At 65.4% G+C, this 115,343-nt stretch carries 97 protein-coding genes and 16 pseudogenes (2 of these 113 only partly in view); 53 read left to right on the plus strand and 60 right to left on the minus strand.

Translation table 11 applies throughout. The features are described from left to right. Positions 1-60, minus strand: the beginning of a protein-coding gene (locus OYT95_RS39105; RefSeq protein ID WP_037235132.1) for a helix-turn-helix transcriptional regulator. It extends 186 nt beyond the left edge of the window; 60 of the gene's 246 nt are visible here — the first part of the coding sequence; the start codon lies at positions 58-60; the stop codon falls past the left edge of the window. 666 nt (positions 61-726) lie between these two features. Beyond that, positions 727-1,047, minus strand: coding sequence for a hypothetical protein (locus OYT95_RS39110; protein ID WP_037235135.1), 321 nt, complete (start codon positions 1,045-1,047; stop codon positions 727-729). Positions 1,048-1,204: 157 nt separating this feature from the next. Here OYT95_RS39110 and mihF point away from each other — a divergent pair, with 157 nt between their 5' ends. Beyond that, positions 1,205-1,516: an integration host factor, actinobacterial type gene (gene mihF / locus OYT95_RS39115; RefSeq protein ID WP_005255826.1), complete on the plus strand. Its 312-nt coding sequence runs from the start codon at positions 1,205-1,207 to the stop codon at positions 1,514-1,516. 318 nt (positions 1,517-1,834) lie between these two features. Here the strand turns inward: mihF and OYT95_RS39120 are convergent. Then, positions 1,835-2,161: pseudogene (locus tag OYT95_RS39120) on the minus strand (hypothetical protein). Then, positions 2,158-2,424 carry a hypothetical protein gene (locus OYT95_RS39125; RefSeq protein WP_268792948.1) on the minus strand — a complete coding sequence of 89 codons (267 nt, stop codon included), beginning with the start codon at positions 2,422-2,424 and terminating at the stop codon, positions 2,158-2,160. The pseudogene OYT95_RS39120 and the gene OYT95_RS39125 overlap by 4 nt, the downstream one beginning before the upstream one ends. Before the next feature lie 253 nt (positions 2,425-2,677). Between OYT95_RS39125 and OYT95_RS39130 the strand changes: the two are divergent. Further along, positions 2,678-3,583: pseudogene (locus tag OYT95_RS39130) on the plus strand (ATP dependent DNA ligase). Between the two features lie 279 nt (positions 3,584-3,862). On the opposite strand, the pseudogene OYT95_RS39135 reads toward OYT95_RS39130, so the two are convergent. Both OYT95_RS39135 and OYT95_RS39140 read right to left on the minus strand, forming a co-directional pair. After that, a pseudogene (locus tag OYT95_RS39135) lies at positions 3,863-4,611 on the minus strand (SOS response-associated peptidase). Between the two features lie 52 nt (positions 4,612-4,663). Beyond that, on the minus strand, positions 4,664-5,011 hold the full coding sequence (locus tag OYT95_RS39140; protein WP_268792949.1) for a histone-like nucleoid-structuring protein Lsr2: 348 nt from the start codon (positions 5,009-5,011) through the stop codon (positions 4,664-4,666). A gap of 546 nt (positions 5,012-5,557) precedes the next feature. Between OYT95_RS39140 and OYT95_RS39145 the strand changes: the two are divergent. Further along, positions 5,558-5,722, plus strand: a pseudogene (locus OYT95_RS39145) (transposase); the annotation flags it as partial. On the opposite strand, the gene OYT95_RS39150 reads toward OYT95_RS39145, so the two are convergent. Further along, a complete protein-coding gene (locus OYT95_RS39150; protein ID WP_328286596.1) occupies positions 5,719-6,162 on the minus strand; it encodes an AAA family ATPase in 444 nt (147 codons plus the stop codon). The pseudogene OYT95_RS39145 and the gene OYT95_RS39150 sit on opposite strands and share 4 nt — an antisense overlap. A gap of 675 nt (positions 6,163-6,837) precedes the next feature. Between OYT95_RS39150 and OYT95_RS44880 the strand changes: the two are divergent. Beyond that, positions 6,838-7,005 (plus strand): annotated as a pseudogene (locus OYT95_RS44880) (response regulator transcription factor); the annotation flags it as partial. Positions 7,006-7,086: 81 nt separating this feature from the next. Here the strand turns inward: OYT95_RS44880 and OYT95_RS39160 are convergent. From OYT95_RS39160 to OYT95_RS39210, 11 genes and pseudogenes are all read right to left on the minus strand, one after another. Then, positions 7,087-7,308 (minus strand): annotated as a pseudogene (locus OYT95_RS39160) (MmyB family transcriptional regulator); the annotation flags it as partial. 295 nt (positions 7,309-7,603) lie between these two features. Further along, positions 7,604-8,506: an alpha/beta hydrolase family protein gene (locus tag OYT95_RS39165; RefSeq protein WP_268792952.1), complete on the minus strand. Its 903-nt coding sequence runs from the start codon at positions 8,504-8,506 to the stop codon at positions 7,604-7,606. 132 nt (positions 8,507-8,638) lie between these two features. Further along, positions 8,639-9,478 carry a mycofactocin-coupled SDR family oxidoreductase gene (locus OYT95_RS39170; RefSeq protein ID WP_268792953.1) on the minus strand — a complete coding sequence of 280 codons (840 nt, stop codon included), beginning with the start codon at positions 9,476-9,478 and terminating at the stop codon, positions 8,639-8,641. 26 nt (positions 9,479-9,504) lie between these two features. Then, complete coding sequence (locus OYT95_RS39175) at positions 9,505-10,977, minus strand: aldehyde dehydrogenase family protein (protein ID WP_268792954.1); 1,473 nt, start codon at positions 10,975-10,977, stop codon at positions 9,505-9,507. Between the two features lie 20 nt (positions 10,978-10,997). Further along, entirely contained in the window at positions 10,998-11,936 is a 939-nt protein-coding gene (locus OYT95_RS39180) for an NADP-dependent oxidoreductase (RefSeq protein WP_268792955.1), read from the minus strand. A gap of 82 nt (positions 11,937-12,018) precedes the next feature. After that, entirely contained in the window at positions 12,019-13,389 is a 1,371-nt protein-coding gene (locus OYT95_RS39185) for an MFS transporter (RefSeq protein WP_268792956.1), read from the minus strand. Between the two features lie 86 nt (positions 13,390-13,475). Further along, positions 13,476-14,009 carry a cupin domain-containing protein gene (locus tag OYT95_RS39190; protein ID WP_268792957.1) on the minus strand — a complete coding sequence of 178 codons (534 nt, stop codon included), beginning with the start codon at positions 14,007-14,009 and terminating at the stop codon, positions 13,476-13,478. 63 nt (positions 14,010-14,072) lie between these two features. Beyond that, entirely contained in the window at positions 14,073-15,185 is a 1,113-nt protein-coding gene (locus OYT95_RS39195; protein ID WP_268792958.1) for an NDMA-dependent alcohol dehydrogenase, read from the minus strand. Positions 15,186-15,225: 40 nt separating this feature from the next. Next, the gene (locus OYT95_RS39200; protein ID WP_268792959.1) at positions 15,226-16,719 is read right to left on the minus strand and encodes an aldehyde dehydrogenase family protein; all 1,494 of its coding nucleotides are present in this window, start codon (positions 16,717-16,719) and stop codon (positions 15,226-15,228) included. 457 nt (positions 16,720-17,176) lie between these two features. Then, a complete protein-coding gene (locus OYT95_RS39205; protein ID WP_268792960.1) occupies positions 17,177-18,361 on the minus strand; it encodes a low temperature requirement protein A in 1,185 nt (394 codons plus the stop codon). Positions 18,362-18,565: 204 nt separating this feature from the next. After that, a complete protein-coding gene (locus OYT95_RS39210) occupies positions 18,566-19,333 on the minus strand; it encodes an SDR family NAD(P)-dependent oxidoreductase (RefSeq protein WP_268792961.1) in 768 nt (255 codons plus the stop codon). Positions 19,334-19,508: 175 nt separating this feature from the next. On the opposite strand from OYT95_RS39210, the gene OYT95_RS39215 reads away from it, so the two are divergent. Both OYT95_RS39215 and OYT95_RS39220 read left to right on the plus strand, forming a co-directional pair. Next, positions 19,509-20,753, plus strand: coding sequence for an acetyl-CoA hydrolase/transferase family protein (locus OYT95_RS39215; protein ID WP_268792962.1), 1,245 nt, complete (start codon positions 19,509-19,511; stop codon positions 20,751-20,753). Continuing rightward, positions 20,750-22,225 carry an MDR family MFS transporter gene (locus tag OYT95_RS39220; protein WP_268792963.1) on the plus strand — a complete coding sequence of 492 codons (1,476 nt, stop codon included), beginning with the start codon at positions 20,750-20,752 and terminating at the stop codon, positions 22,223-22,225. The genes OYT95_RS39215 and OYT95_RS39220 overlap by 4 nt, the downstream gene beginning before the upstream one ends. Before the next feature lie 365 nt (positions 22,226-22,590). Here the strand turns inward: OYT95_RS39220 and OYT95_RS39225 are convergent, their stop codons facing one another. The 9 genes from OYT95_RS39225 to OYT95_RS39265 all read right to left on the minus strand — a co-directional run bounded on the left by OYT95_RS39225 (position 22,591) and on the right by OYT95_RS39265 (position 33,379). Continuing rightward, the gene (locus OYT95_RS39225) at positions 22,591-23,958 is read right to left on the minus strand and encodes an MFS transporter (protein WP_268792964.1); all 1,368 of its coding nucleotides are present in this window, start codon (positions 23,956-23,958) and stop codon (positions 22,591-22,593) included. A 425-nt stretch (positions 23,959-24,383) separates the two neighbouring features. After that, positions 24,384-25,280 carry an HpcH/HpaI aldolase/citrate lyase family protein gene (locus OYT95_RS39230; protein WP_268792965.1) on the minus strand — a complete coding sequence of 299 codons (897 nt, stop codon included), beginning with the start codon at positions 25,278-25,280 and terminating at the stop codon, positions 24,384-24,386. Beyond that, positions 25,277-26,500, minus strand: coding sequence for a CaiB/BaiF CoA transferase family protein (locus OYT95_RS39235; RefSeq protein ID WP_268792966.1), 1,224 nt, complete (start codon positions 26,498-26,500; stop codon positions 25,277-25,279). Before OYT95_RS39235 ends, OYT95_RS39230 begins: the two co-directional genes overlap by 4 nt. Then, positions 26,497-27,288, minus strand: coding sequence for an enoyl-CoA hydratase/isomerase family protein (locus tag OYT95_RS39240; protein ID WP_268792967.1), 792 nt, complete (start codon positions 27,286-27,288; stop codon positions 26,497-26,499). Before OYT95_RS39240 ends, OYT95_RS39235 begins: the two co-directional genes overlap by 4 nt. Further along, positions 27,285-28,448, minus strand: coding sequence for a CaiB/BaiF CoA transferase family protein (locus OYT95_RS39245; protein WP_268792968.1), 1,164 nt, complete (start codon positions 28,446-28,448; stop codon positions 27,285-27,287). The genes OYT95_RS39240 and OYT95_RS39245 overlap by 4 nt, the downstream gene beginning before the upstream one ends. 113 nt (positions 28,449-28,561) lie before the next feature. Continuing rightward, positions 28,562-29,725: an acyl-CoA dehydrogenase family protein gene (locus OYT95_RS39250; RefSeq protein WP_268792969.1), complete on the minus strand. Its 1,164-nt coding sequence runs from the start codon at positions 29,723-29,725 to the stop codon at positions 28,562-28,564. A gap of 13 nt (positions 29,726-29,738) precedes the next feature. After that, positions 29,739-31,679 (minus strand): AMP-binding protein, encoded by a 1,941-nt coding sequence (locus OYT95_RS39255; RefSeq protein ID WP_268792970.1) that lies wholly within the window; start codon positions 31,677-31,679, stop codon positions 29,739-29,741. Between the two features lie 31 nt (positions 31,680-31,710). Beyond that, positions 31,711-32,181 carry a MaoC family dehydratase gene (locus OYT95_RS39260; protein WP_268792971.1) on the minus strand — a complete coding sequence of 157 codons (471 nt, stop codon included), beginning with the start codon at positions 32,179-32,181 and terminating at the stop codon, positions 31,711-31,713. 493 nt (positions 32,182-32,674) lie between these two features. Next, positions 32,675-33,379 carry a GntR family transcriptional regulator gene (locus OYT95_RS39265; RefSeq protein WP_268792972.1) on the minus strand — a complete coding sequence of 235 codons (705 nt, stop codon included), beginning with the start codon at positions 33,377-33,379 and terminating at the stop codon, positions 32,675-32,677. 283 nt (positions 33,380-33,662) lie between these two features. Here OYT95_RS39265 and OYT95_RS39270 point away from each other — a divergent pair, with 283 nt between their 5' ends. Further along, on the plus strand, positions 33,663-34,832 hold the full coding sequence (locus tag OYT95_RS39270) for a CaiB/BaiF CoA transferase family protein (protein ID WP_268792973.1): 1,170 nt from the start codon (positions 33,663-33,665) through the stop codon (positions 34,830-34,832). 47 nt (positions 34,833-34,879) lie between these two features. Continuing rightward, the gene (locus OYT95_RS39275; RefSeq protein ID WP_268792974.1) at positions 34,880-35,569 is read left to right on the plus strand and encodes a GntR family transcriptional regulator; all 690 of its coding nucleotides are present in this window, start codon (positions 34,880-34,882) and stop codon (positions 35,567-35,569) included. A gap of 461 nt (positions 35,570-36,030) precedes the next feature. Here the strand turns inward: OYT95_RS39275 and OYT95_RS39280 are convergent, their stop codons facing one another. After that, positions 36,031-37,221 carry an acyl-CoA dehydrogenase family protein gene (locus OYT95_RS39280; protein ID WP_268789178.1) on the minus strand — a complete coding sequence of 397 codons (1,191 nt, stop codon included), beginning with the start codon at positions 37,219-37,221 and terminating at the stop codon, positions 36,031-36,033. 22 nt (positions 37,222-37,243) lie between these two features. Continuing rightward, complete coding sequence (locus OYT95_RS39285; protein ID WP_268792975.1) at positions 37,244-37,594, minus strand: AMP-binding enzyme; 351 nt, start codon at positions 37,592-37,594, stop codon at positions 37,244-37,246. A gap of 328 nt (positions 37,595-37,922) precedes the next feature. Between OYT95_RS39285 and OYT95_RS39290 the strand changes: the two genes are divergently transcribed. Next, entirely contained in the window at positions 37,923-39,146 is a 1,224-nt protein-coding gene (locus tag OYT95_RS39290; RefSeq protein ID WP_268792976.1) for an acetyl-CoA C-acetyltransferase, read from the plus strand. A gap of 644 nt (positions 39,147-39,790) precedes the next feature. On the opposite strand, the gene OYT95_RS39295 is transcribed toward OYT95_RS39290, so the two are convergent. Continuing rightward, positions 39,791-40,129, minus strand: coding sequence for a hypothetical protein (locus OYT95_RS39295; protein ID WP_268792977.1), 339 nt, complete (start codon positions 40,127-40,129; stop codon positions 39,791-39,793). Between OYT95_RS39295 and OYT95_RS39300 the strand changes: the two genes are divergently transcribed. After that, positions 40,128-40,538 (plus strand): hypothetical protein, encoded by a 411-nt coding sequence (locus tag OYT95_RS39300; protein WP_268792978.1) that lies wholly within the window; start codon positions 40,128-40,130, stop codon positions 40,536-40,538. The genes OYT95_RS39295 and OYT95_RS39300 overlap by 2 nt on opposite strands. 48 nt (positions 40,539-40,586) lie before the next feature. Here the strand turns inward: OYT95_RS39300 and OYT95_RS39305 are convergent, their stop codons facing one another. The 8 genes from OYT95_RS39305 to OYT95_RS39340 all read right to left on the minus strand — a co-directional run bounded on the left by OYT95_RS39305 (position 40,587) and on the right by OYT95_RS39340 (position 45,727). After that, positions 40,587-41,279 (minus strand): class I SAM-dependent methyltransferase, encoded by a 693-nt coding sequence (locus tag OYT95_RS39305; RefSeq protein ID WP_268792979.1) that lies wholly within the window; start codon positions 41,277-41,279, stop codon positions 40,587-40,589. A gap of 221 nt (positions 41,280-41,500) precedes the next feature. Beyond that, entirely contained in the window at positions 41,501-41,746 is a 246-nt protein-coding gene (locus tag OYT95_RS39310) for a helix-turn-helix transcriptional regulator (RefSeq protein ID WP_268792980.1), read from the minus strand. Between the two features lie 458 nt (positions 41,747-42,204). Beyond that, positions 42,205-43,446 carry a saccharopine dehydrogenase family protein gene (locus tag OYT95_RS39315; RefSeq protein ID WP_268792981.1) on the minus strand — a complete coding sequence of 414 codons (1,242 nt, stop codon included), beginning with the start codon at positions 43,444-43,446 and terminating at the stop codon, positions 42,205-42,207. A 122-nt stretch (positions 43,447-43,568) separates the two neighbouring features. Continuing rightward, positions 43,569-43,949: a hypothetical protein gene (locus OYT95_RS39320; RefSeq protein WP_268792982.1), complete on the minus strand. Its 381-nt coding sequence runs from the start codon at positions 43,947-43,949 to the stop codon at positions 43,569-43,571. Then, the gene (locus OYT95_RS39325) at positions 43,946-44,317 is read right to left on the minus strand and encodes a hypothetical protein (protein WP_268792983.1); all 372 of its coding nucleotides are present in this window, start codon (positions 44,315-44,317) and stop codon (positions 43,946-43,948) included. The genes OYT95_RS39320 and OYT95_RS39325 overlap by 4 nt, the downstream gene beginning before the upstream one ends. Next, positions 44,284-44,841 carry a hypothetical protein gene (locus tag OYT95_RS39330; protein ID WP_268792984.1) on the minus strand — a complete coding sequence of 186 codons (558 nt, stop codon included), beginning with the start codon at positions 44,839-44,841 and terminating at the stop codon, positions 44,284-44,286. Before OYT95_RS39330 ends, OYT95_RS39325 begins: the two co-directional genes overlap by 34 nt. A gap of 296 nt (positions 44,842-45,137) precedes the next feature. Continuing rightward, positions 45,138-45,464 (minus strand): hypothetical protein, encoded by a 327-nt coding sequence (locus OYT95_RS39335; RefSeq protein ID WP_268792985.1) that lies wholly within the window; start codon positions 45,462-45,464, stop codon positions 45,138-45,140. After that, positions 45,461-45,727 (minus strand): hypothetical protein, encoded by a 267-nt coding sequence (locus OYT95_RS39340; protein WP_268792986.1) that lies wholly within the window; start codon positions 45,725-45,727, stop codon positions 45,461-45,463. Before OYT95_RS39340 ends, OYT95_RS39335 begins: the two co-directional genes overlap by 4 nt. A 340-nt stretch (positions 45,728-46,067) precedes the next feature. Here OYT95_RS39340 and OYT95_RS39345 point away from each other — a divergent pair, with 340 nt between their 5' ends. Beyond that, entirely contained in the window at positions 46,068-46,271 is a 204-nt protein-coding gene (locus tag OYT95_RS39345; protein WP_268792987.1) for a hypothetical protein, read from the plus strand. 160 nt (positions 46,272-46,431) lie between these two features. Here OYT95_RS39345 and OYT95_RS39350 read toward each other — a convergent pair whose 3' ends face one another. Next, positions 46,432-46,797: a type II toxin-antitoxin system HicB family antitoxin gene (locus tag OYT95_RS39350; RefSeq protein ID WP_268792988.1), complete on the minus strand. Its 366-nt coding sequence runs from the start codon at positions 46,795-46,797 to the stop codon at positions 46,432-46,434. After that, a pseudogene (locus OYT95_RS39355) lies at positions 46,790-47,016 on the minus strand (hypothetical protein). Before OYT95_RS39355 ends, OYT95_RS39350 begins: the two are co-directional and overlap by 8 nt. Before the next feature lie 1,477 nt (positions 47,017-48,493). Between OYT95_RS39355 and OYT95_RS39360 the strand changes: the two are divergent. After that, positions 48,494-49,924 (plus strand): amino acid permease, encoded by a 1,431-nt coding sequence (locus OYT95_RS39360; RefSeq protein ID WP_268792989.1) that lies wholly within the window; start codon positions 48,494-48,496, stop codon positions 49,922-49,924. A 70-nt stretch (positions 49,925-49,994) separates the two neighbouring features. On the opposite strand, the gene OYT95_RS39365 is transcribed toward OYT95_RS39360, so the two are convergent. Next, a complete protein-coding gene (locus OYT95_RS39365) occupies positions 49,995-51,467 on the minus strand; it encodes a PucR family transcriptional regulator (protein WP_268792990.1) in 1,473 nt (490 codons plus the stop codon). A gap of 131 nt (positions 51,468-51,598) precedes the next feature. On the opposite strand from OYT95_RS39365, the gene OYT95_RS39370 reads away from it, so the two are divergent. The 6 genes and pseudogenes from OYT95_RS39370 to OYT95_RS39390 form a co-directional block, all read left to right on the plus strand. Then, on the plus strand, positions 51,599-53,008 hold the full coding sequence (locus OYT95_RS39370; protein WP_268792991.1) for an NAD(P)/FAD-dependent oxidoreductase: 1,410 nt from the start codon (positions 51,599-51,601) through the stop codon (positions 53,006-53,008). 34 nt (positions 53,009-53,042) lie between these two features. Further along, positions 53,043-53,390 carry a cupin domain-containing protein gene (locus tag OYT95_RS39375; RefSeq protein ID WP_268792992.1) on the plus strand — a complete coding sequence of 116 codons (348 nt, stop codon included), beginning with the start codon at positions 53,043-53,045 and terminating at the stop codon, positions 53,388-53,390. 64 nt (positions 53,391-53,454) lie between these two features. Then, a pseudogene (locus OYT95_RS39380) lies at positions 53,455-54,965 on the plus strand (CoA-acylating methylmalonate-semialdehyde dehydrogenase). Positions 54,966-55,091: 126 nt separating this feature from the next. After that, the gene (locus OYT95_RS39385) at positions 55,092-55,484 is read left to right on the plus strand and encodes a tautomerase family protein (RefSeq protein ID WP_268792994.1); all 393 of its coding nucleotides are present in this window, start codon (positions 55,092-55,094) and stop codon (positions 55,482-55,484) included. A 54-nt stretch (positions 55,485-55,538) separates the two neighbouring features. Then, positions 55,539-55,811 (plus strand): DUF3263 domain-containing protein, encoded by a 273-nt coding sequence (locus OYT95_RS44885; RefSeq protein WP_442972598.1) that lies wholly within the window; start codon positions 55,539-55,541, stop codon positions 55,809-55,811. A gap of 15 nt (positions 55,812-55,826) precedes the next feature. Further along, positions 55,827-55,943: pseudogene (locus OYT95_RS39390) on the plus strand (6-chlorohydroxyquinol-1,2-dioxygenase); the annotation flags it as partial. On the opposite strand, the pseudogene OYT95_RS39395 reads toward OYT95_RS39390, so the two are convergent. Further along, a pseudogene (locus OYT95_RS39395) lies at positions 55,939-56,250 on the minus strand (maleylacetate reductase); the annotation flags it as partial. The pseudogenes OYT95_RS39390 and OYT95_RS39395 overlap by 5 nt on opposite strands. A 19-nt stretch (positions 56,251-56,269) precedes the next feature. On the opposite strand from OYT95_RS39395, the pseudogene OYT95_RS39400 reads away from it, so the two are divergent. From OYT95_RS39400 to OYT95_RS39420, 5 genes and pseudogenes are all read left to right on the plus strand, one after another. Then, positions 56,270-56,386 (plus strand): annotated as a pseudogene (locus OYT95_RS39400) (N-formylglutamate amidohydrolase); the annotation flags it as partial. Between the two features lie 55 nt (positions 56,387-56,441). Then, positions 56,442-56,591 carry a hypothetical protein gene (locus OYT95_RS39405; protein WP_268792995.1) on the plus strand — a complete coding sequence of 50 codons (150 nt, stop codon included), beginning with the start codon at positions 56,442-56,444 and terminating at the stop codon, positions 56,589-56,591. 389 nt (positions 56,592-56,980) lie between these two features. Then, a complete protein-coding gene (locus OYT95_RS39410; protein ID WP_268792996.1) occupies positions 56,981-57,388 on the plus strand; it encodes a hypothetical protein in 408 nt (135 codons plus the stop codon). After that, positions 57,389-58,405: an MFS transporter gene (locus OYT95_RS39415; RefSeq protein ID WP_268792997.1), complete on the plus strand. Its 1,017-nt coding sequence runs from the start codon at positions 57,389-57,391 to the stop codon at positions 58,403-58,405. A 26-nt stretch (positions 58,406-58,431) separates the two neighbouring features. Continuing rightward, on the plus strand, positions 58,432-59,166 hold the full coding sequence (locus OYT95_RS39420) for an alpha/beta fold hydrolase (RefSeq protein WP_268792998.1): 735 nt from the start codon (positions 58,432-58,434) through the stop codon (positions 59,164-59,166). 190 nt (positions 59,167-59,356) lie between these two features. Here the strand turns inward: OYT95_RS39420 and OYT95_RS39425 are convergent, their stop codons facing one another. The 5 genes from OYT95_RS39425 to OYT95_RS39445 all read right to left on the minus strand — a co-directional run bounded on the left by OYT95_RS39425 (position 59,357) and on the right by OYT95_RS39445 (position 66,158). Continuing rightward, positions 59,357-59,974 carry a GTP-binding protein gene (locus OYT95_RS39425; protein ID WP_442972599.1) on the minus strand — a complete coding sequence of 206 codons (618 nt, stop codon included), beginning with the start codon at positions 59,972-59,974 and terminating at the stop codon, positions 59,357-59,359. Then, positions 59,971-60,369: a roadblock/LC7 domain-containing protein gene (locus tag OYT95_RS39430; protein WP_268793000.1), complete on the minus strand. Its 399-nt coding sequence runs from the start codon at positions 60,367-60,369 to the stop codon at positions 59,971-59,973. Before OYT95_RS39430 ends, OYT95_RS39425 begins: the two co-directional genes overlap by 4 nt. Beyond that, positions 60,366-62,987, minus strand: a complete 2,622-nt coding sequence (locus OYT95_RS39435; protein ID WP_268793001.1) for a sensor histidine kinase — start codon at positions 62,985-62,987, stop codon at positions 60,366-60,368. Before OYT95_RS39435 ends, OYT95_RS39430 begins: the two co-directional genes overlap by 4 nt. 1,040 nt (positions 62,988-64,027) lie before the next feature. Then, positions 64,028-65,053, minus strand: a complete 1,026-nt coding sequence (locus OYT95_RS39440; RefSeq protein ID WP_268793002.1) for an AraC family transcriptional regulator — start codon at positions 65,051-65,053, stop codon at positions 64,028-64,030. 172 nt (positions 65,054-65,225) lie between these two features. Continuing rightward, on the minus strand, positions 65,226-66,158 hold the full coding sequence (locus OYT95_RS39445; RefSeq protein WP_268793003.1) for an AraC family transcriptional regulator: 933 nt from the start codon (positions 66,156-66,158) through the stop codon (positions 65,226-65,228). Between the two features lie 428 nt (positions 66,159-66,586). On the opposite strand from OYT95_RS39445, the gene OYT95_RS39450 reads away from it, so the two are divergent. The 15 genes and pseudogenes from OYT95_RS39450 (at position 66,587) to OYT95_RS39520 (ending at position 82,717) form a co-directional block, all read left to right on the plus strand. Beyond that, entirely contained in the window at positions 66,587-67,558 is a 972-nt protein-coding gene (locus OYT95_RS39450) for a PDR/VanB family oxidoreductase (protein ID WP_268793004.1), read from the plus strand. A 74-nt stretch (positions 67,559-67,632) separates the two neighbouring features. Then, entirely contained in the window at positions 67,633-68,955 is a 1,323-nt protein-coding gene (locus OYT95_RS39455) for a cytochrome P450 (protein WP_268793005.1), read from the plus strand. A 141-nt stretch (positions 68,956-69,096) separates the two neighbouring features. Beyond that, the gene (locus OYT95_RS39460; protein ID WP_268793006.1) at positions 69,097-69,951 is read left to right on the plus strand and encodes a dioxygenase family protein; all 855 of its coding nucleotides are present in this window, start codon (positions 69,097-69,099) and stop codon (positions 69,949-69,951) included. A 34-nt stretch (positions 69,952-69,985) separates the two neighbouring features. Continuing rightward, positions 69,986-70,291, plus strand: coding sequence for an EthD family reductase (locus tag OYT95_RS39465; RefSeq protein ID WP_268793007.1), 306 nt, complete (start codon positions 69,986-69,988; stop codon positions 70,289-70,291). A 324-nt stretch (positions 70,292-70,615) separates the two neighbouring features. After that, on the plus strand, positions 70,616-71,626 hold the full coding sequence (locus OYT95_RS39470; RefSeq protein WP_268793008.1) for a hypothetical protein: 1,011 nt from the start codon (positions 70,616-70,618) through the stop codon (positions 71,624-71,626). Between the two features lie 258 nt (positions 71,627-71,884). After that, entirely contained in the window at positions 71,885-72,298 is a 414-nt protein-coding gene (locus OYT95_RS39475; protein WP_268793009.1) for an SCP2 sterol-binding domain-containing protein, read from the plus strand. Between the two features lie 87 nt (positions 72,299-72,385). Next, positions 72,386-72,838 (plus strand): hypothetical protein, encoded by a 453-nt coding sequence (locus OYT95_RS39480; protein ID WP_268793010.1) that lies wholly within the window; start codon positions 72,386-72,388, stop codon positions 72,836-72,838. Between the two features lie 128 nt (positions 72,839-72,966). Further along, positions 72,967-73,662 carry a hydrogen peroxide-dependent heme synthase gene (gene hemQ / locus OYT95_RS39485; RefSeq protein ID WP_268793273.1) on the plus strand — a complete coding sequence of 232 codons (696 nt, stop codon included), beginning with the start codon at positions 72,967-72,969 and terminating at the stop codon, positions 73,660-73,662. Between the two features lie 209 nt (positions 73,663-73,871). Next, a pseudogene (locus OYT95_RS39490) lies at positions 73,872-77,403 on the plus strand (protein kinase domain-containing protein). Positions 77,404-77,612: 209 nt separating this feature from the next. Next, positions 77,613-78,182, plus strand: a complete 570-nt coding sequence (locus tag OYT95_RS39495; RefSeq protein ID WP_268793011.1) for a flavin reductase family protein — start codon at positions 77,613-77,615, stop codon at positions 78,180-78,182. Positions 78,183-78,219: 37 nt separating this feature from the next. Beyond that, complete coding sequence (locus OYT95_RS39500) at positions 78,220-79,839, plus strand: 4-hydroxyphenylacetate 3-hydroxylase family protein (protein WP_268793012.1); 1,620 nt, start codon at positions 78,220-78,222, stop codon at positions 79,837-79,839. 151 nt (positions 79,840-79,990) lie between these two features. Beyond that, a complete protein-coding gene (locus OYT95_RS39505) occupies positions 79,991-80,503 on the plus strand; it encodes a 2Fe-2S iron-sulfur cluster-binding protein (RefSeq protein ID WP_268793013.1) in 513 nt (170 codons plus the stop codon). Between the two features lie 44 nt (positions 80,504-80,547). Continuing rightward, complete coding sequence (locus OYT95_RS39510) at positions 80,548-81,462, plus strand: catechol 2,3-dioxygenase (protein WP_268793014.1); 915 nt, start codon at positions 80,548-80,550, stop codon at positions 81,460-81,462. 71 nt (positions 81,463-81,533) lie between these two features. Then, positions 81,534-82,367 (plus strand): alpha/beta fold hydrolase, encoded by an 834-nt coding sequence (locus tag OYT95_RS39515; protein ID WP_268793015.1) that lies wholly within the window; start codon positions 81,534-81,536, stop codon positions 82,365-82,367. Between the two features lie 98 nt (positions 82,368-82,465). Continuing rightward, the gene (locus tag OYT95_RS39520) at positions 82,466-82,717 is read left to right on the plus strand and encodes a WhiB family transcriptional regulator (RefSeq protein ID WP_268793016.1); all 252 of its coding nucleotides are present in this window, start codon (positions 82,466-82,468) and stop codon (positions 82,715-82,717) included. Positions 82,718-83,569: 852 nt separating this feature from the next. Here the strand turns inward: OYT95_RS39520 and dmpG are convergent. Continuing rightward, positions 83,570-84,534 (minus strand): annotated as a pseudogene (dmpG, locus tag OYT95_RS39525) (4-hydroxy-2-oxovalerate aldolase); the annotation flags it as partial. Position 84,535: 1 nt separating this feature from the next. On the opposite strand from dmpG, the pseudogene OYT95_RS39530 reads away from it, so the two are divergent. The 3 genes and pseudogenes from OYT95_RS39530 to paaI all read left to right on the plus strand — a co-directional run. Continuing rightward, positions 84,536-85,663 (plus strand): annotated as a pseudogene (locus tag OYT95_RS39530) (aldehyde dehydrogenase family protein); the annotation flags it as partial. Positions 85,664-85,701: 38 nt separating this feature from the next. Beyond that, a complete protein-coding gene (locus tag OYT95_RS39535; RefSeq protein WP_268793017.1) occupies positions 85,702-86,019 on the plus strand; it encodes an EthD family reductase in 318 nt (105 codons plus the stop codon). Between the two features lie 75 nt (positions 86,020-86,094). Continuing rightward, the gene (paaI, locus tag OYT95_RS39540; RefSeq protein ID WP_268793018.1) at positions 86,095-86,535 is read left to right on the plus strand and encodes a hydroxyphenylacetyl-CoA thioesterase PaaI; all 441 of its coding nucleotides are present in this window, start codon (positions 86,095-86,097) and stop codon (positions 86,533-86,535) included. Between the two features lie 30 nt (positions 86,536-86,565). Here the strand turns inward: paaI and OYT95_RS39545 are convergent, their stop codons facing one another. From OYT95_RS39545 to OYT95_RS39560, 4 genes are all read right to left on the minus strand, one after another. Further along, a complete protein-coding gene (locus OYT95_RS39545) occupies positions 86,566-88,365 on the minus strand; it encodes a hypothetical protein (RefSeq protein WP_268793019.1) in 1,800 nt (599 codons plus the stop codon). Continuing rightward, complete coding sequence (locus tag OYT95_RS39550) at positions 88,366-88,845, minus strand: hypothetical protein (protein ID WP_268793020.1); 480 nt, start codon at positions 88,843-88,845, stop codon at positions 88,366-88,368. Positions 88,846-89,137: 292 nt separating this feature from the next. Next, positions 89,138-89,947, minus strand: a complete 810-nt coding sequence (locus OYT95_RS39555; protein WP_268793021.1) for an IclR family transcriptional regulator — start codon at positions 89,945-89,947, stop codon at positions 89,138-89,140. Continuing rightward, positions 89,944-90,753: an IclR family transcriptional regulator gene (locus OYT95_RS39560; protein ID WP_268793022.1), complete on the minus strand. Its 810-nt coding sequence runs from the start codon at positions 90,751-90,753 to the stop codon at positions 89,944-89,946. Before OYT95_RS39560 ends, OYT95_RS39555 begins: the two co-directional genes overlap by 4 nt. A 226-nt stretch (positions 90,754-90,979) precedes the next feature. Here OYT95_RS39560 and OYT95_RS39565 point away from each other — a divergent pair, with 226 nt between their 5' ends. The 9 genes from OYT95_RS39565 to OYT95_RS39610 all read left to right on the plus strand — a co-directional run bounded on the left by OYT95_RS39565 (position 90,980) and on the right by OYT95_RS39610 (position 103,007). Next, positions 90,980-92,869, plus strand: coding sequence for a PEP-utilizing enzyme (locus tag OYT95_RS39565; RefSeq protein ID WP_268793023.1), 1,890 nt, complete (start codon positions 90,980-90,982; stop codon positions 92,867-92,869). A 49-nt stretch (positions 92,870-92,918) separates the two neighbouring features. Further along, positions 92,919-94,019, plus strand: a complete 1,101-nt coding sequence (locus OYT95_RS39570; RefSeq protein ID WP_268793024.1) for a PEP/pyruvate-binding domain-containing protein — start codon at positions 92,919-92,921, stop codon at positions 94,017-94,019. Then, on the plus strand, positions 94,016-94,537 hold the full coding sequence (locus OYT95_RS39575) for an acetyl-CoA carboxylase biotin carboxyl carrier protein (RefSeq protein WP_268793025.1): 522 nt from the start codon (positions 94,016-94,018) through the stop codon (positions 94,535-94,537). The genes OYT95_RS39570 and OYT95_RS39575 overlap by 4 nt, the downstream gene beginning before the upstream one ends. Then, positions 94,534-95,925: an ATP-binding protein gene (locus OYT95_RS39580; RefSeq protein ID WP_268793026.1), complete on the plus strand. Its 1,392-nt coding sequence runs from the start codon at positions 94,534-94,536 to the stop codon at positions 95,923-95,925. Before OYT95_RS39575 ends, OYT95_RS39580 begins: the two co-directional genes overlap by 4 nt. After that, positions 95,922-97,505, plus strand: a complete 1,584-nt coding sequence (locus OYT95_RS39585; protein ID WP_268793027.1) for a hypothetical protein — start codon at positions 95,922-95,924, stop codon at positions 97,503-97,505. Before OYT95_RS39580 ends, OYT95_RS39585 begins: the two co-directional genes overlap by 4 nt. Beyond that, positions 97,502-98,392, plus strand: a complete 891-nt coding sequence (locus OYT95_RS39590) for an HAD-IIA family hydrolase (protein WP_268793028.1) — start codon at positions 97,502-97,504, stop codon at positions 98,390-98,392. Before OYT95_RS39585 ends, OYT95_RS39590 begins: the two co-directional genes overlap by 4 nt. A gap of 13 nt (positions 98,393-98,405) precedes the next feature. Continuing rightward, positions 98,406-100,484: an acetoacetate--CoA ligase gene (locus OYT95_RS39595; RefSeq protein ID WP_268793029.1), complete on the plus strand. Its 2,079-nt coding sequence runs from the start codon at positions 98,406-98,408 to the stop codon at positions 100,482-100,484. After that, positions 100,481-101,374, plus strand: a complete 894-nt coding sequence (couO, locus tag OYT95_RS39600) for a 4-hydroxyphenyl-beta-ketoacyl-CoA hydrolase (RefSeq protein ID WP_268793030.1) — start codon at positions 100,481-100,483, stop codon at positions 101,372-101,374. The genes OYT95_RS39595 and couO overlap by 4 nt, the downstream gene beginning before the upstream one ends. 895 nt (positions 101,375-102,269) lie before the next feature. Next, positions 102,270-103,007 carry an alpha/beta fold hydrolase gene (locus tag OYT95_RS39610; protein WP_268793031.1) on the plus strand — a complete coding sequence of 246 codons (738 nt, stop codon included), beginning with the start codon at positions 102,270-102,272 and terminating at the stop codon, positions 103,005-103,007. Positions 103,008-103,336: 329 nt separating this feature from the next. On the opposite strand, the pseudogene OYT95_RS39615 reads toward OYT95_RS39610, so the two are convergent. The 7 genes and pseudogenes from OYT95_RS39615 to OYT95_RS39645 all read right to left on the minus strand — a co-directional run. Beyond that, positions 103,337-103,513 (minus strand): annotated as a pseudogene (locus OYT95_RS39615) (maleylpyruvate isomerase family mycothiol-dependent enzyme); the annotation flags it as partial. Between the two features lie 167 nt (positions 103,514-103,680). After that, positions 103,681-104,388 carry an ABC transporter ATP-binding protein gene (locus OYT95_RS39620; protein WP_268793032.1) on the minus strand — a complete coding sequence of 236 codons (708 nt, stop codon included), beginning with the start codon at positions 104,386-104,388 and terminating at the stop codon, positions 103,681-103,683. Beyond that, positions 104,388-107,069, minus strand: a complete 2,682-nt coding sequence (locus tag OYT95_RS39625) for a branched-chain amino acid ABC transporter permease/ATP-binding protein (RefSeq protein ID WP_268793033.1) — start codon at positions 107,067-107,069, stop codon at positions 104,388-104,390. The genes OYT95_RS39620 and OYT95_RS39625 overlap by 1 nt, the downstream gene beginning before the upstream one ends. A gap of 33 nt (positions 107,070-107,102) precedes the next feature. Beyond that, positions 107,103-108,359 (minus strand): ABC transporter substrate-binding protein, encoded by a 1,257-nt coding sequence (locus tag OYT95_RS39630; RefSeq protein ID WP_268793034.1) that lies wholly within the window; start codon positions 108,357-108,359, stop codon positions 107,103-107,105. A gap of 39 nt (positions 108,360-108,398) precedes the next feature. Next, positions 108,399-109,496: a zinc-binding dehydrogenase gene (locus tag OYT95_RS39635; protein ID WP_268793035.1), complete on the minus strand. Its 1,098-nt coding sequence runs from the start codon at positions 109,494-109,496 to the stop codon at positions 108,399-108,401. A gap of 187 nt (positions 109,497-109,683) precedes the next feature. Next, positions 109,684-110,466, minus strand: a pseudogene (locus OYT95_RS39640) (GntR family transcriptional regulator). 226 nt (positions 110,467-110,692) lie between these two features. Beyond that, positions 110,693-112,054: an MFS transporter gene (locus tag OYT95_RS39645; protein WP_268793036.1), complete on the minus strand. Its 1,362-nt coding sequence runs from the start codon at positions 112,052-112,054 to the stop codon at positions 110,693-110,695. A gap of 102 nt (positions 112,055-112,156) precedes the next feature. Here OYT95_RS39645 and OYT95_RS39650 point away from each other — a divergent pair, with 102 nt between their 5' ends. Both OYT95_RS39650 and OYT95_RS39655 read left to right on the plus strand, forming a co-directional pair. After that, on the plus strand, positions 112,157-112,690 hold the full coding sequence (locus OYT95_RS39650) for a PadR family transcriptional regulator (protein ID WP_268793037.1): 534 nt from the start codon (positions 112,157-112,159) through the stop codon (positions 112,688-112,690). A 50-nt stretch (positions 112,691-112,740) separates the two neighbouring features. Further along, the gene (locus OYT95_RS39655) at positions 112,741-113,727 is read left to right on the plus strand and encodes an NADPH:quinone reductase (protein ID WP_268793038.1); all 987 of its coding nucleotides are present in this window, start codon (positions 112,741-112,743) and stop codon (positions 113,725-113,727) included. Positions 113,728-114,234: 507 nt separating this feature from the next. Here OYT95_RS39655 and OYT95_RS39660 read toward each other — a convergent pair. Then, positions 114,235-114,510: a response regulator transcription factor gene (locus tag OYT95_RS39660; RefSeq protein ID WP_268793039.1), complete on the minus strand. Its 276-nt coding sequence runs from the start codon at positions 114,508-114,510 to the stop codon at positions 114,235-114,237. 302 nt (positions 114,511-114,812) lie between these two features. Between OYT95_RS39660 and OYT95_RS39665 the strand changes: the two genes are divergently transcribed. Further along, positions 114,813-115,343: the 5' portion of an RNB domain-containing ribonuclease gene (locus tag OYT95_RS39665; RefSeq protein ID WP_442972600.1), read on the plus strand. Its footprint extends 1,308 nt past the window's final position; only the first 531 of its 1,839 coding nucleotides appear in the window; the start codon lies at positions 114,813-114,815; its stop codon lies off the right edge, out of view.

The raw sequence follows: 115,343 nt of genomic DNA on the forward strand, positions 1-115,343 counted from the left end.
GGTTTCCTCTTTGATCAGGTCGATGACCTGATCGGTGGTCAGTCGATGTGGGTTGGCCATCTGGTGAGAGCCCTTCCTGTTCATCGCCCGTCGACGATGCGGTGGTTCGGTTGCAGCCCGGCGGTCGACCCGGCGGACCGGCTGCGATACGACGCCGGGCGGTGCAGAACTTTCCTCGGAATGACCCTACAACGGCATGCTGTAATGCCACGCACGCGTCCGGGGGTCCGGTATCGGTCCATACGATCGGATCCCACTCGTAGGGCCGATGTTTTCGTCGTCGCTACCGCAGGGGTGTGGCCCGGCATCGGGGGGGTGATGCCGGGCCACAGGGGGGTGTTCTGGAAACAAAATTGGGGGGATGTTCACCAGAACGCCCATAAGTCTAGTGACCGCCCGGGACGATTACGTCTCGGGGTCAGGCGGATCCGGGACAGCACGCTTCCTGAGGTTGCCGATCTCCCGGACGAGGAGATGGTAGGCATCTCGCGCCCCAGGTCACGCCGGACTGCACCTCCGCGTGGCTGGGGACTCGATGCCGGGCGCGTACGAACGGCGGTCGGGATCATCGAGTGGATCGTTCCTGCCATATTTGCTGCGCTGCCGTCGATGTCGAGTCGAGTCAGGAGGCGGTTGATTTCGGATCCGGGTAGCCAGCCACGGTTGCTTCGACCAGCGCGGCATACCTGGGTTGCGCACTCGATGTCCGGCAAGTGGTGGTGGGGGTCATTCCTGGTCGGCGGCGGTGACGGCCGCTGCGGGGCACCAGTGCGTGACCTCGAGACTTCCCAACTTGTTGCCGGTGGGAATGGTGAAGGTGCACGATGCGAGCCATTCTCCGCGAGAGGTGCGTGCCCAGGCATGGAGCATCCCCGGGACTCGGACGTCGAGGTCGAGTCCCTCGGCGCGGACTCGAAGGGGAAGGTCGTTCGCGGCGCGGCCACCGTGGTGAGCCATTGCGGCAGAGACGTCGATGGTCACCGGCCGCGGTGGGCGCACTTCCCGCCAGGGTTTCGGGTCGTACACGGCTCTCCATCGTTCGAACATATATTCGACTCTAGTGTTACCCTTGATTACGCCGCCAGCGGTCGGCGAGGGAAGCGCCGACCGCTGGCGTCGCCCTACGTCGGCGCCTACGTCAATGGCGCGATCCCCATTGGAGGCCGGCTGATCTGGGCCGGTCAGAGCAGTAAGGAGTCCCTTGATGGCATTGCCCGTTCTGACGCCCGAGCAGCGCGCTGAAGCATTGGAGAAGGCCGCTGTGGCCCGGAAGGCGCGCGGGGAACTTCTCGCTGCGGTCAAGGCCGGTGAGCTCACGGTCTCCGATGTGCTCGCGAAGGCGGAGACCGACGAGGTTGCGAAGAAGACCAAGGTCTCGGCTCTGGTGAAGGCGCTTCCCGGTGTCGGTCCGGTGAGGGCGGCGCAGATCCTCGAGGAGTTGTCAATCGCCGAGACCCGGAGGATTGGCGGTCTCGGGACGAATCAGCGGCACGCGCTTCTGGGCATCATCGCCTGAGTTGCTCGCGGTGGTCGGACGTTCGGCCCGCCTGCGGACTCCCTCCGAGGCTAAATGTCGGTGGGACGATCTACTGTGACGATCGCGACGAGCAACAGGTCGCCACTCACTGCCCAGACCGGTGACTCGTTCCTGGTCCTGATCTGCGGGGTTCCGCAGATTGGTGTGGCGGCCTGTTGCTCTTTGCTTTCAGCGGCGGATGGTCCGAGCCGAAGATCGATCTGCTGTCTCCTGCACCTACTGGGCCGCGCCTGACGAACCTGATCGGTACGTACGGACGCTTCGGACTCTTCCGTGTCCGATCCGCTGTGCGATGGTCTATCTCAGCGGTTGCTGGTCCCGTTCCCGGATGAGCCGGTCAGCCAGGCGGTACACCGCCACCTCGTCCGGGATCCCGACCCGGGTGGCGCGCTCGCGGGCCGTAATGAACGCCCGACTCTCGTCGTTCGCTGATGTGCGGTCTCGGTGCAGAACATTGTGGCGTGCTTCGGCGAGGTCTTCGAGCACCAACCACTGGAAACGGTCGAGGCTGGCCGTGATCTCGGCGATCCGCGCCTACTCCGATCGGCTTCCACGCCACCGGTCCGCCAGGCCGGAGCTGGCGAGCAGGACGCCGAGGACGCCGGCGCAGACCGCAGTGATCATTCGGCGCCCCGTCGCGCGGCCGGCGCCTTTGCCGGTTCCTTGGTCACCACGACCAGGGCACAGGTCGCCGCGATCGCGCCCACAAGTGTGAGCAGCAGGGGCAGCGAGATCTCGGAGGCGGTTATCGCCCAGACCGCCGTGGCCACGAAGGCGAGCACGGCGAGCACCCACAGTGCGCGTGCAACTTCGGCCTGGTGTTTGATCTGGGCGGTTGAGCCGCCGACGACCAGCAGGGCGCCGAGCCAGAGGGTCCAGGTGGTCATGGGTGGCGCGGGTCCTTCCGAAGTTCGCGGGCGTGAAGTCTTGACGGATAGGGTGCCATGCCGGCGGTGGCCGAGCAGGCCGGCGGGTCGAGGACGGTCGTGTGGTCATGTCGCACTCTCGGCGCCGTGAGAACCGGAAGAGTCGTCTCAGCTGCGGACATGGGCGCACAATCAGCCCATGCGGCTGATTGCGCCGATGTTGGCCACTCCGGGTGAGCTCCCGGAGGCAATGGGCGGCGGCTGGGCGGCGGAAATGAAGTACGACGGGTGCCGCCTCGTGGCTGCGGTCGGCGGCGGCGAGCCGCCGATGTTGTGGACCCGCAACCTCAACGTCGTCACCTCCTCGTACCCGGAGGTGGCCGAGGGCCTGAGCGAGGTGTTCGGCGGCCGCGGCCGCATCGTGTTCGACGGCGAGGTCGTGGCACTTGTCCAGGGTCGGCCGTCGTTCGCGCGGTTGCAGAAGCGGATGGATACCCTGCGCCCGACCACGGCCCTGCGGAGGCAGGTGCCGGTCACCTACAGTCCGGTCAACAGTTCTCTGTGCCGACGGTGGCGATCTGATGGCGGCGCCGTATCGGGAGCGCCGTGCCGCTCTCACCGACCTCGGTCACGAGCTGCGCGGGGTCGGCGTGCCCGTGCAGATCTTGCCGCACTGGGAAGGCGTGGACGGTGCCGTCATTCTGGAGGCCGCCCGGAATTCCGGGATGGAGGGCGCGGTTTTCAAATGCGTGGGGTCACCCTATCTACCGGGTCAGCGCACCCGGTCGTGGCGGAAGGTTCTCCTTCGCACGAGGAGCTCCTGCCTGATTGTTGGTTGGATCGCGGGCGGGGGTGCACAGCGCAACATGGTCGGCTCACTCGTCCTCGGCGCCTACGACGACAAGGGCATTCTTCGCTACGTGGGCAATGTCGGGACCGGGTTTACCATGGCCGTGCGCCGCCAGCTCCAAGAGAAGCTGGCCACCCTCGAACGCCGCACCAGCCCACTCGGCACCGATGCCGCGGCCGCGGAGGAGCACGGGATCGTGCGCTGGGTCGAACCGGTGATTGTCGTGGACGTCGCGTACGCGAATACCAGCCGGGCGGGCTTCGGCATCCCAGTTTCAAGGGGCAGCGAGGAGACCTCGATCCGGCGTCGATCACCCGTAATTTGCTGTGACGGAACGTATCCGAGCAAGGGGAGCCGCTGTCGCCTTCCCCGGTGACAGCGGCTCCGTTTCCTTCCCGGGAACGCTACGCAATGTAGGTCTTGCCCGGTCAAGGGGACGGTGACGCCATATCGCCTCTCGGCAAGTGGTCGCTCGCAGCGACTTTTCTGGTGTGGTACCCGGGGTATGTCCGCCACCGTCAACCTCTTCAACAGTGGTCCATCGGGTGGTATTCCGAAACCGGTGTGGCCTTCGACCGTGCACAGTGCTTGCGCGGGTCACACCAGTGGTCAGTGGGCGTCCTCGACGGTGATCGGCTTCAGCAGGTCTTCGCCGTTGTTTCTGACATTGTTGACGGCCTTGGACACCGGGTAGGTGTCGAGGCTTCCCGGCGCCGGTGGTGCCATCAAGGATCGGGCGTACTCGACGTCGGTGTTGGTCGGGTCGAGCCAGTCCGCCCAATTCTCCGGGGCCACGCTCATCGGCATCCGATCGTGGATATGCCCCACATCGTCGGTGGAGTTGGTCGTGATCACACAAAATGTGACCAGCCAGGCGTCCGGATCGTCGTCGGGGACGTCGGGGTTGCGCCAGAAGTCGAAGATGCCGGCCAACGGGAGAATTTCGCTCTCGGCCGGGTGGTGTAGTACGGCTGCTTGAGCGGTTTCCCGGACTTGCCGACCTCCTCGGTCGGGAACCACTCGTAGAACCCGGACACCGGCACGAGTGCCCTCCGTGACTTGAAACACTGCCTGTACGCGGGCTTTTCATGCACGGTCTCGGCGCGGGCGTTGATCATGCGTGAGCCGATCTTCGGATCTTTCGCCCAGAACGGTGTCAGGCCCCATGTGAGGTTGCGGAGTTGTCGTTGAGGCTGCTCGTCGGTGTCCTTCGGTACGCGGGCGATCACAACCGGGGAGGTCTTCGTAGGTGCCACGTTGTAGTCCGGCGCCATCTCTGGGTCGGCCCGTTCAGGGTCGATCTCGAAGGTCTCGAGCAGCGCTCCCCGGCTCGTCGTCGATGCGTAGCGACCACACATACCGATAGCCTGCCACGACCGACCACCGCGACGGGGAAGGCGCCGCGCATGTTCAGTGGGCGTCGTGGAATGCCTGCTCGATCTCGGTAGGGATGCGACCGCGGGACGATAGTTCGTAGCCCTGCTCGAGCGCCCAGGCGCGGATCTTCTTCGTCTCACCCGATGGCCGCTTCCCGGCAGTCGCGTTGACCGGTCGGTCCGAGCGGTGCTTGCGGCCGCCGACCCGGGTGGAGTGGGCGATGTAGTACTCAAAAGTCTCTCGGAGTTCCTTCGCGTGCTCGTCCTTAAGATCGATCACGTACTCGACGACGTCGACTGCATAGCTGATGCTTTCGCCGTCCTCACCGAAGACGGTGCCGTCGATGTCGTCGGCCAGCTCTACTACGACCTTGCGTGCCACAGATGTCACTCCTCAGCACTCCGATACGGACCAGATGAGAGTACTGGCAGAAACGGGAACCCTGCGGGGTCAGCATGCACTATGGGCCATAGGCCTGCGAGAACTATGGCCCTCCGACCGTCTTAGGTCAGGCGCGGCAGAGTGGGTTCTCTCCGAGACCCAGCCGGACAGTCCGGTCCGCTCAGCCTCGCCGAGCATCGGGTACTTGCAACGGCCGGGGGCTTCAGGAATCGGTGCATCAGCGCGGTCCGCGCCCTGCCGCGGTACCCCCTCTCCGATGGGTAGGGATTAAGGAGAGTCACGGTGACGAAGCCACTAGTTAGTCCGGCCGCGCTTCGAGTGTCTAACGATCGGTGACATCACTGGTTCGTGCGAGGAGACTACAAACAGACCGGTTCCTATCAATCCTCCGAACGGGAGGCTATGGCCGATGAACAGTCACGTTCGGAAGAGCATGCAGTCGTAAGTGGAAGATGGGATGTGCCTGTGTGAACGGTGATGGTGCAATGGCGTTTCCTAGCTCTCCGATTCGGCGACGAGCAGAAGGAGCGGCACAAGGGCCGAAACGTCGTCGAGCGGTGCTTCAACAAGCTCAAGCAATGGCGAGGCATTGCGATGCGCTCAGACAAGACCGCCCGCGCCTACCGTGCCGCGATCACCCTCGCCGCCACGCTGATCTGGATCAAGACCGACTTGACTCACGCGGCCTAGCGGACCACCTCGAGCGGTCCCTCCTCGGGCGTCGGCGGCTCGAACCTCTCGAAGTATTCAGTCGCCGTCTGCTCGGTGAGCGGCCAATCGTCCGCCCACCTGCCGTATCGGTCACCGACTCGGTTCAGGATGGTCTCAAGACTCGTCGCGATGTAAACAGTCTCCGGCACGATGCCCTGGGGTGCGAGCAGTGCGCGGAACTCATCGCGTTGTCGCCGGAACCAGAATCCGAAGTCGAGCACGACATCGTTCCCCGCCGCGACATGGCGCAGCAAGCGCGCCTTCAGGTCCGCTGCCACCTCGACGACCACCTCGGCGGAGGGCATCGTCGTGATTCCGCGATCCCAGAACTCCACCTCGAATGACAAACGCGTCCAGCCCTCTCGCTCCAGCCGCTTGGCGTAGGTGGTCTTTCCTGCACCACCTGGCCCGCACATCATCACGACGCGGGATCCTAGGATCTTGTTCACTGCCACCGGGCCGAGGTTACGCTCCGCCACTGACGTTGAGACTCACAGCTCCGCTCATCGCTGATCTGGATCCGATCGGACTTGATCAACACGCCCTAGGTCGCTTGCAGCCGCACGTCTACGTGCCTAACGCGCAGGCCGCAGGCGGGAAATGCATCAAATAGGCTGGAAGACAATCAATCCCACAGTGCCGAGAACGATTATTATGTCAACTAGACGCCGGGTTTGCATCAGAGGACCGATCGGCGCGGTGGCAAGATGCCAGTGCCTGTAACCGCTCAGATTCCCGCGCTTCATGACGCGGCCCCCACCTCGGCGATCGCCGGCCGGAGGTCTGCTTCACGCTTGCGCGTCTCACAAAGCGAGTTCCCAGCCCGTGGCTGCTATTGGTTTTGCCAAAACTATTGCCGTAGTGCGCTTTCAGGAAATTAGTTGACGTAATCACCGTTATCGGCCGAGTGTTACCCCCCCGTCCCGGCCGTCCATGGGCGCAGCAAGACACAGCCGATCACTTGCATGCGGCCCGCGTGGAGTCCCACCGTGATCAGCGAGAGCGCCCCACGGCTGCGATCAAGCCTCGAGGGCGACCAAGCGGCACTCCTAGCTATGCATCCCTCACTGGCATGCGTACTTGCATACCAACGCCAAGTTGCTGCCCTGATCGCCGATGGCCTGACCAATCAGGCCATCGCTGCCCGTCTGGTGATCTCCCCTCGCACCGCGCAAGGGCATGTGGAGCACATCCTGGCCAAACTGGGCTTCAACTCCCGGACGCAGGTCGCGGCCTGGGTCGTGGACCGAACGCACGACTAGAACCGACGCAACTCATACGGGCATTGCTAGCGCTGTTGTTGCGAAACCCGTCGTTCGAGCCTTTGCTTGTGCTACTTGTTCCTACGGCTGCACGCTGTGGCGCGCATCTCCACTCTCGGTAGCCCACGAGATGAGAAGGCGCAGAGCCTGCTGGGAAGGTGATCCGGGTGGTGCCGTCATGACCATGATCGACTGATCGGGGTCGTGTGGGCAGGTGAGCATCTGCCAATCCAACGTCAGATCACCGGCCACAGCATGGTGAAATTGTTTGGTGCCGAACGTTTTATAAGCGACGTCGTGTAACGCCCACCACTGTCAGGCGAAGTGGGTATCGAACCAGTCGAGCATCTGCGCGGGCTGGGCGACCGTTGGCGCACCTGCCGCTGTAGATGCGGTGCCGGAAGACGTTCAGGCGTCGTTCCAGCGAAGTTGGACATCCCGGTCGTGGCGCGCGCCGGGCACCTAGAGCACTGGGTGGCCGGCGCGCGCACGAGGCTGTGGTGTGGAGATGAGGCGTGAGTGGGGTCGTCAGCACTGGTTCGTGCCGAACTCCTCCGAGAAGGAAGACTTCGACATTGCTGACTACTGCCGTGTTGAACTAATCGATGTGCGAATCGAACCACTCGAGCATAAGTTCGGGATGCGCACCGAAATAGTTGTAGCCCCGGAACCGCTCGGTGGTGTCCTCGATCCAGAACAGCTTCTTGTCCTGCGCCGCGATGTTGTCGTAGATGGTCTGAACGTCGGATGGCTTCGTGAGGGAGTCCTCGTGTACTTGCACCACGAGCGTGGGCAGCTGTACCGATTTGGCATGCTCGATCGGCGACAGCTCGTCGATATGGAAGCCGGTGCGTTTGTGGATCGCCGCGTCGAACAACTCGGGCCCATTGTCGATGTCGGCGTCCTCGGATGCGCGTTCGATGAATGGGCGTGCAGAAACCGGCTGCAGTGCGATCAGTGACTTGATGTGGCTGAACTCGTCGGGATGTTTGTCGATGGCGACGATCGTCGAGTCGCAACCGAGGCATACGCTGAGAAGCGAGGTTTTCATATTCGACGTGTCCTTGCGTGATTTCGCGTATCGCAGCGATCCGATCACGTCTCGATACTCGAGGAGACCGATGCCGACGGTGCCGCCGTTTCCTGAGCCGCTGAGCCCGTGGTTGCGCAGGTCGTACGCCAGGACGTTGTAGCCGGCGTCGTGGAGAGCCTTGTACTGCGGCAGGAAGCTGACCTCGAAGCCGCCGAAGTTCGTCCATGGTTCCAGGTGTCCCGGATAGCCGTATCGATTCCCTGGCATGAAGTGGTTGCAGATGACGAGGCGATCGGACTCCGCTGGCATGAACCAGCCCTCGAGGGGCACGCCGTCGAGGGAGGGGAAAAAGACATCCTCGTAGTCCAGGCCGACCTCGTCGGGGCGCCGAAAGATCGGCGTTCTGTACGACGTGGCGAAGAAGTCTGCCAGGCCGTCGATCACTTCGTTCGATTTGTTATCGGTCACGGGAGTTCACTCCTATGTTGCCGGGACCGGTGGCGTCGCGGTAGCACCCATCCCGGCATCGCTGATTCAGATGTTCTACATGTCTCGCGGAGCGCGAGACGCCAGGCATCGGTTGAAGGCCTAACCAGTTCCTCATTTCTCCATGGAGCCGGCATCGACCGGCAGCGCCACGCCGGTGATGTACCGCGACTCGTCCGAGGCAAGGAAGAGCAGCGCGTTCGAGACGTCGTCGAGTTCCACCCAGGGCACGGGGATCAAGTTCTGCTGGGCGAACCCGGCCCGCGCGTCCTCCACCGTCGGCCGGGGGAGGTCCGGTCGGAACAGTTTTAGGACGGCATCGCTTAATCCCATTCCTGTCGGGACGATTGTGGTGTGGATGGTGTTTACCCGGATGAATTCGGGAGCAAGCTCGATGGCGAGCGTGCGCATCAATCCCACGACGCCGTGCTTGGCCGCCGAATAGTGGGCCAAATTTGGGGTACCACGTAGGCCGGAGCACGAACTGGTGAGCACGATGGATCCACCCTTGCCGGCGATGAGATGAGGGATCGCGGCGGCGCAGGTGTTGTAGACACCCACCAAATTCACATCGAGCAGGTCCTGCCACATCTCTGAAGTCAGTTCGAGCGTTCGGGCCGGTGACATCACCCCCGCGTTGGCACTGACGATGTCCAGGGCACCGAAACGTGCCACACCTTCGTCGACGACCGCGGTCAACCCTTCCCGGTCCCGGACGTCCGCGCGACGAGCGAAGATTCGTCCGCCACTTTCCTCCACGAGCGAGACGGTCTCGGCGAGATCGGTCTCGGCGCCGAGTGCATACGGGATCGTGTCGACGTTCCGGCAGATGTCGATCGCGATGATGTCTGCCCCTTCCTGCGCCAGCCGCACGCAATGGCTGCGGCCCTGTCCCCGCGCCGCTCCGGTCACGAGCGCCACCTTGCCGGACACTCGCCCCTGTGTGTGAGCCACTCGTTTCCTTTCCGTCGAAGTTTCTGTCAACGCGCGCCGTACGGGAGGGTTCGTTCCTCATTCAGGTCCCACACCACGGCTTTGGATCGCGTATAGAGGTCGATAGCGTCGAATCCGTTCTCGCGGCCGTATCCGCTTTCCTTCATCCCACCGAAAGGAACGGTCGGATGGATGGCTCGGTAGGTGTTCACCCACACTGTGCCCGCTTCCAGGTTCCGTGCCAGATATTGGATGGCGCGCGCGTCGTTGCCCCAGATTTGGGCCGTGAGCCCCATCCGTGCTCCGTTCGCCCGAGCGAGAACCTCGTCGATGTCGGAGTACCGCAGCACGCTGGCGACCGGGCCGAATACCTCTGTGCTGGCGACGATGTTGTCATCAGTGACGTCTATGAGGACGGTGGGGCGATAGAAGTACCCCTCACCCAGTGCCCCCTCGTCCGCTCGACAGCCACCCGCCAGCCGGGTCGCGCCCTGACCGACAGCGGACGTGACGATCGAGTCCACCCGCTCGAGTTGCCGTCCGCTGATCAGCGCGCCCATCTGCGACGCTGGATCGCGCGGCGGGCCTACCCGGATCGACCGGGCGAGCGATTCGATCCGGTTCACCGCCTCGTCATACAACGCGTCGGGCACGAAAATGCGCGATCCCGCTGCGCAACTCTGCCCGCTCTTGACGAAGTTCGAATGCAGGATCGACGGAATCGCCGTGTCGAGATCGGCATCCTCGAGCAGAATTACGGCGCTCTTACCGCCGAGTTCGAGGCTCAGCGGCGTGATGGTCGCCGCAGACTGTGCGATCACCGCCCGGGATGCCTCCGGGCTTCCCGTGAACACGAGCATTCCGATCTCCGGGTGCTCAGTCAACGCGCGGCCCGTGATCTCGCCGCGCCCGGTGACCACATTGACAACACCCGGCGGAATCCCTGCCTCGAGCGCGAGTTCCGCCATCCGGAACGATGACATCGGCGCAATCTCTGGCGCCTTGAGCACGAAGCAGTTCCCGGCAATCAGCGCCGGCCCGGCCTTCCAGCCGAACATCATCGGGTTGCCGTTGAACGGGTTGACCCCGGCCACGACGCCGTACGGTTCCCGCGCCTGATATGCGACGCGGTCCGGATACTGCGCGAACGATCGGCCCTCGATCTTGTCGGCCATTCCCGCGTAGTACGTCAGCCAGCGGGCTCCGCCGTCGACGTCGCCGAGTGCCTCTCGTCGCAGGTGACCGACGTCGTCGGTCTCGAGGTCGGCGAGTTCGTCACGCCGTTCGGCGATCAGCTCGGCCCAGCGGCGGACGAGCCGACCCCGTTCGTCGGGGGCCATGTCTCGCCACGTCTCGCGAAAGACCTGCCCGGCGGTCGTGACGACCTCGTCGACGTGGCCGGCCGACGACTCGAACGCCTCCGCCCACACCTGACCTGTTGCCGGGTTCTCGATCGGGATGTACTCGCCCGACTCCGGAACGACGGAACCTCGCGCCCCGACGATTCCCACTCGCGGCATGTGCGCCACCGTGGCCATCTCTACCTTCTCTCTGTGGATGTCAATACGTATCGGCCGCGCGTTCCCGGTCTCGCGGCGGCGCGGTGTGCCTCTGCCGCGTCCTCGAACGGAATCGTGCCCGCGACGCGCAGAGCGATCTCGCCGCGCTCGGCCATCCGGACCAGATCCACTGTCTGATCGGTGTTCGGGCGGGCGTTCAAGAACCGCCAGTCGAGCCCGCTGTTCGCCGGAGGCTCCCCGACCGCGCTCACAGCCGCACCTCCGGGCTCGATACCAGCGAGAACCGACCGGTCGACCGGTGCGGTCGCGAAGAGCGCGTCGGCCGGGCCGCGCAGTGCCCGCCGTAGATCGGCGGCAACATCACGCGAGGTGCGTGAGATGAAATGCCCGCCCCGCCCCTCGATGAAATTTCTGTCGCCGTCATCGGCGACACCCGCAACGGCGATGCCGCGGTGCACCGCCAGATCCATGGCGAAGCCACCGACTCCTCCTGCGGCACCCAGGATTGCAAGTGTGTCGCCTCGCTGTAGCCCCAGCAGTTCCAGAGCCTGGAATGCGGTGTTCCCGTTGAGCGGCAGAGTCGTCAACGCGGCCGGTGATAGCGATGGCGGGCAGGGCGTTGCCGATTCGATTGGAACGACGATGTAGTCCGCCTGCGTCCCCTCGCGGGTGTCGAACCAGTACCGCCAGCCGGTTACGGTAAGACCGATGAGTCCGGTATCGACGTGGGGTCCTACTGCATCAATGCGACCGGCATAGTCCCAGCCCAACACCAATCGTCCGGCCAGCTCGGTATTCTCGCCGTAGTGCCCGGCCCTGGTCTCGAGATCGACCGGGTGCACACTGGCCGCCTCCACCCTGACCCGGGCTCCGCCGGGTCCTGGGTGGGGCATCGGAATCTCTGCTATTTCGATGACTTCCGGTCCACCGAAACGGCTGACCGTTACCGCTCGGTTCATGACATACCTCGCTGCGCAGCTCCGGCGTCCATGATTCCGCATAGTCCGCCGGGTGTGGAGACCCAGTTACTGAATCCACCACTCAATTCGGCGCCATCGCCGAGCGGACTGATTCGTGGGCGTCGCGATTTCCGCCGCGTCGCGACGTTCCTACCGACACCAGCAGGATCGCCCCCATCCCGATTACCGCGAAGACGGAGAACGTGTAGAAGTTCCATTGGTAGCCGAGCGTGGACGCCGCGATCCACCCGCCAATGATCGGACCGACGACTGCGCCCGCGCGACCGATTCCAATAGTGAGTCCGATTGCGGGAGCCCTCAAGGTTCCACTGAAAACCGTGCCCACGTAGCCCATGATCAGGATCTGGGTGCCGATCGTCCCCAGGCCCGCGATTGCCACGAAGACGTACAGCATCGGCAGTGGCATCCGGAAGCTGAGCATCAAGATCGATACCGCAGCGAGCAGCAGCACCGTTGCATTGACCTTTCGCGACCCCAGTCGATCGGCGAGGGTCGAGGCGATGAGGACTCCGACCATGGCGCCCGCGTTGAGCACGAGGAGGAACATCAGTGAGCTTCCGAGCGAGTAGCCGGCTTGCTTCATGATTTGGGGCAGCCATGTGCTGATGCCGTAGGTGATGAGCAGACCGCAGAAGGCTGCGACCGTGAACAGGGTGGCTGCACGCCGGTGCGCCGGCTTCAGGAGAGCGCGCATCGACGCGGAGTCGGACCCGGATGACTCGTTCGATGCTCGATGGATCCGCTCCACACCGAAGTCGTGGGCGATCGCATCGGCGTCCTCCACCCGTCCACGGCTCATGAGGTACGCCGGCGACTCCGGGAGGTACCGCAGAGCCAGGGGGAAGACCGTGACAAGCGGGAGGAGGCACAGTGCGTACATCCATCGGAACCCGAGGTCGGGCAGTAAGACGATCCCTGCGACCGCGGCAGCGATCCCGCCGAGGCAGTACCCGCAGCAGGACAGAGCGTTGTTGAGCTGGCGCCGGCTAGGGGGTGAGAACTCGATGATCAGCGCAACGGACACCGGGACGAATCCGCCCAGGCCGAGGCCCCCGATGAATCGGAGGATCCCGAAGACCTCGGGGCTAGGCGCGAGGGCGCACAATCCCATCGCGGTCGCGAACCACACCATCGATCCGAGAAATAGCCGTCGCGGTCCGAACCGTCCCGTGGCCGCCCCCGACGCGAGCGCTCCGATGAGCATTCCCACGAGGGTGAGACTGCCGATGGCACCAACCTCCATTGCGGTGAGACCCCACCGTTCGTACCCCAGCAACGATGGCACCGTGGCGCCATAGACGACCAGGTCGTACCCGTCGCAGATCAATGCGGCGAAGCAGAGCGCCACGATGACGTTCGGACTTCGGTGTCTTCCTGTCGAGCTGCTGCCGACTGCGCCGCTCGCACTCTCGGCGTCACGCGATACCGTCATGATCTTCCTTCGTCGTATCGATGTTTCGGTGCCATGAGTGCTGGCGTGGGGCCGGGTGGGACGCGACAGTCCCACAGCCGCACTGGTCAATCGCGAGTCGCGGGAATCATGGTGGCGACGAATGTGGCGGAACGATCACTCCGGTTGCTCCAGGTGTGCTTGGTTCCGCGTTGGACGAATGTGTCCCCGGGTCGCAGGAGCGTCTCGGAGTCCTCGAGCACGGCATACAGCTCGCCGGTCACGATGGTGACAATGTCGATGGTCTCGGTGACGTGCAGTCCGCTGATGGCGTCGTCGGCGGTGTAGGCGTCCCCAGCTTTCAGGTCGCCGAGGGCGCTCTCGTAGCCCGCCGCCGCATCCCACTCGCTGTCCGGCGGGAACGTCGCGAGCCGCACGACGACACCCTCGGCCGGAGGTGCGAGAGCGACGGTGCCGTCGAGGGTGTCCTTCGCATCTACCGACGCCGGAATGGTGTCGGCCTGCCAGACGTCGGCGACGGTAAATCCGTCGGTGACGGCACGGGTGGTGGTGTTCTCGTCCAGTACGATCGTGGATTTTCCGTCGCCGCTGACGCCGGACACGACGCGCCGGGCCTGGAATTGCTTGTGGTCGGAAGGCATGGTGTTCCCTTTCTCGGGGTTGTGGTTGTGAGGAAGTCGTCGATAGGTCAACAACGCTCGGATCTATTGGTCGTGAAGGATGACGCCACGAATCAGCTTGCCGTCCTTCAGGTCCCGGAATCCCTGGTTGATGTCTTCGAGGCGGTAGTTCTTGGTGGCGAGTTCGTCGAGTTTCAGGTCGCCCTTGTCGTAGAGGCGGAGCAGCCGGACGATGTCGTAATGCGGGTTTCCGGAGCCGAACATGGTTCCCTTGATGGTCTTTTCGAACTTCGTCAGCACGGCACCCGACACGTGCACGGTGAGCTTTTCCGGTGCGGCCAGCCCGGTAACCACGACGACGCCGCCCCTGCCGACGGCGTCGAACGCGTTCTGCACGACCTCTTCGTCGACGACACCCACGGTGACCAGCGCCTGATCTGCGCCCTGACCCCAGGTGATCTCGTTGATCTTCTCGGCCGCCTCGGCCGCCGACGCGAACGCGTGGGTGGCGCCGAACTTCAGGGCGGTCTCGCGCTTGAACGCCACCGGGTCGACGGCGACCACGTACTTCGCACCGGCACTGACCGCGCCCTGGACGGCATTGATGCCGATTCCGCCGATTCCGTAGATGACCGTGGTGTCCCCGACGCGCACACCGCCTGCGTAGACCGCGGTGCCCCAACCGGTCGGCACACCGCAGCCGACCAGGACTGCCGTCTCGAGCGGCAGCCAGTCGTCGACCTTGACGACGGAGTGCTGTGACAGCGTCGCACGTTCGGAGAAAGTGCCGAGCATGCAGAGACTGCCGAAGTCGAGGCCGTCTCCGTGGTACCGCGTCCCGCCGTCGGGGAAGGTCCCGAGGACGGCGTTGGCGCCGAGGTCACACAGGCTCTGTCGGCCGGTGGAGCAGTAACGGCAGCTTCCGCAGGACGGGATGAAGCTACAGACGACGTGGTCGCCGGGTGCGACCTTGGTCACCCCGGGGCCGACCTTTTCGATGATGCCGGAACCTTCGTGACCTGCGACTATGGGATATCTAGGCGTGAGGTCGCCGTCGAGCAGGTGCAGGTCGGAGTGGCAGAGTCCGGAGGCGACGAATTTGATCTGCACCTCGCCGACTCCGGGTTCGTCGATGTCGAGTTCGCGGATCTCGAACTCTGTGCTGTTTTCCAGCAGCACAGCAGCTTTGGTCTTCATGGATGTCTCCGTATCGAAAGAGTCAGTGGGGAAGTATTTTTCAGAGCTTCATCAGGACGGTTCGTTCTTCGGTGTGTTCGGCGACAGCCTGGAATCCGTACTTAGCGCCGTACCCGCTCTGCTTCTGCCCGGAGTGCGGAAGGGAAGTGGCCCACGCGCCATAGCAGTTGACCCATAACATTCCGGCCCGGATGCGGCGGGTGAAACGGTGCGCGCGGCTGAGATTCTCCGTCCAGAGACCGCCGGCGAGACCGAACTCCGTGCCGTTGGCGAGCGCGAGTGCCTCCTCCTCGTCCTGGAACCGGACGACGTTGACCACCGGGCCGAACACCTCTTCGCGGGCAATGCGCATCTCCGGCGTGACGTCGGCGATGATCGTCGGCTGATAGAAGTTCTCGTTGACGTTCCAGCCCGCGTCCGCCGACCTACCCCCGAGAACCACGGTGGCGCCGTCCTCGATGGCACCGTCGACGTGTCCCTGGACCCGCAGGCGCTGACTGGTCGAGATCAGGGGGCCGATGTCGCTGCCCGGTTCGAATCCCGGTCCGACGGTGAACCGCCGCGCCTCCTGCTGCAACCGATCCACCACCTCGTCGTAGCATCCGGCCTGAACGAACAACCTCGACCCGGCGACACAGACCTGACCGGCGTTCGTGAAGATGCCCGCCGCCGCACCCACGACCGCGGCCGACAGGTCCGCGTCGTCGAAGATGATGTCGGGGGACTTTCCACCCAGTTCCAACGTCATCCGCTTCATGTTCGTGGCCGAGGCCTCGACGATGCGGCGCCCGGTGGCGGTGGAACCGGTGAAGTTGATGCGCGCGACCCCGTGATGGCGGGCGAGATGCTCGCCGGCCACGGAGCCGACACCGGGAACGACATTGAGGACCCCGGGCGGCAAGCCGGCCTCTGCGGCCAGTTCCGCTACCCGCAGCGCCGTGAACGGGGTCAGTTCCGAGGGCTTACCGACAACCGTGCAGCCGGCAGTGAGGGCAGGCGTGACCTGGCGCAGGAACGCGGCGGCGGGCGCGTTCCACGGGCAGATGGTGCCGACCACACCCACCGGAACCCGCAGGGTGTGCGCGAAGAGGCCGGTGCCCTGATCACTGGTCCTACCGGTGAGTTTGGTTGCCCACCCCGATGTTTCACGGATGGTGTCCGCTGCCCAGCGAACGTAGGCGAGCGATTGTCTCGCCGGCATCCCGTTCTCGAGCACGTCGAGTGCGGCGAGTTCGTACGCGTGGCGCTCGATCAGCTCGGCCCACGCCCACAGCAGGTGACTGCGCTCGCGCCCGGGGGTCTCGCTCCAGGTTTCGAATGCCCGGGTCGCGGCGGTCACGGCGGCGTCGACGTCGTCTTCGTCGGCGAGATGAACGATGCCGAGTTCCCTGTCGGTCGCGGGATCCAGCACGGGCAGCAGTTTCCGGCCCGCCCGGGCGCTGACGCGGCCATCGATCCACGGCAGCCACTCACCGCGGGCCAACGCAGGGTCGGCGTCTCCGGGCTGAACCGGACAGATTGTTTGTGGTGTCAACGGAGGTACCTCCGACCTCGACAGCGGCTAGTCGTCGTAAGATCCAGCTTGCCGCATCATGGATCAAATATGATGCGGCAAACGTAACAAGCCTCCGATGGTGTGTCAACCATCACAACAATCAGGTAGGTCAGGCTTCGCGCTGCCGGTTCACCTGACTTCCAAGTATTCTCGAATCTCGATGCACCGCAGCGATTTCCGGATTCCACGCGTGATTCGAGTGGCGCCGCGAACCTATGCGGCGGGCGCTCTGCCAAGCGTGCGCTGAGTACGTCCACGCGCCCGGGTTGACGTCCGAAGTTGCGAATAAGTGACGGGAGACGAGCGCTGCGTCGGGTGCAGAAGGGGCGTCACCATCGTGCGGCAGCGCCCGATCGAAGATCGACCGCCATGTCCGCGCTGTCGGCAAACTCCATGGCGCTGGGATAGCGAACGGGCCGGAGATCTCCGGCCCCGGTCATTCTCCGGTGTCGAGGGAGTCGGCGTGCGCTTCCTCGGCCGTCGCGCGTCGTCCGTCGGCGATCGCGACACCGAGCACCACGGCCAGAGCGGCGCATCCCGCCAGGTAGGGCGGTGCGGGCAGTGTCGCCGCTGCCAGCACGACCAGCGCGGCCAGGGCTATCGGTCGCGATATCGGCATATCGCGCATCACCGCTCGCATGTACCAGGTCTGCGCGGCGAAGAAGAGGAACGGGCCACCGAAGAGAAACGCATTGGTCACAGCATCCGTGTGACCAGTCGGATGCGCGATCACCAATTCATCCCCGACCGCGATCGCGAGCAGTCCGGCGACCATTACCAAGAGAGTGTTGATGGCATAGCGGCTGGTCCGCACCGGGTCCCGGCCGGCAATGACCTGACTCACCGCGCGTGGTTCGGAACGGCGGAAATATGCCCACCACACGGCAATGGTGCCGATCACTGCGACTGCACCGGTGAAAAGGGTCATCGGTTCCAGGGGTGCATCGGCAACGGAGGATCCGGTCGTGAGCACCGTTTCCCCCAGCGCGATGATGAAGAAGAGCCGGGCTCGCTCGAATTGATGTTCGGCCGCGAAGTCGACGCGTTCGGAGTGGAATCGTTTTCCCGGCAGGGGGTGTGCGGTCAGGAGGCCAAGGAGGTCGATCACCGTCGCGATACCCCACAGAACCAATCGGAGGGGACCGTCGACCACCGCGCCTATGATCCACAGCGGTGCGGTTGCCACGAGCCACACCAGCGCACGCTGGAAGTGTCGGCGCATGACGTCGTCGAGCCCGGTGGTCAGCAGCCAGAGCGTCCGTCCGATCTGGATCGTGAGATACGTCGCGACGAACAACCACCCCGCCTCGCCGAATGCCTCCGGCGCCGCGACATTCATGAACAGACCGAGCACCATGATCACCAACAGCATCATGCGAACCGGTGACCGGTCGGGGTCGGTCAGGGAACCGGCCCACGCCGTGTAGGACCACGCGAGGAACACCGCGACGTACAGCATCAGCGTCTGCGCCAGTCCCGTCCAGGTGAGATGTTCGACCAGATGGTGCACCAGCTGCCCGATCCCGAACACGTAGACGAGGTCGAAGAACAGCTCGAGGGGACTGACGCGCGGATCTCGTGGATCACGCTTCAGAGGTCGCGGCCCCGATGTGCTCATCATCTACATCCTCCCGCGACTCCGGTTCCCACATGTCAGGTCTTCTGGATCATCTTCCCCATGAAGTGTCCGCTGACCCGGTCAACCACAAACGACGGAAGCCGAAAGGCGATTGTCACAGTGCGGTCCGCACGCCACCTCACGCCGGACCTGCCCCGGCAGTGCATCCCGTCGGAGGAGAGTCCGTCCCGATAGAGATCCCGGGGTTCACCAACCGCCGAAGGACAGTCCCCCGTTCACCGAGAGTGTCTGCCCGGTGATCTGGCCGGCCTCCCCGGAAGCGAGGAATGTGACAGCGTCGGCCACTTCCTCGACCGCCGGCGGCCGGCCTGCCGGGAATCGCTTCAATGCCTTGTCGAAGAGCTTCTGCTGGAAGCTCTCGGTGGCGAAGATCCGATCCCAGGACGGCGTACCCGAGGTGATGGTCATCGCAACACCGTTGACCCGAATCTGCCACCGCGAGAGTTCCTTCGCGAGTGTTTTCGTCAGCAGGATCACCCCAGCACCAGCGGCTCCCATGATGGATTCGCCGGAAGTCGGGGTCCGGGCCGCATCTGTCGTCAACATGACCACGGCACCACCACGTACGCGCAGGCCTGGCACCGCGGCGTGCACGGGGTAGATCCGGGGGAAGAAGCGCGATACGAAGGCACGCTGGAGCTGATCGCCCGTCATCTCCGCGAAGGGTGTGGGTCCGAACTCCCCCTGCGCCCCGGCGCTGACCACGATGTCGATGGCCCCGAAGTCACGCACCACTCGGCCGGCAACCTCGGCGATGCTGTCGTAGTCACCACAGTCACCTGCCTCGAAGCGCGCATGATCCGAGACCTCACGCAGGCGATCCATCGCGTCCTTGCCACGCTCGGCCGACCGACCGTTCACCACTACCGTCGCACCACGCTTGGCCAGCCGCACGGCGGTCTCGAGCCCCACACCGCTGGTCGCTCCGGTGATCAGTGCAACCTTTCCATCCAAGTCGGTCTCCGAACCGGCACCCATCGCTCTACCTCCAGCACTCTTGTCGTGAATTACGAACCTCAATACCGTAACATGGATGATATATGATGCGTAGTCTCTACGAGTTTCCGCGCTACTTCATGCGCTGTCGATTCCGGCCTATCGTGAGCAACTATCCAGACAAGGACACCCCATGCCCGACTTTTCGATCTCCGAGTTCCTCCGTCCCGGCGATCTCGTCGCCGTCGGCGAGGCCACTGCCGAGCCGCGCACCCTCGTCGCACGCTTCCTCGACGCTGCCCGCGACATCGACGACGTGACGGCCCTGTGCGGATACGCTCTCGACGACATCTGGCACAGCGTGCCTGACGGGCACCCCACGGTGATGTCCTACGCCGCACACGGGTCCTTGCGGAAGCTGGCGGCCACCGGCCAACTCCAGATCCTGCCGTGCCATCTCTCGAGTGTGGTCCGGTTCATTCGCAACGGCACCCTTCCGGTCGACGTGGTCCTCATCCAGTTGCCGCCCGCGGACGCGGACGGCTTCCACAGCCTGGGAGGGACTGTGGGCTACCTCGTCGACGCACTCGACTCGGCACGCGTGGTTCTCGCCGAGATCAACCCGAACATGCCCCGGACCAACAGTTCCCGCCGCATCCACCAATCCCAGATCACCGCGACCATCGCTTCCGACAACCCGATGCCCGGTTCCCCGACCCGACCGGCCACCGAGGTCGACCGGACCATCGCGGCAAATGTGGCAACCCTGATTCCCGACGGTGCCAGTCTGCAGCTGGGCGTCGGCGCGATACCCGCCGAGATCACCAAGGTGATCCGAGAACGATCAGGATTGCGGATCCGGTCCAACCTGATCGGAGACTGGGTTCTCGATCTGGTGGATTCCGGTGCCGTCGACATCAGCGTGGCCGGGTCGTGCACCACCGGGATGGCACTCGGGAGCCGGCGACTGTACGACTTCGTCGACGGCAACACCGGTATCGACTTCGTGCACCTGGACGAACTTCTGGCACCGGACACCCTCGCATCCTGCGACCCGTTCATCGTCGTCAACTCCGCTCTCCAGGTCGACCTGCTCGGGCAGGTGAACGCGGAATCACTCGGTGGCCTCTACGTCGGCGCAGTCGGCGGACAGGTCGACTCCTTCCGCGCCACCCGGATGGCGAAATCCGGGCTGTCGGTCGTCGCGCTGCCGGCCACCAATCCAGCCGGTGACAAGAGCTCCATAGTTGCGCACCTCGACGGCCCGACAACGTCACTTCAGAGCGACGTCGACATCATCGCCACCGAGTACGGGGTCGCGGACCTGCGCGCGACGACGGCAGCCCAGCGCGCGGAACAACTGATCGCCGTCGCCGCACCGGCACACCGCGACAAGCTGCGCGCCGAACTGGCCCGCGGACACCGAACCGAGCGGTGACCCCGACACGAGTCGAATCACAGACACAGGAGCGGTCGCGCCGACGGCGAGTGCTGACCGCGTTGATGCTCGGCAATGCGCTCGTGGCCTTAGACACGACGATCATCGCGACCGCGGTCCCCGCGATCGTCGAGGACCTCAAGGGATTCGAGCAGTTTCCCTGGCTGTTCTCCGCATACCTGTTGTCCCACGCCGTCACGACACCGATCTTCGGCAAACTATCCGACACCGTGGGCCGCAAACCCGTCATATTGCTCGGGATCGGTATCTTCTTCCTCGGTTCGACGCTGTGCGGGTTTGCCCAGTCCATGACCGCGCTGATCGCGTTCCGTGCCCTGCAGGGCCTCGGTGCGGGGGCAGTGCAACCCACGGTCCTGACGATCGCCGGCGACATCTACACCCTGCGCGAGCGGCCACGAGCGCAGGGATACATCGCCAGTGTGTGGGCCGCCGCGTCCGTCCTGGGCCCGGCCGTCGGGGGATTGTTCGCCGAGTACGGATCCTGGCGGGCGATCTTCTTCGTCAACGTCCCGATCTGCGCGGCGGCGGCCCTACTGCTCAGCCGAAATTTCCGCGAGGACGGTACGGACCCACGGAAGAGGGACGGGCGACCGGACGTGCTGGGTGGAGTGCTGCTGACCCTCGCGGCCGGGCTTCTAATGCTGGGACTTCTGGAGGGCGGCCGGAGCTGGGTGTGGGGGTCTACGACGTGGATCGCAATCGTCACGATCGGCACGGTCTGTCTTCTGCTGTTCGGGGTCGTCGAGTGGCGGGTACGCAACCCGATCATGCCGCCCTGGATTCTCGGCCGGCGGACCCTTCTGGGCACGGTTCTCACCTCGGCAATCATTGGTGTGGTCGTCACAGAGCTCACTTCCTACGTCCCGCTGTTCTCACAGAGCGTTCTCGGAACGACCGCCCTCACCGGCGGCTTCCTGCTCACACCGCTGACGTTGGCGTGGCCGCTGTCCTCGAGCCAGTCCGGGCGGCTCTATCTGCGAATCGGATTTCGCCGCACAGCGTTGGCGGGAACAGCGATCACCATCGTCGGCGCCGGGCTGACGGTCCTGTTCGGTGAGAGCACGGCCGAATGGCAGATCGCGGGTGCGTGCTTCGTCGTCGGTGCCGGACTCGGGTTCATCACCAGCCCCACCATCATCGCCGCACAAGCGAGCGTCGAACGGCACGAACGTGGAGTCGTCACCTCCTGCACCACTTTCGCCCGCTCGATCGGTGGGGCTGTCGGGGCGGCCGGGTGCGGCGCCCTCGTCGCAGCGCAGGGCGGTGACCCGCAGTCACCGGCTCGGCTGGACGCCGCCCTGCACCCGGTGTTCGTCTGCCTCGCACTCGCCGCATGCGGGCTGATCGTCACCGTATCGATACTGCCGCGGCACATGCAGCTCACATCTCGACCGCACGAGATCCCCGACGGCATGTCCGACCGCCGCGGACGAAAAGTGTCAGGCAAGTAAGTCGTTCGTGCCGCCGGGCCGCCAGAGGTTCGATGTCGAGGATGCAGCTCGGCGCCCGACGGGAAAACCACGGATCGGGACGGTGCAAGCCGAATCGCGGAGAATCACCCATTATCTACTTGCGACAGCCCGACGCTGCACCGATGCCGCGGTGCGACATGGCCGCCTGCGGGACGCTGACACCTGTTCGATTGATCGCCGCTCTCGCGGCCGACGCGTTTCCATACATCCTCGACGCCTTCGTGTGCAGCTTCATTGCCCGCTGCGGACCCGGTCAGGTCCACAGCGGGCAATGCGGCGTAGCACCCGGCCCGCTTGTTAGCGGCTACTGCCTGCGCTGCCTTGCACGCCGCCCAGGCATCGCCTCACGGGGCGCTCGCGTGCTGCCGTTGCTGTGGATCGGCGATGCTGTCGCCGCGGGTGGCGACATTGCGAAACTGGTCACCGAGAGCAGAGCCGGCAATGAAGACGGCGCCCGCGACGAAGATGATGGAAACTCCCCACGTGGAGTGGGTAGGCGAGAGAGTGACCATCGTCAGTGCCGCAAGCGGAGCGAGGCCGCCGGCGAAGGCACCACTGACTTCTCGCCCGGCACCGAGACCGGACGTGCGGACATCAGCCGGGAACTGCTGGGCAAGAAAGGAACCGGATGCTGCCAGCAGTGTGGGCTGGACGATGCCGACAGTCAAGATCAGCGCCGCCCAGATGTAGATCGGGCGATCGGTGTCGAGGAGCCAGAAGAACGGGAACGCGAGGACGGCGATGCCACCTGCTCCGATCAGCATGACCCGGCGGGCACCCGCGGCGTCACAGAACCGTCCCGCCAACGGAACGGTGACGATCGCGACGGCGCTGGCCAGGCTGATGCCGAACGCTCCGACATTGGCCGCGACATCACGGAACTCGGCGAGATACGACAGCGAGAACGTCTTGAAGATGTAGCTGATGCTGTTGAGCCCGATTGTGGAAACCGCGACGACCGTCAGTCCGCGCCAATGGTTTCTGAGCAGATTGCGGAGTGGTTGCACCTTCTTCCGTGTCTGGGCGTCGGCCGCGAGCTGTTCGAACTCGGGGGTCTCGGGCAGGTTTCGGCGCATCCAGTAGCCCAGGGCGACGAGGACGAAGCTGAACAGGAACGGTACCCGCCATCCCCAATCGTGCAGAGCCTCGTCACTGAGGCTCGTCACGGCCGTCACTGCCAGCGAGGAGGCTAGCAGACCGATGTTGACCCCCAGCGCCGGCCATGCTCCCTGCCGGCCGCGAGACTTGCTGTCGGCGTGCTCGTAGGACATGGCGACTGCACTACCGAACTCGGCACCCGCACCGAATCCCTGCAGGAGGCGGAACACGATCAGCAGGATCGGTGCAGCGATTCCGATCGTCTCGTAGGACGGGATCAGGCCGATGAGGCCGGTTGCCACGCCCATGAGCAGAAGGGTGAACGTGAGCACCGCCTTCCGCCCGATCTTGTCGCCGAGGATTCCGAACACGATGCCGCCCAGGGGGCGAACCAGGAATCCGACCGCGAAGGTCGAGAATGCGGCGAGCGTGCTCACCGCTGAATTCTCCGACGGAAAGAAGATCGGGCCGAAGACCAATGCGGCCATCGATGCGTAGAGGTAGAAGTCGAAAAATTCGAGAGCGGTACCGACCACCACGGCGGGGCCGACGGACTTCGGCTTCCGACCTGGCGGAGTATCGGCAGCGGTGGGTGGTTTTGGTGGCTGGGTCACGTCGAGCCTCTTCTCTTCCATGCAACGTGTGACACACAGCACTATGCGTTATATATGATGCGATGTCAACGGTCGTTAGGTTTCCTTCGCATCACTCGATTCGATAGCGAGACGATGTCGAAACAGGTTGGTGCGCACTATTTTTAAACTCTTCCGAAGGGTCAGGGCGTTGGCAATGCCGGCCTCTCGGGCCGGCATTGGAGATGCTCACAGGATTCACGTTTGGGATCTCTCCGCCCAATGCCCGTAGGCCCGCTGGGGTTCCGCAGAGCGACGACTTCCGGGGCCCCCGCTGCATGCGGAGGCCCTGGAGGCAGATGTACTGGAGCACGGGCCACGATTGCCCCGGGGACCAGGATTTCTCACCGCAGCCGAACTAGGTTGAGCCTGATTACCATCCGGCTCACATATCGCACGACGCCAGGTCAGGCGGTCACTCTGCTCAGGCTGTGTGCGTAGGCGAGGATCTCGCGGGCGGTTTTGATGTGGGCGTAGTCGACGTGCATGTCTTCGTAGCGGACGGCGGCGAGTCCTTGGGCTTCGGCGGCCTCGAAGGCCTCGATCATGCCCGAGTAGAACGCGGTTTCGGCGTCGGACGGGCTGAACACCTCGTTGGCGAGGGCGATGTGCGAGGGGTGGATCAATACCTGGCCGCGGAAGCCGAGTTCGCGGTTGCGTTCGGAGAAGTTCCGCGCCCCGTCGTGGTCGGTGAGGTCCTGCCACACCCCGACCAACGGGAATTCGAGACCGTTGGCGCGGGCGGCGAGCAGGGCCCGGCTGCGCAGATACAGGGTCTCCTCCCCGGACGGGGTGAACTGGAACCCGACAGACCTGGACACGTCCGCGTCGCGGGCGGTCCCGGCGAACAGGGTCGCCACCCGAGGCGAGGCGACGGCGATCTTCTCGCAGTTCGCATACGCCTCCGCAGTCTCGAGGCAGCAGATGAACTCGAGTTTGCCGGCGTCGACGCCGTTGGCCCGTTCGAAATGGGTGACCAGGGCATCGAACCGGACGATATCTTGGGGCCCATAGGTTTTCGGCAGCACGAAGCCGTCGAGTCCGGGGACGGCGACAGCGGCGATGTCGTCGCCGGTGATCCCGGTGTCCAGTGCGTTCAGCCGCACGTACAGTCCGACATCCGCCCCGGCGTCCCGTAGTTGCGCGATGGTCCGGGCGGTCACTGCGCGTCCCTGGTCCTTCAGGTGCTCGGGTACAGAGTCCTCGAGATCGAGGATCAGGCCGTCGGCACCGGCGGCAATAGCCTTCTCGGCCCACCCCTCCCGATGCCCGGGCACGAACAACAACGAACGAAGCGGTCTCATGGCTTTCTCCCAATATGTGTGAAATCTTGCGTCAAGACTCGTGATTGCGGCCGCACACCGCTGATTGCGGCAGTCGGTTTCATGCTCGCGAACTCCGTCCGGATGGCGTCGGTGTCGGCGCCCAACTCCGGGACCCGGCCCGCTGCCACCGTCCACCCCTGCGCAAGGGCGGGCGGCACCAGGGCAGGGACCGGGCCGGCCGGGGTGTCGACGTTGCGCCAGCGGCCGCGGACAGACAGTTGCGGATGCTCGGCGAGGCCCTGGACCCCGTTGAGTCGGGCGTTGCCGATCCCGGCCGCATCGGCGGCCTGCTGGATCTCGGCCAGGGTGCGCTGCGCGCACCAGGCGGCGACGATCGCGTCGAGTGCGGTGCGCTCCCGGACGCGGTCGTCGTTGCGGGCGTACCGCGGGTCGTCGGCGAGGTCCGGGCGGCCCAGAAGGTCGGCGGCCAGGCGCCGCCATTCCCGGTCGCTGGTGGTGCCGAGCACCGCGGTCAGGCCGTCTGCGGTCGGGTAGGCCCCGTAGGGGGCGACCATCGGCGAGCCCATGCCGACCGGCTCGGGTTCGGCACCGCCGTGGATCACCTGGTTGAGGGCGAAACCCATCATCTCGGCGACCACGTCGAGCATCGCGATCGGGATGACCGCGCCGCGCCCGGTCCGCTCCCGCTCGTACAGCGCGGCCAGGATGGCCGAGTACGCATACAGTGCGGTGCCGATGTCGGCGATCGGAATCCCCGGTTTGGCCGGTTGCCCGGGCAGGCCGGTGATGGTGCAGGACCCGGCCTCGGCCTGGATGAGCAGGTCGTAGGCTCGTTTGTGATCGAGCGGTCCGCCGCGCCCGTACCCGGAAATGTCGACGATGATCAGGCGTGGGTACCGCCGGGCCAGCTCGTCCACGCCGAGACCGAGCCGGTCCAACGCACCGGGGGCGAGGTTGCTGACGATCACGTCGGCCCGTTCGAGCAACTCGTGCAGCAGGTCGTGGTCGGCGGGCGCCGTCAGGTCCAGCGCCGCTGACTCTTTGCCGTGGTTGAGCCACACGAAGTGCGCGGCCAACCCGCGCACCGCCCGGTCGTAGTGCCGGGTCGAGTCCCCGACCCCGGGTTGCTCGATCTTGATGACCCGGGCGCCCAAGTCGGCCAGGTGCCGGGTGCACAGCGGTGCGGCGATGGCCTGCTCGAGGCCCAGCACGGTGATCCCGTCCAACGGCCCGCTCATGTGAACCTCGGCTCACGTTTGTCGCGGTGCGAGGCAATACCTTCGGTCACGTCCGGGCCGCCGAAGCCGTAGAATTCGAGGCCCAGGGAGGCGTCGAAGAGCGGCATCGCCTGCCGGTACCAGTTGTTCAGGGCGTGCTTGGTGAACCGCAGCGCGCTGCGGGATCCGCGTGCCAGGTTCTCGGCAATGCCCAGGGCGCGGTCCTGCACGGCGTCGTCGTCCACACACACCGAGACCATCCCGATCCGTTCGGCCTCCTCGCCGGTGAGGACCTCGTTGGTGAGCAGGTGATACTTCGCCTTGGCCATCCCGCACAGCAGCGGCCAGCAGATGGCGGCGTGATCGCCGGCGGCCACCCCGATCCGCACGTGCCCGTCGACGATCTTCGCCCGCCGACCGGCCACCGACACATCCGCCAGCAGGGCGGCGACCAGTCCGGCCCCGACGGCGGGCCCGTTGATCGCGGAGACGATCGGTACCGGGCATTCGATGATGTTGCGGACCAGATCGCGGGCCTCGTGCATCACACGGGTGCGGGTATCCCGGTCCTTGACCATCGCGTCGATGAGGTCGAAGCTGCCGCCGGCGGAGAAGGCGCGGTCGCCGGCGCCGCGGATCAGCACCGCACGCACCGACTCGTCCCGGGCGATCGCCGCCCACACATCCGCCAGCTCGCGGTGCATGTCCGCACCGACCGCATGCAGATCCGGCCCGTCGAGCACGATCCGCAACAACCCATCCGACGGACGATCGATCGCCAACGTCGGGAACTCGTCATACGTCTTCACTGCTGTACCCCTACTTCCTCGAGAAGATTGTTCGGCTGGAGGTTGGGAGCCGCCCACGCGTCGAGCAGGTCGGCGGCCGCGACCTGTTCGGTTCGCGGCACCGATGGTCCGCGGGCGGGCGTCCGGCTCAGCCGCGGCGCCGGCGCCGGCTGCAGTACCCCACCGACTCGCTGGTATAGGCCGCGTTCGGCGTTGTGCGGGTCCTCGGCCGCCTCGTCGAAGCTCAGTACCGGGCTCACGCAGGCGTCGGTGCCGGCGTAGGTGGACTCCCACTCGTCCCGCGTTCGCCCGGCGATCGCCGTGGCGATGAACTCCCGCAAGTGTGGCCACCGCGTGCGGTCGTTCTGGTCGGGCCAGTGGGCAGTCTCGACGCCGAGGCCGGTGAGGAACTCTTGGTAGAAGTCGGGTTCGAGCGCGCCGACCGCGAGGTAGCGGCCGTCCGCGCATCGGTAGGTGTCGTAGAACGGTGCTCCGGAGTCGATCCAGTTGGTGCCCGGCTCATCGGCGAACAGTCCCGCCGCCCTCAGACCCTGCAGCTTGGCGGTCAGCAGGGCTACACCATCGACCATGGCGACGTCGACGGTCTGCCCGTGCCCGGACTTCGTCGCCTCCAGTAGCGCGCAGACGATCCCGAACGCCCCGATGGCTCCGCCGCCCGCGTAGTCGCCGAGGAGGTTGACCGGTGGCCGTGGCCGCTCCCCGTTTCCAGCCAGTGCGTGCAGCGCACCCGACTGGGCGACATAGTTGATGTCGTGTCCCGCCTCGTGCGCTCGCGACCCGCTCTGCCCGTAGCCGGTCAATCGCGCGTAGACGATCGCCGGGTTGTGGCCGAGCACCACCTCCGGTCCCAGACCCAATCGCTCGGCCACGCCAGGGCGGTAGCCCTCGACGAAGACGTCCGCGGCCGCAGCGAGCCGCAGTACCGTCTGAACGCCGCGCGGGTCTTTGAGGTCGAGCGCCACGGTCTCCACGCCGCGGTTGACCACGTCATGCTCGTCCCGCAGACCGTCGGTCTGGCTCAGTGAACGCGCCGAGCGGTGCGTCGGCCGCGCCACACGCACCACCTGTGCACCCATGTCGGCCAACAACATCGACACATAGGGCACCGGGCCCATGCCGGACAACACCAGTACTCGGGATCCGCCGAGGGGTCCGCTCATATCGTTCACTCCCTGAGGTGTTCGTGGATGCCGCCGGACGCGGCTGAGTTCGCCGCGGCCGACGGCCGGCCCGCAGTCCCCTGTCGGATCAGCGGGACCTCGGGAGTCGGACATCAGTAGGAGCGGGGAAGCCCCAGCACCTGCTGCGAGATGTAGTTGCGGACCATTTCCTGCGAGAAGGGGGCGTTGCGCAGCAGCCGCACCTCACGCCACAGGCGCTCGATGTGGTACTCCTTCGCGTACGCGTAGCCGCCGAAGGTGGAGAAGGCCCGGTCGCAGGCCTCGAAGCCGGCCTCCGCACCGAGGTACTTGGCTGCGGCCGCCTCGGCGCCGCAGGGTTGCTTGGCGTCGAACAGGTCGGCCGCCTTCATGGCCATGCCTTCGGCGGCCTCGAGCCTGATCCACGAATCGGCCAGGGGATGTGCGACGGCCTGGTTCTTGCCGATCGGCCGGTCGAAAACGATGCGCTCGTTGGCGTAGTTCGTCGCCAGGTCGAGGGCGGCGCGGCCCAGGCCGATGCCCTCCATCGCGACGCAGATGCGCTCCGGGTTCAAGCCGTCGAGCAGGTAGTAGAAGCCCTTGTCGACCTCGCCGACCACCTCGTGGTCGGCGACCTCGAGGTTGTCGATGAACAGTTCGTTGGTGTCGATCGCGGCGCGGCCGAGCTTGTCGATCTCGCGGATCGTGATCCGTTCGGGGTCCATGTTGGCGAAGAACAGGGTCATGCCGTGCAGCGGCTTGTCGTCGCGTCGCGGTGAGGTGCGTGCGAGCAGAAGGATGCGCTGCGCGTTCTTGGCGTTGGTGATGAATACTTTCTGGCCGTTGATCACCCAGCCGCCGTTGATCTTGGTGGCCTTGGTCTTGATGCGGGAGGTGTCGACGCCGGCAGTGGGCTCGGTGACACCGAACGCCATGAGCATCTCGCCACTGGCGAGCTTCGGCAGGTACTCACGCTTCATCTCCTCCGAGCCGTAGCGCACGATCGGTGCCGGCGGGAAGACGTAGAAGTGGACTGCCGAGCCGCCGCTCATGCCGGCGCCCGACGCGGAGATCTCGCCCATCATCACGGCGGCCTCCTTGAGACCCAGGCCGATGCCGCCGTACTCTTCCGGGATCATCGCGCCCAGCCAGCCTCCGGCGGCGAAGGCCTTCACGAAGTCCCACGGGTACTCGTGCTTGTTGTCCTTGTCGAGCCAATAGTTGTTGTCGAATTTGCGTGCCAGCGCGCGGGTCGCCTCGCGAACGACTTCGACGTTGCTCTGGTCGGTCTCACTCATCGGTTGTCCTTTTCTATGAACCCGTGAATACGGGGATGTCTTCGAGTGGGGTGGCCGGGTCGAGTGATGACATGTCCCCGACCGGGTCTCCGAGGAACCGCGACCGGATGGCGCGGCGCATGATCTTGCCGTTCTTCGTCTTCGGCAGCGTCGCCACCGTGTGGACGGTCGGGGCGAAGGACTTACCGGCGTTCCGCAGCGCCGTGGCCTGCAGATCGTCGAGGTCGACGCCGTCGTCGCGTACTACGGCGAACGCGACGGCACGCTGACCACGCAGCTCGTCCGGTACCCCGATCACCGCGACCTCCACGATCCGCGGATCCCGCAGCAGCGCCGCCTCGATCTCCGCCGGACCTACCCGACGACCCGACAGTTTGATCGTGTCATCGGACCGCCCATGGATCCGCCACACCCCGGCCGCGTCGACGCTGGCGAGGTCACCATGCACCCACACGTCGTCCCACCGCTTCCAATACGTTTCGAGGTACCGGTCACGGTCCTGCCAGAATCCGTGGGTCATGCCCGGGAACGTGTTCCGGACGGCGAGCTCCCCCACCTCGCCGACTAGGGGCGCACCGTCCTCCCCGAGGACGACCGCATCGACACCGGGCAGCGCCCCGTTGAACGCGGCGGCGGCCGTGGGCAGGAACGGGTACCCGATGACGATGCCGCCGCCGACCTCGGTTCCGCCGCTGTAATTGATGATCGGCCGGCGCGTCCGCCCGACCTCCTGGAACAGCCACCACCACGTGGGCTCGTCCCACACTTCCCCGGTGGAAACGAACGAGCGCAGCGTGGGCATCTCGCGCACCGCTCTGTCGCCGCCCGCCATCAACGCGCGGGCCGCGGTCGGGGCGATGCCCTGAACGGTGACCCCGTTGCGTTCGACGATCTCCCACATCCGGTCCGCGGCCGGGTAGGTGGGCAGACCCTCGACCATCACGATGGTGGCACCGAGCTGCAAAGGCCCGGTCATCAACAGCGGGCCCACCAACCACCCGAGGTCGGTGACCCAGGAAACCACGTCGTCGGCATGGACATCGAACCCGTAGGCGAAGTCCACTGCGGCCTTCACCCCGAAACCGCCGTGCGAGTGCACAATCCCCTTCGGGCGACCCGTCGTACCGGACGTGTAGACGATGGTGAGCGGGTCGTTCGCCTCGGTCGCCGCCGTCTCCACCGGTGCCGGATTCGGGTCCAGATCGTCGAAATAGACATCGCGACCCTCGGCCATTGCGACATTGGTGCCGAGGTGGCGGAGGACGACGACGGTGCGGACCGACGGCGCCGATTCGAGCGCCTGATCCGCGGTCTCCTTCATCGGCACCGGCTTGCCGCGACGGGTCGTGCCGTCCGCGGTGATCAACATGACCGCCTCGGAGTCCTGCAGCCGGGTGGCCAGCGCGTCCGGCGCGTACCCGGAAAAGGTCGGCACCGAGATCGCGCCGATCATCGCGATCGCCAGAAACGCGACCACGGCCTCCGGGACCACGGGGACGAACAGCACCACCCGATCCCCGCGCGTGACGCCGAGCTGGGTCAGGTTCGCCGCGAACCGGCGCACCTCCCGATCCAGTTCGGCGTAGGTCAACGTCCGCCGTTGCCCGTTATCCCCCTCGTAAACCACCGCCGTCTTGTCCACGAGTTGACCGACAGCGTGCCGGTGCGCGCACAGGTTCGCGACATTGAGGTGCCCGCCGGTGAACCACCGCGGGAACGGTTTGCCGTCGGACTCGTCACGGACCCTCTCGAACGGCGCGTCGAAGGTGATCTCCAGATCGTCGACGACATTGCGCCAGAACCGTTCCGGGTCGGCAACCGCCGACCGGTTCAACTCGTCGATGTCCGCGTGACCCCAGCGCCGCATCGCCGTCAGCAACCGGCTGCGCGCGACTTCCGACTCACTCGGCACCCACGCGTACTGTGCGGTGTCATCCTGCTGACTCTTCGTCATACCCGCTCCTTCTCGAAACGCCTGCGACGGGTTAGGCGTTGACCGATTCGGTCGCGGTGCGCTTGAGCATCAACCCGGCGCGGCGGCACTCACACACGACCTCGTCGCGCTGGTTGATGCCGTAGTGCCGGAACTGGACCACGCCGGAGTCGTTGCGGCTCTTCGATTCCCGCTTGTCGATGATTTCGGTGCGCACCCGGATGGTGTCGCCGTGGAACACCGGCTTGGGGAACTTGACGTCCTCGTAGCCGAGGTTGCCCAACGTGGTGCCCTGCGTGGTCTCTGGCACCGAGATACCCGACACCAGGCCGAGGATGAACAGGCTGTTGACCAGACGCTGCCCGTAGATCGAGCCCCTGCTGTATTCCGCGTCCAGATGCAGCGGCGCCAGGTTCAACGTCATCGTGCTGAACAAGACGTTGTCCGTCTCAGTCACGGTGCGGCGGGTCGGGTGGTCGATGACCAAACCCGGCTCGAGCTCTTCAAAGTACATACCGGGCATGGGAAGTCCTTTCGATTCGGCGGTATCCGCCGGAACAAGCTCACGTAATATCGCATGTTACACAATATATGATGCGTGTCAATCGTGGCTCTACGGACAGCTGCGCATCGCGGACCTGGTGCGGTTGGGCCTGGCCCCCACCGGTTCGGCCGAAAAGGGTCGTCTTCGGTCACCCGCCGACCAGAGCCACCGGTACTCGGGCGACACTGTTCCGAGGCGAGGTCAGGCCCTTGCGCACACCGGAGGTGGTACATACGAAGGTCAGAATCGGCGGCACAACGACCCACCGAAATGCGGGCATCACAGAGCAACGTAAGTGGTATGGGCCCTATGATCCGCGTCGAAACCAGCGGTCGTCCGCCGGCGGTGATCCACAACTATCAGGCGACAGCGAGGACGCGGAGCAATAGGCGCGCCGAGCGGGGCCGAGACCGGCTTGGGGAAAGAAAGTACGTCAACTGCGCGGTTGCCGGCGCTGTCGACAATTACGGCGCTACTTGGCGGTGTCGTCGCTCCACATGCCCTGCTCTTCGAGCTTGGCGATCAGATGATCAGCGGTGGTGGCGATGTGCTTCTTCATCAGGGACCTGGCCGCGCGGGTGTTCCTTGTCCGCAAGGCCTCCACCAGCTGCGGATGTTCGTTCACGGTGGCGTCGACCTGCTGCTCGATCGTCGCGTAGAAACGGTTGGGGAGGTGCTTGACCACCGACCCCAGCAGCAGCGCCAGCCGGTGCGAATCGGCAGCAAGGTTGATCTGACGATGGAACTCGTGCCCCAGATCGGTGATCCGCTGGCTGTTACCAGCTGCGACGGCCTCTTTGTTCTCCGCCATGATCTGGTCGAGCCGTGCCAACTGCTCCGAGCTGATGCTTGCGGCCGCCCGTGCCGCAAGCTCGCCGGCGAGCTGGGCCTGCGCCCAGAACAGGTCGCGGATGTCTCGCCGGGTAAATGACGCGACAATGAACCCACGCCGAGGCACCATCTGCACAAAGCCCTCGCTTCGCAACAGCTGCATACCCTCCCGAACGGGGGTGTTGCTGACTCCGACCGCTTCGCAGATCGGCTCCATGCGCAGAAACTCACCGGGCTTGACCTCGCCCGAGAAGATCCGTTCGCGCACGTAGCTGGCTACCTGCTCAGGCAAACCCTGCTGCCGATTAGCGTTGCGCGCACCGTGCGCGCGTGCGTCCACCGTCATCTCGAGCTCCCAACCAGATCGTTTCGTCCAGCCGCACACTACTCCACTTCCCGCATGATATGCGATATCGACCCACACCCTTGTGTGAACGTCAGCACCACGAGAAGCGCCGTCCAATCGGGCGAAAGGGCAGCGCTCAACTCTCGAATGGCACTGCACCGACCCCATCAGGCTAGTCAGAGGACACCATGATGCGTAATATATGATCTTACTTTCCATGTCTGCCAGGCGAGCCGATGCAGCGGTCCCAGGATGGCGCATCCTTTCCAGAACGAGGTACTCGATGAGTCCGAAACCTTTGCAACACATCCGAATCCTCGAGATAGGTGGCTACATCGCCGCCCCATACAGCACCTCGATCCTGTGCGCACTGGGAGCCGAGGTCGTGAAAGTGGAGAAGCCGCAGGGCGGTGACGACTTTCGGCGTGACCTCGATCATCGCAGCCCCTACTTCGTCCAGTACAACGCCGGGAAGAAGAGCATCGCGGTGGACGTCAAACGCCCGGAGGGCGTGGATCTGGTTCGTGCCCTGCTGCCGAAGTTCGATGTCTTGATCGAAAACATCCGGCCGGGCAAACTCGCTGCACTCGGTTTGGGCCCCGGCCCTTGCCGTGATGTCAACCCAGACCTCGTGTACACCTCCGTCACGGGATTCGGCAGCGGCGGTCCTCTGGTTGATCGCGCCGCCTACGACACGATCGGACAAGCCCTCGGAGGGATGTACACCGTGATGGGCGACGCCGGCGAGCCGCAACTGTCGGGCACGTGCATCGCCGATCTGATCACCGGATTCGTCGGCGCAACCGGTATCCTCGCCGCGCTCGTCGCCAGGGCACAGACCGGGACGGCGGTGCGAATCGAAACCTCGATGCTCGAGGCGGTCAGTGCACTGACCGTCGACGCCCTCACCCAGATGTACGACGACGGGACCGATCCACACCGTCAATCACGACATCCCCAAGCCCAGAACTTCTGCCTCCCCACCGCCTCCGAGGGTGTGATCGCCATCCATCTGTCGTCCTCGCAGAAATTCTGGCGTTCACTCACCGACGCCATCGGACGCCCTGACCTACTCGACGACCCACGTTTCTCGGACTACCCATCCCGGGTACAGCACTACTCCGAACTGGTGTCCGTCGTGACGGCCGAGTTCCGCACCCGGACCGCGGAGCAGTGGGAAAAAATCCTTACCGACGCCGACGTCCCATTCGCACCCGTGCTCGGCATGTCCGAGTTTGCGACACACCCGCAAACCGAGTTCCTCGAACTCCTCCAACCGCAGGACGAGGGGCCGGCGCTGCTCCGCTCCCCCTGGCGATTCGACGGTGCACGCCCGAGCCGCACCGGGTCCACTCCTCGCGTGGGCGAACACACGCGCGCGGTTGCCGCTGAGGTGTATGACGAAACGACGATCGACACGTTGCTCCGCGACGGTGTGCTGTACGCGCCGTAGCCCCACCCGCGATCCCCCATGGTCCAAGACTCCGGAAGGCGACCTCCATGCCGCAGGCCCCCACGTCCACAAGACAACAACTCCCTGAGGAAGTCGCCACACACGTACGTGAGATGATTATTTCCGGGCAAGTGCGAGCCGGTGAATTCCTCCGAATCGAACCGCTGGCCAACGCCTTCGGAGTAAGCGCCACGCCCGTCCGAGAAGGACTCCTCACACTCCGCAGCGAAGGATTCGTCGAGACGGTCCCCCGACGGGGGTTCCTCGTACTTCCGTTTACCCGGCAAGACGTCCGCGATCTCTTCTGGGCACAGGCCCAGCTAGCAGGCGAACTGGCGTCGCGAGCCGCCAAGCGCATCACCCGTCACCAGATCGACGATCTGAGAATGAGTCTCGAAGAACATCAGGGAGCGATCACGCGAAGGGACGGCGACGAAATCGCCTCACGAGGCCACACCTTTCACCGCAAGATCAACATCGCCGCGGACTCACCCCGGCTCGCCCGACTGTTGGACTCGGTAGTCACGAACCTGCCAAACCGCCTGTACGCCGCCGTTGACGGTCACATTTCGACCACAGAGGTCGACCACCCTCTCCTACTCGACGCCCTGAGTAGACGCGCCTCCAACAAGGCCAGAGCTCTCATGGAAGCACACATCCTCGACGGAGCCGATCACTTGATCGCCGAACTCGAACTGCGTGGTCTCTGGGCGGGAACCGGAGCTCAAGTGATCTGATCCACGCGAGACGCCACTCCGCGATCTTTATCGCCTATGTTCTGTCTATCCCTCTGGATAACGTGCGGATTCCGGCGGTCGTCGCGACAGCGTTCGCCGTCCCGGCAGACTCGACCCGGACCCCGGCCCATCACCGAAAGGGTTGTCGGCTTCGCCTGAGGCGACGTGGTCGGGGTGACGGCGCACGCTTCAGCCCCATGTTGTGTCAGCCCCATCCGACTCCCCCAACACCTCATCCATACATCCCGCGCGTGCCCCCGCTTGGCCGGCCCGTGCCCGATGCCTGAGATAGGACACCTGGCAGCGAACCGGACCCTACCGGCACCTACATTCTCGGTACCAACCCGATCACAAAGGTCACGAATATCGACTATCTCGCCGCCAATGCTGCCGCTCATGGTCGACCGAATCTTGGCTCCGGAAGCCGACGCTTCCGGAGCCTCGACCTGCGGCTTGACAGGTCAGTTGTACGAACGCAGCAGCCCGCGGCTGATGATCTGTTTCTGAATGTCGCTGGTTCCCTCGCCGATGAGGAGGAACGGTGCCTCCCGCATGAGGCGTTCGATCTCGTATTCCTTGGAATAGCCGTAGCCGCCGTGGATCCGGAAGCTGTCCTGCGTGACCTCCGAGCAGAACTCGCTCGCCAGGTACTTGGCCATCCCGGCGGCGACGTCGTTGCGTTCGCCGGAGTCCTTGAGCCGCGCGGCATTGACCATCATCAGGTGTGCCGCCTCGACCTTGGTCGCCATCTCCGCGATCCGGAAGGCGATGGCCTGGTGTTCGGCGATCGGCGACCCGAACGTCTCCCGAGTCTTCGCATACTTCACGCCGAGTTCGAACGCGCGCTGGGCGATCCCGCACGCGCGGGCTGCGACGTTGACGCGGCCGACCTCGACGCCGTCCATCATCTGCCGGAAGCCGCGGCCCGGGTCGCCGCCGAGGATCGTGTCGGCCGCGGCCCGGTAGCCGCTGAACACCATCTCGGTGGTGTCGATGCCCTTGTAGCCCATCTTCTCGAGCTTCCCGGGGATCGTGAGCCCGGGCAGCACCTCACCGAACCCGGCGGGCTTCTCGATGAGGAACGCCGTGAGGTTGTCGTGCGGCTTCGCCGCACCCTCCTCGGTGCGGACCAGCACCGCCACCAGCGTCGACGACCCGCCGTTCGTCAGCCACATCTTCTGGCCGTCGATCACGTAGTTGCCGTCCGCTGCCCGGGCCGCCTTGGTCCGGATGGCGGCGACGTCGGAACCCAGTTCGGGCTCGGACATCGAGAACGCGCCGCGCAGCTCACCCGTCGCCATGCGCGGCAGGTAGTGAGCCTTCTGTTCGGGTGTGCCGTGATTGGCGATCATGTGCGCCACGATGAAATGGGTGTTGATCACCCCGGACACGCTCATCCAGCCCCGCGCGATCTCCTCGACGCACAGTGCATAGGTGAGGAGGGATTCCCCGATCCCGCCGTACTCCTCGGGGATCGTGAGCCCGAACAGGCCCATCTCCTTCATCTGCTCGACGATCGCCGTCGGGTACGTGTCGGAGTGTTCGAGCTCCTGCGCCTGCGGGATGATCGCCTTGTCCACGAACTCGCGTACCGCCGAGACGATCTCGCCCTGGGTGTCCGTGAGCCCGGCGGTCTGCGCCAGTCGTGTCATTATTCCACCTGTCCCGTATTCATCATTTCTCCGTGCTCTGCTCGGCGTGCACGTCGTTCAGACGGTCGCCCAACGCGGACCGCAGGACCGCACCCCGTGGGGACAGGGGCAACTCGTCGACGAAGACCACCTCGCGCACCTTCTTGTACGGCGGCACCGTGGCCGCCACGAACTCGATCAGTTCCTCGGCGGTGATGCGCGCCGTGGTTTCTGCCACCACGAAAGCGACGGGCATCTCCCCGACCCCGGGAACGGAGCGGCCGACCACCACGACGTCGAGAATGCCTCGTCGTGACAGCAACAGCTGTTCCAATTCGTGCGGATCGACGGTGTAGCCCTTGTAGAGGAGTGCGTCCTCAGGTCTGCCAACCATGTCGAATATCGAGTTCCATCTCGCCGGGAAATTTCATTGTTCGTGAATATGCCCGGACAATTCCTCCGGACACTGACACCTATTGAAGTACCTCGGGCCGCCGCGGTCAAAGACGCTGAAGGAAACCGACAGTTTCCCTCCTCCTATGCATCGGATCTGGCTTTTCCCAACGTTTTTCACCAATGCACCCGAATTTGACATGAACGTCGTGTTGTCGGATATTTCAGTCATGGCTGGACCGTGAAGTGAGTGACTAGAACTTCAAGATATCCAGCGACTGTCGTAGGTGGCGGCCTCGTCCGCGAAGCGAAGAAAGCGCTCTGAACCCATGTATGAAGCAGTGATCTGTGAACCTGTCCGCACCCCCGTCGGGGGATTCGGTGGCATGTACCGCGACGTCCCCGTCACCACCCTCGCGTCGACGGTGTTGAAGGGTCTGATCGAACGGACGTCGCTCACGTCCGACGACATCGACGACGTCATCTTCGGTCAGGGCTACGCCAACGGCGAGGCGGCGGCCATCGGCCGGATCGCTGCGCTCGACGCCGGCCTCGACGTCACCGTGCCCGGCATCCAGCTCGACCGCCGCTGCGGCTCCGGGCTCCAAGCGGTGATCTACGCGGCCATGCAGGTACAGACCGGGATGAGCGATCTGGTGATCGCGGGCGGCGCCGAGTCGATGAGCCAGACCGAGTTCTACAGCACCGGTATGCGCTGGGGCGTCAAGGGCGCCTCGGTGGAGTTCCACGACCGCTTGGCCAAGCCCCGCACCAACTCCGGTGGCGTGAACTTCCCCGTCGAGGGCGGCATGATCGAGACCGCGGAGAACCTGCGCCGGGAGTATTCGATCAGCCGCGAGGAGCAGGACGCGTACGCCGCCGAATCTCATGCGCGTGCGATCCGCGCTCAGGACGGCGGCCTGTTCGACGCCGAGACGATCCCGGTGACCGTGCCGGGCAAGCGCGGCAAGGCTGACGTCGTCGTGACCACCGACGAACACCCGCGCCGCGACGTCACGGCCGAGTCGTTGTCGGCGTTGCGGCCCATCCGATCACGCGTCGATCCGGAGGCGACCGTGACCGCAGGCAACGCGTGCGGTCAGAACGACGCGGCCGCCGCCGCGATCGTGACCACCCCCGAGAACGCGGAACGTCTGGGACTGCGGCCGTTCGCCCGGCTCGTCAGCTGGGGTGTCGCCGGCGTGGAGCCGAACCGGATGGGCATCGGCCCGGTCCCGGCCGTGGACAAGGCTCTCACCCGGGCGAAGCTCACCCTCAACGACATCGATCTCCTCGAGATCAACGAGGCGTTCGCAGCGCAGGTCCTGGCGTGCGCGCGGGAGTGGAAGTTCGACGAGTCCGACATGCGAGACCGGTTCAACGTCAACGGATCCGGCATCTCCCTCGGTCACCCCGTCGGCGCCACCGGCGGTCGCATTCTGGCCAATCTGCTCCGCGAACTGGACCGCCGCCAGGACCGCTACGGCATCGAGACGATGTGCATCGGCGGTGGGCAGGGCATCGCGGCCGTGTTCGAGAACGTCAACCTCTAGCCGCTTCCCGCCCGATAGACCTGGCGGCGATATTCCTTGATGTTCAACAGTCGAAAAAGCTGGTTGAACTGCTATTTTCAACCGCAGTCGCTGCGCATGTTTCTATGCAGCAATTGCCCGCAGATCCCGAGCGAGAGGATGCAAGTTATTCTGGCCGTCAAGGTCAACCCGGATCCGTGAGGTCTAGATCGAACGGCGAAGTACAGCCGACAAGTCTCTCCCCGCGGTTTCCGTAATCGGTGGACGATCAGGACAGCTCCAGTCCGGCGACCGAGCTCCCGCGCAACGACAACGGCGGCAGACCGGCTTGCCGTCGTCCACCCGATAGACCCGTAATCACGGTAGAGGCGTGGCATCGATAGTGCAGCTATACAATCGGGGGCCTTCACCTATTGTCAGAACGCTGCTTCGGGATGCATACGCGACCTTGAGAACAGTGAGACAGGTGCGTGCGCAGATAACGGTATCGACAATTATCGAGCGCCCAGGCATCAGCATGTCCTGCGCCCACTGCTGCGGGGTGCGCTCGGGTGCGGTCATGACGTCCTCCTCGGGGCCATCTTGACCGAACCCCCCGACAAGGCAAATCATCACGCCCCCTCCGCCTCGGGGAGATGCGGTCCAGAATCGACGACGCACGTGGACTACCGGGCCGGTGGGGTTCCTCGCCGCGGGTGAGTTTCCACCACCAGGACGGGCGTGTACGGGGAACCGGCGGGGCGATGAGCACGTCTGCCCAGTCGGGGGTTCGCCAGCAGGTAGGGGGCGCGACGCCCACGCCACTGGGCGGCGATGTCCTCGAGGCCTTCGATGCTCATCGGGGTGTCGAGGGCGGCCGCGGCTTGTTTGAGCCACGGCGCGAGATGGCGCTCGGCCTCTCGGGTGGTGCCGGTGCCGGCGAGCGCGTTCTCGAGGGTCAACCCAGTCAGGTCACGGCGGATCCGCCATCGCAATGCGGCCTGGTCCACGATCGGGGACCTCATGGTGGATCTGCTTCCGGAGAACCTGGGGGGTGCCGAACAACTCCGACCGTGGCCGCCGGTCGAGGGCGCACGCGTGGGCGCAGGCGTCTTCCAGCTCGTGGATCTCGCGCAGGGTGGGCCGCCGGCCTCCGGCGAGATGGGAGATCAAGCGGTTGCCCAGGTCTTCGGCGCGGACAAAGGCGTCCCGGCCGTGCCGGGACCGCAACGCGGCGGCGTTCTCCCAGTGGGCAGCGAGCTTCCGCTCCCGGCGCGCCGACCCGGACGCGGACGAGAGGAAGCGTGTCCGGGCCCGGCGTGCATGCTCGAAAACCTCGCCGTCCATCCGGGCACGCCGCTCGGGACCACACTCGGCCAGCGGTATCAACGCCGCTCGCAGCTGCTGCGCGGCGGCGACGTACGCCCCGAGTGAGACCGGGTCGGTGCGTGCGTTTCACTGGGGGTGGGCCGTTCGTCGTCACTACTGGGCCGGGGTGCGCCGCGGCCGGTGTGCAGCGAAAACCGCCACCGTTCCGATGACGGTGATGTCGACGGTCTCGAATGCGGCCGACAGTGCGGTACGCAGGCCGCCGGGGTCGTCGGCACTGTTGTCGAAGGCCTTGATCGGTCCGTTGTAGAGGGCGCAGAGGGCGCGGCCGAACAGGTTGTGCCGTACTCCGGTCCCGAGGATGGTGGAGCCGAAGAACACCCCGTCGTCGGCGACGACCCGGGCGATGTGCCCGAACGCCGTCCCCTTCTGCGCCCAGGTTCCGGGGACGCAGTGGAACACGAAGTTCGCTGCGACGGAATCGAATACCCCCACGGTGGGGTCGATGGGGGCGAGGATGCTGCCGGTGTGCACCGCGGGGGTGATGTTCCGGTCGGCGAGCCTTCCGGTGGTCATCGCCATCGTGTTGGTGTTGAGGTCCATCAGGGTGATCTCGGGCGCCGCGGTGGGGTAGGTGGCGTGGTGGAGGTACCAGCCGGTGCCGGGGCCGATGTCGAGGTGCCGGCCGCCGAGGTGGGTGTCGTAGTGGGTCAGGAGCCGTTCGCGGGGGCAGCGCCAGGCGTAGGTGTTGCTCCACTGCAGCACGAACGTGTCGTAGGCGGCCAGAACGATCGGGCTGTACTTCTTGGCGCCGTCCTGCTCCGCCTGCGTGACCTCAACTGCCATGTGTCCGTTTCCCCCTGATCGTCGATATGTGTAGCCAAGTTGGTCCCCCGCTGGGCCAGAGGCGATGGTAGCGGTCCCGCGCGTCCGCGTCGCCTGGGCACCTCTCTCCCATCTCCACTCCCCCAGTCGAGACCCACCCGTCTTGCGTCCCGATTCTGTTGCACAACAGCTCATTTAGCTGCTAAAGGCAACATTCGGTGCCCGGCAGGGATGAAAATTGATCAGTCGGTGCGACGGCGGCGGGATTTGGGGAGGTCGGTGCGTGCCCCTTGGCCGGGCCGGTTGTTCGCCCACTGGATGATGTCCGAGCGTTTCCACAGTGGGGTGCGGCCGATCTTCTCCACCGGCGCCGGCGCTTGCCCGCGGGTGACGTAGCCGCGGAACGTTGTGGCGGACAACTCGGTACCGGTTTCCGCCTTGATCAGCGCGAGGACCTGATCGGTGGTCAGTCGATGCGGGTTCGCCATCGTGGACGAGTGTCCTTTCGGGTCTTCCCCCGGTGGGTTGCCGGGGCGGTCGGTGCGGCCTCGTGGCCCCGCCCGGCGGGTACCGTGCGCAGGTCCATACTCATCAAACAATACAGCGATGCATTGCAAGGTGCGAAACCTGGAACAGATGCCGTCCGACAACCCTGCCGGGGCGGGCGGACACCGCGGGGCGAAACGGCGGTCCACCTCGACACCGTGAGGCCCGTGACCAGGATGGACGACACGTCCCCTTCGCTTCATACGCCTGCGACCGCAGAGGCTCTCACAGACACCACCGTCGTCCGCTAGCAGTGCTCGCACAGCGTGCACGGCTAGCAGTGCGTGCATTGCTAGCAACACCGGCAGCGCAATGCACGCGAGCAACGAGCGAGGCCATCGGGTTCACCGCGCCGGTTCCATCCGATGCACGAAGATCGGACGCCCGAGAACGCATCGCGTCAGAGCGTGCGGGCAGAGATCTCCAGGCCGGCACCTCGGAGTCGGTCGACGAGAACGTCGCCGAGGGCGGTGGCCGGGGTGAGGACGCCGGCCGTATCGGGGAGCCGGTCGCGGCCGAGGACCAGGCTCAGCGCGGATTCGCCGAGCATGACCGCGGTGGCCCGGTAGCCGGGATCCCCCTCCCCCGCCACGCGTGCCGTGTAGTGGGCGCCGGTCGTGGTGGTGGTGTAGATGTCCATGACGAAAAACCCGGCACGTTGGGTCTTTTCGCTGGGGCCCTGGCCGGGGGCCGGGAGGACGCGGTCGAGGAGATACCGGGTGGGCCGGACACCGAGCCCGAGGACGAGGCCACCGAGCACGGCGGCGACACCGCCCGCATAGAGCCGGGACAGCCGAGAGTGTCCGACGCTCATCACCTCCCTGTACCGGAAGGTGCGCCCGTACGCATAGCCGCGCAACGCATTGGTGCGGCGCACCACCCGGGTGTTGTAGGCGCCCATCACGAACGGTGCCGTCCACCCCCGCACCGATGGGGCGATATCGGCGCCGCGCACGATCGCGATGTCGGATTGGCGGCCGAGGTCGGGTTCGGCCGTGCGGTCGGGGCTCAGCGAGTACGGGGACGCGGCCAACCGGCGCAGCGCGGGGTCGGGGCGGGAGGCGTCGATCTGGGTGCGCAGCGAGTCGATGGTGCCGCCCGAGACGCCGCCGCGCAGCGACGCCACCAACGTGGTCTCCCCCAACTCCCCCGCACCGTCGGCCTGAACTTTCTGGTGCAGCACGTGCACGCCGAGGTCGGAGGGGATCGAGTCGTACCCGCAGGAGTGCACAATGCGCACCCCGCCGGCGCGGGCCTTGTCGTGGTGGGCGTCGATGCTGTCCCGGGCGAACAGCACCTCCCCGGTCAGATCGACGTAGTCGGTGCCGGCGGCGACGCAGGCGTTCACGAGTTCGGCCCCGTATTTCGCGTAGGGGCCCACCGTGGTCGCGACGACCCGGGTGCGGGCGGCCAACTCGACGAGCGCGATCCGGTCCTGGGAGTCGGCGATCAGGATCGGCCAGTGCGCGGCCCGCGGCCCGAGGGTGGTGCGGACCGCCTCGAGTTTGGTGCGGGTGCGTCCGGCGAGCGCGATCCGCACCCCGTCCGGGGCGGTGCGGGCGAGGTAGTCGGCGAGCAACCTGCCGACGAAGCCGGTGGCACCGTAGAGGACGAGATCGAGTTCGCGGTCGCTGTCGGTCATGGCCGCACAGCCTACAAGCGCACCCGGGTCAGCGGAACAGGTACCCGTTACCGAAATACTCACATATGGGGCCGGTGAGAACATCCGCGACACCGCCTCGGGGGACGTGTCATCTGCCCAGTTCAGGAACCGTTTTTGGAAGGCGTCGTCCTGTTGTGGGGTGTGGTGGGTTGTGGTGTGACGTGGGCGGATTCGACCCACAGCCAGAGGTCGAGGTGCCCGCGTCCGTTGGCGGAGCGGACCGGCACACAGACTTGCGCGAGCCAGCGGCCGTCCGCCGCGACGCGGAGCCAGGAATGCAAGGTCCCGGGCATCTCCGCCTCCAGAAGAATCGCTCCAGCGCGGACCCGCAGCGGCAAGGCGTCGGCGCGGGTGAAACCCGACGGTCCGGGCAGGACGTGGGCCATGTCGACGACCACCGCCATGGGGACGTCGAGGCGGCGCAGGGCGGGGGCGCCGGGAAACGATTCGCTCCAATCCTCCAGGCCGGCGGGCCCGGTCATTGCGCGACCCGCAACTCCGGCGCCGCCACTGACAGGGTTGCCGATGATACGGGATATGTTGTGGTGCTGGTCCATTCGACGTGCCCGCCGCAGCCGGCGACGGTAATCCGGTGTCGGCGCGGCCGGTGGCCCCGCGTGACCGCCTCGACATCCAGGTCGAGGCCGGTCACCCGCCCCTGGCCGCCCGCAAGTCCGTGATAACCGGCCACCTCCGCCCGCAGCCGGACATCAACATGGGGCCAGCGCCCGTCGACGGCCAGGACCGCCCCGGCCCTCCGGGCCCTCGCGGTGACCGCCCGGACCCGGCTCGGTGGGATGCCCCGGCCACCGAGGCTCACGACGACCAGGTCGAGTCCGTCGACCAACACCGCGGCGATCGCGATCGGGTCGTCTCCCGGATCCGGGAGAAGGTGCACCGGCTCAGGTCGGCACCCATCTCGACGGCGGCAAGCAGGCCGAGGGTCAGTTCACCGACCACGGCCGCCCAGTGACCGGAACCGGTCACCGACGCCAGCAGGCTCGCGCGCAGCGACGCCGGACCGGTGACCTGTGCGACGGTGCCGCGCACCAGCCCCCGGTGCACGAGCAACTCCGCCAACGGACCCGCCACCGGGAGGGTCCGGATGCCCGCCGCTGCGGGCCGCTCCCCCACCGGAAGCGGGTCACCGCGGCCCACCCGGGGCGGCCCGGCCGAGCGCGCCGGGATCGCGTCCATCCGCCGGCGCAGCTGCTCGATGCGGTCGGCCCTCGGATCCACCGCCGCTCGAGCCTCCACCACACCTCCGATCACCAACACGTCGAACATATGTTCGCACACGAACACGGGTGCGCGCACTGCTCCCGGCGACGACCACCGCCGGGCCGTGCCGTATCCGCCGGCCCGGGCGGCCAACCAGGTGCTCCCCCAGGCCGGCTGCCCTACCCCGGTCGGCCCACCGGGCACATCACGGTCTCGAACTCGGCGGACCAGGGCCCTTCACGTGCAGGGATGACACGTCCCCCGGGCCCGCCGGGGGTTGCCGGAACGTTCACCGCTCACATCGGGCCTGCGGTACAACGGCCCCGTGAACCCCGCCGGTGCCGGCGCGACTGCGGCGGCCACCGCACGTCATGATCGACGGCGTCGTCGTCGACCGTGCAGAACGGCCACCGCGGAACTGCCGGAACCGCCTATCGATGTCTGTTGACCTACCTCAGGGCGTGCCTGTTCCGGTCTTGGATGATCTGGTCGGCCAGCCGGTACACCGCCACCTCGTCCGGGATCCCGCACCGGGTGGCACGCTCACGGGCCGCGATGAACGCCCGGACCTCCACGTCCCCGGATGCGCGGTCCCGGTACAGGAACGCCTGGCGGGCCTCCGCGAGGTCCTCGAGCACCCACCACTGGAAGCGGTCCAGACCGGCGGCGATCTCGTCGATCCGCGCCCGCTCAGACTGGCGGGTGCGCCAACGGTCGGCCAGCTCCGATCCCCCGAGCAGTACACCGAGAACCATCGCACAGACCGCGGTGATCATTCGGCGCCGTTTCGCGCGGCCGCGGACCTCGTCGGCTCACGGGTGACCGCGATCAGGGCGACGGTCGCCGCGATCGCGGCCACCAGAGTGATTACCAGGGGCAGCGAGAGCTCGGACGTGGTCACCGCCCCGACCGTCGTGGCCACGAAGGTGAGCACGGCGAGTACCCAGAGGGCGCGGGCCGCCGCTGCCTGATGTGCGAGCTGGGCGGCCGAGCCGCCGACGACCAGCAGGGCGCCGATCCAGAGGGTCCAAGTGGTCATGTCGGCGCGGGTCCTCCCAAAATTCGGCGGGTGTGAAGTCTCGCCACAAGGTGTCATGGCGCCGGCGGCCGAGCAGCACGGCGGGCCCTGGGCGGGTCGGTGATCGCGCCGCACTTCCCGGCTACGAGAACGCCGCCGCGGGATTCCATCGGACCGGGAGTGGTCACCGGCGCCGGTGCGGCCTCGCATCGCTCAGCTCATGGCCCTGCGGGCTGCGTTTGTTGCCGTCGGCCTCCAGGGTGTGTCGTACCTCGTCGTGACGCTGCGCGGCATGGGCGAGAGCGCGGTGTCGAGTTCGGCGATTGCCGATGCGGCGTGACTGCTGACGCAGAAGGCGGACATGCTGCTCGAACGCCTGGCGGACCGGGTGATGGCCGCTCCCACTCCGGGTTCGAGGGCCTGGTACGCGCACCGGAGCACCGCCGCGGACTCGGTGAAGGAGCGGGTGCTGGTACGGATCGCGATCGCGCATCAGGCGCATTTCGACCTCGCCGAGGACATTGCTCGCGCCCGTGCGGCCGGAGCCGAGCGGGCGGATCGGTGAAGCCACCAGCCTGCCCGCCCACCAGGCCCGCAGACGGTGGGACACCGCCCCGGTGGCGTCGCGTCGCCGCGAGAACGGTCAGTACGCCATCTGGTGATCCCTGATCACAGTGCGGGAGGCTACGGAAGACCTGCGGACTGCGATGTGACTGCTCGCCCCCTCAGCCTGCCTTCACGTCGGGGGTGCCGCGGCCTGGGGCCGGGACGGAGAGTTTCTGGTTGACCAGCAGATTCAGCGAGACGCCCTGCTCCTCGGCCTCGACCGCCAGAGTGCGGTGTACCCGGGGTGAGGTCCGCACGGTGAAGGTGCCGCTGTAGGAGCGGTCCGCGATCGGCACGGGCGGCTTCTCACCGGTGCTCGCCATGTCCTCGAGGACGTCGCGGACGACGGTGATGATGCCGTCGAGTGCCTCGTTCTGGGTTTCGGCGAGCCAGGACAGGGAGGGGAATTCGGCGACGGTGCCGACGAACTCGCTGTCCGGTTCCGACCAGCTCACCCGGTAGGTGTAATGCGATGCGTCAGCCATTGTCCGCCTCCTTCATGATCTTGTCGTAAGCGGCGAGGACCTGGTCGACCCGGTAGGGCTTGGCCTTGCCGCCTTTGCTTTTCTGGATGTTCACCCGGGGGTCGCCGGGCCACGGCGTCTTGAACACTGCGAGGTGCCGTGCTGGCGTGGATCCCCGAAGACGTCGCAGCAGAAGTTGAACAGCTCGGTGTAGGTCACGCTCTGCGGACTGGCGCGCATCCTCGCGAGGAGTTTTGCCTGCTTCGACATTACCAATATGGTATCACCAGTGATACCACTCTGGAGGCAGCGCTCGGGCCAACGTCGCTGACGAGTTCGATCGACCCACACGGCAGCGTTGAAAATTTCGGCGACCGCCGAGCCCACCGGCAATCGGATCAGGATGGCGGAATACCACCGACAGCCGCGTCCGCGCGGACCGCGCAGTAGAGCCAAATAGGCCGTCCGGCAAGTATTCCCCGATTGCCGGTAACGGAGATAATGTAAATCGACTACCCCGGAATGCAGCAGACGCCCCGAACGCTCGGCCCATCCCGCAGGTCGATAAGTTCATGCTTCGTCCGGCGTGTCGCCGCTGTCGATTACCGGGCGATGTCCGGTCCAGCGCCGTAATATTGTGCGCAGCCGCTGTTTCGAAGACCACGACCTACTGCCGATCGGGTTCTCCCGCGGGGTGGCGTCCGTTGCGAGGTTTAACAGGCGGGTCATCGAGTTGGACCTGAGCTACTGCTGCGCGCGCTATCACCGAAATCGCGACGCGTAGGAGACCACCGGGGCCACACCCACCCCGGACAGCGGAATACACGTCTTGTTTCCCACATCGGGTAGGGCGGCGAGGGCGAAAGCGAGAGCCTGCCGGGGAAGCCGACCGGGTCAGCTTCGGACCGCACTGACTGCAGCGGAGAGCAAGGCCGTTCGTTCGACTGAAGTGAGGGCACGTTTGGATCCGTTTTTGCCCGACCACACCAGAACAGCTGTGGCGTAGCCGATCTCTATGCCGTGTCGGCTGAGCATTCGTTCTTGGGTGGTAATGCTGTTGGTGCCGACGTTTGACGACGGTGGAAGTCTCTATGATGGGTCGATCTGCACGAGCACGCGTTGATCGTTTAGGTCGACTCTCTCCTCGACGTCCCCGCACTTCGCATCTTCGACGAAGTCCTCCCCTGTCACCGCACCCAGATCCAGACCAACAACATCACCGGCCAACGGCTGGCTACCGCAGCCGGGCTCGGTGTCGCGGCACTCCCCCTCCATATCGGCGACCCCAACCCGAGACTGGAGCGGATTCTGGCCGAAGATGTCACGTGTTACGGAAGTACTGACTGATCGTTCCACGAGACCTTCGACGCCTTGCGCGTGTTCGGACCACGATCGCCATGCTCCGGTCCATCGCTACCACGCACGGTGGGCTGATCACCGGGACCGGATAGCCCCAGCTCGGCGCCCGCGGAAGCTGTAGGAAACACAACGTTCACGACCTCGCGGGCTAGCCATCGAAGCTGCGCTCGCGCCAGACGACCAGGTCAGGGCCGAAACCCGACAGCGGTTCATCAAAATGTATGAAGGTCCCACCTCTGCGTTGTTCCGTTGGCGCATGGCGGGGACGGCCGCGGGCAAGCAGGGTGACTCCCATCACAAGCTCGATCCCGCCCGCCCCGCGAAGTGACGGGCGCGGGCACCTGATGAAGGGAATGCCATGGGTACGACTCCGAACGGGGCCCATCAGCTCAAACCCGGCCTTAAACAGCGGCACCTGACAATGCTCTCGCTCGGCGGGGTCATCGGTGCCGGCCTGTTCGTCGGGTCGAGTGCGATCATCAACCAGGCCGGCCCGCTCGCCTTTGTCACCTACGGCATCACGGGGCTGATCGTGCTGCTGGTGATGCGGATGCTCGGCGAAATGGCCGCAGCCAAACCATGTTCCGGTTCCTTTACCGACTACGCCCGAATGGCGTGGGGTGAGTGGGCAGGCTTTTCCACCGGGTGGCTGTATTGGTACTTCTGGGTCATCGTCGTCGGATTCGAGGCCGTCGTCGGCGGTCAGATGATCAACAAATGGATTCCGTCGCTGCCGGTGTGGGTGATCGCGGCTGCCCTCATGGTCATCATGACCGCGGTCAACCTGCTCTCGGTGGGCGCGTTCGGTGAGGCCGAGTACTGGTTCGCGAGCATCAAGGTGGTCGCTATCGTCGCTTTCATTGCGGTCGCCGCACTGTTCGTCTTCGGGCTCTGGCCCGGCGCGAGCATCGACTTCTCCAACCTCACCGACCATGGCGGGCTCCTCCCGAACGGGCTGGCCACCCTGTTCATCGGCGTGGTCGTGGTGATCTTCTCGATGACCGGTGTCGAGGTCGTCACCATCGCCGCCGCCGAGTCGGCGGAACCGGCCAAGTCGATCCGCAAGGCCGTCAACTCCGTCGTCTTCCGCATCCTCGCGTTCTTCGTCATCTCCACGTTCCTGATCGCGGTGATCGTGCCCTGGGATTCGGTGGTACCGGGCGAGTCCCCGTTCGTCGCCGCCCTGGACCGGATCGGAATCCCCGGCACCGCGGACCTGCTCAACCTCGTGATCCTGGTGGCGGTGCTGTCGGTCCTCAACTCCGGCCTCTACACCTCCTCCCGATTGCTGTTCGTCATGGGCGGACGCGGCGACGCACCGGCCTGGATGACCTCGACCAACAGGCGTGGCGTTCCGGTCAAGGGCATCCTGTCCTGCACCGTCATCGGCTACGGATGCGTGGTCCTTGCGGCAATCTTCCCGGACACGGTGTTCCTGTTCCTGATCAACGCCTCCGGTGCGGTGTTCCTGTTCGTGTACTTCATGATCTGCATCTCCGAGCTGCGCCTGCGTCGACGGTGGGAGAAGGAGAACCCCGGCTCCCTCGAGTTCCGGATGTGGCTCTACCCCGGCCTGCCGATCCTGGTGACGGTGGCCATCGTCGCGGTACTGGTCAGCATGGGTTTCCGGGAAGCCAATCGGATCGAGCTGATGCAGGGAATCGCGGTGTGGGTGGTACTGACGATCGTCTACTTCATCAAGAAGAAGACCCGCGCCTCCTCCCATGTGGCACCGGCCGCCGACGACAGCGGACCTGACGCGGTGGCCACGGAGAGCATCAACTCCTGAACTTCGAGGGAGCACCTGATGAACACCAGATGGGTTGGTCCGTGACGGACCAGCCCATCTCGTGTTCCGCTCAGTCGATCAACTCGTCGAGATCGAGTTTCGCTCGCTCGGCACCGGACAGGGCGAGCCAGAACATCGCCGAGCCTTCGGTGGAGGTCGGCTTCAAGCCGGTGAGTTGTTCGACGCGGCGCAGCCGGTAGACGAGGGTCTGCCGGTGGATCTTCAACTCGTCGGCGCTCTTCTGCCACGCGCCGTCGTTCCGGAGGAACACGCGCACCGAGGTCACCAGCTCGCCCTCGTTGCTCTTGTCATGGGCGATGAGCGGGCCGAGGGTGGTGCGGACCAACCTGCGGGTGTCTTCCATGCTGCGGGGCAGAAAACCGACGTCGTCGATGTCTTCGCCGTACACATTGACTGTCTGGTCCTGCTCATGAGCACGGGCCACAGCAAGCTGTGCCTGCCGGGCCGCCTCGGCGACACTCGAATTGGCGGTCAGAGTGCTGCTGACCCCGACCGCACAGTCCGGAGCGAGCTTGGCGCTGATCGCCGCCAGCAGGTCGAGATCGCGGGGCACCACCGCGATGAGTATCGCCGCGCGCGGCAGCAGCAGCGGTGCGTACTGCTGCAGACAGACCTGCAGGTGGATGGTCTCGTGATGGAGTGGGTCGGCGTTCGGGGTGCTCCAGCATGCGACGACCACCCCATTGGACATGCCGCGGTGGCGCAGTTCGGGCCACACAGCGGCGAAGGTGATGGTTTCGTCGAGAAGGCCGACGAGCAAGTCCGTCCCGGACGCACGAAGTCGGTCGCGTTGAGCGGCATCATGTTCGAGTTCGAGGGCAATCAGGCCCCCGAGGTGCTGCAGGAGCGGGCGGTCGTTGACGGGGACCCGGCCGGGACTGGCCGACAGCACGACTTCTCCTGCCCCCGGGATCGGAATTTCGACGCGGTCTGCCACGGGATTCGCGTGGCTGCTCCGCTGGCCGAGAGCCAGGCGTCCGCTGACAATGACCTCGCCGCCGGCACCGTGATCGCGGACCTCGAGAGCCCATCCGGTGGTCCCTTCGAGCGCGGAGATCCGGTCCCCGAAGGTGCCGCGTGCGTGTAGGGCCTGCCAGTACACGTCGTACAGGCGGGTGATGGTGGACAGGCGCTGTCGTTCGGATTCGACGGCACTTTCGATGACGGTGCGCGCGAGCGCGACGAATTGCAGGTCGAAACTTGCCGAGAGCACGGGGAATCCGCGGCTTTCGGCGACTTCGAGCAGTGCCGGCATGACATCCGGGGTGCCGGGGCCGCGGGCGATCACCAGGGCGCTGACCTGGCTGTCGATCAGGTGCGCCATCCACTCGGACTGCTCCGTGTCGCCGCCCGGCAGCCCGCCGCCGGTGGTCATGACGAGGTCACCGTGTTCGAACCACAACCACGGATCGGGCAGGTCACACGCGTGCGCCCAGGTGACCAGTCGCGCGCCGCCGCTCTCACCGGCGAGATATCGCAGGCCGAGCGACGGGATCGCGGCCAGCTGATCGACGGAGATCATCGGCCTTCACCTCCTCATACAAAAGTACAGCCGCCAGTTATATGTCTGTGAATCCGGAGTATGTCGGGGCTCACACGCTGACACGACACTGGACTTCGACGCACGAACGAACGAACGGCTGGAGGCTGTAAATGGTGGTCAGTAACGCCCGCGCGGAGCGCGGCGTGTCAGGTGCCGCAGACGGTACACCCCTGTGGCGCGAAGACCGAGAGCACGCATCCCGGCGGCCCGCGCTGCCCGGCAACATCACCGCCGACGTGGCGATCGTCGGTGCCGGGTTCACCGGACTGTGGGCGGCCTACTATCTGCTGCAGGCCGACCCGATGCTGAAAGTAGTTCTGCTCGAACGGGAATACGCCGGCTTCGGCGCCTCGGGACGCAACGGTGGGTGGGCGTCGTCGATCTTCCCGGTGTCGCTCGGCCGCGTCGAACAGCTGTACTCGCATCGCGCCGCTCTCGATCTGCAGGCGGCGATGAACGAAACGGTCAGCGAGATCGGCGACGTCGTCGCGGCCGAGAAGATCGACTGCGAATACTCCCGCGACGGATTCGTCTCCCTCGCCCGCAGCCAGGCGCAATGGGCGCGGGCGAAGGCGACCGTCGATGGCGCCGAGAAGTTCGGCACCCACGGGCAGTGGCAGTTGCTCGATGCCGACGCCGCGCGCGAGAAGGTCAACGCAGCCGGTGTGCTCGGCGGTATCTACACCGAGCACTGCGCCCTGCTGCACCCGGACAAGCTGGTGCGCGGTCTCGCCGGCTGGGTCGAGGAGCGCGGTGGGGTCATATATGAGGACACCGCGGTCGACGAGATCGGCAAGGGCATCGTCTGGACGCAGCACGGGTCGGTCACCGCATCCGTCGTCATCCGCGCCACCGAGGCCTTCACCCCCGAATTCCCCGAATACCGGCGCAATGTGGCGCCGCTGTACTCGCTCGTCGTCGCGACCGCCCCGCTGCCGGACGAGGTCCGTCGAGAACTCTGCCTCGACGGCCGAACCGCGTTCAACGACATGCGGAACCTGCGGATCTACGCCCACCCAACCAACGACGGCCGCCTCGTCTTCGGCGGGCGCGGGGCGCCGTACCACTTCCGGTCCAAGGTCCACCCGTCGTTCGACGTCGACGAGAAGATTCACGAGAAGATCATCGACACGATGCACGAGTTCTTCCCGACACTGAAGGACGTACCGATCACCCACCGGTGGGGCGGCCCACTCGGTGTCCCGCGCGACTGGTTCCCCTCGGTTGGCTACGACCAGAACAACAAGATGGCTTGGGCCGGACCGTATGTCGGCGATGGGGTCGCCACCAGCAACCTCGCCGGCCGCATCCTGCGCAACCTCATCCTCGACAAACGCGACGACCTGAACTCACTTCCTGTGGTCAACCACCACTCCCCCAAATGGGAAGTCGAACCCTTCCGATGGTTCGGGGTCAACGCCGGACTGCGCGCCGCCGCGACCGCGGACCTCGAAGAACGGGTCACCAACAAACCGTCCAAGGTGTCCGCGCTGCTGGAAAAGCTCACCGGCGCGCACTGAGATCCCCGTCGACCGATTCCTGGAGATATCGAACATGGCTTCACTGATCCACCTGCCCTCCACCGTCGTGAACGGTGAGCTGACCCCCGCCGGGCAACGGCCCGGCGCCGACAGCGGCGACCCGCAGCTGCGCACCCTACCCGTCGACGGCGGCACCGACGCCCAGATCGGAATCTGGGAATGTCGGCCCGGCGGCTGGCGTGTCGTCGACCGACCCAACACCGAAACCTGCTACATCCTCGAAGGCAAAGCCACACTCACCGACGACGAGACCGGAACCAAGGTCGAGATCTCGGCCGGCGACTTCGTGGTCCTGCCCCCGGGATGGTCCGGACGCTGGGACGTCACCGAAATCGTCCGCAAGGCATACACCATCTTCTGATGCCGATCGTGCCGCTTCCCCGACGAAACCACCAGCTACTTCTCATTCGACAGGACCCCACTTCATGACACACAACGACAGCACCCTTCGGGCGATCGCACACTGGTTCGACAACAAGCCGTTCATCGGTACGAGCGGCAACACCGCCCCGGTCACCAACCCGGCCACCGGTGCCGTGACCGGTCAGGTGGCCCTGGCCAGCGTCGAGGACGCCCGCGCCGTCATCGACGCCGCCGCGGCCGCGTTCCCCGCCTGGCGCGACACCTCCCTCGCCAAGCGCACCCAGGTGATCTTCAAGTTCCGGGAACTGCTCAACGCCCGCAAGGGCGAGTTGGCGGAGATCATCACCGCCGAGCACGGCAAGGTCGTCTCCGACGCACTCGGTGAGGTCTCCCGCGGCCAGGAAGTCGTCGAATTCGCCTGCGGCATGCCCCACCTGCTCAAGGGCGGCATGACCGAAAACGCCTCCACCAACATCGACGTCTCCTCCATCCGCCAACCCGTCGGCCCCGTCGGGATCATTTCCCCGTTCAACTTCCCCGCCATGGTCCCGATGTGGTTCTTCCCCATCGCCATCGCCGCCGGCAACACCGTCGTCCTCAAGCCCAGCGAGAAGGACCCGACCGCCGCGATCTGGATGGCCGAACTCTGGGCCGAAGCCGGACTGCCCGCCGGGGTGTTCAACGTCCTGCAGGGCGACAAGACCGCCGTCGACGAACTGCTCACCAACCCCGCCATCAAGGCCATCAGCTTCGTCGGCTCCACCCCCATCGCCCAGTACGTGTACGCCACCGGCACCGCCCACGGCAAACGCGTCCAGGCACTCGGCGGGGCCAAGAACCACGCCATCGTCCTGCCGGACGCCGACCTCGACCTCGCCGCCGATGCCATGGTCAACGCCGGCTTCGGCTCCGCCGGGGAACGCTGCATGGCCATCTCCGCGCTGGTCGCGGTCGGGGACATCGCCGACGAACTGGTCGCCAAGATCAAAGAGCGCACCGACACGTTGAAGATCGGCGACGGTACCCGGGACTCCGACATGGGTCCGTTGGTGACGAAGGTGCACCGCGACAAGGTCGCCTCCTACATCGACGCCGGCGAACAGGACGGGGCCACGATCGTGGTGGACGGGCGGACCGTGCAGGCGAATGGCGGTGCGGACGGGTTCTGGCTCGGACCGACCCTGATCGACCACGTCACCACCGACATGAGTGTGTACACCGACGAAATCTTCGGACCCGTCCTGTCCGTGATCCGGGTCGAGTCCTACGACGAGGCCCTGGAACTGGTGAACTCCAGCCAGTTCGGCAACGGCACCGCCATCTTCACCAACGACGGCGGCGCCGCCCGCCGGTTCCAGAACGAGGTCGAGGTCGGCATGGTCGGCATCAACGTCCCCATCCCCGTCCCCACCGCCTACTGCAGCTTCGGCGGCTGGAAGAACTCCCTGTTCGGCGACACCCACGCCCACGGCACCGAAGGCATCCACTTCTTCACCCGCGGCAAGGTCGTCACCACCCGCTGGCTCGACCCCAGCCACGGCGGCTCAACCTCGGATTCCCCCAGAACAACTAGCCCTCTTCCATGAGGCTTTCGTATACGGAAAGCCCACCAATCACCTGTGCGGGGTGCGGATCTCGGACCGCACCCCGCACAGGCCCCAAGCGCACGATCACCCACCACACCATCAAGGAGCACGTCATGCCTCTCGTTCACATCCACGTCATCGAGAACAGGCGTACACCTGAACAGCTTCGTCACCTCGCGGACGTAGTTCAGGACGTGATGCTCGAGCACTTCGCAGCACCGGACCGAGACCGCTACCAAATCATCTCCGAGCACAAGCCGGGGCAGATCATCGCCGAGGACACCGGGCTGGGGTTCGAGCGCACCGACGACATCATGGTCGTGCAGGTGGCCCAACAGGGCCGCAGCCAGGACCAGAAGAAGGCCATGTATCGAGCACTCGCTGATCGCTTGCACACCGAAACCGGTTTGGCGCCAACCGATGTGATCGTCTCGGTGCTCGCGAACACACGCGACGACTGGTCCTTCGGCAACGGTATCGCCCAGTTCGTGGAAGGACACCTCTGAGCGCCGGCCACAGCAGTTGCTGGGAGTGGCAGCCCCACCAGAACGGACATCGACATGATCGGCTACCAAACAGAGATCCTCACATTCGCCGCGACATGGACGCCCTACGACGGCGGCGACGAACACGTACTACCAACCTTCGGCATCAGTCTCGACGAGTACTACCGCCGGGTTCTGCACTTGCTGGACACCCCCGCGGCCCGGTCGATCGACCCATCCACGATACTGCGAATTCGACACCGGTGCATGCAGCGACTAGCGACCACGACTAGAAACGAGCCGAGAACCGGTAACGGACAATCCCGGAATACGCGATCTGCCGACTGATGCCCGCGAGAGCGACGTCTGGTGACCCACACCTTCGTGGAGGGCGATAGTTACCTCGAGTCCGACGCCGTCTTCGGGGTGAAAGAGGTGCTGATCGCCACCTACGACAAGAACAGTGACGGGGCCACAGCTTGTGGTGGACGGACATTCCGACACCGCCGAGGACGGTCCCGCACAACCACGCGCCGTAGAGGGCGCGATCTCGCGCATCGTGGTCGGCGGGGTCGATCGTCAGCTCACGCAGGGCGTCACGCAGAGCGGCGAGGCCCTCCAGTGCCATGAGGGTGAAGATTGGGCTCCCATCGCGCGCATATACCCCCTCGGCGGCATGTGCCATCGCCTTAGTGGGGACAGCGACCTGGGGAAGACCGGTCCGAGCCGCGATCGCCTTGCCGAGACCCGTGGTCGAACCGCCTCCCAGGGCGACGACACGATTGGCAGCCACCCGATGGACCGTTCGCAACGGCCGACCATGGTATTTGCCGCCGGCCGAGCTCGCAGAGTGGGCGCGAGTGATCTTCTCGACCGTCGACTCCACGCGCGGGTACCGCCTCGGCGCCGTCGACCCGGACACCGCCCGCGCGCAAATGCAGACACCCGCCCAGAATCAACCCCACACGGAGGATCGGCATGACCAAATACTTCACCGAGGATGAGTCCGTCGACACTATCAACGGTCGGATGGGCATCGACGCCGACGACCGGGCCGCCGTCGTGATGGAAAGCCTCGTCCGCCATCTGCACTCGGCTTCGCCATCGTGGGTCTGCTCGGCGCGCTGACTGCAGTACTCGTTCCGCGGCGCGAGTCGCGCATTGATCCGGTCCAGGGCGACGCGATGCCGGCCACCAGATTGGCGGATGCTCAGAATCACTCCCGGCGCTGAACGAATTTCTCCACAAAGGGTCACAGAACAGGAACGCGCAATGCCCAACATCGACCTACCCGGAGCAAGACTGCACTACCGCACCGTCGGAAGCGGCAAACCCTTGGTGCTCGTCCACGGCTCTGCCACTGACATGACCACGTGGGACGGCGTCATCGACAACCTGGCCTCCGACCATCGCGTCACCGTCTACGATCGCCGCGGATACGGACAGTCCGAGCACAGGCCCGTCCGTGATCACCGTATCCATGCTCGTGAGATCTCTGCGCCGTCCTCGAACAAGCCGTGGGAGAGCCGGCGAAGGTGCTCGGATGGAGTTCCGGCGGAAACATTGCGCTGGCATCCGCCACCGCTCGCCCGGATCTGTTCTCCGAGCTGGTCGTCGTCGAAGCCCCATTTCACGGACTGCGGCATGCCGACCGGGCGGTGCTCGCGACCGCAGTTCGCCTGAAACTGCTTCAATTGCGCGGTCACCCGCAGGAGGCGACGGAGATGTTCTTCCGGTTCGCCACCGCCCTACAGTCCGGTGGCAACAGCTACGACCTCGCCGACGACAGCCTCCGGAACGACATTCTCCGCAACGCCACACCGGTTCTGGCCGAATGGGACCCGCACCCTTTCGGAGTCATGGCCGAGCACATCTCGGTTCGCGCCGTGGTGAACCTGCCGATGCCGATCACGTGGGACCCCTAGGTGTTCGGCCTGCTGCGATTCCTCGGAGGTCTCGGTCTCGGTGGTGTCGTCCCCACCGTCATCGCACTGACCGTCGAGTACTCACCGCCGTCGCGCCGGCAGTTCAACAACGCACTCATGTACAGCGGCTACTCCGTCGGGGGCATGCTCTCCGCCCTCGCAGCGCTGGCTCTGCTCCCGGAGAACAGTTTCCGAATCATGTACGCCCTCGGCCTGTTGCCGTTGGTCACCATCGTGCCCCTGGCATGGCGGTACCTCCCCGAATCCGCGGCATTCCTCGTCGGCAAGGGCCGAATCGTCGAAGCGCGGGCGCTCGCCGACAAGTTCGGGATCGACCTCCCTGCACCGTCGGCCACCACGCCGAACGGAAGCATGGCATCGCTGGTGACCGGGCCTCGCCGGATCCCCCTGCTCCTTCTCGTCGTCGCCTCGTTCTGCGGCCTGCTTCTGGTCTACGGGGTCAACACCTGGTTGCCGAACATCATGCGCCAGTCGGGCTACTCGCTGGGTAGCTCGCTGAGTTTCCTTCTGGTGCTCAACCTCGGAGCCATCGTCGGCGCACTCGCTGCCTCGAGAGCCGCTGACCGATTCGGCAGCAAACCGGTGACCGTCACGTCATTCCTGCTCGCCATGGTAGCCATCCTCGCGCTGGGAACAGGACTGCCGGTGTCTGCAGCCATGGCCGTGGTCGCCGTCGCCGGGCTCGGCACCGTCGGCACCCAGATCCTCGTCAATGGCTACGTCGCCACCTATTTCGCGGAGAACGAGCGGACTGCCGCCCTGGGACTTTCACTCGGACTCGGCCGGGTCGGCGCCATCGTCGGGCCGATCCTCGGCGGTTGGATCGCCTCCTCCGCGCTCGGCGTCGAGTGGAACTTCTACGCCTTCGCGGCCTTCGCCGCACTCGGCTGCCTCGCTGTTGCGCTCGTCAGCCGTCCGGCTACCGGGACACGCCTGTCGAGTGCTGCTGAATTCGATGCACGGCCTGCGGCGTCGGCGACACCGGAACGACTCTGATTCAACCCACCCCTATAGGAGAGACCATGTCCACAACCTTCGTACTCGTCCACGGCGCCTGTCACGGCGGCTGGACCTGGCGGCCGGTCGCCGAATACCTTCGCGCTCAGGGACATCGCGTGTACATGCCGACCCTCCCCGGACTCGGCACCGAGGACCAACGGGCCGACATCCACCTCACCGACACGGTCGATTACCTGGTCGACTACGTCGAGCAGCGGGACCTCACGGATATCGTCCTCGTCGGACACAGCTGGGGTGGCTTCCCCGTCTCCGGCGCCTCCATCCGACTCGCGACCCGCATCTCGCGGCTCGTCTACTGGAGTGCGTTCGTACCGCACAGCGGTGAGTCGTTGATCGATCTGTGCCCGCCCGCCTACGGCGACATGTTCCGGGCCTCCGCGGCAGCCTCAGACGACAACTCGGTGATGTTCCCGTTCGAAGTGTTCTGCGCGGCGTTCATGCAAGACGCATCCCCCGAGACTCAGCGCGTTCTCTACCCGCTGCTCGAGCGTCAGCCCTTCCACACCATGAACGAATCACTCGACCTCGACGAGTGGGAACGACTGCAACTGCCCGCCACCTATCTGCTCTCCAAGGAGGATCTTGCCTTGCCTCCAGGAGAATTCGGCTGGGCACCACGGTTCCCGGAAAGATTGCCCGCCGGCTCTCCCCTGATCTACACCCCCGGTAGCCACGAGTCACAGTTGACCCAGCCAGAAGCTCTCGCCGCCACACTTGTCGAGGCGGTAACCGGGTAATCGACAAACTAGGCGACCTGTGAATCGTCTCTCCGTGGGGGCCACCGTTCCTATAGCCGCAAGGGGTCTGAACTCCGTGCCGGCGCCGCATCATCACCGTGCCAGAGATGCCGGCGACGACGGAGTCCGTGCGCAGTTGCGGTTCGGTGATCGAGGCGGGCCGGTCGATACAATCGTCCTGACAACTTTGTCAATGGGCCGCCGCGGTGTCCGCCGAGTCGAGGGCATATGCCGCGATCTCGAGGAGGGCGTTCTTGACCGACGCACGATTTCGTGCGTCGGCAAGGATGATCGGGACGTCGGCGGCAATCGCTAAGGCGGCCCGTATGTCGTCAAGGGGGTACCTCGGTGCATTGTCGAACTCGTTGACGGCCACCAGAAAGGGAAGACCGCGGGATTCGAAGAAGTCGAGGGCCGCGAAGCTGTCGTCTAGACGGCGGGTGTCGATCAGAACTATCGTACCGATGGCCCCGCGCACGAGATCGTCCCACATGAACCAGAACCGGTGCTGTCCCGGTGTGCCGAAGAGATAGAGGATCAGATCGTCTGCCAGCGTGAGTCGCCCGAAGTCCATCGCGACGGTGGTGGTCGCCTTCTGCGGGGTTGCCGTGACGCTATCGACCTCGGTACTCGTGTCGGTGACCATCGCCTCGGTCCGCAACGGAACAATCTCGGACACCGCCCCGACCATGGTCGTCTTCCCGACACCGAAGCCTCCGGCGATGACGATCTTGGCGGAGGTGACCCGGTCGGGCAAAGGATTTGGCGACCCTCGAGTGCCGGCCGGAGGTGTTGCTGACGGAATCATGAGCGAACTGCCGAACGAGGCATGGCGTCGATTTCGGACCCCACGCGCTCGACCAGAACCGCCATTTCGTACCCGACCTGTCTGATGTCGCACTCGGCCGTGGTCAGGGCAGCAAGCTGGGAACCGTCCCCGACGCTCATCAACAACAGATAGCCGTGGTGCATCTCCACCACCGACTGCAGGACGCCGCCGCCGTCGAACAGCGACGACACACCGGCAGAGAGACTGGCCAGACCTGAAGTCACTGCCGCGAGTTGTTCGGCTCGGTCGAGCGGAAGGTGCGCGCTCGCGGCCATCAGGAGACCGTCAGCCGAGACCAGCGCGGCGTGCGTCACCCCGGGGACGTCGCGGGCGAAGTTGGACACCAACCAGTTGAGAGTGCCGCCACTTGTCACGAAGGTTCCTCCTGTTGCCATGGGTCTACTGGTCCGGGATTGCGCGGTGTGTCCATCCGGCCGGCGCGGACACCGCTCTGATGTCGTGTGAGATTTGCGCGGACCGCCTCGGGGGTGCGGGTGTGTCTGGACATGCGGTCCGTCCCGTCGACACCGCCGGGGACGAGGCGTTGCCCGGGAATCCGTTGCGGCAGGCCGTTCAGGGTTGTCCGCTCGGGCGTGTGCTGCGCGGCTCGGCGCGCTGCCGACCAACCGGTATCCGCTCGCGTCACCCACTCCTGCGGAACGTCGTTGTCGACCGTGGTGGGGTCGGTCAACCACAGCGGAGCGATACTGGCGAAGATCGGGGTCCGTTCAGTCTCGTCGGCAACGACCCGCGGCTCGAAGAATGACGCTGTCCGTGAGGCTCCCAAACGATGTCGCGGCCCGGGTCCTGAAGCACCGTCACTGTTGGTCTGAGGTGCTACGGATCGGGGTCGAGCGGCGGTGGCGATCCCAGTTGCTCCCGGTCGGCGCTGGGGCAGAGCGCCGACTGAGGGTCCGCTGGCACCAACGCCTTCGGGAGATACCGGTACTTGGCCTGGGTGTTGCCTCTGGATGGGAACCACCCCCTTCTTTGGAATTCGCGCGATGGAACCCTGTGCGGTGAGAGCGGCATATTTCCCAGCAGTCTGGGGTCTGCCGCCGGGGCTGGCCCGGACAACCTCGGGTTCAGAGGTGAGCACATCACCGGAGATGTGGACCGACACGGTAATTCCCGCGTTGCGCGCCAGGTCGAGCGTCGGCCGGAAGGTGATGGTGATGGTGTGCCGTTTGCTGAGTTCGCTGACGACGAACAGACCCATGTGGCGCGCGGTGTCTGGGGTGACCTCGGGTGTCGAGGCGACTCGGTCGTTGAGTTCGTGGAGGTCGGCCGGTGCCATTCCGATTCCTCGGTCTGCGATCTCGATGACCACGCCGCCGTCGATGGTGCGCGCGCAGGTGGTCGTCACTGCGCTGTCGGGCGGGGAGAAGTGCAGGGAGTTGTCTAGCAGTTCGGCCAGGACATGCACGAGATCCCTTCCCGCGGTGCCGGTCAATGTCACCGGCGGCATCGCGCCGACCTGGACGCGCTGATAGTCCTCGACCTCGGAAATAGCCGCGCGCATGGCGTCGCCGAGCAGGATGGGCGCCGGGCGGCCGCGGCGATTGTCATTGCCCGCCAGGATCAGCAGGTTGTCGCCGTTTCGGCACATCCGGGTGGCGAGGTGGTCGAGTCGGAAGAGGTTGTCGAGGCGCTTGGGGTCGCGTTCTTCGAACTCGAGTTGTTCGATCATCTCCAGTTGCAGATCGATCAGTGATCTGCTGCGCCGGGCGAGGGTTTCGAAGACGTTGTTCATCTGCAGCCTCAGCTGTGCCTGCTCGCCGGCGAGCAGCAGGGCCTGGCTGTGAATGTCATCGACGGCACGGGCAAGTTGGCCGATCTCTTCGTGGGTGTGCACGTCGATGGGGTCGAATTCGAGGGTGGAGGCGTCCGCACCGGACTTGAGTCGTCCGACCGCGTCCGGCAGGTCTGCGTGAGCCACTCGGAGAGCGCCACGCCGCAGTCTCCGTAAGGGCTGCAGCAGGGATCGTGCCACCACCACGGCGAGCAGAATCGCCGCGAGCAGCAACGCCGTGACAACCCCGGTGTCTCGCCAAGCCTGGGTCCGCAACGCCGCCGACTTGGCTACCACTGCATCCTTCAGATCGGCGGACGCCGTGGCGATTGCGTTGGAATAGTCGTCGGCGCTCGCGATCAGCGAGTTCTTCAGATCGGCCAGTGCCCGGTCGGCGCTCTCGCGGTGAGCGACCTCCGGCAGCAATGCGGTGCGGTCATTCACACCGTTTCGGAGCGTCGTCATGGTTGGGTCTCCGGGCGGGTACCGTTGTGCGACCTGGTCGAGCAGTGCGGACTCGGTTCGGAGGTTGGCCAGAAGGTTGACGGACTCAGCTTCGAGATTCGCACCGGATTCGCCGGTGAGAATTGCCGTCGAGGCGACAACTGACAGGCCTTGGGCCGAGACCAACTTCTGGGCCGCCCATAAACCCTCGAGGCGCACGGTCTCGACGACCACCTCGGGGTCGGCGATCGGCGCTGTGATCGCGCCCACCGCGCTCGACAGGGCAGATCTGATGGATGCGAGTTGCGCGGTGAGTGCCTCTGTTGATGTCGGTCCCCGCTTGGCCTGTGCGCTCAAGGCACGCGCACCGGAGAGGGCGGTCGCAACGTCGGATGCTGCGCCCTCGTCGACTGTATTTGCGGTATTCGCGTTCTCCACGTCCACAATTGAGGCGTCGAGGTTGTCGATCATCGATGTCGAAATGGTGCGTAGCGCCAACGTTCCCATCACAACGGCCGCGTGCCCGTCAAGCTCGACGAGAAGCGGGAGGATCTGCGCCCTTTCGGAGACCGTGGTGAAGTCCGCTGCCGCCGTGAGGCTTTGTTGTACGCGAAGAAAGCCGAGTCCTGCCGCGACCGTGAGGGGAACGGTCAGTACGACCGCCATCTTCCAGCGCAGCGGCCAGCCTGCAACACCCCGCGCCGACCATATCCCGCGGGGTCGCCGGAAACCGACAGCGGCGGGTGTGCGACTCATCGGGCGCCTCTCGGATCGGGTGGGCTCGGACAGCGAAAGAACGCCGATGAGCGCCGAGGTGCGAACCAACTGCGTCCGAACTGGCCTCGCCGCCACGACGGGCCGCATGGTGGTGGGCAGGCGCGAGGCCGACCGCGGATCGGCCTCCTGAGCGGGTCGCTACATCGCTGTTCGAGAAGATTCGTAGCACCGAGCTCAGGCGGTGGAGCGCAGAGGGCTGCTCGTGGGTTCGCGGTGCCATTTGCCACCCGCGCCCAGGGCACTGAGGTAGTCATCATCTGTTACCTGCACCATTGAGGTGTCGGTCATCCCACATCTACCGGGTGGAGGGCATCCGGGGTCCGGCGTGCTGCGTGCTGACGGCCTAGCGGCCGGTGCCCACCGTCGCGCCGCTCCGGTCGCCACGCTTCGACGAGTACAGCGCTCAGCCTGCGCTTGTGCGCCCTGATCATGCTCGGATCCTGCGGCTTCGGTGCCAGCGCTGCCTGCAACAAGACAATGAATCGATCCCGGGTGACGCCGTGGTTGACCATCAATTCACCCGGACCGGATCCGCCGAAGGGCGCCCACCGTATCGCGAAGTCGACTATCCAGCAGTCATCCGAGGTCAGGACTTGCAGCCGTTTGAGGTGCTCACTGTCCATGCGGCACTGTTGCACCCAGTTCGGTTGCTGGACTTGCTCTATCGGCTCTGACGACGACGCGCTTTGCGCCACGGGTAGATTCATCAGCTGACCTGCTTGCTACTCGGTCGAATAATGTGTGCGTCGCACGTAGTGGCCGAATCGCCTGACTCGGCAGAAAGATCACACCTCGCACCGCGGGTGGGCTCACGGCGGGGCGAGATCCTGCGAGGTATCTGCAAATTTACGCGCATATGATCTGCGCCACTATCCAGTGTGCGTCACACGCTGTACGTATTGCGACAGCGCTGGTTTCGGAGCGAAGTGTGTCATGTGCGATGAGTTCGGTGAATACGTGCGAGCGAATGCCTCGCCGATGTTCGGCGGCTCCCGACGGAACACTCCGCTTGACAGATGTCAGGCTGAGCGCAGGGTTTGGGACGGGCTCACACCGTAGATTCGCCGATACTCCTGGGAGAATCGGCCGTAGTGGTAGAAGCCCCAGCGACTGGCAATGCCGGACACGGTGTCGGTTTCCGCGTCGGCCGCCATGAGGTCCTCGTGGGCTCGCTTCATCCGGGCGTTCCGGATGAACTCGATCGGGGTGGTGTCCAGGTACTCGCGAAAACCGCGCTGCAGTGCGCGGACGCCCACACCTACTTCTCGGGCAATCAGTTCAGGAGACAACGGCATCGCCGCGTGTGCGGTGATGTACTCGACGGCTTCGTTGATCGGAGCCGGGGCGGTACGCATCGCCGGCCTGGTGAGCTCCTCGGCGTACTGGTGTTCGGTGAGATTGAGCAATCCCACCGCGATCGAATAGGTCAAAGGTGCCGCGAGAAGGGGATTCGCCATGAACGTCCCTTCGATTTGGCTGCGGTAGGTATCGAGCACGAGGCGGCGCCAGGCACGCCCGTTGACGGTGGTGAGATCCAGCCCGCCGTGGAGTTGAACCGGTCGCGAGACGGGCCGATCGAGCAGATCCTGGATCGCGGTATGCATGGTGGAGCGATCGAGTTTCATCGCGAAGACGTGCAATTGGCTGCTTCGCGGGGTGAGGATGCGAGCGTCGGAGCCCGTGGAGTAAACGACAGCGTTGCCCTGCTCGACTGCGGTCTGCTCGCCCCCCGATTCCGAGAGCAGCCGACCCGACATCGGGATGTTCACGTGATAGCCGTCGATGGCCGGGCAGTAGAGGTCCGTGTTGTTGTTGTAGCGCAGCTGCCCGGAGACCATGGATCCCGCAACCACCGCCTTCAGGTCGGCGTGAAATCCGGAGCCGGCACCGACCTGTGTGAGTTCGTGGGGATGAAAGACCTCGCCGACACCGGCGACGGCTTCTTCGACGTCTTCGCTGTGCAGATTGATCGAGGTACACGGAGGGGCGCCGCGTCCCGATGCGGACGACGCGGTCTTCTCCGGCCCCATCCAGTGGTCAGCCACGTAAGTCTGTTCACCTTTCCGGCACTGCGGCGCGCACTCGCCGAGTGCGCAGAGTATGACTCACATCACATTTTATGCCAAATGGGCATCGCGTTAGAAAAGTGGCCGCTCGGCCGTGCACCTAGGGCACTCGCGCGCGGACGCGCCCGAGGCCGTCGCACCGGGGCCGATCTCAGCGCTTCAACGTCTCCGACGGGGTGCTGCCGTACCGGTCGCGGTACGCCGCGGCGAACCGGCCTGTGTGGGTGATCCCGCACCGAAAGGCGATGTCTGCGACGGTGGCCGGCGGACCGGCCGATACGAGTTCGGCGTGTGCGCGCTCCAGACGGACTTCGAACAAGTATTCGAATGGTGTCTGATTCATGCACTCCCGGAAGCCTTGCTGCAGTCGGCGCACACTGACTCCCGCCAGTTCCGCCATCTCCCCGGGTGTCCAGGCGCGGGCCGGATCGGCATGTATCGCGTCGATGACCCTCTTGACGATGCGGGGGCGCGCGCCGCGATGACTGTCCTCTTCGTCTGGCGTGGCCGCGAGGACAAATGCAGTGGTGAGGGTGCCCGCGAGCTGGGTCAGCACGAGGCTGTCGCGCCAGAGGCCGGCGTCGTCAGCGACCTGGTGGAAGACGGTTTGGACGAACTTGAGCCAGCTCGCCCCCCGACCGCTGCGGAGATCGATCTGCATCGGCAGTTTTCCCGGACGACCCAGCACGCGGTCCATTTCATGCTGCAGATAGCTCTTCTCGACCTTGAACCCGATGAGGCGGCATGAGGGACCCCAGTGCGGGATGACGGTTCGGGTGTCCGGCGGACAGATGGTCGCCTGGCCAGGCAGCGACAGGACCGCGGTCTTGCCGACTACCGACTCGAACCGTCCCGAGACCGGAATGTTGACGCCATAGGCTCCGGGGTGGTCGGTCGCGACGGACACCTCGGCGCCGAGCCGCATGCTGGTGATCCGGCACGATCCGATCGTCGCCGACTTCAGGGCCGATCGAGACGCAGCTCCGGTCGTCAGCGGCCTCATCTCGTGCGGAAAATACGCTGCGGCGACGGCCTCGTGCACTTCGTGCCAGTCGGTGAATCGGGTAGTGCTGTGTGTGCCCATCGGGGTTTACAAACCTCTCACTGTCTTGCGCCTGTCGCCCGAAGAACCCTCCCGGGCGGGCCCAGATCGTCAACGCCATTGTGAGCGCCATCACTAGATATTTGTCAAGGAAGAACGGCGCATCGGGGACCCCGAAAATGGATCCAAGGGACTTCGAGCCGCCTGGAGTTGACGCAGACGACCCGAACACCACTGCACTGCTGGATCTTTCGAGACCTGACGCCCGTGCGATCCGGCACAGAAGCGGTGTGTCGAAAAGCGGATAGGACGCGACGCGTCGTGGATAGCTATGAGCTCGGCCACACCATAGCTTTGTTTGTGAGATCGCACTCCGACCGCATGTCCACGGCAAGCGGTTGCGATCCGACAGACCAACCGTGTCTTCATCGACCGATGATCGCCCGCTTCCCCGCCCCATGGAGGCTGTTATGTCCCCCGAGAACCCTTATCCGAACACCACCCTCAAACTGGTGGTGGACGAAGTCCGCAAGGAATGCGACGACGTGCTCACGCTGAGCTTGATCGACGGCACCGGAAGTACCCTCCCGACCTGGGAGGCCGGCGCACACATCGATCTGCACCTGGCGAACGGCATGGTGCGGCAGTACTCGCTGCACAGCACGCCCGGCGACAGTTCCCGCTACGAGGTCGCCGTCCTTCGAGATCCCAACAGCCGCGGAGGGTCACAGCACATCCACGACGAGGTGAAGAAGGGCTCCACACTCACAGCCTCTCTGCCGCGCAACAACTTCCCACTCAAGCCGGCAGAAGAGTATCTCTTCGTCGCCGGAGGGATCGGCATCACGCCCCTGCTGCCGATGATGCAGGCCGCCGCCGACAACGACATCGCCTACCGCATGGTGTACGCCGGACGCTCACGCCCGAAGATGGCGTTCTTCGAACAGCTTTCCGACGACAGCCGCGTGCAGATGTGCGTCTCTGACGAGGGAACACGGCTGGACCTCGACACGCTGATCGACGACGATCTCGGCCCGAACGTGCACATCTACAGCTGCGGCCCCGAACGGCTCCTCGACGCACTCGCCGCGCGGTGTTCCCAGCTCGAGATGTCCGCGCGGCTGCACGTCGAGCACTTCTCCGGCACCGTCGTCGAGCTCGATCCGAACGTGGAGACCGCTTTCGAAGTGGAGCTGTCCCGATCCGGGAAGACCCTCACCGTCGGTCCGGACCAGACAATTCTGGACGCCCTGCTCGCGTGCGGGATCAAGGCCGCGAACAGTTGCGGCGAGGGAGTGTGCGGCTCCTGCGAGACAACCGTGCTCGAGGGCGAGGTCGATCACCGCGACGCGGTGCTCGACGACGACGAGAAGGCGGAGAACGAGGTGATGATGATCTGCTGCTCGCGGGCACGCTCACCGCGGATCGTCCTCGACATGTAGCCATCCGACCCATTGTTCGACATCGTGCGGCGTTCAGCCCGATCTGCCGCTACCCAACGTCCAGGAGGATCAAGATGACCGAAACCACTCCGGCACCGAATGCCGAAGACATCGTCGCGGGCAAGTGCCCGGTCAGCCACTTCGCCGCCGAGTTCAACCCGTTCGACGAGCAGTACCAGCAGGACCCGTACCCCGTCTTCAAGTCCGTCCGCGAACAGGAGCCGGTCTTCTACAGCCCCGAGATCGACTACTGGATCGTCAGTCGCTACGAGGACATCATCGAAATCTTCAAGGACACCGAGTCCTACAGTGCGAGCGAGGCCGGCGTGATGATCACCCCGCCGTGCCCGGCGGCGATGGATGTGCTGGCCGAGGCCAACTTCGTGCCCTCGACCATGCTCGTCGACGAGGACGCACCGCTGCATCCCAAGCGGCGCAGGGTCTTCCGCAAAGGCCTCAACGACAACAAGGTGGCCGAACTCGAGCCTTACACCCGCCGGTTCGTCTCCCAGTGCCTGGACGCGATCGTCAAGAACGGCCGGGCCGACATGGTCGGCGACATGACCTTCTCGGTACCGGCGCTGACGGCGTTCATCCTGATGGGTGTGCCGGAGGCCGAGGTCGAGCGCGTCCGCGGGTATGCGGCCCGGTTCGCGCTGTGGCTGTGGGGTCGACCCACCGATGAGCAGCAGGTTGCCCTTGCCGGCGACTACGCCGCGTACCTTCAGTACGCGCGTGAACACGTCGACAAGCTGGCCGAGGAACCGGGCGAGGACTACATGTCCAATATCATCAAGGCCTGGCAGAAGGACGGCAACGACGAGGTGTGGGACAAGACCTACCTCGCGTCGATCATGCAGAGCCACCTGTACGCCTCGCACGAGACGACCACCAATGCCGCGGCGAGCGGATTCAAGTCACTGCTCGAGAACCGCGATCAATGGGACGCGATTTGCGCGGACCCGACGCTGATCCCCGGCGCGGTCCACGAGATCCTGCGCTACCAGTCGTCCGTGCCGACTTGGCGGCGGATCACGACGCGGCCGGTCCGGCTCGGCGGTTATGACCTGCCGGCCGGGTCACGGGTGATGATGCTGACCGGATCCGCCAACCACGACGACGCGAAGTTCGAGGACGGGGAGTCCTTCGACATCACCCGTGAGAACGCCGATGAGCACCTGGCTTTCGGCTGGGGTGTGCACCTGTGCCTCGGCCAGGGCCTGGCCCGCATGGAGATGCGGGTGATGCTGGAGGAGACCACCAATCGTCTCCCGCACCTGCGCCTGGTGCAGGACCAGGAATGGACGTACTCACCGAACACCTCCTTCCGCGGTCCCGACCATGTCCGCGTCGAGTGGGACGCGAGCCAGAACCCGCTCCCCGCGGACCGCCCGTAGTTTCCCACTACGCCCACCCCGGGGCCAGTCCCGATATCCGAACCAGCATGTGACACGACGGCAGGTGGCGCCGTGTGGGTCGTACCCACACCCCACGGCGCCACCGCCGCCATCACCGACCCACTGTCAGTGAGAACCGGAATGACTGCTCACACGAGCGCCTCAACGGCCTTGGACACACCGAGCTACACGGCAACACAGCTCGTTCGAGAGCGCACCCTCCGCGCAATCCGCGCAAATCCATCATCGGCGCGCATCTCGGAACTTGCCCGAGCAGCCGCCGCCGCCTTTGTCGACGTTCTCCGTCGACATGACGTGACCGATGCCGAATTCCACGCCCTCAAGTCCTGGCTGATCTCGTTGGGCGACAACGGAGAGTGGCCGCTGCTCCTGGACCTGTTTGCCGAGCGCACCATCACAGAACGCGCGAACCCAGACGGCGCGACCCCGAGCAGCACCGAAGGGCCCTACTACATTCCCGGGCAACCACAGCTGACGTCGCCGTGCGTGCTGCCGATGCGCGCGGACGAGCCGGGGACGTCGTTGATACTCACCGGACGAGTGACTGCCACAGACGGCTCCCCCATCGCCTACGCGAACCTCGACATATGGCAGACCGATGACAGCGGCCACTACTCAGGCTTCACGCCCGGGATCCCGGCAGACAACCTCCGCGGTGTCGTGACAACAGACGACCACGGGCGCTTCGAAATCGAAACCATCCTGCCCAAGCCCTACCGCATACCGGCGGACGGAGCGGTCGGCACCCTGTTCACGAAGGCGAAATGGAACCCCTGGCGACCGTCGACCGTACATGCCACCGTCACCAAGCTCGGGTACTTCCCCGTGACCACACAACTCTACTTCGACACTGGCGCGACCTCCGATGCGGTCAGCGACAGGATCGACCCCGAACTCGTCCTCGACCTCACGACCGGGCCCGAGGGCACCGTCCGCGCCACCTACTGCTTCGTCCTCGGCGCGGTCGAACCATGACCCGCACCAACGCATCCCCCGGAAGGACCCACCGATGCACACACTGATGGTTCTCTATGGCGAGCCCACCGATCCGGAGAAGTTCCGGGAGTACTACCAGCACACCCATCTGCCGATCGCCCGGAAACTTCCCGGCGTGCGTGCGACCCGCCACAGCATCAACCTTGCTGCGGCGGAAGGCGAGTCACCATTCATTGCCGTCTTCGAGGCGGACTTCGACTCCGCCGAAGCCATGGCAGCTGCGCTGTCCGCCCCCGAGGGAGCGGCGGCGGTGGCCGACGTACCCAACTTCGCGACCGGTGGTGTGCAGATCGTGCACTTCGCCGCGACGCTCGGCTGAATCGACCCGGGCCACAGAGCTCGGATTCCCGTCGGTGGGTTGCTCTGATTCCTTCGCGTTCTCGACCCATGAACCGGCCAGCCCACGAGACTCGGCTCGATGGGCCCCCACGACCGGCCACCCATGCGAAGCGTGCGCACCGCACGAACCCAGTGCGGCGTCGGTCGCACCTCACACGATGCCCGGTGACAGTGCCCGCACTCCGCGGTCGCCGCAGTCGTCACCCCACCATCGACGCCGGATCTCCGGCATACAGCGATTTCCCCAACCCCAAGGAGGCCGGGAATGCCGGCAAGAAGGACCTTCGCACTCTCCAGTGTGGCAGTGATAGGCGCAGTACTGTTCCTCTTCCCACTCGTGACGGGAATGCTCAGCAAGGCGCAGAGCGTGGACACCCTGACCGGTGATCTTCGTGGCAGCTTCGAACCGGACGCACTGATCCAGACGCGAACGGATATGAACACCGTGCAGGCGATGGCCGACCAACTGCAGGCGGAAACCCTTCCCGCACTCCCGAACGCGCTCGGGATGCCGCCAGAGCAGTTTCAGGGCTTCATGAGCGAGAATTTTCCTGATGTGGCGAGCGGGATCGTACAACTCGACACCATTCTCCCGAAGTTCCAGGGCCTGGTGACCGGGCTCGAGACCCAAGCCCCGAACTTCCGCAGCGCGGATCAGATCCCGACCAACTTCCTGCCGAGCACCACCGTGCCCTATCTCTTCCTGGTCCCCGGTGCAGTCCTGTTCGTCCTTGCCGGCGGCGCACTGGTCCTCAGACGGAACCCCGCGCGGAGCGGACTCTCCCGAGTCGCCCTGCTGGTCACCGTCGCCACCGGAGTGGTCTTCGTCATCGCACCACTGATCCTGTCGGTGCCGGCGAAAACCCAGGCCGTCGATGACCTCACTGCGGCCTTTGGCCCGATCTTCACCGACGAAGGTGTTGCCGCGGTGCGCTCGGACATGGACGTCATCCAAAAGATGTCCGACCAACTTCAGGCCGAGACCGCCCCCGCGCTCGCCGAAGCACTGAAGATGGACCCCACCCAGTTTCAGAGTTTTATGGGCCAGAATTTCCCCGCTGTTGCCGCCGGCATGGGCCAGCTCAACGAGATCCTCCCGCGGTTCCAGGCCCTGGTGGCAGGAATGGAACAGAACGTCGACAACTTTCAGGCGGCGGCCAGTATCCCCACCGCGACACAACCCACGACAACGCTCACCTGGTGGCTCGTCGTTCCCGGGGTTGCGCTGATCGTGCTCGGCGGTCTCGGAATTCCCGCGACGCGGAACGCCGAAAGCCGCACCACGCCCCGCGAACGGACCCTGCAAGGCGTCTGATCAGCCGAATCCTCCACCCAGTAAGACTCCCACCGAATCATGTTGGCGTCACCGCACCATCGCCGACCGGTTTGCCGCGACACCTCTTCGCGTTCGCCGGGGCAAGCGAAGCCCTGAGGTTTCTCGGACCGGGTGCAGGTGGCCGTTCGGTGGGGTACGGAGAGGTGCCGTGTCCATGGTCGGGTGGACACGGCACCACCGACGGAAACAGACCCAACAGGTCTACAGCACAAGACAATTCGAAGGAGCGCTCGTTTCATGACTGACAAGTTGAAGTTCTTTTCACCGGAGTGGTGTGATGCCGCCCGCGATGCTGTCAACGCGAACGAGGCGGTCTACCGCGGGTTCAAGGACCCGTCGTCGTTCACCAACAGGATGGAACTCGCGGTCACCGGCCGCGAGGACCTGACCGTTCACCTCGAATGGAACCAGGGTGAGGTCATTTCGTGGACTCCCCGCAAGTTCGACGAAGACGATCTGTGGATCGTCCTCAACGGTGGGCTCGAAGCGTGGCAGCGCGCCGCCGACGGTGACGAGGAAGCTGGAAAACTCCTGATGGCAGGCGAACTCAAGTTTGCCAAGGGCCCGATGACCGCCGCGATTGAGAACGCCCGAGCTCTCAACAACTTCCTGCTGTCCTGGGGTCGGGTACCGACCGAGTGGGCAGTCTGACACCACACCTTGAGCCCGCGCAGGTCGACGGCACTCCATCGGCCTGCGCGGGCACCCTATCGTTAGCAGCGCCTTGGAAGGCCCACGATGACAACGGTTCACTCCACCACGTACACCCTGTCCCTCTACGACGGTGACGACGCGAACGGCGTCGCGAGCATCCTGTCGACCCTGTTGGAACAAAATCTTCAGAATCATCCCGAACGAGTCGACCTGGCCCGCACATTCGGCCGGCCGGTCGCGGTGTTCAGCACGGACACCAACGCCGCCGCGACCATCATCTTTCGAGACAATCACGCCACCGTCTGCAACGACATCGTGAACAACCCCGCCGTCGTCGTATGGGCGACCGTGGGACAGATCCTCGACGTCTCCCAACTGGAAATGAAGGCAGGCGGGCTACTGCCTGTCGGCTTCTTCACCCGGCGTGGACTAGGCGTTCTTCGCGACATCGTGACCCACAAGCTGGTCGTGAAGGGCCTGCTGACCCATCCGGTGACAGCACTGCGCATGATCGTCATGCTGTCCGTCGCGAGCTGATCGATCACCCTTCCATCCGAAGGAAGGATGCTGATGCCCATCTTCTCGCACCGCTCGGTCGCGTTCGACCGCCGCGGCGCCCCCTCCCCTCACCTCCCTATCCCCCAGACCGGTGGGCAATGAGTCTTCTGCCGCGCCCTGACTTCGAGGCGCTCAACTCCCAGATCCGCTACCTCATGTTCTCGGTGTTCCAGGTGGAACCCGGTGTACTCGGGGACGACCGGGAAACTGTGATCAAGGAGGCGCGGATCTTCTTCGAAGGTCAGGCCGACAAGGGTGTCGTGGTGCGCGGGCTCTACGACGTGGCCGGCCTGCGTGCCGACGCCGACTTCATGATCTGGACGCACTCGGCGAGCATCGAAGCCCTTCAGGCCACCTACGCCGACTTCCGCCGCACCACCGCACTGGGCCGCGCGAGCAAGCCCGTGTGGAGCAACGTCGCGTGCCACCGTCCCGCCGAGTTCAACAAGAGCCACATTCCGGCGTTCCTGGCCGGTGAGGATCCGGGCAACTACATCTGCGTGTACCCGTTCGTCCGCTCCTACCAGTGGTACCTGCTGCCCGACGAGGAGCGGCGCAAGATGCTCGCCGACCACGGTATGGCGGCTCGCACGTACAAGGACGTCCGCGCCAACACCGTGCCCTCGTTCGCGCTCGGCGACTACGAGTGGATTCTCGCGTTCGAGGCGCCCGAGCTGTACCGCATCGTCGACCTCATGCGCGACCTGCGCGCCACAGAGGCCCGCCTGCACGTCCGCGAGGAGGTGCCGTTCTTCACCGGCCCGCGGGTGGAGGTGGACACGCTGATCACCGCTCTTCCGTGAGGGCGAAGGTACGGTGTTCGCTCGGTTCGAACTTCGGTCCACCTGGTCTTTCGCGACGCGTAGGCTCATCGGAGGGAGAGTCGAGACACCACCGGCTCGGGTGTCCGTCGCCGCACAGCGGCGGGTGATGAGCGGGCTGGGCAAGGATCGTGGCGGCGCAGGATGGACCGGATGCGCGAGGTTCCTCGCCCGATGAGGGCGTGGTATCCATGACGAACGAGGACGGCCCCGGGCCTGGTCGCGGACTTGTTCCTGTGCTCAAGGCTGAACTCGAAGCCGAGGGTTTCGCGAAGGTCAGCGAGATCGGGCACGGAGGTTTCGGTGTAGTCTTCCGGTGCCGAGAGCCGTCCTTGGACCGGACAGTGGCTGTCAAGGTGCTGAACTCGACCTTCGATGAGGACGGTTACGCCCGGTTCCTCCGCGAGCAACGTGCCATGGGGCAACTCTCGGGCCATCCGAACATCGTCAATGTGTTGCGCATCGGGGCTACCACGAGTGGTCGGCAGTTCCTCGTCATGCAGTACCACGCGCGCGGCTCCCTGGATGCGGTGCTTCGGAGCCGTGGCCCGCTCGAGTGGAGCGCCGCTGTCCGAATCGGGGTGAAGCTCGCCGGCGCCCTCGAAACCGCGCACCGTGCGGGGATCCTTCATCGTGATGTCAAACCGGCCAACGTTCTCCTGACCAGTTACGGCGAGCCGCAGCTGTCGGACTTCGGGATCGCGCGGATCGCAGGCGGATTCGAGACCGACACCGGAACCATCACCGGGTCGCCGGCCTTCACGGCACCGGAGGTCCTGTCCGGTGATCCCCCCACCATTGCCTCCGACGTCTACGGGCTCGGAGCTACGTTGTTCTGTCTGCTCACGGGGCACGCTGCCTTCGAACGCCGCTCCGGTGAGCAGATCGTCGCTCAGTTCTTGCGGATCGCCGCGGAGTCGGCCCCGCGGTTGCCCTCAGCCGGTATCCCCGCTGATGTCCGTGCCGCGGTCGAATCCGCCATGTCCCGCGATCCCGGCCGGCGACCGGCTACTGCAGCGGAGTTGGGACATCAGCTACGCGCGATCGAACGCAGCCACGGCTTGGCCGAGGACGAGATGGCTCTGCCGCAGGACTCGCACCCGGAAGCCCCGGCTTCTCCCCCACGAAGCGACACCGGAACGGTCGACTACGCTCCGACGGAACTCGGTCAGCGCTCTGAAATGGATGAACCGTCGCGGCAGCCGCCCAGTGCTTCCACCAAGTATCGGCCACCGACTCCGTCCCGTGCCCTCGTGGAGCGCGGCCGGCTCGCCGAGAGTCTTCACGAAGCCGCCCGCCGTCGGCTGATCTTGATTCACGCCCCCGCTGGTTTCGGCAAGAGCACCCTCGCAGCGCAGTGGCGGCACATCCTGGCCGACGACGGTGTCGCGGTGGCCTGGCTGAGTGTTGACGCCGACGATAACAACGTCGTGTGGTTCCTGTCCCACCTCATCGAGTCGATTCGTGTCGTCCGACCCGATCTGGCCGAGGAACTCGGCCAGATCCTCGAAGATCATGGCGACGAGGCCGACCGGTTCGTCCTGACTGCCCTGATCAACGAGATCCATACCAGCAGGGATCCCATGACCGTCGTGATCGATGACTGGCATCTGGTCAGTGATCTCGCCACGATCGCTGCGATGAGCTTTCTCCTCGACCACGGTTGCCATCACCTCCAAGTGCTGGTCACCAGCCGCAGCCAGTCGGGCCTTCCACTCGGCCGGATGCGGGTGCGAGACGAGCTGGTCGAGATCGACTCCACCGCGCTCCGGTTCGACGAGGAGGAATCGCGGCGATTCCTGGTCGACGTCGGCGGACTGGCCCTCGATCGGCACGCGATCAGCGCTCTGCAGGACTCCACCGAGGGCTGGGTCGCCGCCCTGCAACTGGCCACCCTGTCGTTGCGGGGACGTGACGATCCGGCAGAGTTCATCGCCCATCTCTCCGGCCGTCACCGAGGGATCGCAGGCTATCGCCGAGAACGTCCTGAACGCTCTCGAGCCCGAGATCCTCGACTTCATGCTGGCCAGCTCGGTCACCGAACGCCTGTGTGCTGACCTCGCCGAAACCCTGGGCGGCGTCGCCGACGGCCAGGGCCTGCTCGAGCAGATCGAGGAACGCGATTTGTTCCTGCGAGCCCTCGACGACGACCGCGAGTGGTTCCGGTACCACCATCTCTTCGCGGACTTTCTCCGTCGCCGACTACAGCGCGACCAGCCGGCCAGAATCGCCGAACTTCATCGCACCGCGTCACGCTGGTTCGCGAAGCACGAGCTCCTCAGTGAGGCCGTCGACCAGTCGCTTGCTGCGGGAGAACCGGACCACGCGGCCGAACTCGTCGACTCTCGCGGGTTCGCCTTGATCGAACGCTCCCAGATGGCGACGGTTCTCGGGTTGATCGGCAAACTGCCCCCCGATCAGATCGAGCGCCGCCCGCATCTGCAGATCGCCGCGGCCTGGGCGCACATCCTGCTCCACCATCGTCCAGCCATCGTCGACAGCGCCCTCGACTCCGTTCAGGTGGGGCTGGCGGCTCTACCCGAGTCGGGGAATGCAACCGCGGCCCTGCGTGCCGAAGCGTCACTTGTCCGGGCAGCTGCGGACCTGTTCCGGGACCGGATCGATGATCTCACCGAGTTGATTTCGGACTGCCTGGCACGAGAGAAGACTCTCCGCCCTTTCGCGTTGGCGGGCTCGGCCAACGTAGCCTCCTATGAGGCCATTCATCGCTTCGACTTCGAGGCCGCCAAGCGCTGGCAAGACTGGGCCGCCCCCTTCCATGCGCGCACGTCCGGCCCATTCAGTGTGATCTACGGATACTGCTTGTCTGGGCTGGCCGAGAGCGAACTGCTGAATGTGCAGGAGGCCGAACACTATTACCGCAAAGCCTACGATCTCGCCAGACGGTCGGGGGGCCACCGTTCCTACACAACCCGGCTCGCCGGGACGATGCTCGGCGAATCGCTCTACGAGCAAGGCCTTCTCGACGACGCCGAACGCCTTCTCGACGAATGCTCCGAACTCGGATCCGAGGGCGGGGTCGTAGATTTCATGCTTGTCACGTTCGGCACCGGATCCCGGATCAAGGCCCTGCGCGGCGATCTCGCGGCGGCAGAACATCGGTTGGACGAGGGGACCCAGATCGCCACGGCGCTGTCGCTGCCGCGGCTGGCGGCACGGATCGAAAACGAACGCACCCGGTGGCGGATCGCCCCAGGCCAGTATCCGCCCGCGATGACCATGGCCAGTGCCCTCCCCGATACCGCGGCGCCGACATCGCATCCCGTCAACGGTGTCACCGAGGTGACCGCGGAGCTCAACGAAGACTCTGCCATTCGCCGGCTCCTGGCAAGCGGAGATCCCGGCCACGCCACGCAGGCGCACAGGCGGGCCGAGAAGCTCGTGACCAAGGCCACCGCGTTGCACCGCCCACGGGCCACACTCCGCGCGAGCCTGCTGCACGTCGTCACCACCCGCCGCGTGCAGGGAGAACACGATGCCCTGACCGCCCTGGTTCCCCTCGTCGCACAGTGTTCCCGCCTCGGGTTGATACGGCCGCTGTGCGACGAGGGGCCAGCTCTGACCCAGCTCGTCGCCACACTGGCAGAACTGCACGAGAGCCAGGAATGGGATGCCGGCTGGCCCGTGGTTCCTGAACCGTTCCTTAGTGCGGTCCTGGCCTCCAGCGAGACGACCTCACCCCCACCGCACGCACCCGACTAAAGCCACCGGCGGCCGGGGCACCCGAGGGGACTACGAGGGCGGCGCATCATGGCCCGCCGGCCATTGCCCATGTCCGGACCGATGTTCGTTACGCCGAGCGGATCACTCTTTCGCTGAGTGGATCGACGGCTTGTGACCCCCGCCATAGCGTGAGACCCGTACTCACCAGGCAGGCCAAACAGGTCGAACGAGAGCGAAGGTGGCCACCGATGGACGCACGCAAACTACGGGACATTTTCGGACAGTTCGCAAGTGGTGTCACGGTCATCACGTGCCGGAACACCGACGGGACACCCCACGGCGCCACGGTGACGGCGTTCACCGCGGTCTCCCTCGAGCCCGCACTGTGCCAGGTGACACTCACCCGCAAGTCGAAGGCATGCCAGTACCTGAGCGACGCCCCCTTCGCCGTGAACATCCTCGGCGCCGAGCAGACCGATACAGCCATGCACTTCGCCGGTCGCTCGCAGGTACCCGGCCCGGTATGGGCCGATGGCCCCACCGCGCCCCTGTTGTGCGGATCGGCGGCGACGCTGTCCTGCACGCCGTGGGCCGAATACGACGGTGGCGATCACATCATCTTCATCGGTGAGATCGTCGATGTCACTGTCACGGAGAGTGCGCCGCTGTTGTTCTACCGCAGCAAGTTCCACCACATCGGCACAGAGCCGTCCGCCACCGCCTGGAACGGCAGCATGGACGACCCACACAGCGGATGGTTCGACGCGACGACCTCCTTCACTCCACTGCACGCCAGGTCCCCCCTGTCCATCCCCTGAACCCACAATCACCAACCGCACTTCGAAGGGATTACCGATGACCGTCACCGACCCCGCCACCGACGCGGCCGGAACCGAACCGACGCAGGTCAATCCGGCCGCGAACGCCGCCGTCAACCAGCCCCAGACCTATGCCACGAAACCGATGACCGGCGACGAGTATATCGAGTCCATCAGCGACGACCGTGAGATCTGGTTACACGGCGAGCGCGTCAAAGACCACACCAACCACCCCGCGTTCCGCAACTCCGTTCGCATGATCGCCCGCCTCTACGACAGCCTGCACACCGGCGAGCACGTCGACACCCTCACCACCGGCACCGACACCGGCAACGGCGGTGTGACGATGCCCTTCTTCCGGACCGCCAAAACCACCGAAGACGTGCTCGCCGACCGCGACGCGATCGCCACCTGGGCGCGGATGACCTACGGCTGGATGGGCCGCAGCCCCGACTACAAGGCCTCCTTCCTCGGCACCCTGCACGCGAACAAGGAGCTGTACTCCCCGTTCGAGGCCAACGCCGAACGCTGGTACCGCGAATCGCAGGAGAAGGTCCTGTACTGGAACCACGCGATCATCAACCCGCCAGTCGACCGCCAGCTCCCGCCCGACGAGGTCGGTGACGTGTTCATGAAGGTGGAGAAGGAAACCGACTCGGGCCTGATCGTCTCCGGTGCGAAGGTGGTGGCCACCGGTTCGGCGATCACCAACTACAACTTCATCGCCCACTACGGCCTGCCGATCAAGAAGAAGGAATTCGCCCTCATCTGCACGGTCCCGATGGGGGCACCCGGGGTGAAGCTGATCTCCCGCGCGTCCTACGCGCAGAACGCGGCGATCACCGGGACACCCTTCGACTACCCGCTGTCGAGCCGGTTCGACGAGAACGACGCCATCCTCGTCTTCGACAAGGTCCTGGTGCCCTGGGAGAACGTCTTCATGTACGGGGCCGTCGACAAGATCAACACCTTCTTCCCGCAGTCCGGCTTCCTCCCGCGCGCCATGCTGCAGGGCTGTACCCGGCTCGCGGTCAAACTCGACTTCATCGCCGGCCTGCTCATGAAAGCTCTCGACTGCACCGGTGCCGGCGGCTTCCGCGGCGTGCAGACCCGCGTCGGTGAGGTCATCGGCTGGCGGAACCTGTTCTGGTCACTGACCGAATCAATGGCGCGCGACCCGGAACAGTGGATCGGGGACACCGTCATCCCCAAGCTCGAATACGGCCTGACCTACCGCATGTTCATGATGCAGGGCTACCCCAGGATCAAGGAGATCATCGAACAAGACGTCGCCTCCGGGCTGATCTACCTCCCGTCCTCGGCGGCCGACTTCAAGTCGACGGAAATCCGTCCGTACCTCGACAAGTACGTGCGGGGCTCGGACGGCATCACCGCGGTCGACCGCGTGAAGGTGATGAAGGCGCTGTGGGATTCGATCGGATCCGAGTTCGGTGGGCGCCACGAACTGTACGAGCGCAACTACTCCGGCAACCACGAAAACGTCAAGGTCGAGTTGCTGTTCGGTGCGCAGGCCACCGGAGTGGTGTCGGGCATGCGGGGTCTGGCAGAGCAGTTCATGAGCGAGTACGACCTCGACGGCTGGACTGTCCCTGACCTCATCGGCAACGACGACGTCTCGTACTTCGGCCGAAAGTAGCACCAGCCGAGTAACGAGAGACCCTCCCGACGACAGCGGAGCGTCACTGGACGGCGGGCTTTCTCGACAGCGAACGGGCTGGGTCTCGTCCGAGAAAGTCCGCCACCAGCCCCCCAATCCCCACATCAGTCCTAGCGATGGACGTGCTTCCATGACCGACGACGACGTGACCCCGCACGGCGAAGGCACTGGTCAAGGCGCACTGCACCCCCCGCGCACGCAGCAATTGCGGGGTTCGTCCTCCGCTGGGAGAGAAATGCAGCAGTGCGGAGGAACAATGACCGACCCGTCGCTCGCTCACACCTCAGATTCACTACCACCGCGCGAGTATCAGGTCACCGTGCTTCCCAACGGGATCCGCATCAGTGTCGGCACGGACGAATCAATCGTCGATGCGCTGCGCCGGCAGGGCTACCGGTCCCGATACAAATGCAGGCGAGGCGGTTGCGGAGCCTGCCGAGCCACGCTCGTCGACGGGCAAGTCGTCTACCGCACGCCAGTAAGCGAATCGGTCGTCGACGGCCCCGACCGCGATCCCGGGCAGCGAAAGTGCCTCCCCTGCCGGGCCTGTCCTCAATCAGACGTGACCATCGAACTCGGGGAACGGGACCGTCTCGTCGATGTCCTCGCAGGGTTCGGCCGGTCCCGACAACGCTCCACGTAGACCGTGGCCGCGAATACACATCACACCACAGGAAGGTACCCACCATGTCCGTGCTGCGACTGGGCTATGTTCACATCAACGTCACCGACCTCGCCGAGGCCAAGAACCACTACATAAACACCCTCGGCATGGACGCCGTCCACGAAGAGGACGGCACCGTCTACTTCAAGTCCTGGGACGAAGCAGACCACCACTCCGTCGTCCTCAACGAAGGCGGCGTCGGACTGATCAAACTCGGCTACAAGGTCTCCGACGAAGACTCGCTCGCCGAGATCGAAACCCGGGTTCGTGCGTTCGGCGCCACCTGCGAACGGATGAGCAAGGGCGACAATCAATCCGTCGGCGACGGCCTGCGCGTGACTCTGCCGTCCGAACACACCCTCGAGCTCTACAGCGACATCGAGTACGTCGGCACCGCAACAGGGGTATGGAACCCGGACCCGTGGCCGCGCGGCGGAACCCGCGGCATCGGAGTACCACGCCTCGACCACACCCTCATCACCACCGAAGACCCCACACTGCTGGAACGCTTCTTCACCGAGGCGCTCGACTTCCAGGCCGCCGAACGCCTCGTCGGCGGCGAGGACAACAACGAACTCGTCGGCTCGTGGATGTTCTGCGGCGAGCAGCCACACGACATCGCCTTCGTCCAAGGCGAGAACGGCAAACTGCACCACTTCGCCTATCACATCGCGGACTGGTCGGCGTTACTCCACGCCGGAGACGTCTTCTCCATGGAGGACGTGCCGATCGACTTCGGTCCGGCGCGTCACGGGATCACCCGCGGCGAGACAATCTACTTCTTCGATCCCGCCGGCAACCGCAACGAAGTCTTCTCCGGCGGATACCGCACCGGCAAGGACTTCCGCACCATCACCTGGACCATGGATCAGGCCGCCCGCGGCATCAACTTCACCCATCGGGAACTGGACCAGAACTTCCTCACCGTCGTCACCTAAGGCACCGGCCATCACACGCCGACGCCCGCGACCGGAAGTCCACAACGATTGCACCGTCACGGAGTAAACCAATGACCACCACAACCGAACAATCACCCGAAATCGCAAAGACCATCGACGTCAACGGTGTCGCTACCAACTACCACGATGTGGGAGAAGGTGCCCCCGTCGTCCTTATCCACGGATCGGGCCCAGGCGTCACCGCGTGGGCGAACTGGCGCACAACCATCCCCCACCTCGCCGAAAAGTTCCGCGTCATCGCACCGGACATCCTCGGGTTCGGATACACCGAACGCCCCGACGGCGTCGAATACAACTCGACCACCTGGACCCATCATCTCGTGGGCCTGCTCGATGCTCTCGGCCTCGACAAAGTATCCATCGTGGGCAACAGCTTCGGCGGATCACTCGCCCTGAACATCGCGACCAAGAACCCCGAGCGTGTCGACCGGCTCGTGCTGATGGGTAGCGTCGGGGTGCCCTTCGAGATCACCGACGGGCTCGACGCAGTCTGGGGTTTCGAGCCCTCCCTACCGGCCATGCGCAAACTGTTGGATGTCTTCGCCTACGACCGCTCGCTGGTCAACGATGAGCTCGCCGAGCTTCGACTCGCGGCCGCGACCCGACCAGGCGTTCAAGAGGCATTCAGTGCGATGTTCCCGGCACCGCGCCAGCAAGGTGTCGACGAGATGGCCGTCGACGAAACACTGATCGCCGGCCTGACGAACGACACTCTCATCGTGCACGGCCGCGACGATCAGGTCATACCGTTGTCCAACTCGCTGCAGCTGCTCGAACTCATCGACCGCTCGCAGCTGCACGTGTTCGGACGCTGCGGTCACTGGGTTCAGATCGAACACTCGGCCCGGTTCAACAGCCTGGTCGCGGACTTTCTGTCCGAGTAGCCGCAGAATACGACAACGATGAAGGTGTCCGCGGCCGTCGCAGTTCAGCACGACGGCCGCGGACCTCGTCGCCGCATCAGAAGGTATGCCCCCAGAGCATGAACGACGACCTGTTCGGCCACGAACTCGAATGGCAGCGAAACTCCCGATGCCGCAGGATGGGAACCGAATTGTTCTTCCCACAGGACGGAGAATCTCCGCACCAGCGGTCGAAGCGTGAACGCGAAGCCAAACAGCTCTGCGCGCGATGCACGGTCGCCGGCGAATGCCGAACCTACGCATTCGAAAGGGCAGAGCCACACGGGATATGGGGCGGACTCTCTGCCACCGAACGACGGTCGAGGTACTGACCCCACAGTCGCACGTCGATGAAGCATCGCTTCCGTGTGCGATAGCTCGCCGACATCTGGATCAGCACGGTGCCGACTTCGAGTTTCGAACTCGCACCGGACGCGACCGGCACAACCGCACGCCATCGAGACCCGATCCCGACCCGACCCTTGTCTTGGCTCGATCAAGCACGCCACCGACGGACACCCAGACGTTGACCTGGGTCCGCCCGCACCACCCTTATCGACGTCACCTGCAGGAGACACGCATGCCCACGCTCTTCCTCCACGCCCTGATTACAGTGCTCAGCCTCTTGCACCGAGGCCAGTGGGGGGTCACGCCCCGCCGGATAATCTGGGAAATCGCGTACGCCCGGGCCGCGATGCGCTGGGCGCAGATGTGTACCGAACCAGTGGACGTGTTCGAGCCGACCACTTCGAGGCAGAGTCAGTCACCGACATCGGCGTAGCCGATCCCTTCCCTAGCCGATGGCCGAGCGACCCGATTGCGCGCAATTGAGCCCGTGACCCTGCCCCAGCTGACTTCGTCAACCGCGGGTGAGCGTTACCGGCCACTACGACTGAAGCGTCGGCGCACCCCGTCCCGGCACCAGTCAACTCCGCTCGCCCGATTCGCCCGCGTGAGATCCTGCGGGGACGACTCATCAGCGACGACGGCCGTCTTTGGCACTGCACTCAGCGCGGAGGGCATTCCGGAAGCTGAGCGTCGGGCGACGATAGACACCTGGGGCGCATCGGCGCGGGTCTATTCGCCCACTCGGTGCCTGGTCACGGCCACCGGTTCGCCGACCGACCGAGGTGTGGGTGCCAAGAGCACCGAACACAGCGGACACGGTCGGCGCGGGAGTCTTTTCAGCTTGCCACGCTATCGGAGTTCGCGGCGAGGAGGTCGAGTGCGATGTCGACGATGAGGTCTTCCTGTCCGCCGACGAGGCCGCGGCGGCCGACCTCGAGGAGGATGGTGCGCACGTCGATGCCGTATCGGTGGGATGCGGCTTCGGCGTGCCGGAGGAAGGACGAGTACACGCCGGCGTAGCCGAGGGTGAGGGTTTCCCGGTCGACGCGGACGGGCCGGTCCTGCAGGGGCCGGACGAGGTCGTCGGCGGCGTCCTGGAGGGCGGACAGATCGCTGTTGTGCTTCCAGCCCTGCAGGTCCGCGACCGCGATGAACGGTTCGATCGGGCAGTTGCCGGCGCCGGCGCCGTGCCCGGCCAGCGAGGCGTCGACACGGGTGACACCCTCTTCGACGGCGACGACGGAATTGGCGACCGACAGTGACAGGTTCTCGTGGGCGTGGATGCCGATCTCGGTGGCCTCGTCGAGCACGTCCCGGTAGGCGCGGACCCGGTCGCGGACGCTGTCCATGGTCAACCGGCCACCAGAGTCGGTGACGTAGACGCAGTGCGCGCCGTAGGACTCCATGAGCTTGGCCTGGGCGGCGAGTTCGGGTGCGGTGGTCATGTGGCTCATCATGAGGAAGCCGGAGACGTCCATGCCGAGTTCCCGGGCTTTGCCGATGTGCTGGGCGGCGCCGTCGGCTTCGGTGCAATGAGTCGCGACCCGCACCGACCGCACGCCCAGTGGTAGGCGTGTTCGAGTTCGGCGATGGTGCCGATGCCGGGCAGCAGCAGGGTGGTCAGCCGGGCGTGGGTGAGGTTGGCGGCGGCGGCTTCGATCCATTCCCAGTCGGTGTTTCTGCCGGGGCCGTAGTTCAGCGATCCGCCGGCGAGTCCGTCGCCGTGGGCGACCTCGATGCCGTCGACACCGGCGGCGTCGAGCGCGGCCACGATCTTGCCGACGTCGTCGGGGGTGGTGCGGCCGTCCGCGTTGATGGACGACGTCATCGCCGCGGCCGAGGCCCGGCTGTCCCGCGTCGTGGTCGGCGACCCCGACGCCGAAGGCGTCACCATGGGACCCGCGGTAAGCGTCGAACAGCGCGACGAGGTCCTGAAATCGCTGCGCGGCCTGACCAAGTCGGCGCAGATCGTGGTCGGCGACCCGGAGAACTTCGAGGTCGTCGGCGCCGACAAGGCGACCGGCGCGTTCCTGCCGCCGATCCTGCTGCGCTCCGACGACAAGGACGCCACCGAACCCCACGACATCGAGGCCTTCGGTCCCGTCAGCACCGTCATCGGATACGACAGCACCGACGAGGTCGTCGAACTCGCCGCCCGCGGCAAGGGCAGCCTCGTCGCCTCCCTCGTCACCCGCGATTCCGCACTCGCCCGCGACATCGTGCTCGGCCTCGCCCCGTTCCACGGCCGCGTCCTCGTCCTCAACCGCGACGACGCGAAGGAATCCACCGGCCACGGTTCACCCCTGCCCGTCCTCGTGCACGGCGGTCCCGGACGCGCAGGCGGCGGCGAGGAACTCGGCGGCATCCGCGGCATCCTGCACCACATGCAGCGCACCGCGGTCCAGGCCACCCCGGACATCCTGACCGCGGTCGGGAACAAGTGGGTCACCGGTTCGCAGCGCAACGACGACGGCATTCACCCGTTCCGGAAGAACCTCGCGCAGTTGCGGATCGGCGACACCATCGTCGGCGGCCCCCGCCAGGTCACCCTCGCCGACATCGACCACTTCGCCGAGTTCACCGGCGACACGTTCTACGCCCACACCGACCCCGAGGCCGCGGCCGCCAACCCGCTGTTCGGCGGCATCGTGGCCCACGGGTACCTCGTCGTCTCCCTCGCCGCCGGCCTGTTCGTCGAACCGAATCCCGGTCCCGTCCTCGCCAACTTCGGTGTCGACAACCTCCGGTTCCTCACCCCCGTCAAGGCCGACGACAGCCTCACCGTCACGCTGACCGCGAAGCTCATCACCCCGCGCAGCAGTGCGGACTACGGTGAAGTCCGTTGGGATGCAGTCGTCGTCAACCAGGACGGCGATCCCGTCGCAACGTACGACGTTCTCACCCTCGTCGCCAAGGGCGACCCCGAATAGACCGTCGCCTCAGGCGGCGCCGATGAGAAGGAAGAGAAATGAGCCTGAAAGTTGTCGTTTGTTACGGCCATCCCGATGACCCCGACGCGTTCGATGCGTACTACCGCGACACCCACATGCCGCTGGCCCGCAAGATCCCCGGGCTCACCGAATTTACCTGGGGCAAATGCATTGCGCTCGAAGGAGATACGACGCCGTACTACGGTATCGCGAGTCTGTTCTTCCCGGACACCGAAACGCTGCACAACGCCCTGACATCGGAAGAGATGGGGGCGGCAGCCGCGGACGTGGCGAACTTCGCCACCGGCGGAGTGACGATGTACACCCAGGAAGAGCGTTCGGTCGTCACCGCATAAGACTTCGGCCGGATCTCCGCCCTTTCGAGAGGGGGTCCGGCCGAATTTCAACGCGCAAGTACGGGAAGAGGACGTATGCCAGTCGAGGTTGGGGCGGGTCAGTGCCGGGTGGCGCAGAAGATGTTCGAGTCCGATGTCGCGTCGAAGGCGCTGGGCATCGAGAGCCTCGAGCTCAGCCCCGGTCATGCAGTCGCGTCGATGGTCGTGGGTGAGACCATGGTCAACGGACAGGGCATCACTCACGGCGGGTTCGTGTTCACCCTCGCCGACACCGCATTCGCGATGGCGTGCAACGGCTACGACTCCCCCGCCGTCGCCGCCCGCGCCGACATCCGGTTCCTCACCTCCACCTGTCTCGGCGAGACCCTCATTGCCGAGGCCGTGGAACGGGCCCGCTACGGGCGCAACGGCATCTACGACGTCACCGTCCGGCGCGGGGACGACGTCATCGCCGAGTTCCGCGGCGACAGTCGCGTGATCGGGCGCGCGAAGGCGACACCGGAGGACAGGACGTGAGATCGGCGGCCCCCACATGGTGGCCGCGTGTCAGGTTCCGGTGCCGTGGAGCAGCCCGGTGAGGTAAGCGTCGGCAGCATCTGACCAGCCAGGAGGCCAGGGATGTGTGCGCAAGGCGCTGTCGAGGACAGTGAGGACCTCGCCGATTCCCGGTCCTGCGTCCAGCAGCGGGCGGACGAGGCCGTGCCCGGTGCAGGTGAGGATGGCGGGCACGAGTTCGCTGACGGCGTCATCGGTACGGCCAGCGGCATGCAATGCGCAGGCGAGAAGTAGATGCGCCCGCAGTTCGGCACGCGGTCGCGCCGATTGCGTGGCGCAGGTGACTAATTCGTTGGCCAACGTGATGGCCTGATCGGTGTTCTCCGCGTTGGGGTCGACGAGCAGAAGCCGGATGGTCGAGTCGGTGTCGAGTTCGGCGGTAATCGCCGCGATGCCGTCGGAGCCCGCACCGGTCAGCGGTGGGGGTTCACTGGTGCGGCGTTTGGTGATCAGACCTGCGCGGATACGTTCGTTCTCGATCCGGGCCGCCAGCCGTGGGAGGGACAAGTTGGCGGCGATCTCGGCCCCTTGTCGTAGACGCTGTTCGGGTGCGGAGCGGTCACCCCGCACGGCCTTGATCCGGGCTCCGGTGCCGTAGGTGGCGAGCATGAAGTCCACGACCCCGCCTTCGGATCCGAGTTTGTAACTCTCGTCGAGAAGCTGTTCGGCGTCGTCGATATGCCCCTGCTCGTACATCAGGTCGGCGAGGATCGCTCCGGCCAACCTCACGGCATGCGAGGAATGTCCGCCGATCTGCCGGGCGAGTTGTTGCGCGGCGCGAAACGCATCATGAGCGGCGGTGATGTCGAGTTGCTCCATGGCGGCGATGCCGGTGAAACATGCCCCGTACATCACACTGAACGGACCGGTGGTGCGTTCGTGGTGCGGGGTGGCCCACTCCTGCCAGCGGCGTGCGCCGGTGAAATCGAAGGTATAGATCGCTTGGAACGCGGCAACGTTGGCCGCCGCAGAGACGACGAACGAGCGCAGTGTGTCGGGGCGGGCGAGGCATTCGGCGATCCGTTTGTCCAGGCCGACGACGTGGTCGGAGAACAACTCACTGATTCCCCGGACGAGGGAGACCTCGGCGAGCAGATCGTCGGCATCCTCGGTGGTGGTGCGCATGTGTTCGAGTGTGGATTCGGCGCTGCGGAGGGCTTCCTGGATCGGATGGGGCCGGTGGTGCAGCAGGACGTGGGCCCAGGCCACCGCGATCTGCAGTCGTGGGCGGGCGCGCACGTGTTCGTGGGTGAGTTTGGCTGCCAGTCCCAGCAGTGTGGCCATCTGGGAGTGTTCGATGAGCAGCATGCCCTGGGCCTCGACGAGGTCTGCTGCAGTATCGGGATCGCCGGCGGCGAGGGCGTGGTCGACCGCCTCGCTGAGCATGGTGTGCTCGGCGAACCACTGCGCGGCTGTGGCATGCAGGGCAACCACCAGTTCGGGGTGGTCGCGTTCGAGACGGCGCCGGAGGAAGTCGGCGAAAAGGTGGTGATAGCGGAACCATTGGCCCTCGTCGTCGAGCCTGCGCAGGAATAGGTCGCGGCCCTCGATGTGTTCGAGCATCGCCTGTCCGCGGGGGATGTCGGCCAGCCGCCCAGCGAGTGGGCCGCAGAGTCGTTCGGTGATCGAGGTGCGTAGGAGGAAGTCGAGGACGTCGGGTTCGAGGGTGTTGAGGACATTCTCGGCGAGGTATTCGCCGATCGCGTGGTGCCGGCCGGACAGGTGCGCGATCAACTCGGTGGGGTCTTCGCGGCCGCGCAGTGACAGTGACGCCAGTTGCAGGGCAGCCACCTATCCATCGGTGAAGGTGTGCAACCGGGTGATGTCGTCAGGTGCCAGCGTGAGACCGGCCAGGTCGACGAGGAAGGACCGTGCCTCCTCGTCGTCGAAGCGCAGAGCGGCGGCATCGATTTCGACCAGTTCGTCGCGGACCTGCAATCGGCTCAGTGGGAGCCCGGTTCGGCTGCGGCTGGTCACCACGACCTGCAGGTCGTGGCAGCTGTTGGTGAGCAGGAAGTCGATGGTCTCGAGGGTGGTCGAGTCGGTGATGCGATGCCAGTCGTCGATGATCACCACGCGCAGTTCGCCCGTCTCGTGGATGTCGTTGATCAGTGAGGTGAACACATACCGTTCGGCGTCGTCCCCGTGCTCTTCGAGAACTTGTCCGAGTTCGTGAGCCAGGGCAGGACGCATCATGCGGATGGCCTCGATCAGGTGAGCGAGGAACCAGACTGCGTTGTTGTCGTCGGGGTCGATGCTCAGCCAGGCCACCGGGATGCCGGCGATGATCAGGTGTTCGCGTCACTGGGCGGCGAGGGTGTCGGTGCTTGTCCCCGAATGGGGATCCGCTTACGGCACACCCACAGGACAGGACAGGAGGTTCCAGGCAACCTTCACCGGCAGTTCGACCTCGGATCCCGTATTGCCATGAATCGTGGCGCCAGCGTGCCGCGGCTGGACATGCCTCACGGACAGCACCGTGCCAAATAGCGTCGGCAAAAACGTGCCAGATAGCGCCGGGAGTCACATCAGAGCAGGTGTCGGCAAACTCGTTATTCGACGGTTATGGAGTGTCGTCTTGGGTGAGGCCGTTGAGGCCTGGGTAGGCGTTTCCTGTGGTCTGTTCCAGTCGGGTGGCGAGGCCGTGTGCTGCGTGCAGGAGCGATGGAAGGTATTGGGATAGGTCGTCGCGCAGCGTGTAGCTGACGATGCCGATGGCGGCTTTCACCAGTCCGTTGACTTGCACTGGGACGGCGACCGATGTTGAGCCCCGGTGATAGTCCTGGTGGCTTTCTGCGTATCCGCGCTGCCGGATTTGGGCGAGTTGGCGGGAGAGTGCGCGGCGGTCTGTGATGGTCTCCGCGGAATAGCTGGTCAGCGGCATTGAGAGTATGGCGTCGATGAAGGATTCGTCGCTGAAGGCGAGCAGCGCTTTGCCCACGCCGGTCGCATGGAGCGGGATTCTGGCGCCGATGCGGCTCTGTACGGGCACGGATTCTTCCGATGTCAGCTTTTCGACGTAGATGGCGTCGGTTCCGTCGCAGACGGCGAGCTGCACTGTCTCCCGGCAGTCGTACTGGAGGTTGAGGAGAAACGGCATGGCCGTTTCGCGGAGTCGGCCGTGAACAGGGGTGAGGAGCCCCATCTCCCAAAGCTTCACCCCGAGTCCGTACCGACCTGCGTGGTCGCGGTCGAGGAATCGGCCGTCCTCGAGTTCGCCGGCGAGGCGATACACCGTGGCGACGGGAAGACCCGCGCGGCGTGCGAGTTGGCTGAGTGTCAGTAGCGGGTGTTCGACGTCGAAGGCGGCCAAGACGGCGAGGGCCCGGGCCGTGACGGACTTCGCGTTGCTCTTGTACGGTTCGGCGCTCATCGGTGCTCGCTGTTCGTGTGTGGCTGAGTTTCGGGCGGTGCGGCGGTCGAATGACGATCGTCCGCGGAGTTGTTCAAGATGCCGACGAGAGTGCGTGCGACACTTCTCAGTTCGGGCACCAAGGCTTCGGCGGTGACCGGGGGTTTGGTGGTGCCGCTGGGCGGGGGTACGGCGGCCGAAAGCGCCATTGGTGGTCGGCCTTCGGCGTCGAGTCCGACTGCGTATTCCACGGTTCCGTCGGGCCGCACCAGGCGGGCCCAGCCCTGCCGGTGAACGACGGTGAGGGTTTCCTCGAGTCGGTCGAACTGCATTCGCGTCAATGGCAGCGAGCTCCGGACGGCCGGGGTCAGTGACGTCATGATCACCTGTCCGGCGGCGCAGTCGTGCAACGGCAGTGTCAAGCCCGGGCCGCCGCCGGCGGAGCTGCCGCCGTGCGCGAGGACTTCCTCCACACACAGCGCGTTCTGACCGTTGTAGACGAAGACCCGGATCATGGATCCGGAGCGAGCGGCGAGACGAACCAGGAGCGGGCGGGTGCCCATCCCGATCACATCGTGGGTGGGAGCCAGGATGCCGAGCTCCCAGATCTTCGGGCCGATGCTGTACCGGCCGTCGCCGCCGCGCTCGACCGCGGCCATGGCCTGGAGCCGGTCGAGAAGACGGAACGTGGTGGCGACCGGCAGACCCGTGCGACGCGAGATCTGGGACAGCGTCATGCGCCGATGGGTGATGTCGAAGGACATCAGAACCGCGAAGGCGCGTTCGGTCACCGACTTTCTGGGGGCGCCCGGTGGTGACGCCGTCATGAGGTCCACCTTTCTGCCTTCCGGGTCTTGCGCTCAACTCGCACCCTAGACGCCTTTCCACTGTGTGAAAAGAGTCGACAGGATTTCCCGCCGGTAAGGGCTTTGAACTGCGAGTTGTCATGTTCCTTTTCGTTCAGTGAAAAGCTTTCTGGTGGCCTGGGTCACAAGCGGCACACACTGTGATCCACGTTCCGGGCACTGAGCCCTTGGGCATGGAGGAGAAGTTATGACGACCACCGAGAGCGAGCGGAACTCGATTCCCACGTCGCAGTCGGCACCGGATGCGCGCCATTTCCCGGACCCGTACGAGATCACCACCCCGGAGGGGGCGGAGGGCTGGGAGGAGATGTACGCCTACCACAACCGGTTCCTGGGCACGCGGCGGGCGGAGGACTCGGCGAAGACCTGGTTCCGCAATTCGTTGCACTACCCGGAGGTCTCGTACCCGTTCGATCAGGCGATGGTCGATGGCGCCTTCACCGGCACGGGCGTGACGAACACCCGTGTCTTCGCGCTGCCGCCGGCCAAGGGCCTGGATGTGCGGATCGTCAACGGGTACACCTACATGTCCACCCTGCCCAGCCCGGATTCGGGCGAGCAGGCCCGCCGTGCGGAGGAATTCGCCGAGCGTGCCGGGTATTACTTCCAGAACTGGGACACCCTCTACGCCGAGTGGGAGGGCCGCGTCACCGACGCGATCCGTGGGGTGCACGCACTGGAGGTCCCCGCGCTGTCGGAGTTCGAGCCGATCGAGCGCGTCCTCGAGGACCGCGGTCCCACCCAGGGCAACCAATTGCTGGCGGCGTATCACCGCCTCCTCGAGTACGGCGACCAGATCTGGACGCTGCACTCGGAGTTCCTGAACCTCGGCTACGCCGCGTACCTGCAATTCCTCACCCTGTGTAAGGAACACTTCCCGGAAATCGACGACCAGACGATCTCCCGGATGGTCAGCGGTGTCGACGTGTTGCTCTTCCGCCCGGACGACGAACTGCGCGCCCTGGCACGCAAGGCCGAGGAACTCGGGGTCGGGGACATCGTCCGGGCCGCCACCACCGAAAAGGACTTGACCGACGGGCTCGGCGGCACCGACGCCGGAAAGGTGTGGCTCGCCGCCCTGGAGGAAAGCAAGGACCCGTGGTTCTACTTCTCCTACGGGTCGGGGATGTACCACTCGCACCGCAGCTGGATCGACGACCTGAGCTTGCCGATTCAGGCCATCGGTGACTACCTCGACCGCCTGCGAAAAGGCGAGGACCTCACCCGCCCCCTGGAAAGGCTGCAGGCCGAGCGTGATTCGGTGGTCGAGCACTACCGTTCACTGCTCGACGAGGAAGACCTGCCCGGCTTCGACGAGGCACTGGGGTTGTCGCGGACCGTGTTCCCCTACGTGGAAAACCACAACTTCTACGTCGAGCACTGGTTCCTCACCAACTTCTGGAACAAGACCCGCGAATTCAGCCGGCTCCTGCACAGGTGGGGCTTCTGGGACGACGTGGAGGACATCTTCTTCCTCCGCCGCGCCGAGGTCGAAGAAGCGATCGTAGACCTGCAGATGGCATGGGGTGCCGGCGGCAAGCCGCAGGGCGGCTTCCATTGGCCACAGATCATCGAGCGCCGCAAGGAAATCTACGCCGCGCTCGACGCGTGGAACCCGCCACCGGCCCTCGGCCCGGTCCCGCAGGAGGTGAGCGAGCCGCTGACCATCATGCTCTGGGGCATCACCCCGGAAACAGTCGAACGCTGGCTGACCGCCCAGGACGGCGGCGGAAGTAGCAACACCCTGTCGGGCTTCGCGGGTTCGCCCGGCGTCGCCGAGGGCCCCGCCCGCGTCGTGCTGCGCCCGGACCAGCTCGACACCGTCCAAGAAGGCGAGATCCTCGTCGCCCCGGTCACCAGCCCGAGTTGGACTCCGGTATTCGGCCGGATCCGCGGAGCGGTCAGCGATATCGGCGGCATCATGTGCCACGCCGCGATCGTCTCCCGCGAATACGAGCTGCCCGCTGTCGTCGGCACCGGTTTCGGCACCTCGACCATCAAGACGGGCCAGTTGATTCGCGTCGACGGCAACACCGGCACCGTCACCATCCTCGACGAGGCCGCTGACGCCTCCTGATCGACTCTCGGCGGCCACCACCACCGAAGCACTGAAAAGGAACAAGACCGTGGGTAAGTACACGAAGAAATTCGACGAGGTCCGCTCCACCGACCGCCCGCTGGTGGGCGGCAAGTGCGCCAGCCTCGGCGAGATGGTGCAGGCCGGACTTCCGGTACCGGACGGATTCGCCGTCACGATCGATGCGTACGAGGACTTCCGGGACGACTCGGATCTGCGCGCCGAACTGCGAGGCCTGGTCGGCGTCGATCCGGACAGCTCGAAGTCACTGCAGGACGCCCACGATCAGGCTGTGGCCCTGGTTCTCGGGAGGAATCTGCCGGCCGCGATCGAGGACGAGATCCGCGAGGCGTATCTCGCCTTGTCCCGGGAAACGGCCCGTCGCCGCGGCACGGGGGACACCGACCGTATCCCGGTGGCCGTGCGGTCCTCGTCCGTCGACGAGGACGGGGACGCGGCCAGCTTCGCCGGCCAGCAGGAAACCTATCTCTGGGTGGTCGGCGCCGACGACGTGATCGCGAAGGTCCGCGAGTGCTGGGCGAGCCTGTACACCCCGCAGGCCATCGCCTACCGCGCCGGGATGTCCGAAACGGACGCCGCCGAGGCGTCCAAGATCTCGGTCGCGGTGCAGCTGATGGCCGACGCCGACGTCGCGGGGGTGACGTTCACGGTCAGCCCACGCACCGGCGACCGGTCCGTGATCGCCATCAACGCGAGCTGGGGACTCGGACAATCCGTGGTCTCCGGTGAGGTGACGCCGGACGAGTACTGGCTGACGAAGATCGGGCCCGCCCTCACCAGCAGCCGGATCGCGTCGAAGGAACACGAATACGTGCCCGCCCCGGACGGCACCGGTGTCATCTTCCGGGAAGTCGAGCAGGCCCGCCGCGAGGTGTCCTGCCTCAGCGATGGCGAACTGATGCAGCTCGCCGAAATCGGGTTGAAGGTGGAGGAACACTACGGCTGTCCCCAGGACATCGAGTGGGCCCTCGAGCACGACAGCGACGGCACCAGCCGGGTCATGCTGCTGCAGTCCCGCCCGGAAACCAACTGGAAAAAGCGCAAGGAAGAAAAGAGCAAGCGCACCTCGAGCGCCACATCAAATCTGCTCGGGTTCGTATCCGCCGCAGCGAAGGGACAGACGCGATGAGCACCGACACCACCCCGAGCTGGCAGGACATCCTCGACCTGGTCACCCAACTCGACGACGGCAACTACGACAGCGCTGCCGTCGAATTCGGAGACGTCTCCGTCCGCCTCTCCCGCACCGGCGATCTCCCCGCCCCCGCCGCAGCCCCGGCGACACCGACAGCGTCGACCGGAACCCTGCCCGCGCCAGCACAGTCCGCTGCCGCGGCGGCGCCCACCGCGCCCGCACCGGTAGAAGTGAAGGAAACTCCGGCACCACCCACACCGGAGGGAACCACCGTCCCCGCACCCATGATCGGCGTCTTCTACCGGTGCCCCTCCCCGGGCGCACCCCCCTTCGTCGAACCGGGCGAGCGCGTCGAACCCGACACCACCATCGGCATCATCGAGGTGATGAAGCTGATGAACCCGGTCACGGCCGGAGTGTCCGGCACCCTGACCGAGATCCTCGCCAAGGACAACGAGCAGGTCGAATACGGGCAGCCGCTCGCCGTCGTCACCGAGGCAGGCACGCCATGACCAAAAGTGACACGACGAAGAAGCCGGTGGTCCTGATCGCCAACCGCGGCGAGATCGCCGTGCGGATCGCCGCCGCCGCACGCCGCATCGGCGCCAGCCCGGTCCTGGCGGCCAGCACCGCCGACATCGGCTCACGGGCCGCGCAACTGGCGGACCGGGTCATCGTCATCGGCCCCGCCCAGGCCGGTCAGTCGTACCTGCGGCCGGAGTACGTGGCCGAGGCCGCCGTGCACGCCGGCGCCGACGTTGTCCACCCCGGCTACGGATTCCTCAGTGAGCAACCCGAACTCGCCGAACTCCTCGAAGCCGAGAACATCGCCTTCGCCGGCCCGCGGCCCGAGACCCTACGCGCCGTCGGCGACAAGAGCAGCGCCCGCAAGGTGGCCGTCGCCGCCGGTGTTCCGGTCGCACCCGCGACCGAGATCGACGACGTGAACAACGTGGTGCCACTCGCCGAATCCATCGGCTACCCCCTGCTGATCAAAGCGGTCCACGGCGGCGGTGGCCGCGGCATCCGCCTGGTCACCGGCCCCGAGGACCTCCCACGGCTGGCCCCGCAGGCCGCCGCCGAGGCCCAGGCCGCGTTCGGAAACGGCGCGCTCTACCTCGAGCGCTTCTACCCCGCGGCCCGGCACGTGGAAGTGCAGGTGTTCGGTGACGGGCAGGGCGGCGTCCAGATCTTCGGGGACCGGGACTGCTCCGTGCAGCGCCGGCATCAGAAACTCATCGAAGAATGCCCCGCCTGGGGGCTCACCGAAAGTCGGCGCACCGTACTGCACGACTCCTCCCGCGCACTGGTCCAGGCCCTGCGCTACCGCGGCGCCGGCACCGTCGAGTTCCTCGTCGACACCGAATCCGAGGACGTCGTCTTCCTGGAAATGAACGCCCGCATCCAGGTCGAACACCCCGTGACCGAGGAGGCCTACGGAATCGACCTGGTCGCAGCCCAGCTTCGCCTGGCCCTCGGGCAGGACCCGCAGCTGCCCGACGTTCCCCCGGTACCGCCGGCCGCCGTCATCGAGTTGCGGATCAACGCCGAGGATCCGGACAACGACTTCCGGCCCAACCCGGGCGTCATCGACCACGTGTCCTGGCCCACCGGGCCCGGTGTACGGGTGGACACCCACATCTACGACGGCTACTCGTTCCCGCCGTTCTACGACAGCCTGATGGCCAAGCTGATCGTCCGCGCCGACACCCGCGACGCCGCTGTGGCGGCAGTACAGGCGGCCGCGCACTCGGTGACCGTCGAGGGCGTCACGACAACACTGCCGCTGCACGCATTCGTGCTCGCACACCCCGATTTCATCCACGGCGGTGTCAGCACATCGTGGTTCGGGCCGATCTGGGAACAGCACCAAGCCCAGCGAAAGGAAGCACTCCGATGACCACACTCGTCACCGACCCGACCGTTGCCCGCCCGACCGCCGCAGCAGGCAGCCGGAAGCCGATCCGTCTGGTGGACACCAGCCTGCGCGATGGAAACCAGAGCCTTTGGGGCGCCACCGGTTTGACCACCGGCATGGTCGAGGCCGTGGGCCCGTTGCTCAATCAGGTCGGCTACGAGGCCATCGACTTCACCAGCTCCACCAACCTGTCGATGGGCGTGAAGTGGCACAACGAGAACCCGTGGGAACGGATCTCCCGCATGCGGGCCGTCATGCCCAACACCCCACTGTCCGCCATCACCACCGGCATGCGGTTCATGTCCTGGGAGAAGGCGTCCGAGACCGTCATGCGGATGGCGCTGCGCCTGATGGCACACCATGGACTGCGCCGTCTGCAGATCGCCGAACCGATGAACGACGTCGAATCCCTGCTCCGGGTCGCCCAGTGGGCGAAGGAAGAGGGGATCGAACAGATCGTCGCGGCGGTGACATTCACCGAAAGCCCCGTGCACACCGACGAGAGCTACAGCCGAAACATCAAGGCCTACACCGCCAGCAGCTACATCGATTCGGTCTACGTCAAAGACCCGGGTGGGCTGCTGACTGTCGAACGGACCCGGCAACTGATCCCCGGCGTCCGCGACGCCGCCGGTGAGAAGACTCTGGAACTGCACAGTCACTGCACCACCGGCGCAGCCTCACACCTGTACCTGGTGGCCGCCGAGCTCGGCGTGGACGTCCTGCACACCGGTCTCGGTCCGCTCTCCAACGGCACCGCCCAGCCCGGACTCGAGAACCTGGTCGGCAACCTCGACGCCCTCGGCATCCCGGTGCAGGCCGACCGCGACGCCGCCACAGCGGCCGCGGACATCCTCTACTCGATCGCCAAATCCCAGAACCTGCCCGCCGGGGCACCGACCGAGTACGACCTGAGCTTCCACGTCCATCAGGTGCCGGGCGGGATGATGGGCACCCTCAAACGCCAGCTCGGCGAACTGCGGATGCTCGAGCAGTTGCCCGCCGTCATCGAGGAGACCGGCCGCGTGCGCGCCGACCTGGGCTACCCCATCATGGTCACCCCGTTCAGCCAGTTCGTCGGCAGCCAGGCACTGATGAATGTGCTCGCCGCCCAATCCGGGCAAGAGCGCTACAGCCGAATCCCCGACGAAGTGGTGCGGTTCGTGCTCGGCCACTTCGGCACCCCCGAAGGCGAGATCGCACCCGAGGTCCTCGAGAAGGTGTCGGCGCTGCCCCGCGCCCGCGAACTCGACAAGAAGGTGCCCGAACCCACCCTGGCGGAACTGCACGAGGAACACGCACGCCGCTTCGGACGACAATTGCCCGAGGAGGAACTGCTGCTGCGGATGGTGCTTCCACAGGACCAGGTCGACTCCATGCTCGCCGCCGGACCGGCTCCGCGCTGGTCCCCGGCCGGCACCACCCGGCACGGCGCCCCGGTCACCACCATCGCCGAGTTCATCCGCGCCGCCCACGAACTTCCCCGCTGGAAGTACCTCGCCGTCAACCGCGGCACCGAACGAGTCGAACTGCACCGCAACACCACCGGAGGAACCCAGTGAACCGCGACGAACTCCTCACCCGGCTCGCCGATGTCCGCGGCGTCATGTTCGATATCGACGGCTGCCTCGTCATCTCCGACGGCCCCAGCGGAAAGGGCGGACGGGCACTGCCCGGCGCCCCTGAGGCCATCGATCTGGTCCGCCGCACCGGCCGGAGCATGGCCGTGTTCACCAACGGCTCCATGCAGACACCCCACCAGATCGCCGAATCGCTGCGCTCCCTCGATCTGGACGTCCGCGACGAGGAAGTCCTCACCCCCGCGGTCGTGGCCGCCGAAACCATGCAGACCCTGCATCCGGAACAGCCCCTACTCGTGTTCGGTGGGCCCGGAGTCCAACACGACTTCCTCACCCGCGGCCTCGACGTCGTCGACCTCGATCGCGCCCTGGCCGGGGAACCAACGAACGCCGCCGCAGTCGTAATCGGTTGGGACGTCGAGTTCGGCCGGAACAAGCTGCAGATCGCCGCCGAAGCCGTCCTCGCCGGCGCCCAGATCTACTGCACCTCCGACGCACGCTCCTTCGCCTCCGAACACCGCCTGAACGTCGGAGTATCCGGCTTCATCGCGGCCGGTCTGAGCCACGTCACCCAGCGCCCCTACCGTATACTCGGCAAACCCGCCCCCGAGGCATTCGAGGTCCTGACCCGACGCCTGCAGGTAGCTCCCGAGCAGATGCTGATCATCGGCGACGACCTCACCCTCGAATGCGCGATGGCACGCCGGGGCGGTGCACTGGGCGCCCTGGTGACCACCGGAACACATTCGGCGGCCGACGCGGACGCGGCACCGCCCGAGCACCAACCCGACTTCATCATCAGCGCCCTCGGCGAGTTGCTGGAACTGCTCGCGGCGGCGCCTGAGCGCACTCCCTCCCGGCTCGGATAGACAAGGACCAACGATGTCAGTTCTCAGTGAGTCCACCGCTGGCCGGCCCGTCACGTGGCAGCCCGCCGTTCGACAACAACAGCAGTCCCGACTGTGGGACTTCATGACCTGGGTCGGTGAGCACCGGCACGTCCATCTGACCGACTATCGCGCTCTCTGGCAGTGGTCGGTGCAGGACCTGTCCGCCTTCTGGGACTCGGTCCGCGAATACTTCGGGGTCCTCGGCGACGGATTCGACAGACCCGCCCTGGCCGAGGAACGGATGCCCGGAGCCCGCTGGTATCCGAACGCGACACTGAACTTCGCCGAAAACGTCCTGCGGCACGCCCAGGACCCCGCCCTCGCCGGTGCCACCGCGCTGTTGACCGTGACCGAGGAGAACGCCGTCACCGAACTCACCTGGCGGCAACTCGACGCGCAGGTCGCCTCACTCGCCGGTCACCTGCGACGGCTCGGTGTCGAACCCGGAGACCGCGTCGCGGCGGTACTGCCGAACCTGCCCGAGGCCATCATCGGACTGCTGGCGACCGCGAGCATCGGTGCTATCTGGACCATCAACTCACCCGACCTGTCCGCGGCCGCCACCCTCGACCGACTGCGCCAGCTCGAACCGAAGATCCTGATCGGGGTGGACGGCTACCGCTTCAACGGAAAGAACTTCGACCGGCGCGAGCACCTGGCAGCGGTGGAAGCCGGCCTACCCGGCGTCCGGCACACCATCGTCGTCCGCAACGCGTATCCGGCGGCGCCCGAACCGGACTGCGCCCGATTCGACTTCGCGGACCTGGTGACCGATACCGCCGCCGCCGACTACCACCGCGTCGCGTTCGACCATCCCCTGTGGATCTTGTTCTCCTCCGGCACCACCGGCGCACCCAAGGGCATCGTCCACGGACATGGCGGCATAACCTTGGAAGCCTTGAAGGGCACCGGCCTGAACCAGGACATGGGCCCCGGCGACCTCTACTACGTCGCCGCCAACACGTCCTGGATGGTCTGGAACACCCTGGTCAACAACCTGATGTCCGGAGCATCGGTCGTCACCTACGCCGGCTCACCGATGTTCGGCCGCAAAGACCGCCAGTTCGAAATCCTCGCGCTGACCGGCGCCACCATGTTCGCCACCGGCGCCGCCTACCTGTCCGTAGTGGAAAAATCCGGCCTGCAACCCCACGAGGACTGGGACCTGTCCCGCCTGCGCGCGATCCTCTCCACCGGATCCCCGCTCCCGGACTCCACCTGGCTCTGGGTCCACGAACACGTCAAACCCGATGTGCACCTCGGCTCCGACTCCGGCGGCACCGACATCTGCAGCGGCTTCATCGGATCCAACCCCCTCGAGCCGGTGCACCTCGGCGAGTTGCAAGGACCCTTGCTGGGCGTCGCCGTCGAGGCGTGGTCGGAGACCGGCGACCGGGTCGTCGGCGACGTCGGGGAAATGATCATCACCCGCCCGATGCCCTCGATGCCGGTGTTCTTCTGGGGCGACACCGACGGAGCCAAGTACCGCAGCTCCTACTTCGAGAAGTTCCCCGGTGTCTGGACCCACGGAGACTGGATCACGGAAACGACCGCTGGTGCCTTCGTGGTGCACGGCCGCTCCGATGCCACCCTCAACCGGGGCGGAGTCAGGCTCGGCAGCGCCGACATCTACGCCGCACTCCAGCACGTTCCGGAAGTGTCGGACTCCTTGGTGATCGGTCTCGAACAGCAGAACGGCGGCTATTACATGCCGTTGTTCGTGACCTTAACTCCAGGCCAGACGTTGTCCGCCGAACTCGACGCCAGAATCCGCACCACCATTCGGGAACACACCTCGCCGCGACACGTCCCGGACGAAATCATCACCGCACCCGCCATCCCTATCACCCACGCCAACAAGAAGATCGAAGTACCGATCAAGAAACTCTTCGCCGGCCACAACCCGGCCACCGCCGTCAACCGCGGATCCCTGGCCAACCCCGAGGCAATCGACTGGTACATCGATCAAGCCCACACGTTCCGCACCGCCCAAGAAACCACCCGCACCGAAGCACCTTCGGACGGCGGCGAGTCGAACACACAACTTCCCGAGGGGGCAAACGCACGATGAGCACCAAGTACGAGTACGGCATCGACTTCGACACGATCGATGCCATCGACATCCACACCCACGTCGAGATCGACGGCTGCGGCCACCGGTCCCTCGACGGCGAACTCATGGCCGCCTCGGAGAAGTACTTCAAGTCCGGGGAGGAACGCACCCCGTCCATCGACGCGATCGCCGACCACTACCGCTCGCGCAACATGGCCGCCGTCGTGTTCACGGTCGACGCGGCCTCGGCCAGCGGACACCCGACCAACTCCGTCGAGGAGATCGCCGAGGGCGCGGCCCGCCACAACGACGTCCTGATCCCGTTCGGGTCCGTCGACCCCTGGCAGGGCAAGGCCGCTGTGCGGCGCGTCCACCGGCTCGTCGACGACTACGGCGTGAAGGGATTCAAGTTCCACCCCAGCATGCAGGGATTCGAACCGAACGACCGGAAGTTCTACCCGCTCTACGAGGCCATCACCGAGGCCGGGGTCCCCGCCCTGTTCCACACCGGTCAGACCGGGATCGGCGCCGGGCTGCCCGGCGGCCACGGCATCAAACTGCGCTACTCCGACCCGATGCTGCTCGACGACGTCGCCGCCGACTTCCCCGACCTCACCGTGATCATGGCCCACCCGTCGGTGCCGTGGGTCGACTCGCAGATCTCCATCGCCACCCACAAGGCCAACGTCTTCATCGACCTGTCCGGGTGGTCGCCGAAGTACTTCCCGCCGCAGCTGGTCAAGGCCGCCAACAGCATGCTCCGCGGCAAGGTGCTGTTCGGCTCCGACTTCCCCGTCATCCAGGTCGACCGCTGGATGAAGGACTTCGAGAACCTCGACATCAAACCCGAGGTCGCGCCCCTGATCTTCAAGCAGAACGCGCTGCGCGTCCTCGGCATCAAGCACTGAAGCGCCTTACCGCTGCCGCCACAGGACTACCTCAGTGTGAGGGGAAGCCCGGCCACTTCAACACGCCGGATCCTTTCCTCCATGTCGCCGGGATCGTCGCCCCGAGCGAGCCCAGTACGGGTTAGCGCCGGCGATCTCGCGCTGCCCGCCAATGCCGAAAGCGCGGCGCGGCGGATCTCTGGAGTCGAGACGCCGGACGACGTACAGCAAGCGGAGAGGGGCGATGAAGCAAGCGCAGTGGTCAGTCCCATCTGGACTTGGCGGCAGCACATCTTGCTCGGAGCTCGAACCCAGCCATACTTGGTGGCTTGCACACCGAAACCGGACGGGTTAGTCATCTTATGACCGAGAATCCGGGAACTCGCACGGGTTTGCCAATGGAACTGATGTGACTCAGTAAATCAGGGTTTCCCCTCGCGAATGTCATAGACCGTGTAGTAGGTAGTCAACATTTGGGTGAAGCGACGTTCTGTCAATGGGCTCCATCGGGCGCGGTTTCTGAAGTGGTGACCGTCGATTCAGTTAGCGCGAACCTGTCGTGGCACCTGCCGGTCTTGGACGATCTGGTCAGCTAGCCGGTACACCGCCAGCTCATCTGGGATGCTGACCGTTGTGACGCGTTCGCGGGCCGCGAGGAAGGCCCGGTCCTGGGTCGACCCGGCGATCGTCGTGGACGTCGCGTACAGGGAATACCCAGTCGGCGGCCTCAGACATTCCTTCTACAAGGGACAGAGACCGGATATCGACCCAAGGACCGTCACCCGGGACGCCCTGTGAGGGCTCCGCCCTCTACATCGTGGCTTCCACCGGGTGGGTGCCCCCGGTTACCATTCCAACTAAGTCATTCAGCTGTCGGCCGCCACCGATGTTCGAGTTTGACGCAGAGGGGAAGCGCATGACTGTGTGCCTCGTCCACGGCAACCCCGAGACCGCCGCAGTCTGGAACAGATTGGCCCCGCTCCTCGATCGCGGACCCGTCGTACGCCTGTCCCCACCGGGTTTCGGTGCCCCGGTGCCCCCGCAGTTTACGGCCACGGTGGAGGAGTACCGCCGTTGGCTGGTCACCGAGTTAGCGCACTTCGGGCAGCCAGTCCACCTGGTGGGCCACGACTGGGGCGGTGCCCACGTCGTGAACGTCGCTATGACACGGCCAGAACTGGTGCGCAGTTGGGTGTGCGACGTCATCGGCCTCTTCGATCAGGATTTCCAGTGGCCCGATCGGGTGCAGGTGTGGGCGACCGAGGAGGCGGTAGCGGCGATGATCGACCCCCCGGTCACCGAACGTGCTGCGGCACTGGCGCAGAAAGGAATGCACGAAGACGTTGCCTTACCTGTCGCGGAGGGGCAGAACGCCGCCATGGGCGAGTGCATCCTTCGCCTGTATCGCGACGCCGCCCAGCCGACCATGGCCGAGCTAGGCCGCAATCTCGAGCGAGCCGCCGCGCGGCCAGGCCTGTCAGTCATCGCCACCGAGGACTCCTACGCCTCCAGCGAGCAGCGTCGCCGCGCAAGCGCGCGTGCTGGTGCTGAGATCGCAGAGCTCGACGGACTCGGCCACTGGTGGTTCACGCAAGACCCACAACGGGGCGCCGCGACCATCAATGACTTCTGGGCAGGAGTGGGACGAGAGTGATACCCAGAAAATGACGATCAGCAACAAGCCCTCTGCGCGCCATCAGCGTCATCGCTACGCCGGCGATCGCTGATCACTCGCCCCCCAGGCGCCCAATACGACGGAATCGAATATGCGGGGTTACCAGTAGTAAGTTGGTTGTTCGCATGGCCTGCGAATACGACCACTCGTGGTAACGCTCCTGCGCCGCCGTTGCCGAGGGTATTCACCTGCGGTCCTGGTGAATTGAGTGAGGCGATGACATCCGCGATACGCGGTACATGGGCTTGGCATTTCCCACAGGTCGCATATGCCAAATCGACTGACAGTGGACATCCGCGCCTCACCCGCTATAGCCATTGGGGTGCCGCGTGCACATTCGCATCGATGTTCACGCCGACGGTGCCGCGTCCGGCGGCCCACCGCACGACCGCGGCGAGGGGACCGGACACCTTGCCGGTCGGTGGTGAATCCGGCTGCACTGCAACCGGTTCACCCCCGTCGACGGTGAGGATCAGGCCGGCGCCCGTTCTGGCCGCGGTGAGAAGTGAGGCGCGATCGGGGTACGGCCGGGCGGACACGAGTTCGTCTGCCCACCGGGGAATATCCAGGCAGATCCGCACCAGTTCCGTTGCCTCGGACTGTGAAGCCTCGTTGAATCGTTGGAGTCCTGCATCGACGATCATCGCGGCTGTCAGTCGGTGCTTCCGCCGAGGTATGCCTGTTCGATTTCGTCGATACGCGGCAGCAGGTCGGATGTGGATCCGTCGAGAACGACCCGGCCTTGGTCGAGAACGTAAGCTCGATCCGCGACGCGGAGTGCTGTTCGAGAGTGCTGTTCGACCAGCATCACTCCGACGCCGCGGTCGCGGGCGTCGTTGATCGCGTGGAATATTCGTTCGACGACCATCGGTGCAAGACCGAGCGACAACTCGTCTACCAAGAGAACCTTCGGCCGTGCGGCGAGTGCCCTGCCCACGGCGAGCATCTGCTGCTGTCCGCCAGACAGCAGCCCTGCCGACCGCGTCAGGTGTGGCTCGAGCTCGGGAAAGATTGCTATTGCGTCTTCGACAGTGCCCGATCCGAGGCGGAGGTTCTGGAGCACCGTCAGGCCGCTGAAGACGCCGCGTTCCTCGATGACATATGCGAGGCCTTGTTTCGCGCGGCGGTAGGCCGGTGTCGTGCATTCTCGTCCGCCCAGTTCGACATGACCCGCGGACGGGCGCAGTATTCCACCGAGCGTGAGCAGGAGAGTGCTCTTTCCTGCTCCGTTGCGCCCGAGCAAGGCCACGATTTCTCCTGGTGCGACCGCGACGCTGACGTTATGGAGCACCGGGATCTCGCCGTATCCAACCGACAGGTTGTGCGTGGCCAAAACCGAATTGTCGATGAGTTGCTGCATCACACTGTCTCCGTTTCTCCGAGGAAGGCCCGCCGGACTTCGTGATCGGCCCGAATCTCGGCCGGGGTTCCCCGCGCGACGACTTTTCCGAATTCGAGGACGGTGATGTGGTCGCAGACTTTCATCACGAGGTCGACATCGTGTTCGACGAGGAGGACCCCCATTCCGTGCTCGCCGACGAGATCCCGGATCAGTGTCACAAGTTCTTCTCGCTCGTGCGCGGAGAGCCCGGCCGCCGGCTCGTCGAGCAAGAGCACCGATGGTTGAGCCGCGACCGCCCGTGCAATTGCAACCAGGCGCCGTTGGCCATACGGCAGTTCGTGAGGACGACGGTCGAGGACGTGCACGAGCCCGAAACGGTGGACCGCTGCCACCGCCCCCGGTGAAAGTTCCATTCTTTTCGGCCACACGAGGTCGCGGAGATACGCCCATTTGCTTCGTTGGCCGGAGCCAACCTCGAGGTTCTCGAGAACTGTCAGCTCATCGAACAGTTCGAGGCCTTGGAGTGTCCGCCCCAGGCCCGCACGAGCCCGCGCGGCGGCCGATTCATGCCCGAAGGGCTTGCCGTCGCAGAGTACGGCGCCGCCGTAGCGGCGGGTCACCCCGGTCACGGCGTCGATCAACGTGGTCTTCCCTGCCCCGTTCGGTCCGATCAACCCCTCGACGGCACCCGCGGGAACCGACAGACTGACGTGGTCGAGGGCGGTGACGCCACCGAAGCTGACGTGCAGGTCGCGGATCTCCAGTGTTGCTCCACGGCGAGGAATCGTGGAGGACGGCGTCAGGGGCGCCGGCACCGCGGGCGGAACATCGGCGGCCGCTCGGCCGGGCGACAGACGACGGGCAAGAGCCCTCACCATCGCGGCGTTCTGGGGCACGAGTCCGTCAGGGACGAGTACAAGATTGATGAGCAAGAGGACGCCAAGAGCAAGTGGCAGATACTGCTGCCAACCGGTGAGCGTCAAAAGGTAGTAGACCAGTCCCCCGGTCACAGCAAATCCGGCCATCGGGCCTGCTGCGATGTAACCGGTTCCCGCGAGCACGACAGCGACGAGAAGTGCCATTGCTGCATCGATGGTAAACCCGGTGAAGACTAGTTGCGGTTGGCTGAACGCCTCGACACCACCCGCGAGGCCCGCCAGTGCACCCGCGACTGTCAGCGCGTAAACCTTGGCGCCGGTGGCGCTGACGCCGAGCGTGGTTGCGGCCCGCTCGCCGCTGCGTGTGGCAAGAAGCCGCCGGCCCGCCTCCCCGCGACGCAGGTTTGATACTGCGAGACAACAGAGGACGAGAATTACCGCGCACAGGACGGCGAAGCGGGTCGGGTGCACGACGCTGTCGAAGCTCATACCCAGCAGAGTCGGTGGCGGAACGGGAAGTCCACTGATTCCTCCGGTGAATACCGGATTCGCGAGAACGAGAGCTTGGAAGGAAAGTGCGACTCCCAGAGTCACGATCGCTACCGTGTCACCCCGCACCCGCAGGGAGATCGCTGCGATCAATGCACCTGCCAGGGCACCGGCGATCGCGCCGGCGAGAAGCGACAGGATGAAGGGTAGTCCGACCTCTGCGGCCAGGCGGGCGGCGACGAGGGCGCCGAGTCCGGCCACCGCATACTGTGCGAGGGACAATTGACCTGCGTATCCGGTGGATACGACAACGGACAGGCCGATGATCGCGGCAATCAGTGATGTGGAGAGTGCGTCCAGCATGTTTCCGGACAGCAGGAGGGTTCCGAGGCCCACAACTATCGCCACGACCGCCATGGACGAGGCCTTGATCTGGCCTGCCCCGACGGTGGGGAGTTGTTGCTTGGCGTCACCGCGTGTGGAGAGGGTGTTCTTGCGCAGCAATACTGCGCCGATGATCACGAGGAAGGGGATGGCGGTCGACCAGCCTGCGTCGCCGCTGATCCGGACGGTCTCGGCCTGTGCGACTCCGAGGAGCAGGCCGCCGGCCATTGCCCAACCGAACGACCGGAATCCGCCTATCAGTGCTGCTGCAAGTGCCCCGTAGACGACGTTGCTCATGGCCACGACGTTCAATCCGTTGATTGGTGCGATCAGGATGCCGGAGCCTCCTGCCAGCAGGGCTCCGAGGGCCCAGTTTGCGAGTGAGATCGTCTGGGATGACCACCCGAGTACTTCTGCGGCCCGGGGGTTCTCGGCGACAGCGACCGTTGCCGTTCCGAACCGGGTATGGCGATACACTCCGATCAGGACCAGGGTGACGACTATCCCGATGGCGAGCAACAGGGCTCGGTCGGAGGTGATGATGAGCCTGTCCGTGATGTGCCACGTCGTGCGCGGCAGTACACCCTTGACGAACTGGGTGGAGTCGCCGTACCGCAGTAGGGCTGCGGACTGGATGACGGTGAGCAGACCGATCGTCGCGACCAGGCGTGTCACGGACGATGCGTCGCGAAGTGGGCGCATGATCACGACTTCGATCACGGCACCCAGGGCGGCGCTGCCGAGCAGCGCGAGAAGAACCGATGGCCACATCGGTACACCTGCATCGGACAGTTCGAAGTAGGTGTAGGCCGCCAGGAGGGCGATCGCGCCCTGAGAGAAGTTCAAGACTTTGTTCCCCAGGAAGATTAACACCAGGCCTTGTGCTGACAGCCCGTAGATGGCGCCTACCCCGATCCCGAGCAGAGCGAACCTCAGAAAGTCGTTCATTGCGTGTTTCCTGTCTTGTCCCGGCGAAAGTGGCTAGCCGGTGCTCGTGGTGATCAGGTCTCCGACGGGGACGAAGGGCGACTGCTCGGGATGTTGGAGCACCGTCTGCCCGTTCTCTATCTTCTGGAAGACAACGGTCGGATTGAACAGTCTCGGGTAACGCGGGTCCTGTGCCGTCGTGGAATACGGCGGGGTTATGCCGCCCATGTCGAGGTTTCGAAGGTTGCTCATTGCATCCTTCACAGTGGCTGGGCTGAGTAAGTCGAGCTGTGCCGCCACCCGGGCAAAGGTCGACATGGCCAACCATTCGTGAAGACCCGTCGCAGTGACCGGAATCGACGGGTCGTAGGCCTCCATGTCCTCCCTGAACTGTCGGGTTCCCGGAGTGTCCGAGGTGGGCGGAACGAAGCCTTCCACCGACATCACTCCCTCGGCATCCTCACCGACGCTCTCGAGCACCTTGGAGGTGAGGTTGAACGGGAATGTCGTGAGGAAGGAATCAGGAGCGAGCATGCGCATCGACCGGACGAACTCCGCTTCGTCATTGGCGAAGCCGGCCACGCTGGCACCGTCACCGGTCGCGGCCGCCACCACCGCGCTGAGGTCAGGTGACTTGGCGGGTACCTGAACCAAATCCCCGAAGGGCACATCTGCTTTCGCGGCGCCGACTTCGACTGAATCGCGGATCGCGGTGGAAATGCCCCCCATACCGCCTGGGACGACAACGCTTACCTCCTCGGCACCGGCGGCCCCCAGTTGCAGTCCCATTCCCACCGTCTGCCCGATGAACCCTGAGACGTCGGGGAAGGACGCGGGACTGCTGAGACCGACTTCGGTGAAGGGGTAAACGCCGACCGCGGGAATTCCTGCCGACTCGAGGATCGGCAGAATGGTTGTCTCGTTCACCGTCTGCAATCCGACCACGGCGACGACTTTTTGCTCGACCGCATCGCGGGCGCATTGCCGGGCAACATCGGGAGTGAGTTCGTCGCTGCAGACGATGACCTGAATCGGGCGGCCGTTGACTCCGCCGGCCGCGTTGACCGCGGCGGCGGCAGCCTCTGCACCGGCGGGGAACTCCGGATTGGACGTGCCCAACAGTGGTTGCGTCCAGTTCCCGATTGTCATCACCGAGATGGGAGGCTCGGTCAACCCCGCGTAGGGGTCGTCCTTTCTCGTCGGCACAGAATCAGAGGGGCTTGTGGGGTTCGCACTGCACCCGAAGAGAAGGGTGGCCAGCATAGCGCAACTCACTGCCCTGGCGGTCCGCGTGTCCAGTCGCTTCTTCATGGGTTGTCCTTTGCCGGAAGAAATGGATGTCTAGGCGCATTACTGCGCAGCTGACGACGCATCCGCGCAGTCGGAAAGGGTGACGACGATCTTCCCGAACGCATCGGGATCCGCGCGTCGCAGGTGCGCGCTCGCCATGTCGTCGAACGCAAAGACGGAGTCGATGGGCATGCGGTAACGACCCGATTCGAAGCCGCTGAACCAGTCCTGCACCATCTCCGGCGTGCGAGGTGACCCGTGCACGCCTCCAACCGTCAGCCGGACGGTCGGAGGAATGAATTCGAGGGGATGTGGGAAAATGTTCGTGGAACGATCCTCCCGGATACCCGACCGGATGGAGTTCTGTTGATCTTGCAGGAGACCGGTGAGGCAGACGACACCGTATTCGTGCACTGACTTCAAGGTGGCTGGCAAAGTTGCCAAACCGAGTAGGTCAACGGCGAGATCAGCACCCCCTGGGATCAGGGCGTGGACCTGCTGTGCGAGATCGGGCCCATCCATCACGACCGCATCGACTCCGTGGTCCAACAGTTTGTCACGCTTGCCAGGAGCTCGGGTGCTCGAGATGACCCGAGCTCCGGCGTCGGCCGCGAGTGTGGCGATCGCCAGACCCACCCCGGCTGTTCCTCCGCGTATCAGCAAGCTCTTGCCCCGAACATCTCCCAGCGCGGCAATGCTTCCCGCGCCGGCCGTGAAGGAGGCCGGGATCGCGGCAAGGGTCACCGAATCGAGATTGGATGTGAAGGGTATCGCGTCGTGAGCCTCGACGCAGATGTACTCGGCCCAGGCGCCGTCGCGGGTGTAGCCGTATCCTCCGTAACCGCCCGCAACCCTTGCCCCGAAAGGGATTTCGCCGCCGGGTGCCGACACCACGCGCCCGATGAACTCGTTCCCCAACGTCAGCGGAAGTACCGCGGTGGAGACGCCTTCCCTGCTCGCAATTTCCGAGGAGATCACGGTGGTGGCTTCGACTTTCACCAACACCTGGCCGGCCGTAGGCACCGGGACGGAAATCACCTCGTGCGCTAGCGCCTCTGGGCCACCACCCGCGACGCCAACCCGCACAGCCCGCATCGTATGGGGAATGCCCTGCTGCTCGTCGCTTGCGGATGTGGTCGCCAATTCACTGTAGATCAACGCCTCTACCCTTCTTCGAACCGATTGAATCTCATATGGAAATGTGCCTACCCGACCCTGGCATCGACCGATTCCGCGATCTCCGAGCCATGGCGCATCGAGAACTCGTGAAGTTGCTCCGCCCCAACTGATGTAGGCCCAGAGAGTAGGCGCGGCATCGAACCGAGACCGCGAAAAGGGGGTTAGGTCAGCCCGCCGAGTCGGGGCTCAGAACCGGTATCCCGTGCGCCTCGAGCAAAGTTGGCCGGGTCAAATGCTGCATCAGGGTGAGCCGGTCGCCCCGCACTCGCGTGAAGGCATACTCGAGCGGGGCGCCCTCGACATCCCGCAGGAGCCGCTCGAACAGGAGAAGCGGATGCCCGACCCTGACATCGAGAAGTTGCGCCACCAGATCGTCGGCAACGACCGCCTCGATCGAGTGGTCCGTAGTACCCAACTCGATACCTGCAGTCTCGTAGAGCGAGAACCACTACATCCTCGCGTCCATCTGCGATACGACCGGCAAGAATGTGGCCGGAACATAGGTGGTGCAAGCGTAGAACGGTTCATCGTCCAGCGTCGTCAGGAGGTCGATGACCCCACAGCCGGCACCGGTGTCGATGCCGAGGCGCTGGGCAACCTGCGGGGCTGCCGGCTCCTCATTGACGGCCAGGACACGATGCCTGACGGCTGAGTCGGCGCCGTCCGGACCGTGGAGAAAACCGAAGTTGTGGCGGACCTTGGAAGCGGTCGACAGGGTTCCGGCACCCTGCGCCCTCCGCACGAGTCCTTCGTCTCGAAGAAGCTCGAGAGCGTCCCGGATCACTTGTCGGCTCGTCGAGAACGCCAGCATGAGTTCGGGCTCGCCCGGCAACGTGCCTGCAGGAAACTCGTCGTGCACGATGGCCGCGCGGAGCAGATCCCGCACACGCCGTGCGGCGGCGTGTCGCCGCCCCGTTCGCGGGTGTTCGTCTGCTCCGTGCCGAATCATGCGATCAATGTAGAGAGAAACGGCCGGTACCGCATTAGCTCTCTGTAACCAACAAGTTAAGCGGTCTGATGATCGTGGTTCGTGCTCCTGAACTGGGACAATGCCGTCGAAGCGACGCGAAACGCCGGGAAGGGAGCCCTGGTCGAGCTTGACCGATGCCGGAATCCAGGCCAACACAGGTGTCGGGGGTGAACGACTTGCAGGGCGACGGCCTCCGGGGAGGTTGTTACGACGACCGGAAGCGGTCGATGTGCGTGCTGCTGCCGGCTCTCGCCGGGCGCGTCGTCGCGGTCTCGGGCATGCGCCACAGGATGGGGAGGGACAGTAGGGCGACAGCGGTGACCATGGCTCCGGGGACGATCACCGAACCGCTGGCCTGGACCAGGGTTTGGGCGCCGTACGGGGTGAGGCCACCGAAGATGGTGGTTGCGACGGTGCCGACGGCCAGACCGGACAACCGGCCGGCGACGGGGAGTTGTTCGGGAGTGGCGGAGGCCCCGACAGCGCTCAGGCCGCCGGCGATGCAGGCCAGGGTCACCGCGCCGGTCAGCGCGAGAGCGAGCGAGCCGTGGGCCATGAGCCCGAACATGGTCACGGGCAACGCAACCGCGAGTGCGCCGAGGACGATCAGTGTCGGTCGCCGCCCGAACCGGTCGGTCAGTGCTCCGGCGATCGGGGTGACCGCGACGACGGCCACCGACGCGATCGTCGTCAGCCCGAGTGACCACCGTTCGTCGTAGCCGGTCACGGTGGACAGAAAGACGGGCACGTACGTGATGCCGACGTAGTAGGTCACCGAGGCCAACGCGGAGATTGCGAACGTTCGATACAGCGCAGGCCGATGAAATCGCAGAATGGAGCTGAGCGGGCGCGAAGGCGCCGACCCGGACTTTCGCAACTGCTCGAAAGCCGGCGACTCCTGCATTATCGAGCGAGCTGCCAGGGTGAGCGCGGCAAGCACGGCTCCGACCAGAAACGGGATCCGCCAACCCCACTCCTCCAGCGCATCACCACTGACGAAGAACACGGTCAATGCGGAAACCCCGGCGGCGAGCAGACCGCCGATCTCGCTCGCCGCGGCGGCAAGTGACGCTACCAACCCGCGACGGCCCGGAACCGCACCCTCGACGAGGTAGGTCATCACGCCGGTGTATTCCCCGCCCACGGAGAACCCCATGACGCACCGAAACAACAGCAACAGGACCCCGGCGGTGGGCCCGATCTGCGTCTGGGTGGGTAGCAGCGCGGTCGCGAGCATCGCGGCGGTCATCACGGTCATCGATGCGAGCAGGACAGGGCGTCGGCCGAGTCTGTCACCGAAGTATCCGAACACGAGCGCTCCGATCGGTCGCATCACATAGGCGATCGCGAAGACGGCGAGGGTGGTGAGGATCGATTCTGGTCCGTCGCCGAAGAACACCCGGGAGAGCACCGTGGCCATGAACAAATAGAGGGTGAAGTCGTACCACTCGACGACGGTCGAGAGGGCCGCGACCACGATCGAGGCCCGTGGGAGCGGGTGGTCGGTGGCCGCGTTGCCTGCGGTGGGCGGCCCCTGAGGGTCGGGGGCAGCGGGATTGATCGTCATGAGGAAGTGCACTCCGGGGTGTCGAAGAGTCAGGCGCCGAGTTTGCGCAGGCAAACGATACCTCGTATCGAGATATCTCGTTTCGAGGTGTACGCTTGTGGCATGCTGGAGTTGGCCATCCTGGGTTTCCTCACCGACGGTTCGTTGCACGGTTACGAGCTGCGCCGCCGCGTCACCCAGTTGTCCGGTTACACCCGCCCGGTCAGCGACGGCAGCCTGTACCCGGCGATCAAACGCCTGGTGCGGCAAGGGCTTCTCGAACAGCGGGCCGAACCCGGCGCGGCGGCGGCCCCACGGCAGGTACTACACCTGACCGCCGACGGCCGTAGCGAACTGCTGCGCCGCCTGCGGGAACCGGACGAGCACGAAATCACCGACAACACCAAGTTCATGACCATCCTGGCTTTCCTGTCCCGGTTGCCCGACCCCGCCGCTCGGGCGGCGGTGCTGCGGCGGCGCCTGGCGTTCCTCGAGGAACCGGCCAGCTTCTTCTACGAGGGCGACCGGCCGCTGCGCGCCGAGGAGGTCGGTGACCCCTACCGCCGCGGGATGCTCCGCGTCGCCCGGGCGACCAGTACCGCCGAGCGAGCCTGGCTGCACGAAATACTTGCCGAACCGAAAGTTGATCCCAGGTAGAGCATCCCCAACGACATCATCGCGTGTGCGGGCGCAAGAAAGGACCCCCTGTGCTGGCAGTCTGGTACGACATGCAAGGCCCGGCCGAGCAGGTGCTGCGATTCGGGGACCTACCCACGCCCGAACCCGGCGCCGGTGAGGTCCGAGTGCGGGTGACCCGTTCAGGGATCAACCCGGGCGACACGAAGAAGCGTCGGGGCTGGTTGGGGTCGTCGATGCCCTTCCCGCGGGTAATCCCACACAGCGACGGCGCCGGCGTGGTCGACAAGGTCGGTGCGGGTGTCGATTCTGCCCGCATCGGCGAACGGGTCTGGGTGTTCGGTGCGCAGTCCTACCGCGCGTTCGGCACCGCGGCCCAGTTCACGGTTGTCCCTGCCGCTCAGGCCGTGACTCTTCCCGATACCGTCGGCGACGATATCGGCGCGTGCCTGGGTATCCCCGGCATCACCGCCCACCGCGCGGTCTTCGGCGACGGCCCGATCCGCTGCCGCACGGTCCTGGTGCACGGCGTGCTCGGCGGCGTCGGAGCGATGGCCACGCAACTGGCCCGGTGGGGCGGCGCGACCGTGATCGGAACCGTGCGTCATCGCGCCGACCTCGCGCACGCCTACAGCCGCGGCGTCGAGCAGGTCGTCGCGCTCGATGGCCCCGACCCCGCACGCGAGATACGAGATCATGCGCCGGGCGGGATCGACCGCATCATCGAGGTCGCGTTCTCCGACAACATCGACCTCGACGCCGCGGTCGCGAAGAACCACACCGTGATCGCCGCCTACGGCACCGGCGAGAGCCGGCCCAACTTCCCGTTCTGGCCGATGCTGTTCGACAACATCACCATTCGCTTACTGGGTAGTGACGATTTTCCGGCCGAGGCCAAACAGCAGGCCGCCACCGACCTGACCGCCGCCGCGGCGGACGGTGCCCTGTCGATCGCCATCGACGAACCCGTGCCTCTCGATCAGGCGACGCGCGCCCACGACCTCGTCGACCGCGGCACCCGCACCCGCACCCGCACCCTGCTAGCCATCCCGGACTGAACACACGACATGGACGACCGAGATCCCTCCGACAAGCGTTGGGCGGAGCCTCGTCTGTAAGGACCGACGAACCATTCGTCGACGATCAGCACGTCGGCGCCGACCCCGGTCGGGGTCCGCGACAAGCACCGGGAGGTGCCGATCAGGAACGCGCCCACGTCGCCGGGCCACCGCACATCCTGTCCTTCACTGTTCGGATGCCAAGGATCGTACTGGCGATCTCAGCGAGGCCTGCCCCCCCCGTGGTACCTCGCGGGTCAGGAGTCCGTCGGCCTCCATCCGATCCGTGAGGCGGCCGCACAGCTCGGCGCCCCACCCCCTGTCGCCCGTGGCGACGCCGACGTGACCGATCATGACTGGCAGGAAGCGATAGTCGCTCACGAGAATGCCCGGGCAGCACGGCTCAATGACCAGACCTGGATCCGGCGGCCGTAGACGAGACATCGTGAGAGCCGACGAATACCGCGCCGCGGAATGCCGGTTGAGGACTACAGCTGCACCTGGGCGTCAGAGCTCAGCGAGAGACACCAGTCCGTCCTGCAGCGCCCGGACCAACAATCCGGACTTGTCGGCAACAGGGCGCCCGACGGCGGCGTACTTCGCTCGGATCCGGATCAGGTGGGTATTGATCGTGCCCAAACTAATTCCCAGTTCGGATGCGGCAACGGTCTTCGATTCGCTATGCAGCCACAGGCGGAGGATCTCCAGCTCGCGCGGTGTCAGCGTGGGCCGCTGTTGCGGTTGCCCGACAGGGTCGGGCGTGGGGCCAGGAATAGGAGCCATACCGATCTCACCTTCTCGACGCGCAGTGTTCGCCGCAGGACGCACACCGTGTGATTCGATGCGGCAGGCCAGCCGGATGGGTCAATGCGCGGGCCCAGACGACGCGCAGTGTCCGCTTTATCCGTTCACCACAGTGAGCAAGTCGTACCTGAAGCCGGTTCTAGAGACTCGTAGGTGATGTTCACCAGGCGCGTCGCTGACGGCGCCTGGTGGAGATTGGTTATCGTCGGACCTGTGTAGAAACAAGGGGGGGTGTGGCGACTCTGACATCACCGACAACGACAGACCTATCGACGCTGCTGATGATCGACTCGGTGTCTGCGCGGGACCGGGACGACGCCTTCTCCGTCACTCTTCTCCCTGACGGACGCGGGTGGGCGGTGGAGGTTCATATCGCCGGTGTCGCCGATGTCGTCGGTCTCGGGTCGGTCGCCGACGAGCAGGCGTTCCTGCGGGCGGAGACCCGGTACCTGCGCAGCCGCACCATTTCGATGCTCGGCGACACGGCCGAGCAGCCTGCCACCCTGACCGCCGATTCCCGGAGGACCAGTCTGCGGGTCACCGGCACCGTCACCGCCGACGGTCGGTTGGTCGATGTCACCGTCGGCCGCGGGGAGATTCCGGCGGGGCGGTGTGTGGCGGTTGATCACGCCGAGGTGCCCGGCATCCTGACCGACCCGGCAAATCCGCTGCACCCCCAGTTGGCCGCGGCGGATGCTGCCGCGCAGGTCCTGCTGTCTGCCCGCCGTGACGGCGGTGCCCTCGCGTTCTATGACCTCACCCGCGGCTGGGCAGCCAATGAGGACGGGGCCATCGTGGCGATCGCCGCCGAA

It is taken from the genome of Rhodococcus sp. JS3073 (genome assembly GCF_026810085.1).
GTDB lineage: Bacteria > Actinomycetota > Actinomycetes > Mycobacteriales > Mycobacteriaceae > Rhodococcus_F > Rhodococcus_F wratislaviensis.

Coding starts and splice junctions, on each gene's coding strand:
- OYT95_RS39110 (WP_037235135.1), bottom strand. CDS start 1,047: ATGTTCGAACGATGGAGAGCCGTGTACGACCCGAAACCCTGGCGGGAA.
- mihF (WP_005255826.1), top strand. CDS start 1,205: ATGGCATTGCCCGTTCTGACGCCCGAGCAGCGCGCTGAAGCATTGGAG.
- OYT95_RS39125 (WP_268792948.1), bottom strand. CDS start 2,424: ATGACCACCTGGACCCTCTGGCTCGGCGCCCTGCTGGTCGTCGGCGGC.
- OYT95_RS39150 (WP_328286596.1), bottom strand. CDS start 6,162: ATGATGTGCGGGCCAGGTGGTGCAGGAAAGACCACCTACGCCAAGCGG.
- OYT95_RS39175 (WP_268792954.1), bottom strand. CDS start 10,977: ATGCCGCGAGTGGGAATCGTCGGGGCGCGAGGTTCCGTCGTTCCGGAG.
- OYT95_RS39180 (WP_268792955.1), bottom strand. CDS start 11,936: ATGAACCGAGCGGTAACGGTCAGCCGTTTCGGTGGACCGGAAGTCATC.
- OYT95_RS39185 (WP_268792956.1), bottom strand. CDS start 13,389: ATGACGGTATCGCGTGACGCCGAGAGTGCGAGCGGCGCAGTCGGCAGC.
- OYT95_RS39190 (WP_268792957.1), bottom strand. CDS start 14,009: ATGCCTTCCGACCACAAGCAATTCCAGGCCCGGCGCGTCGTGTCCGGC.
- OYT95_RS39195 (WP_268792958.1), bottom strand. CDS start 15,185: ATGAAGACCAAAGCTGCTGTGCTGCTGGAAAACAGCACAGAGTTCGAG.
- OYT95_RS39205 (WP_268792960.1), bottom strand. CDS start 18,361: ATGATGAGCACATCGGGGCCGCGACCTCTGAAGCGTGATCCACGAGAT.
- OYT95_RS39215 (WP_268792962.1), top strand. CDS start 19,509: ATGCCCGACTTTTCGATCTCCGAGTTCCTCCGTCCCGGCGATCTCGTC.
- OYT95_RS39230 (WP_268792965.1), bottom strand. CDS start 25,280: ATGAGACCGCTTCGTTCGTTGTTGTTCGTGCCCGGGCATCGGGAGGGG.
- OYT95_RS39235 (WP_268792966.1), bottom strand. CDS start 26,500: ATGAGCGGGCCGTTGGACGGGATCACCGTGCTGGGCCTCGAGCAGGCC.
- OYT95_RS39245 (WP_268792968.1), bottom strand. CDS start 28,448: ATGAGCGGACCCCTCGGCGGATCCCGAGTACTGGTGTTGTCCGGCATG.
- OYT95_RS39250 (WP_268792969.1), bottom strand. CDS start 29,725: ATGAGTGAGACCGACCAGAGCAACGTCGAAGTCGTTCGCGAGGCGACC.
- OYT95_RS39255 (WP_268792970.1), bottom strand. CDS start 31,679: ATGACGAAGAGTCAGCAGGATGACACCGCACAGTACGCGTGGGTGCCG.
- OYT95_RS39260 (WP_268792971.1), bottom strand. CDS start 32,181: ATGCCCGGTATGTACTTTGAAGAGCTCGAGCCGGGTTTGGTCATCGAC.
- OYT95_RS39265 (WP_268792972.1), bottom strand. CDS start 33,379: ATGACGGTGGACGCACGCGCGCACGGTGCGCGCAACGCTAATCGGCAG.
- OYT95_RS39270 (WP_268792973.1), top strand. CDS start 33,663: ATGAGTCCGAAACCTTTGCAACACATCCGAATCCTCGAGATAGGTGGC.
- OYT95_RS39275 (WP_268792974.1), top strand. CDS start 34,880: ATGCCGCAGGCCCCCACGTCCACAAGACAACAACTCCCTGAGGAAGTC.
- OYT95_RS39280 (WP_268789178.1), bottom strand. CDS start 37,221: ATGACACGACTGGCGCAGACCGCCGGGCTCACGGACACCCAGGGCGAG.
- OYT95_RS39285 (WP_268792975.1), bottom strand. CDS start 37,594: ATGGTTGGCAGACCTGAGGACGCACTCCTCTACAAGGGCTACACCGTC.
- OYT95_RS39290 (WP_268792976.1), top strand. CDS start 37,923: ATGTATGAAGCAGTGATCTGTGAACCTGTCCGCACCCCCGTCGGGGGA.
- OYT95_RS39300 (WP_268792978.1), top strand. CDS start 40,128: ATGGTGGATCTGCTTCCGGAGAACCTGGGGGGTGCCGAACAACTCCGA.
- OYT95_RS39295 (WP_268792977.1), bottom strand. CDS start 40,129: ATGAGGTCCCCGATCGTGGACCAGGCCGCATTGCGATGGCGGATCCGC.
- OYT95_RS39305 (WP_268792979.1), bottom strand. CDS start 41,279: ATGGCAGTTGAGGTCACGCAGGCGGAGCAGGACGGCGCCAAGAAGTAC.
- OYT95_RS39310 (WP_268792980.1), bottom strand. CDS start 41,746: ATGGCGAACCCGCATCGACTGACCACCGATCAGGTCCTCGCGCTGATC.
- OYT95_RS39315 (WP_268792981.1), bottom strand. CDS start 43,446: ATGACCGACAGCGACCGCGAACTCGATCTCGTCCTCTACGGTGCCACC.
- OYT95_RS39320 (WP_268792982.1), bottom strand. CDS start 43,949: ATGACCGGGCCCGCCGGCCTGGAGGATTGGAGCGAATCGTTTCCCGGC.
- OYT95_RS39335 (WP_268792985.1), bottom strand. CDS start 45,464: ATGATCACCGCGGTCTGTGCGATGGTTCTCGGTGTACTGCTCGGGGGA.
- OYT95_RS39340 (WP_268792986.1), bottom strand. CDS start 45,727: ATGACCACTTGGACCCTCTGGATCGGCGCCCTGCTGGTCGTCGGCGGC.
- OYT95_RS39345 (WP_268792987.1), top strand. CDS start 46,068: ATGCTGCTCGAACGCCTGGCGGACCGGGTGATGGCCGCTCCCACTCCG.
- OYT95_RS39350 (WP_268792988.1), bottom strand. CDS start 46,797: ATGGCTGACGCATCGCATTACACCTACCGGGTGAGCTGGTCGGAACCG.
- OYT95_RS39360 (WP_268792989.1), top strand. CDS start 48,494: ATGGGTACGACTCCGAACGGGGCCCATCAGCTCAAACCCGGCCTTAAA.
- OYT95_RS39365 (WP_268792990.1), bottom strand. CDS start 51,467: ATGATCTCCGTCGATCAGCTGGCCGCGATCCCGTCGCTCGGCCTGCGA.
- OYT95_RS39370 (WP_268792991.1), top strand. CDS start 51,599: ATGGTGGTCAGTAACGCCCGCGCGGAGCGCGGCGTGTCAGGTGCCGCA.
- OYT95_RS39375 (WP_268792992.1), top strand. CDS start 53,043: ATGGCTTCACTGATCCACCTGCCCTCCACCGTCGTGAACGGTGAGCTG.
- OYT95_RS39385 (WP_268792994.1), top strand. CDS start 55,092: ATGCCTCTCGTTCACATCCACGTCATCGAGAACAGGCGTACACCTGAA.
- OYT95_RS44885 (WP_442972598.1), top strand. CDS start 55,539: ATGATCGGCTACCAAACAGAGATCCTCACATTCGCCGCGACATGGACG.
- OYT95_RS39405 (WP_268792995.1), top strand. CDS start 56,442: ATGACCAAATACTTCACCGAGGATGAGTCCGTCGACACTATCAACGGT.
- OYT95_RS39420 (WP_268792998.1), top strand. CDS start 58,432: ATGTCCACAACCTTCGTACTCGTCCACGGCGCCTGTCACGGCGGCTGG.
- OYT95_RS39425 (WP_442972599.1), bottom strand. CDS start 59,974: ATGATTCCGTCAGCAACACCTCCGGCCGGCACTCGAGGGTCGCCAAAT.
- OYT95_RS39435 (WP_268793001.1), bottom strand. CDS start 62,987: ATGAGTCGCACACCCGCCGCTGTCGGTTTCCGGCGACCCCGCGGGATA.
- OYT95_RS39445 (WP_268793003.1), bottom strand. CDS start 66,158: ATGGGCACACACAGCACTACCCGATTCACCGACTGGCACGAAGTGCAC.
- OYT95_RS39450 (WP_268793004.1), top strand. CDS start 66,587: ATGTCCCCCGAGAACCCTTATCCGAACACCACCCTCAAACTGGTGGTG.
- OYT95_RS39455 (WP_268793005.1), top strand. CDS start 67,633: ATGACCGAAACCACTCCGGCACCGAATGCCGAAGACATCGTCGCGGGC.
- OYT95_RS39460 (WP_268793006.1), top strand. CDS start 69,097: ATGACTGCTCACACGAGCGCCTCAACGGCCTTGGACACACCGAGCTAC.
- OYT95_RS39465 (WP_268793007.1), top strand. CDS start 69,986: ATGCACACACTGATGGTTCTCTATGGCGAGCCCACCGATCCGGAGAAG.
- OYT95_RS39475 (WP_268793009.1), top strand. CDS start 71,885: ATGACTGACAAGTTGAAGTTCTTTTCACCGGAGTGGTGTGATGCCGCC.
- OYT95_RS39480 (WP_268793010.1), top strand. CDS start 72,386: ATGACAACGGTTCACTCCACCACGTACACCCTGTCCCTCTACGACGGT.
- OYT95_RS39495 (WP_268793011.1), top strand. CDS start 77,613: ATGGACGCACGCAAACTACGGGACATTTTCGGACAGTTCGCAAGTGGT.
- OYT95_RS39500 (WP_268793012.1), top strand. CDS start 78,220: ATGACCGTCACCGACCCCGCCACCGACGCGGCCGGAACCGAACCGACG.
- OYT95_RS39505 (WP_268793013.1), top strand. CDS start 79,991: ATGACCGACGACGACGTGACCCCGCACGGCGAAGGCACTGGTCAAGGC.
- OYT95_RS39510 (WP_268793014.1), top strand. CDS start 80,548: ATGTCCGTGCTGCGACTGGGCTATGTTCACATCAACGTCACCGACCTC.
- OYT95_RS39515 (WP_268793015.1), top strand. CDS start 81,534: ATGACCACCACAACCGAACAATCACCCGAAATCGCAAAGACCATCGAC.
- OYT95_RS39520 (WP_268793016.1), top strand. CDS start 82,466: ATGAACGACGACCTGTTCGGCCACGAACTCGAATGGCAGCGAAACTCC.
- OYT95_RS39535 (WP_268793017.1), top strand. CDS start 85,702: ATGAGCCTGAAAGTTGTCGTTTGTTACGGCCATCCCGATGACCCCGAC.
- paaI (WP_268793018.1), top strand. CDS start 86,095: ATGCCAGTCGAGGTTGGGGCGGGTCAGTGCCGGGTGGCGCAGAAGATG.
- OYT95_RS39555 (WP_268793021.1), bottom strand. CDS start 89,947: ATGAGCGCCGAACCGTACAAGAGCAACGCGAAGTCCGTCACGGCCCGG.
- OYT95_RS39560 (WP_268793022.1), bottom strand. CDS start 90,753: ATGACGGCGTCACCACCGGGCGCCCCCAGAAAGTCGGTGACCGAACGC.
- OYT95_RS39565 (WP_268793023.1), top strand. CDS start 90,980: ATGACGACCACCGAGAGCGAGCGGAACTCGATTCCCACGTCGCAGTCG.
- OYT95_RS39575 (WP_268793025.1), top strand. CDS start 94,016: ATGAGCACCGACACCACCCCGAGCTGGCAGGACATCCTCGACCTGGTC.
- OYT95_RS39580 (WP_268793026.1), top strand. CDS start 94,534: ATGACCAAAAGTGACACGACGAAGAAGCCGGTGGTCCTGATCGCCAAC.
- OYT95_RS39585 (WP_268793027.1), top strand. CDS start 95,922: ATGACCACACTCGTCACCGACCCGACCGTTGCCCGCCCGACCGCCGCA.
- OYT95_RS39595 (WP_268793029.1), top strand. CDS start 98,406: ATGTCAGTTCTCAGTGAGTCCACCGCTGGCCGGCCCGTCACGTGGCAG.
- couO (WP_268793030.1), top strand. CDS start 100,481: ATGAGCACCAAGTACGAGTACGGCATCGACTTCGACACGATCGATGCC.
- OYT95_RS39610 (WP_268793031.1), top strand. CDS start 102,270: ATGACTGTGTGCCTCGTCCACGGCAACCCCGAGACCGCCGCAGTCTGG.
- OYT95_RS39620 (WP_268793032.1), bottom strand. CDS start 104,388: ATGCAGCAACTCATCGACAATTCGGTTTTGGCCACGCACAACCTGTCG.
- OYT95_RS39625 (WP_268793033.1), bottom strand. CDS start 107,069: ATGAACGACTTTCTGAGGTTCGCTCTGCTCGGGATCGGGGTAGGCGCC.
- OYT95_RS39630 (WP_268793034.1), bottom strand. CDS start 108,359: ATGAAGAAGCGACTGGACACGCGGACCGCCAGGGCAGTGAGTTGCGCT.
- OYT95_RS39645 (WP_268793036.1), bottom strand. CDS start 112,054: ATGACGATCAATCCCGCTGCCCCCGACCCTCAGGGGCCGCCCACCGCA.
- OYT95_RS39650 (WP_268793037.1), top strand. CDS start 112,157: ATGCTGGAGTTGGCCATCCTGGGTTTCCTCACCGACGGTTCGTTGCAC.
- OYT95_RS39660 (WP_268793039.1), bottom strand. CDS start 114,510: ATGGCTCCTATTCCTGGCCCCACGCCCGACCCTGTCGGGCAACCGCAA.